At 47.7% G+C, this 115,343-nt stretch carries 99 protein-coding genes, 2 tRNA genes and 1 pseudogene (2 of these 102 cut by a window edge); 56 read left to right on the top strand and 46 right to left on the bottom strand.

The genetic code is table 11. The annotated features are described in order from the left end of the window. The 3 genes from HGH90_RS00735 to HGH90_RS00725 all read right to left on the bottom strand — a co-directional run. On the bottom strand, positions 1-1,012 hold the 5' portion of the coding sequence (locus tag HGH90_RS00735) for an efflux RND transporter periplasmic adaptor subunit (RefSeq protein ID WP_169190117.1). It extends 86 nt beyond the left edge of the window; the window shows 1,012 of its 1,098 coding nt (coding positions 1-1,012); it begins with the start codon at positions 1,010-1,012; the stop codon falls past the left edge of the window. Between the two features lie 8 nt (positions 1,013-1,020). Next, positions 1,021-2,352 carry a TolC family protein gene (locus HGH90_RS00730; RefSeq protein ID WP_169190116.1) on the bottom strand — a complete coding sequence of 444 codons (1,332 nt, stop codon included), beginning with the start codon at positions 2,350-2,352 and terminating at the stop codon, positions 1,021-1,023. A gap of 64 nt (positions 2,353-2,416) precedes the next feature. Further along, entirely contained in the window at positions 2,417-2,881 is a 465-nt protein-coding gene (locus HGH90_RS00725) for a GbsR/MarR family transcriptional regulator (protein WP_168765596.1), read from the bottom strand. A gap of 439 nt (positions 2,882-3,320) precedes the next feature. On the opposite strand from HGH90_RS00725, the gene HGH90_RS00720 reads away from it, so the two are divergent. After that, complete coding sequence (locus HGH90_RS00720) at positions 3,321-3,578, top strand: hypothetical protein (RefSeq protein ID WP_169190115.1); 258 nt, start codon at positions 3,321-3,323, stop codon at positions 3,576-3,578. A gap of 120 nt (positions 3,579-3,698) precedes the next feature. Here the strand turns inward: HGH90_RS00720 and HGH90_RS00715 are convergent, their stop codons facing one another. Together HGH90_RS00715 and HGH90_RS00710 are read right to left on the bottom strand one after the other, a co-directional pair. Then, on the bottom strand, positions 3,699-4,460 hold the full coding sequence (locus tag HGH90_RS00715) for an MBL fold metallo-hydrolase (protein WP_169190114.1): 762 nt from the start codon (positions 4,458-4,460) through the stop codon (positions 3,699-3,701). A gap of 88 nt (positions 4,461-4,548) precedes the next feature. After that, positions 4,549-5,409 carry a helix-turn-helix domain-containing protein gene (locus HGH90_RS00710; protein ID WP_211172562.1) on the bottom strand — a complete coding sequence of 287 codons (861 nt, stop codon included), beginning with the start codon at positions 5,407-5,409 and terminating at the stop codon, positions 4,549-4,551. Positions 5,410-5,564: 155 nt separating this feature from the next. Here HGH90_RS00710 and HGH90_RS00705 point away from each other — a divergent pair, with 155 nt between their 5' ends. Both HGH90_RS00705 and HGH90_RS00700 read left to right on the top strand, forming a co-directional pair. Beyond that, on the top strand, positions 5,565-6,533 hold the full coding sequence (locus HGH90_RS00705) for a YjgN family protein (protein ID WP_169190112.1): 969 nt from the start codon (positions 5,565-5,567) through the stop codon (positions 6,531-6,533). Between the two features lie 6 nt (positions 6,534-6,539). Continuing rightward, positions 6,540-7,616 carry a M48 family metallopeptidase gene (locus tag HGH90_RS00700; protein WP_169190111.1) on the top strand — a complete coding sequence of 359 codons (1,077 nt, stop codon included), beginning with the start codon at positions 6,540-6,542 and terminating at the stop codon, positions 7,614-7,616. Positions 7,617-7,850: 234 nt separating this feature from the next. Here HGH90_RS00700 and HGH90_RS00695 read toward each other — a convergent pair whose 3' ends face one another. Then, positions 7,851-8,228 carry an iron chaperone gene (locus HGH90_RS00695; RefSeq protein ID WP_169190110.1) on the bottom strand — a complete coding sequence of 126 codons (378 nt, stop codon included), beginning with the start codon at positions 8,226-8,228 and terminating at the stop codon, positions 7,851-7,853. A gap of 432 nt (positions 8,229-8,660) precedes the next feature. Here HGH90_RS00695 and HGH90_RS00690 point away from each other — a divergent pair, with 432 nt between their 5' ends. Continuing rightward, positions 8,661-9,401, top strand: coding sequence for a LuxR C-terminal-related transcriptional regulator (locus HGH90_RS00690; RefSeq protein ID WP_168765589.1), 741 nt, complete (start codon positions 8,661-8,663; stop codon positions 9,399-9,401). Here the strand turns inward: HGH90_RS00690 and HGH90_RS00685 are convergent. Next, entirely contained in the window at positions 9,398-10,450 is a 1,053-nt protein-coding gene (locus HGH90_RS00685; protein WP_169190109.1) for an AAA family ATPase, read from the bottom strand. The two genes, HGH90_RS00690 and HGH90_RS00685, sit on opposite strands and share 4 nt — an antisense overlap. Positions 10,451-10,605: 155 nt before the next feature. Here HGH90_RS00685 and HGH90_RS00680 point away from each other — a divergent pair, with 155 nt between their 5' ends. The 4 genes from HGH90_RS00680 to HGH90_RS00665 all read left to right on the top strand — a co-directional run bounded on the left by HGH90_RS00680 (position 10,606) and on the right by HGH90_RS00665 (position 12,863). Then, complete coding sequence (locus tag HGH90_RS00680; RefSeq protein ID WP_169190108.1) at positions 10,606-11,307, top strand: DUF2461 domain-containing protein; 702 nt, start codon at positions 10,606-10,608, stop codon at positions 11,305-11,307. A gap of 150 nt (positions 11,308-11,457) precedes the next feature. Further along, positions 11,458-11,838, top strand: a complete 381-nt coding sequence (locus tag HGH90_RS00675; protein ID WP_145673253.1) for a PH domain-containing protein — start codon at positions 11,458-11,460, stop codon at positions 11,836-11,838. Between the two features lie 9 nt (positions 11,839-11,847). Then, complete coding sequence (locus HGH90_RS00670; protein ID WP_169190107.1) at positions 11,848-12,330, top strand: hypothetical protein; 483 nt, start codon at positions 11,848-11,850, stop codon at positions 12,328-12,330. A 50-nt stretch (positions 12,331-12,380) separates the two neighbouring features. Next, on the top strand, positions 12,381-12,863 hold the full coding sequence (locus HGH90_RS00665; protein ID WP_168765585.1) for a hypothetical protein: 483 nt from the start codon (positions 12,381-12,383) through the stop codon (positions 12,861-12,863). 12 nt (positions 12,864-12,875) lie between these two features. Here the strand turns inward: HGH90_RS00665 and HGH90_RS00660 are convergent, their stop codons facing one another. Together HGH90_RS00660 and HGH90_RS00655 are read right to left on the bottom strand one after the other, a co-directional pair. Continuing rightward, positions 12,876-13,181, bottom strand: a complete 306-nt coding sequence (locus HGH90_RS00660; protein WP_169190106.1) for a hypothetical protein — start codon at positions 13,179-13,181, stop codon at positions 12,876-12,878. A gap of 209 nt (positions 13,182-13,390) precedes the next feature. Beyond that, positions 13,391-13,867, bottom strand: coding sequence for a group II truncated hemoglobin (locus HGH90_RS00655; RefSeq protein ID WP_168765583.1), 477 nt, complete (start codon positions 13,865-13,867; stop codon positions 13,391-13,393). Between the two features lie 349 nt (positions 13,868-14,216). Here HGH90_RS00655 and HGH90_RS00650 point away from each other — a divergent pair, with 349 nt between their 5' ends. The 9 genes from HGH90_RS00650 to HGH90_RS00610 all read left to right on the top strand — a co-directional run bounded on the left by HGH90_RS00650 (position 14,217) and on the right by HGH90_RS00610 (position 26,963). Beyond that, a complete protein-coding gene (locus HGH90_RS00650; RefSeq protein ID WP_169190105.1) occupies positions 14,217-14,504 on the top strand; it encodes a hypothetical protein in 288 nt (95 codons plus the stop codon). A gap of 138 nt (positions 14,505-14,642) precedes the next feature. Then, positions 14,643-17,186, top strand: a complete 2,544-nt coding sequence (locus tag HGH90_RS00645; protein ID WP_169190104.1) for a galactose oxidase — start codon at positions 14,643-14,645, stop codon at positions 17,184-17,186. 570 nt (positions 17,187-17,756) lie between these two features. Next, complete coding sequence (locus HGH90_RS00640; protein WP_169190103.1) at positions 17,757-20,756, top strand: SusC/RagA family TonB-linked outer membrane protein; 3,000 nt, start codon at positions 17,757-17,759, stop codon at positions 20,754-20,756. Positions 20,757-20,803: 47 nt separating this feature from the next. Next, entirely contained in the window at positions 20,804-22,363 is a 1,560-nt protein-coding gene (locus HGH90_RS00635) for a RagB/SusD family nutrient uptake outer membrane protein (RefSeq protein WP_169190102.1), read from the top strand. A gap of 112 nt (positions 22,364-22,475) precedes the next feature. After that, positions 22,476-24,734 carry a GH92 family glycosyl hydrolase gene (locus HGH90_RS00630; protein WP_168765578.1) on the top strand — a complete coding sequence of 753 codons (2,259 nt, stop codon included), beginning with the start codon at positions 22,476-22,478 and terminating at the stop codon, positions 24,732-24,734. 55 nt (positions 24,735-24,789) lie between these two features. Beyond that, positions 24,790-25,290, top strand: coding sequence for a 2'-5' RNA ligase family protein (locus HGH90_RS00625; protein WP_168765577.1), 501 nt, complete (start codon positions 24,790-24,792; stop codon positions 25,288-25,290). Between the two features lie 67 nt (positions 25,291-25,357). Then, complete coding sequence (locus HGH90_RS00620; protein ID WP_169190101.1) at positions 25,358-25,864, top strand: hypothetical protein; 507 nt, start codon at positions 25,358-25,360, stop codon at positions 25,862-25,864. Between the two features lie 110 nt (positions 25,865-25,974). Further along, complete coding sequence (locus HGH90_RS00615; RefSeq protein WP_168765575.1) at positions 25,975-26,283, top strand: hypothetical protein; 309 nt, start codon at positions 25,975-25,977, stop codon at positions 26,281-26,283. Further along, the gene (locus HGH90_RS00610; RefSeq protein WP_168765574.1) at positions 26,277-26,963 is read left to right on the top strand and encodes an ATP-binding cassette domain-containing protein; all 687 of its coding nucleotides are present in this window, start codon (positions 26,277-26,279) and stop codon (positions 26,961-26,963) included. The genes HGH90_RS00615 and HGH90_RS00610 overlap by 7 nt, the downstream gene beginning before the upstream one ends. A gap of 92 nt (positions 26,964-27,055) precedes the next feature. Here HGH90_RS00610 and HGH90_RS00605 read toward each other — a convergent pair whose 3' ends face one another. Both HGH90_RS00605 and HGH90_RS00600 read right to left on the bottom strand, forming a co-directional pair. Then, positions 27,056-27,808 carry an XRE family transcriptional regulator gene (locus HGH90_RS00605; RefSeq protein WP_168765573.1) on the bottom strand — a complete coding sequence of 251 codons (753 nt, stop codon included), beginning with the start codon at positions 27,806-27,808 and terminating at the stop codon, positions 27,056-27,058. A gap of 58 nt (positions 27,809-27,866) precedes the next feature. Then, a complete protein-coding gene (locus HGH90_RS00600) occupies positions 27,867-29,003 on the bottom strand; it encodes a TlpA disulfide reductase family protein (RefSeq protein ID WP_168765572.1) in 1,137 nt (378 codons plus the stop codon). 88 nt (positions 29,004-29,091) lie between these two features. On the opposite strand from HGH90_RS00600, the gene HGH90_RS00595 reads away from it, so the two are divergent. The 8 genes from HGH90_RS00595 (at position 29,092) to HGH90_RS00560 (ending at position 39,655) form a co-directional block, all read left to right on the top strand. Then, complete coding sequence (locus HGH90_RS00595; protein ID WP_168765571.1) at positions 29,092-29,394, top strand: hypothetical protein; 303 nt, start codon at positions 29,092-29,094, stop codon at positions 29,392-29,394. A gap of 71 nt (positions 29,395-29,465) precedes the next feature. Then, on the top strand, positions 29,466-30,218 hold the full coding sequence (locus tag HGH90_RS00590; protein WP_168765570.1) for a helix-turn-helix transcriptional regulator: 753 nt from the start codon (positions 29,466-29,468) through the stop codon (positions 30,216-30,218). A gap of 190 nt (positions 30,219-30,408) precedes the next feature. Then, on the top strand, positions 30,409-31,023 hold the full coding sequence (locus tag HGH90_RS00585) for an RNA polymerase sigma-70 factor (protein ID WP_169190100.1): 615 nt from the start codon (positions 30,409-30,411) through the stop codon (positions 31,021-31,023). Positions 31,024-31,167: 144 nt separating this feature from the next. Then, positions 31,168-32,187, top strand: a complete 1,020-nt coding sequence (locus tag HGH90_RS00580; RefSeq protein WP_168765568.1) for a FecR family protein — start codon at positions 31,168-31,170, stop codon at positions 32,185-32,187. Positions 32,188-32,241: 54 nt separating this feature from the next. Beyond that, positions 32,242-35,724 carry a TonB-dependent receptor gene (locus tag HGH90_RS00575; RefSeq protein ID WP_168765567.1) on the top strand — a complete coding sequence of 1,161 codons (3,483 nt, stop codon included), beginning with the start codon at positions 32,242-32,244 and terminating at the stop codon, positions 35,722-35,724. Between the two features lie 19 nt (positions 35,725-35,743). Continuing rightward, positions 35,744-37,351, top strand: coding sequence for a RagB/SusD family nutrient uptake outer membrane protein (locus tag HGH90_RS00570; RefSeq protein WP_168765566.1), 1,608 nt, complete (start codon positions 35,744-35,746; stop codon positions 37,349-37,351). Between the two features lie 25 nt (positions 37,352-37,376). Further along, a complete protein-coding gene (locus HGH90_RS00565) occupies positions 37,377-38,501 on the top strand; it encodes a SusE domain-containing protein (RefSeq protein WP_169190099.1) in 1,125 nt (374 codons plus the stop codon). A gap of 8 nt (positions 38,502-38,509) precedes the next feature. After that, positions 38,510-39,655, top strand: a complete 1,146-nt coding sequence (locus HGH90_RS00560) for a glycoside hydrolase family 76 protein (protein ID WP_168765564.1) — start codon at positions 38,510-38,512, stop codon at positions 39,653-39,655. Between the two features lie 77 nt (positions 39,656-39,732). Here HGH90_RS00560 and HGH90_RS00555 read toward each other — a convergent pair whose 3' ends face one another. After that, a complete protein-coding gene (locus HGH90_RS00555) occupies positions 39,733-40,788 on the bottom strand; it encodes a hypothetical protein (RefSeq protein WP_168765563.1) in 1,056 nt (351 codons plus the stop codon). A 234-nt stretch (positions 40,789-41,022) separates the two neighbouring features. Here HGH90_RS00555 and HGH90_RS00550 point away from each other — a divergent pair, with 234 nt between their 5' ends. From HGH90_RS00550 to HGH90_RS00540, 3 genes are all read left to right on the top strand, one after another. Then, a complete protein-coding gene (locus HGH90_RS00550) occupies positions 41,023-41,433 on the top strand; it encodes a carbohydrate-binding protein (RefSeq protein ID WP_168765562.1) in 411 nt (136 codons plus the stop codon). A gap of 94 nt (positions 41,434-41,527) precedes the next feature. Beyond that, a tRNA-Leu gene (locus HGH90_RS00545) sits at positions 41,528-41,611 on the top strand. Positions 41,612-42,008: 397 nt separating this feature from the next. After that, on the top strand, positions 42,009-42,869 hold the full coding sequence (locus HGH90_RS00540; RefSeq protein ID WP_168765561.1) for a hypothetical protein: 861 nt from the start codon (positions 42,009-42,011) through the stop codon (positions 42,867-42,869). Positions 42,870-43,128: 259 nt separating this feature from the next. Here the strand turns inward: HGH90_RS00540 and HGH90_RS00535 are convergent, their stop codons facing one another. Together HGH90_RS00535 and HGH90_RS00530 are read right to left on the bottom strand one after the other, a co-directional pair. After that, a complete protein-coding gene (locus HGH90_RS00535) occupies positions 43,129-43,560 on the bottom strand; it encodes a universal stress protein (RefSeq protein WP_168765560.1) in 432 nt (143 codons plus the stop codon). A 10-nt stretch (positions 43,561-43,570) separates the two neighbouring features. After that, positions 43,571-45,940, bottom strand: a complete 2,370-nt coding sequence (locus HGH90_RS00530) for a plasma-membrane proton-efflux P-type ATPase (protein WP_168765559.1) — start codon at positions 45,938-45,940, stop codon at positions 43,571-43,573. A gap of 150 nt (positions 45,941-46,090) precedes the next feature. Here HGH90_RS00530 and HGH90_RS00525 point away from each other — a divergent pair, with 150 nt between their 5' ends. The 4 genes and pseudogenes from HGH90_RS00525 (at position 46,091) to HGH90_RS00520 (ending at position 47,524) form a co-directional block, all read left to right on the top strand. Further along, positions 46,091-46,669 carry a Crp/Fnr family transcriptional regulator gene (locus HGH90_RS00525; RefSeq protein ID WP_168765558.1) on the top strand — a complete coding sequence of 193 codons (579 nt, stop codon included), beginning with the start codon at positions 46,091-46,093 and terminating at the stop codon, positions 46,667-46,669. A gap of 87 nt (positions 46,670-46,756) precedes the next feature. Beyond that, positions 46,757-46,873: pseudogene (locus tag HGH90_RS32205) on the top strand (VOC family protein); the annotation flags it as partial. Between the two features lie 28 nt (positions 46,874-46,901). Beyond that, entirely contained in the window at positions 46,902-47,048 is a 147-nt protein-coding gene (locus tag HGH90_RS32200; protein WP_410493672.1) for a VOC family protein, read from the top strand. A gap of 56 nt (positions 47,049-47,104) precedes the next feature. After that, positions 47,105-47,524, top strand: a complete 420-nt coding sequence (locus HGH90_RS00520) for a VOC family protein (protein WP_247679954.1) — start codon at positions 47,105-47,107, stop codon at positions 47,522-47,524. A gap of 134 nt (positions 47,525-47,658) precedes the next feature. Here HGH90_RS00520 and HGH90_RS00515 read toward each other — a convergent pair whose 3' ends face one another. Beyond that, positions 47,659-48,462 carry a DUF5995 family protein gene (locus HGH90_RS00515; RefSeq protein WP_168765557.1) on the bottom strand — a complete coding sequence of 268 codons (804 nt, stop codon included), beginning with the start codon at positions 48,460-48,462 and terminating at the stop codon, positions 47,659-47,661. On the opposite strand from HGH90_RS00515, the gene HGH90_RS00510 reads away from it, so the two are divergent. Beyond that, positions 48,453-48,788 carry a hypothetical protein gene (locus HGH90_RS00510; RefSeq protein ID WP_169190098.1) on the top strand — a complete coding sequence of 112 codons (336 nt, stop codon included), beginning with the start codon at positions 48,453-48,455 and terminating at the stop codon, positions 48,786-48,788. The genes HGH90_RS00515 and HGH90_RS00510 overlap by 10 nt on opposite strands. A gap of 63 nt (positions 48,789-48,851) precedes the next feature. After that, complete coding sequence (locus HGH90_RS00505; RefSeq protein WP_169190097.1) at positions 48,852-49,175, top strand: hypothetical protein; 324 nt, start codon at positions 48,852-48,854, stop codon at positions 49,173-49,175. A gap of 41 nt (positions 49,176-49,216) precedes the next feature. Here HGH90_RS00505 and HGH90_RS00500 read toward each other — a convergent pair whose 3' ends face one another. Beyond that, a complete protein-coding gene (locus tag HGH90_RS00500) occupies positions 49,217-49,753 on the bottom strand; it encodes a hypothetical protein (protein ID WP_169190096.1) in 537 nt (178 codons plus the stop codon). A gap of 169 nt (positions 49,754-49,922) precedes the next feature. Here HGH90_RS00500 and HGH90_RS00495 point away from each other — a divergent pair, with 169 nt between their 5' ends. The 6 genes from HGH90_RS00495 to HGH90_RS00470 all read left to right on the top strand — a co-directional run bounded on the left by HGH90_RS00495 (position 49,923) and on the right by HGH90_RS00470 (position 55,313). Beyond that, positions 49,923-51,449: a family 43 glycosylhydrolase gene (locus HGH90_RS00495; protein WP_169190095.1), complete on the top strand. Its 1,527-nt coding sequence runs from the start codon at positions 49,923-49,925 to the stop codon at positions 51,447-51,449. Positions 51,450-51,710: 261 nt separating this feature from the next. Next, complete coding sequence (locus HGH90_RS00490) at positions 51,711-52,532, top strand: alpha/beta fold hydrolase (RefSeq protein WP_168765552.1); 822 nt, start codon at positions 51,711-51,713, stop codon at positions 52,530-52,532. A 163-nt stretch (positions 52,533-52,695) separates the two neighbouring features. Beyond that, positions 52,696-53,421, top strand: coding sequence for a pirin family protein (locus HGH90_RS00485; protein ID WP_168765551.1), 726 nt, complete (start codon positions 52,696-52,698; stop codon positions 53,419-53,421). A gap of 9 nt (positions 53,422-53,430) precedes the next feature. Beyond that, entirely contained in the window at positions 53,431-53,742 is a 312-nt protein-coding gene (locus tag HGH90_RS00480; RefSeq protein WP_168765550.1) for a hypothetical protein, read from the top strand. A gap of 10 nt (positions 53,743-53,752) precedes the next feature. Next, a complete protein-coding gene (locus tag HGH90_RS00475) occupies positions 53,753-54,688 on the top strand; it encodes a ring-cleaving dioxygenase (protein WP_169190094.1) in 936 nt (311 codons plus the stop codon). Between the two features lie 7 nt (positions 54,689-54,695). Continuing rightward, positions 54,696-55,313, top strand: a complete 618-nt coding sequence (locus HGH90_RS00470) for an alpha/beta hydrolase (RefSeq protein WP_169190093.1) — start codon at positions 54,696-54,698, stop codon at positions 55,311-55,313. A 3-nt stretch (positions 55,314-55,316) separates the two neighbouring features. Here the strand turns inward: HGH90_RS00470 and HGH90_RS00465 are convergent, their stop codons facing one another. Beyond that, entirely contained in the window at positions 55,317-55,898 is a 582-nt protein-coding gene (locus tag HGH90_RS00465; protein WP_168765547.1) for a Crp/Fnr family transcriptional regulator, read from the bottom strand. A 181-nt stretch (positions 55,899-56,079) separates the two neighbouring features. Here HGH90_RS00465 and HGH90_RS00460 point away from each other — a divergent pair, with 181 nt between their 5' ends. Beyond that, positions 56,080-57,690, top strand: a complete 1,611-nt coding sequence (locus tag HGH90_RS00460) for a sigma 54-interacting transcriptional regulator (protein WP_169190092.1) — start codon at positions 56,080-56,082, stop codon at positions 57,688-57,690. Positions 57,691-57,692: 2 nt separating this feature from the next. On the opposite strand, the gene HGH90_RS00455 is transcribed toward HGH90_RS00460, so the two are convergent. From HGH90_RS00455 to HGH90_RS00410, 10 genes are all read right to left on the bottom strand, one after another. Next, positions 57,693-58,328 (bottom strand): TMEM175 family protein, encoded by a 636-nt coding sequence (locus HGH90_RS00455; protein WP_169190091.1) that lies wholly within the window; start codon positions 58,326-58,328, stop codon positions 57,693-57,695. A gap of 7 nt (positions 58,329-58,335) precedes the next feature. Next, positions 58,336-59,700: a sigma-54-dependent transcriptional regulator gene (locus HGH90_RS00450; RefSeq protein ID WP_169190090.1), complete on the bottom strand. Its 1,365-nt coding sequence runs from the start codon at positions 59,698-59,700 to the stop codon at positions 58,336-58,338. A 4-nt stretch (positions 59,701-59,704) separates the two neighbouring features. Beyond that, positions 59,705-61,960 carry a histidine kinase dimerization/phosphoacceptor domain -containing protein gene (locus HGH90_RS00445; RefSeq protein ID WP_169190089.1) on the bottom strand — a complete coding sequence of 752 codons (2,256 nt, stop codon included), beginning with the start codon at positions 61,958-61,960 and terminating at the stop codon, positions 59,705-59,707. Between the two features lie 4 nt (positions 61,961-61,964). Beyond that, positions 61,965-62,648, bottom strand: coding sequence for a YoaK family protein (locus HGH90_RS00440; RefSeq protein ID WP_168765542.1), 684 nt, complete (start codon positions 62,646-62,648; stop codon positions 61,965-61,967). A gap of 26 nt (positions 62,649-62,674) precedes the next feature. Continuing rightward, on the bottom strand, positions 62,675-63,148 hold the full coding sequence (locus HGH90_RS00435) for a Dps family protein (RefSeq protein ID WP_168765541.1): 474 nt from the start codon (positions 63,146-63,148) through the stop codon (positions 62,675-62,677). 9 nt (positions 63,149-63,157) lie between these two features. After that, positions 63,158-63,589, bottom strand: coding sequence for a DoxX family protein (locus tag HGH90_RS00430; RefSeq protein ID WP_168765540.1), 432 nt, complete (start codon positions 63,587-63,589; stop codon positions 63,158-63,160). A gap of 10 nt (positions 63,590-63,599) precedes the next feature. Beyond that, a complete protein-coding gene (locus HGH90_RS00425; protein WP_169190088.1) occupies positions 63,600-65,477 on the bottom strand; it encodes an amidohydrolase in 1,878 nt (625 codons plus the stop codon). Continuing rightward, the gene (locus tag HGH90_RS00420; RefSeq protein ID WP_211172561.1) at positions 65,470-66,237 is read right to left on the bottom strand and encodes a M17 family peptidase N-terminal domain-containing protein; all 768 of its coding nucleotides are present in this window, start codon (positions 66,235-66,237) and stop codon (positions 65,470-65,472) included. The genes HGH90_RS00425 and HGH90_RS00420 overlap by 8 nt, the downstream gene beginning before the upstream one ends. A 19-nt stretch (positions 66,238-66,256) precedes the next feature. Further along, a complete protein-coding gene (locus HGH90_RS00415; protein ID WP_169190087.1) occupies positions 66,257-67,549 on the bottom strand; it encodes an alginate export family protein in 1,293 nt (430 codons plus the stop codon). 121 nt (positions 67,550-67,670) lie between these two features. Then, entirely contained in the window at positions 67,671-68,303 is a 633-nt protein-coding gene (locus HGH90_RS00410; protein ID WP_169190086.1) for a hydrolase, read from the bottom strand. Between the two features lie 247 nt (positions 68,304-68,550). On the opposite strand from HGH90_RS00410, the gene HGH90_RS00405 reads away from it, so the two are divergent. The 7 genes from HGH90_RS00405 to HGH90_RS00375 all read left to right on the top strand — a co-directional run bounded on the left by HGH90_RS00405 (position 68,551) and on the right by HGH90_RS00375 (position 78,991). After that, positions 68,551-69,819 (top strand): Gfo/Idh/MocA family protein, encoded by a 1,269-nt coding sequence (locus HGH90_RS00405; RefSeq protein WP_168765536.1) that lies wholly within the window; start codon positions 68,551-68,553, stop codon positions 69,817-69,819. 84 nt (positions 69,820-69,903) lie between these two features. Continuing rightward, positions 69,904-70,506 carry an RNA polymerase sigma factor gene (locus HGH90_RS00400; protein ID WP_168765535.1) on the top strand — a complete coding sequence of 201 codons (603 nt, stop codon included), beginning with the start codon at positions 69,904-69,906 and terminating at the stop codon, positions 70,504-70,506. Between the two features lie 72 nt (positions 70,507-70,578). Next, a complete protein-coding gene (locus HGH90_RS00395; protein WP_168765534.1) occupies positions 70,579-71,751 on the top strand; it encodes a FecR family protein in 1,173 nt (390 codons plus the stop codon). A gap of 241 nt (positions 71,752-71,992) precedes the next feature. Continuing rightward, positions 71,993-75,262 carry a TonB-dependent receptor gene (locus HGH90_RS00390; protein WP_168765533.1) on the top strand — a complete coding sequence of 1,090 codons (3,270 nt, stop codon included), beginning with the start codon at positions 71,993-71,995 and terminating at the stop codon, positions 75,260-75,262. Positions 75,263-75,286: 24 nt separating this feature from the next. Continuing rightward, complete coding sequence (locus HGH90_RS00385; RefSeq protein ID WP_169190085.1) at positions 75,287-76,735, top strand: RagB/SusD family nutrient uptake outer membrane protein; 1,449 nt, start codon at positions 75,287-75,289, stop codon at positions 76,733-76,735. 14 nt (positions 76,736-76,749) lie between these two features. Further along, complete coding sequence (locus tag HGH90_RS00380; RefSeq protein ID WP_168765531.1) at positions 76,750-78,735, top strand: FAD-dependent oxidoreductase; 1,986 nt, start codon at positions 76,750-76,752, stop codon at positions 78,733-78,735. Then, complete coding sequence (locus tag HGH90_RS00375; RefSeq protein ID WP_169190046.1) at positions 78,692-78,991, top strand: hypothetical protein; 300 nt, start codon at positions 78,692-78,694, stop codon at positions 78,989-78,991. The genes HGH90_RS00380 and HGH90_RS00375 overlap by 44 nt, the downstream gene beginning before the upstream one ends. Before the next feature lie 48 nt (positions 78,992-79,039). Here the strand turns inward: HGH90_RS00375 and HGH90_RS00370 are convergent, their stop codons facing one another. From HGH90_RS00370 to HGH90_RS32195, 4 genes are all read right to left on the bottom strand, one after another. After that, entirely contained in the window at positions 79,040-81,094 is a 2,055-nt protein-coding gene (locus HGH90_RS00370) for a heavy metal translocating P-type ATPase (RefSeq protein WP_169190084.1), read from the bottom strand. Positions 81,095-81,136: 42 nt separating this feature from the next. Next, on the bottom strand, positions 81,137-82,423 hold the full coding sequence (locus HGH90_RS00365) for an efflux RND transporter periplasmic adaptor subunit (RefSeq protein ID WP_248276950.1): 1,287 nt from the start codon (positions 82,421-82,423) through the stop codon (positions 81,137-81,139). Between the two features lie 21 nt (positions 82,424-82,444). Further along, complete coding sequence (locus HGH90_RS00360) at positions 82,445-86,770, bottom strand: CusA/CzcA family heavy metal efflux RND transporter (protein WP_169190083.1); 4,326 nt, start codon at positions 86,768-86,770, stop codon at positions 82,445-82,447. Between the two features lie 195 nt (positions 86,771-86,965). Further along, positions 86,966-87,331, bottom strand: a complete 366-nt coding sequence (locus HGH90_RS32195; RefSeq protein ID WP_410493667.1) for a DUF6660 family protein — start codon at positions 87,329-87,331, stop codon at positions 86,966-86,968. 112 nt (positions 87,332-87,443) lie between these two features. Here HGH90_RS32195 and HGH90_RS00355 point away from each other — a divergent pair. Together HGH90_RS00355 and HGH90_RS00350 are read left to right on the top strand one after the other, a co-directional pair. Then, positions 87,444-87,519 (top strand) — tRNA-Gly (locus tag HGH90_RS00355). Between the two features lie 350 nt (positions 87,520-87,869). After that, entirely contained in the window at positions 87,870-89,144 is a 1,275-nt protein-coding gene (locus tag HGH90_RS00350) for a hypothetical protein (protein WP_169190082.1), read from the top strand. Positions 89,145-89,235: 91 nt separating this feature from the next. Here HGH90_RS00350 and HGH90_RS31925 read toward each other — a convergent pair whose 3' ends face one another. Beyond that, positions 89,236-89,364, bottom strand: coding sequence for a hypothetical protein (locus tag HGH90_RS31925; RefSeq protein WP_262888533.1), 129 nt, complete (start codon positions 89,362-89,364; stop codon positions 89,236-89,238). A 142-nt stretch (positions 89,365-89,506) separates the two neighbouring features. Here HGH90_RS31925 and HGH90_RS00345 point away from each other — a divergent pair, with 142 nt between their 5' ends. Next, complete coding sequence (locus tag HGH90_RS00345; RefSeq protein WP_168765527.1) at positions 89,507-89,869, top strand: VOC family protein; 363 nt, start codon at positions 89,507-89,509, stop codon at positions 89,867-89,869. A 61-nt stretch (positions 89,870-89,930) separates the two neighbouring features. Here the strand turns inward: HGH90_RS00345 and HGH90_RS00340 are convergent, their stop codons facing one another. The 5 genes from HGH90_RS00340 to HGH90_RS00320 all read right to left on the bottom strand — a co-directional run bounded on the left by HGH90_RS00340 (position 89,931) and on the right by HGH90_RS00320 (position 95,343). Further along, positions 89,931-91,232, bottom strand: coding sequence for an amylo-alpha-1,6-glucosidase (locus tag HGH90_RS00340; protein WP_169190081.1), 1,302 nt, complete (start codon positions 91,230-91,232; stop codon positions 89,931-89,933). A gap of 77 nt (positions 91,233-91,309) precedes the next feature. Next, on the bottom strand, positions 91,310-92,479 hold the full coding sequence (locus tag HGH90_RS00335) for an ABC transporter permease (RefSeq protein WP_168765525.1): 1,170 nt from the start codon (positions 92,477-92,479) through the stop codon (positions 91,310-91,312). A 6-nt stretch (positions 92,480-92,485) separates the two neighbouring features. Continuing rightward, entirely contained in the window at positions 92,486-93,442 is a 957-nt protein-coding gene (locus HGH90_RS00330) for an HlyD family secretion protein (protein WP_169190080.1), read from the bottom strand. Positions 93,443-93,476: 34 nt separating this feature from the next. Next, entirely contained in the window at positions 93,477-94,886 is a 1,410-nt protein-coding gene (locus HGH90_RS00325) for a TolC family protein (RefSeq protein ID WP_169190079.1), read from the bottom strand. A 100-nt stretch (positions 94,887-94,986) separates the two neighbouring features. After that, positions 94,987-95,343, bottom strand: coding sequence for a DoxX family protein (locus tag HGH90_RS00320; protein ID WP_169190078.1), 357 nt, complete (start codon positions 95,341-95,343; stop codon positions 94,987-94,989). Positions 95,344-95,500: 157 nt separating this feature from the next. On the opposite strand from HGH90_RS00320, the gene HGH90_RS00315 reads away from it, so the two are divergent. After that, the gene (locus HGH90_RS00315) at positions 95,501-95,851 is read left to right on the top strand and encodes a winged helix-turn-helix transcriptional regulator (protein ID WP_169190077.1); all 351 of its coding nucleotides are present in this window, start codon (positions 95,501-95,503) and stop codon (positions 95,849-95,851) included. Positions 95,852-95,931: 80 nt separating this feature from the next. Here the strand turns inward: HGH90_RS00315 and HGH90_RS00310 are convergent, their stop codons facing one another. Beyond that, the gene (locus HGH90_RS00310; RefSeq protein ID WP_168765520.1) at positions 95,932-96,321 is read right to left on the bottom strand and encodes a hypothetical protein; all 390 of its coding nucleotides are present in this window, start codon (positions 96,319-96,321) and stop codon (positions 95,932-95,934) included. Between the two features lie 237 nt (positions 96,322-96,558). Between HGH90_RS00310 and HGH90_RS00305 the strand changes: the two genes are divergently transcribed. Both HGH90_RS00305 and HGH90_RS00300 read left to right on the top strand, forming a co-directional pair. Next, positions 96,559-98,451: a sensor histidine kinase gene (locus tag HGH90_RS00305; RefSeq protein WP_169190076.1), complete on the top strand. Its 1,893-nt coding sequence runs from the start codon at positions 96,559-96,561 to the stop codon at positions 98,449-98,451. After that, complete coding sequence (locus tag HGH90_RS00300; protein ID WP_247679952.1) at positions 98,444-99,070, top strand: response regulator; 627 nt, start codon at positions 98,444-98,446, stop codon at positions 99,068-99,070. The genes HGH90_RS00305 and HGH90_RS00300 overlap by 8 nt, the downstream gene beginning before the upstream one ends. A gap of 75 nt (positions 99,071-99,145) precedes the next feature. Here HGH90_RS00300 and HGH90_RS00295 read toward each other — a convergent pair whose 3' ends face one another. The 6 genes from HGH90_RS00295 to HGH90_RS00270 form a co-directional block, all read right to left on the bottom strand. Then, the gene (locus HGH90_RS00295; protein WP_169190075.1) at positions 99,146-99,931 is read right to left on the bottom strand and encodes a phytanoyl-CoA dioxygenase; all 786 of its coding nucleotides are present in this window, start codon (positions 99,929-99,931) and stop codon (positions 99,146-99,148) included. Positions 99,932-100,276: 345 nt separating this feature from the next. Further along, the gene (locus HGH90_RS00290) at positions 100,277-102,658 is read right to left on the bottom strand and encodes an ABC transporter permease (protein ID WP_169190074.1); all 2,382 of its coding nucleotides are present in this window, start codon (positions 102,656-102,658) and stop codon (positions 100,277-100,279) included. Between the two features lie 203 nt (positions 102,659-102,861). Beyond that, positions 102,862-104,055 (bottom strand): DUF4998 domain-containing protein, encoded by a 1,194-nt coding sequence (locus tag HGH90_RS00285; protein WP_169190073.1) that lies wholly within the window; start codon positions 104,053-104,055, stop codon positions 102,862-102,864. A gap of 19 nt (positions 104,056-104,074) precedes the next feature. After that, the gene (locus HGH90_RS00280) at positions 104,075-105,286 is read right to left on the bottom strand and encodes a DUF5000 domain-containing lipoprotein (protein ID WP_168765514.1); all 1,212 of its coding nucleotides are present in this window, start codon (positions 105,284-105,286) and stop codon (positions 104,075-104,077) included. 40 nt (positions 105,287-105,326) lie between these two features. Next, on the bottom strand, positions 105,327-107,270 hold the full coding sequence (locus HGH90_RS00275; protein WP_169190072.1) for a RagB/SusD family nutrient uptake outer membrane protein: 1,944 nt from the start codon (positions 107,268-107,270) through the stop codon (positions 105,327-105,329). Between the two features lie 24 nt (positions 107,271-107,294). Further along, entirely contained in the window at positions 107,295-110,774 is a 3,480-nt protein-coding gene (locus HGH90_RS00270) for a SusC/RagA family TonB-linked outer membrane protein (protein ID WP_248276949.1), read from the bottom strand. Positions 110,775-111,002: 228 nt separating this feature from the next. Between HGH90_RS00270 and HGH90_RS00265 the strand changes: the two genes are divergently transcribed. Next, on the top strand, positions 111,003-111,581 hold the full coding sequence (locus HGH90_RS00265) for an RNA polymerase sigma factor (RefSeq protein ID WP_168765512.1): 579 nt from the start codon (positions 111,003-111,005) through the stop codon (positions 111,579-111,581). 47 nt (positions 111,582-111,628) lie between these two features. Further along, positions 111,629-112,792 carry a FecR domain-containing protein gene (locus HGH90_RS00260; RefSeq protein ID WP_169190071.1) on the top strand — a complete coding sequence of 388 codons (1,164 nt, stop codon included), beginning with the start codon at positions 111,629-111,631 and terminating at the stop codon, positions 112,790-112,792. A gap of 137 nt (positions 112,793-112,929) precedes the next feature. Here the strand turns inward: HGH90_RS00260 and HGH90_RS00255 are convergent, their stop codons facing one another. Then, positions 112,930-114,789: a tetratricopeptide repeat protein gene (locus HGH90_RS00255; protein WP_169190070.1), complete on the bottom strand. Its 1,860-nt coding sequence runs from the start codon at positions 114,787-114,789 to the stop codon at positions 112,930-112,932. A gap of 122 nt (positions 114,790-114,911) precedes the next feature. Next, positions 114,912-115,343, bottom strand: the 3' portion of a protein-coding gene (locus tag HGH90_RS00250) for a linear amide C-N hydrolase (protein WP_169190069.1). Its footprint extends 621 nt past the window's final position; only the last 432 of its 1,053 coding nucleotides appear in the window; its start codon lies beyond the right edge, outside the window; its stop codon occupies positions 114,912-114,914.

Here is a 115,343-nt window from a genome sequence, read left to right as displayed (position 1 = left end):
CAATCGCGGTTTTCTGTAATGCTTTGCCTTGTTGCAGGTACACGCTGTCGCCTTTCAGGAGGTAATTAGCCGGCACTACCAGCGCTGTTATGTGTTCCCGTATAACGATGTTGGCTTCTACGGACGACTGCGGGTAAAAGAGAGCAGTATCGCGGACGGCGGCTTCCACCTGGAAGCTGCGGCTTTCTTTTTGCAACAGCGGAATGATCTTATTGACGGTCGCCGCAAACTGTTTGCCTTTGTAGACATCGGTTTCGAAATACACTTGCTGGCCGTTATGTATTTTGCTGATGTCCCGCTCGTCCACAAGTAATTCCAGCTTGAAGGAGCCGGGCTGTCCCACCATCACCACGGGATCATTGAGTTGTGCCAGCTCGCCGGGTTTCAGGTATACCCTGTATACGCGTCCATTCACAGGGCTTTTCAGCACTTTGCCTTCGCGATCTTGTGCCGTGGCGGTCAGTTGTTGCCGGGCCTGCAGCAGTTTAGCGGCCAGATCGTTTTGCATGGCATGGTATTGGTCCTGCAAGGTTTTATATTGTGTAGCGCTGTTGGCGGCCTGTATCCTGGCCTGTTCCGCATCTTTCTCCGATACTGCCTTGCTTTGTGCCAGCTCCGTATAGCGTTTGGCGTTAAGGGCATCTTGTTCCAGCTGTGTTTGGGCCAGCGCGATCCGCTTTTTCAATTCTGTTAGCGGAGCAGCGCTTTCCTGTGTATTGGCGCCAGCCAGGGCTACCTGCTGTTGCAGGATGCTCACCTGTTCCAGCTGGCCGGGTGTGCCCAATACTGCCAGTACCTGGTTTTGCTGTACGGTGTCGCCTTCTTTTACCAACACTTTCAGCAGCAGGTCGGCGGAATTGGCTTTCAGGAAATAGTAGGCTTCAGGCATTATTTCCCCGGAAGCATATACGGCTTCATTCAGGGTGCGGGACTGCACCGTATAGGTAGCCATTTTGGATTTGCAGGCAATGAACAGTATTGTCATTCCTGTTATAGTAAGCCATGTTTTCATGCAGATCGTTATTGATGTTGCAAATAGTTGAGTTCAGTGTAGTGTTTGAAAAAGTCGGTACGCGCGTCGTTGAGTTTTACTTCAGCATCGTAAAGGTCTTGTTGTATTTCCTTCAACTGTATCATATCGATAATCCCTTTATTGATCTTCTGCCTGCTGAGGGCTTCATTTTCCTGCGCCAGGGCAATATTTTCTTTTAGTACCTGTATATCGCCCGCTGCTTTTTCCAGCAGTATTTTTTCCTCGCGATATTTTTTTTCCTGTTCTGCTTCATATTGTTTGAACCGGCTGGAGCTAGCCTGCCACTGCGCTTTCTTACTCCGGGGTTTGGCGGAGAAATTGGACCACGATAGGGGGAAACGTAATTCCACGCCGGCAAAGCCAACGGTAAACCAGGGCGAGCGGGTGATGAAATTGATTTGATCGCCAAATCCCAGTTGCTGATAAGAACCTTTCAGGTGTAAGCTTGGATATAATGAAGCTTGAGTATGGCGGTATTGTTGTGCTGCGATAGATACTTTCAGCTGCTCGGCCTCATAGTCGGGGAGCTGCGTGGCGTTATAGTTATGGATGTCCAGCGGCGGTAAAGGATCTGTAGGCTGCGTGTGCAGCAGACTGTCGGGCGGAAAGCCCATCCAGAATTTCAGATCGAGCCAGGCTTCCTGCAATGATGCGGCGGCCTGTTCTACGGCTTGTTGCCTGTTTTTCAGCAGGACGGCCGACTGGTTAAAAGCAATTTTATCTGTCAGGCCCTTATTAAACTGAAGTTGTAGCAGATCATGAATTTGCTGGTAGTTGCTGTACAGTTGTTGTGTTACCACCAGGTAGTCTTGCTGCAACTGTGCGCTATAGTAAGCCATGCGTACATTTTTCTGCAGCAGCCGTTGCAAGGAGTGGTATTCGCCGCTGGCAGCCTGTTGCTGCAGCTTAGCCAGGCGGATGTTTTGCCAGGTTTTTACATCTACGAGGGGCAGGCTGGCTTCTGCACCGTAGTTGCCCATCCAGGGAGTACCCATGCGTACTGGTACAAAAGTGCCGGGAGGTCGGCCTACCAGTTCTCCAGGAAATACCTGTACGGGAATTTTCCAGTAGTTGTTGATGGCTGCGGTGATGGTAATGTCCGGGAGAAGAGCGGCTGTCGCTGTTCTCCGGTCTTGATTAGCCGCATCGGCCGATTGCGCTTTGGCGAACAGTTCGTGGTTATGGGCGCTGGCATAGTCAAGGCATTGCTGTAAGCTGAAGGTAGTGGCAGGTTGCCCTGTGTCTTTCTCCGGCATGACTTGTCCCGCCGCTACCCGGATCTGGGCAGCCAGCAACAGAAAAATAATCCCTGTTTTCATCGTTAAATAGTTGTTATTCTTTTAGTTCTGAACTTAAAGAACCAAACGCGGCAAAAAAAAGCCTTTATGGATGGGCTTTGTTGAGTGCGACGGTCCGTTTCCATCGTTCCATTATTAGCGGCAGTTCTACCAGCATCATTTTATAGAGCAGGGCTACTGCTTCCAGTTCCTCATTCAATGCGTCATCGGTGTGGCGGATAGACCTGATTTCATCCAGGATGCCGAAAAAAACCTTGATCCTGTCGGTCATGGTCTGCTCATTAAAGATGCCAGCCAGGTTGGCCGAAAAGTAGCGTTTTCGCTGGCCGCCCACAGTTTTAGACGTGATCATTTTAGTAGATTCCAGCATTTTGATGGCATTTGATACGGCACTTTTGCTCACGCCGAAATAATCCACGATCTGTTCAAACGTAGCCTGGTGGTCTTTACACAGCAAGAGATAAATATAGGTCCGTGCCGCCACCGGTGTAAGGCCCAGGCCTTCCATGGCAACGCTAAGTTGCTCAATCTTATCCCTGTGTTTTTCCAATGCTGCTGTTTTTATTGGACAAAGTTGGAGAAATAAAACTGGTTTTCCAAAAAGAGAACCAGTTTGTTTAAGTAATACGGCAGTGAACCATATGATATGGTATTGCTACCTATTCTTCAATAATCGCGCAACCTATTTAATGACGATGGTTTCTGGGGGAAATGGGTAACGAATTGCACATAGTGATGCGAAATTCGGATATGAGGTCTTTCCCGTCGGAATGATCTTCACAAGTGTGATATACTATTGCCCGGGGTGTACACGCAGGTATTTGCAACGTCAACTGACGATGATGTAGTTTCCGAAAATGGCATTAATGGTACTGTTATTGTTTTCACTGGTTTAATAACTCCTGATTTTTGGCACGCTAAAAAGGTGTACTGAGTTGCAACATCAACAGGGCATTTCCATCTATTTAAAAACCGTTAAAAACATGCAAATGAAAACAACTGATATTACTGTTTACATAGACAAGAAGCCGTATCGCTTTCATGTGAATGTAAATGAAGAGCAGGATATCACTACTTATAGCGTTTCATCGGCAGAAGAAGAAAATGTGTTACCTGCTTTTATTCCTGCACATCTTGAATTTAATGAAGATGGACAAACGACGGTAAAGGAAAGATTGGATACCGTTGAAAAGGAGCAGATCGTGCGTTTAATTTGGCAGGAGATCCTGTCCAATATGAAGCCGTGAACGGCAGCATTTCGCACCGCTGCATTGCTAGGAATAAAGCATCCCAGGATGATAGCTCATACGCAGAAAAGTCCGCTAAAACAAAGGTTTTTTCGTATATGCTTTCTGTTTAGCAGGAGTTTACTGCAGCGTTACCATTGCTCCATCCTGGGGGATGGTCAATTTCCCTTCCGGTACGTTCCACGCGTTTGCTTTCTGACGTAAGGATTCCCGGGTAGTCCGGCAGTGGTCAATAGCTTCCATATGCACCGCAATTATTTTAGCATGGCCGCTTCCTTTTATCAGCTCCATGGTTTGACTTTCTTCCATAAGGATGGGCGTGTCTTCATAACCCGGCATGACCGCGCCACCGGAATTAATCACTACGTAATCTGGCTGAAAGGTATGGAGGTACCCCGCTATTTCCGGGATCCAGATAGTATCGCCGGCAATATAAATGGTAGGTTTGCCTGCAGCGCTTAATACAAACCCGTTCACGGTACCCATTTTCTGGAGTACTTCACCGCTACCGTGTTCTCCGCCTGTTCGCTGGATGGTAATACCTTCCCAGGTGAGCGTATCGTATGCAGTAATAGCATTAGTGAATTGTGCGTTTTGGAAGTAAGCCTCATCTGCGGGCTGATTGATCAACGGCAGAGATTTATCTAAGGCTTCACTGGCAGCAGCATCAAAATGATCCGCGTGAGTATGGGTCACCAGCACCAGGTCGGTGCCGCGGATGATGTCTGCTATTGGCAGCGGAAGTGCTACGGTAGGACTTTTCACTTTTCCTGCAATAGAGCGTAAACCTGATTTGGGCGCGAACATAGGATCTACCAATATCTTTTTCCCGGCGTAATGGATCACCAATGTAGCGTTTCTTATTAGCTGTATGCTCGACATATCAAATGATTTTATACGTCAAAGATACAAGCTCCGGTTGGCCTGCTGCCTACCCAAACAGCGCCCGATACTACCATTTTGATAAGCGCTATTCAATGGGCCTGTTTTGATAGCTGGCCATAAATTCGCCGGTGGTAAGACCTGTTTGCGATTTGAAGAACCGCATGAGATGATGTGGTTCGGAGAAGTTGAGCTTGTCGGCAATTTCCGCTACGGTAAGCCTTTCATGCAGGAGGTAATTTTGGACTTCAGCCAGTAGCCGGTGTTTCATCAAGTGGGTAGCGGTTACATTGAATTGGGCCTGCACGGCTTTGTTCAGAGAAATCCGGCTGATCCCCATCAGTGCGGCGTATTCGCTGATACGCTGCTTTTCATGGATATGTACTTCCAGCAGTTTCCTGAACTGGTGAGCATAATTGTTTTCTGTTTTTTCTATAGGCAGATGATGCTGATGGGCGTATTGCCTGTTTAATTTTTGCAACAGGTAATACAGTAGCGACCGGATGATATGTGCGCTATCAGGTTTGGTAGCAGTAAGCTCTGTTTTTATTTCCTGCAAAATATGGCAGGCCCTGTCCATTTCATCGGCAGGGATGGTCATGTTCAGCGGGTAGTCCAGCTGGTAAAAGTAAAGCAGTCGATAGGTGAACAGCTTGTCTGCAAAAAAATCATTCAGGAAGTCTTCCTGGAATATCAGCGTGGTAAAATCCGGTTCTTCCAGTGCCGCGGGCCATTGCCTTTTCTGAAAGGGGGAAATGAAAAGAACAGTATTATTGCTTATGCCCACCTGTCGCTGATCCAGCAATAGCCGGCCTTTGGCTTTCTTAAAGAAGGATATTTCGAAAAAGTTGGTGTTATAGATATTGTTATTGGTCCAGCGTTTTTGCTGTTGTTTGCCATCAAGCACATTCAGCAGAAAGTCGACGCCACATTCCGTTTTTTTGAACAAGATAGTTTTTAAAGGTACCTGCATAGTTGTTGGTCCAGTCGCCAAATGTAAGGAAATATCATGGTCCAGAATGTGCTGGTAATAAACGGAGTTTTGTATTGTAAAAAATATTTATATTTTTACCTCATTAATCTATATCATTTTAATCCCTATTTATGGAACAACAGTATAGCCCTTCGGGGCCTGTAGCAATTGCTCCTTCCTTGAGTTTCAAGGGGAGTGGATCTTCTTATTTTGGTATCCTGATCGTGAACATGTTGCTGTCGGTGGTTACACTCGGATTTTATTATCCCTGGGCCCGTGCAGCGCGCCTGCGTTTTCTTTATGCTTCTACAGAAATGGAAGGTTCCCGCTTTGCCTGGAACGGCACGGGGAAGGAAATGTTTATTGGCTTCCTGAAAGCGCTGGGTATTCTTTTGGTCATCGGAGCGATGGTAGGTCTCTTTGCCTGGATGAAAGTACCTTTCCTTGGACTGCTGGTATACCTGGCGGCGATCGTTTTTGTGGTGCCCGTAGCCATTCACGGTGCTAACCGTTACCACTGGTCCCGGACTACCTGGAGAGGTATTCGTTTCGGATACCGCGGTAACCGGAATGAGTTTGTAAAATTGTTTATCAGAGAAATGTTACTGACCATCGTTACCCTGGGCTTTTATGGCTCCTGGATGTTTATGAAAATCCGCAACTATGTGGTAGGCAATATCCGTTTTGGAAGCGGAGTGTTTTTCTATGAGGGAGATGGCTGGGAGTATTTCAAGATGAACCTGAAAGGATATTTCCTGACCATTATCACCCTGGGAATTTATGGTTTTTGGTGGCAGGCAGATATTTTCCGCTATAATATTGATCATATGCGTTTGCTGCATGGCGATAAAGTGTTTAACTTCCGTTCTACCGCATCTGGCGGTGCTTTTGCCGGGCTGTTGATTTTGAATGCCTTGTTGTTGATTTTCACGCTGGGCATCGGCTATGCCTGGGTGCAAACCAATACCATCAAGTTCCTGATGGACAACGTGGAAATAGAAGGCAATATCGCACTGGATGAGTTGGCGCAAACAGAAGAGGAATATAAAAACGCAACTGGCGAAGACCTGGCAGACATGCTGGATCTGAGCATTATTTAACCAGGAATGTTTACAGGACAATTTTACAATCACCAGGTAGCCAAATCTATTACTATTACCGTATTGGTAGTAGAAGCGGGTTTGTTGCTACAGGTACCGGGTGCAGAAGACGGCGTCGTCCAGCCGGTATATTGGTTATTTGCCGATATGCAGGTCGACCTGACTGACCGCAGCTTTATCCGCATTACCCACCAGGGGGCGGATGCTGGCACGCTGGAGGTAAGCGATCCGGCGTTTGTAAAAACGTTCCTGCAGTATTATAAGCCGTCACGGATTACCCGCCTTGAGCAGCTGGTGGTCCGTGGCGGCCTTAAATGGAGCCTGGCTATTGTGCTGGGTATGATAGCGCTCCTGCTGGTTGGCAATTTCGTGGTATTGCCCTGGTGCGCCGGCATCGCAGCAGAGCGGTTGCCGCACTCCTTCGACCGGCAGCTGGGGGAAATGGCGCGTAACAGCAACCCCGAGCTGGTGGATACGGCGGCCAGCGCCCTGCTTACCGCCTTCGCCCGGCAGATACAATGGGATACGCGGGATAGCCTCACCTTTGTGGTATCCCGCCGGGATATAGAAAATGCGTACGCCCTTCCAGGTGGATATATGGTGGTGTATACCGGCTTGTTGAAAAAACTGAAAACACCGGAGCAGCTGGCCGCATTATTATCGCATGAAGTGGCCCACGTTACCCGCCGTCACGCTATCCGCGCCCTTTGCAGCAATATGAGCAGTATGCTGATCATCAACCTAATCTTCAGCGGAGGGGGTACGCTTACCGGGCAGCTGTTTTCCAATGCGGCATCGCTCAATAGCCTGCGGTATTCCCGCCAGTATGAAGAGCAGGCTGACCTGACTGGTCTGGCAACCCTCCGGGAAAACCATATTGACCAGCAAGGTATGCTGTCGCTGATGGAAACATTGCAACAACTGGATCACCAGCATCATATCCCTGAGTTTATTAGCACTCATCCGCTCACAGATCGCCGCGTGCGCTATGTGCAGCAACAGATTGCCCGGTATCCGGCTACCGCTAAGCAACACCCCGCTATGGCGGCGCTGTTTCAACAATTAAAGGAGTCTTCCCGCTGATCTATACCGGCAGCGGGTATACGAAATATGGTGACGAACAAAATTTCCCATAACTTGTAGCATACCTGGTCCCCCCTGCATATGCTATCTCTCTATAGAAAAATAATATCAGCGGCTCTTTTACTACCTGCCTGTTCCCTTGTTCACGCACAGTTTGCGGTGGTAGCGGATAAAGATTTGACCGGCACCAGTTTACCCGCAGGTATATCTACGGCCGGTTTTAACGCGCCGCATTTATTTCTTCTTTACAGCCACTTTGGCAGCCATTGATTCCTTTACCCGGAACTTGACAATTTTAGTAATGAGGCCTAACGGCATGGGGGCATCCAGTGGAAATTGTATCGTGCCTTTCCCGGCGCGGTAGGGAGCTATTTCATCTTTAAATGCTTCCGTACCGCTGGGGGTGGGATAGAAGCCAATATGATTTTTAAACGCGGCGAAATGCACCAGGTTACCCTGTAACCTGAATGTGGGAATACCATAACGGATAGCTTCTTCTGCATCAGGCGCGGCTTTTCTTATCGTGGTCCGGATTTCTTCCAGGATGGTTTGTATGGCCCTGGGAAAAGTGGCAATGTATGCATCTATCGTATCAAAATGGGCGTTGTTCATGGCGCTTCAAAATTTGACCTGTAACAAATTTACATAGGTATTGCCGGAACTAGGCGGTGTAAAAGCGACAGTATCTGGGGCAGATGCGACATCCCCATTTTAGGCCGGGAGGGTGGCCGTTACCGGGGCTTAAAATGAAAGCAGGTGTATTCGGAAATAACATAGCGTGGCTGTAAAAGCCGCGCTATGTTTGGGGAACATGACAAGAATGACGGAGAAGGGCGGTTTTTCGAACTCAACTTTATAATGATAAACCATCAGCTGATAAAGAAGTATGGTTTATGGGGTACCGGATAAAAGGCCTTTCAGCGTTTGTCCTGCTATTATTAATAGCTTGTATTACAGCGGCAAAAGTATCATAGTATTCATGACTGGTCAACTGCGTAAATTCGCAGGTTCTCATTTTCTTTGTTACTTTTAGGGCAAAAAAATATGCAATCCGACAGGTTGGACTTAGGGAACTATTCAAAGACTTTTATCACAGACGTGCCGGCTGATCTCAACAGTCCGGAGGCAAAGGAATTTAAGAAAACCATCAGGCGCTTCCCGGATGAGGCGATCTATATTTATTCGTTTAAAGAAAACCGCATGTTATATGCCGATGGTTGGGAAGACTTACTGGGATACCGGGATGACGAAATTACCATGTTAACGATTGTGAATATCACGGCGCCGGAATATGCCCCGTTTTCCAATGAGTTGAACGACAAGGCATTGATGTTTCTGCATAATAAAACCACCGACCTGGAGCAATACAGTTTTACGATCGAGTTAAAGAAGATTCATAAAAACGGTACGCACATCCCCTTGATTTCCAAAGTAGGCGTATTTAAAGCGGAGCAGGGCCACGTTTCCAGCATCATTGGCCATTCGCAGCGGAATGAAAGTATTAAGCTGGGTAATGTAATGCGCTATGCCGCCTATGGCCCCGAAAAATCGGAGTTTGAAGATGAGCTCAATAAGCAGTTGTTCCGGCACTATGCTATTTCAGAGAAGGAAAAGGAAGCTCTCTCCCTGGTGGCGGAAGGATATTCCTTTAAGGAAATAGCTGCCCGCTTTGGCGTTTCCCAGTCGGCCATCGAAAAAAGGATTATCCCGATGTATAAGAGGTTTGAAGTAAAAAGCCTGACACACCTGATCAGTTTTGCCTTTGCCAATCATATCCTGCCCTAGCATACAGGTGTTTCGGCTAATTCCAGGTTAAGAGAGAGCATTTTCTCTTTTTCTACGCCTATACTGTGCAGCATATTCTTCCATCTTTCAGATAGTTTCCTGGCGTCGTCATCATCGCCCAGAACCCAGATTACATTGGTTTGTTTGAGTACCGTGCGGTTGATATCATTGGTAGAAAAGGTATCTACAAAGCTGAGAAAACGCTCCGGGCTGATCAGCTCTTCTTTGATGGGGTGACCGGGATTAATATCATCGATTACCAGTATGGAAGCCCGGCGCCAGGTCCATAGAGTATCGGCGGTAGCGTGTTCGTCCTGTTCAAAGAACATGCAATACAGCTTCATGGCGGAGGTGTATACTGCCGCATGATGCCGGATAGATAGCTCGGTGGCAATGGCCACGCTGAGGCTGGTCTTGCCGCTTCTCTTAGGTCCAAACAGGAACAGGTGCATGCCTTGTACTTCATTATCCAGAAAACGTTGGACAAGGGCCACATCAGTATCTGGTATTTTTTCCGTATTCCATTGGCTGAGGCGGAACTGGAAAGGGTAAGCCGGCGTTTGCAGGTACATTTTGGTGAGATACCAATAATAGGCAGGATATATCATACCGATCGCCAGCACAATAGCTATCATCAGCGCCGTGTTGGTAGGAGCGCAGCAGAGCGAAGCCGTGAAGGCGCCGAACCAGAAGAACAGCAGATCGGTAACGGTATCAAACGCAATATTGCCCCAGGCTGGCTGAAATACATAGGCCTTTTTTACATCGCCGCGTTTAGAGAGCAGTAAAGGTCCCAGGAAGTTGAAGGTTTCAAAAAGCAACCATATAGCACTTATCACCGAGGCGGCCCAGAGGGCGGCGCTGGTATCTGCCATCCTTTTTTTCAGGAAAAGAAAGAAGAGGAAAGTAGGAATAAAGCCCAGGGAGAAATGACCAAACTGGTTGGCCAGCCAGGAATACGTAAGGGTAACACCCCGGTAGGAATCTTTACCAATCAGGTCGGCCAGCAACTGCCGGTAGATATTTTTACTCGTAATAGCCCGCTTCATGTATACAGATAGGAATAAGGAATGCAATAATAACCGGTAAAGATAAAAATACTTTGATGAGAAGATGGGTTCTCTCCCTAAAAAAATCGACTTTTGTAATGGCCCGGCGTAGGCGCATACCCGTGATACGCAGGAAATAAAATGATAGATGCTATATGGCAAAACGTGCAACAGTAATACCACAGATCAACCCGTCTTCCTTTAAATTTTTACAGCAGCTGAAGGCAAACAATAACAGGGACTGGTTTAATGAACATAAAACGACGTTCGTACAGGAACAAGATGCGGTAGCGGCGTTTGCAGATGCCCTGCTGGAGCAGTTATCGACCCATGACCTGATTGAAACGCCTTCCGGCAAGAAGAGCCTATTCCGTATTTACCGGGACACCCGTTTCTCACAAGATAAAACGCCTTATAAATCCCATTGGAGCCTGGCGTTCAGGCGGGCCACCAAACAGCGCCGGGGTGGGTATTATATGCAGCTGGAACCTGGCAACAGCTTTATTGCCGGTGGCTTTTTTGGTCCTGTGCCCGATGATCTGAAGAAGATCCGGGATGAAATTGCCTTTGATCCGGCCCCGCTGCGGAAAATATTGAAAAGCAAAGCATTTACCTCGCTGTTTGGCACTTTACAGGGCGAGCAGTTGAAAACCACTCCTAAAGGCTTTGACGCCGATCATGAAGCCATTGACCTGTTGAGGTATAAGCAGTTTTTGCTTATACGCAATTTTTCTGATAAGGAGGTATTAAGTGAATCCTTTTTGGCGGAAGCTAACCGCACCTTCCAGGGAATGCGGCCTTTCTTCGATTATATGAGCATGGCGCTAACGGCCGACGCCAATGGAGAGGAAGCATAGTTTTTATGCGGGAGATTTTTAATCTCCCGCAATCATCTTATATTTATAAAGAATACTTATACCCATGAATGATGCTGTAGCCAATCTTTCTGTTAAGCAAGCCGGGCATGGGTTTATATTTTTATAACTGATTACCTCAATACGTTTTATATGGGATTTTTTTCAGGGCTGCTGGGCAATGCCGGAGCCGTAGATCCGCAAAAATTACAACAGGAATATGGTAAATTACTGATAGATACCGAGAAGATCGAACTTGGGTTTAAGCTGATCAGGGACATGTTTATATTTACCAACAAGCGACTCATCCTGATCGATAAACAAGGGCTGACCGGCAGCAAAACGGAGTACCGTAGTATCAGCTATAAAAGCATTTCCCGGTTCAGCGTGGAATCTGCCGGTACCTTCGACCTGGATGCAGAGCTGAAGATCTGGATTTCTGGGGAGCAGCAGCCGAGCATCACAAAACAGTTCACCAAATCGGTAGATGTGTACGAAGTACAGCGCGTGCTGGCATTTTATGTACTGGGTTAATAGCAGCGTATGGAAAATGAATCTTCCTCTATCTTTGAGCACGACTTTTTCGCGGCCACAGCTATACGCCGCCGGGAGCTGATGTCGACCTGGCTGAAAATATACGTATGGCTTTATATTGTGTGGTGTGCTTTTACGCTGTTAGCCGCCTTATATATGATTATAGCTTTCAACGTATCATTGAGGATTGACTTCCTTTCAGGGGCCATTAACCTGATCTTGCCTGTGATGCGGATCGTATCTTGCCTGCTTATCTGGCTGGAAAAGAAAGAGGCAATTCTCATTGCTCTCATCGTAACGGGTATAATCTTGTGTGTGCAGGGCGGCGGAATGATTTACCAGCTGACGCAAGGATTAAGTTTTGCCAACATGGGAGATGATATTAGATCCGTATTATTCGGATTACCTTTCCTCGTGATGCTGGTAAAAATAAAGAAGGACTGGGAAACCATGGCGTTTTCAAAGAAGGAACTAGAAAGTAAAAGTCTCTAGTAACAATAATAACAGGGGAACCGGTATACTCCTGTTTTAATTCTTAAGATATGGAAAACGAACCCTCCTCCATTTTCGACGAAGAGTTTTTAACGGAAACGACTATACGGCGCCGTGACCTTTTGTCCAGGCCATTAAAGCGATATGTTTGGTGGATCCTGGTACTTGGTAGCCTGGGCATGCTCCGCACCATGAAGGAGCTTTATAGGGTGATTGGTGATCCTGACCGGGAAGAACAGGTAATTGGGCAAGCATTGATCCTGGCATTCCTGGTGGTATGGGTCTTATCAAGTTTACTCATTTTAAGGGAAAAGAAGCCAGGCATCCTATTGGCATTGATCGTTACCAGCATGTCTATATTACTGCAGTTTTTTAATATCGGAAGCATTCTTTTGTGGCCAGGTGATCATCTTGATCCCGTGATTTCGGCCATAGGCATCGCTGTAATTAGCCTGGCGCTGGAAATACCTTACGCCATCATGCTATGGAAGGTCAGAGCGAAATGGGAAGCAATAGATACTTCGCGGCAATAAGCGCCATCTGCATTACTCTTCCACCACATGATACCGGTCTTCTTCCACCAGGATTACCGGTTGTGGCACTAATTCCTGTCCTGGTTCCACTTCTGCTACCGTATCTACCATCGCTGTTTCCGAAAAAGAATCGGGAGCAGGGGAAGCGGCGGTAGGTACTGCCGGGTGCCTGGGCGTATAGTCGTTGGCGGTACTATTCAAAAAATCAGCTGGAATGCTTTCCTGGAATACGGTATCGTTGGGTGCGTGATGTTCGGGGGCTGCGAGGATGCTTTTCCGGTGAGGTGAAAATTTACAGGCGGTAGCTGTCAAAAGCATACAAACAACAATAGGGAAGAGGCGCATGGGGTAGTTTCCATTTTAATACTAAGTTAAAAAAAATATTGCATTTGTAAAGACGCTTGTAAACAAGACAGGTTTATCTGGTTAATCGCGGGAATAGCGGTAGCTTCCACAAAATAGTGGAGGAGCTACAGGAGTGTCGCCATTTCCGGAAGGCATTGGTGCTCCTGCGCCAACCATAGCTATCAGGGCTGATAGGGGCCGCCGGGTTCTCCCCAGCCCCATTTAGGCATGGGTTCATGAGGGTTCATAGTAAGGTTAGTATCCTGGGAATTGATGACCGCTATCCGGGTGCCCCATTCCACATAGGCTACAAATGCCGACCGGAACTCCGGATCCGCGGGCAGCTCCAGCTCATCGGCCGTGGCCACCAGCAGTTGTACCCATCTTTTCCGGTGTTCCTCTGTTAGGTGCCGGCCCAGGTGCTTCGTTACCATCGCTGCATGCGAGCCTTCATTGCTGCTGTATATTTTAGGACCTCCAAATACCTCCGCAAAGAAATGCGCTACATGCACCTGGTGGGTAGGCGACATATGCCGGAAGATAGGTTCCAGTAATTCGTCCTTCAATACCTTGTCGTAAAATGCCACCATCAGTTTTTCAAATACCGGCATCCCGCCCGCCCATTCATAAAGAGAAGGGACTTGTTTATTCGTTTCCATGTCATTCGGTTTAACAATAAACAATAAAGCTACCATCGTCGCACGACGAAATCAACAACTTACCAAAAAGTAAGTTCAATGAGAACAGAAATATCCCGGCCATCATTTTTGTTTGCCAGGTAGAAGAAAGGGCAGGCTAACGCCAACGATAGTACGTTTAGGCCATGGGTACACCTGAAACTTTCCCCCGGAAGACGGATAAACGGAAATTATATAGGATAAACACATAAAAGAAAAGATATGTCTTCTTAAGTGCTAATTTAATATCAACAGCAAGCCCGGCATTGACAATTTGTATCCCGCTGCCGTATATTTGAGGGTGATATTCAAAGGCAGGTAAAATTATAAGATGGACTTTAATCAGTTTAAGCAATCCTTGCAACAGGCGCGGCCACCCGAGCATATTTCTGTGTTCCTGGAATCATTATGGTACGATGGCAAAGGCAATTGGGCCAGGGCCCACGACCTGGTCGACGATCTGCCGGGAACTACTGCTGCCCGCGTACATGCCTATTTACACCGGGTAGAAGGCGACCTTGGCAACGCGGACTACTGGTATCGCCAGGCTGGAGAAAAGCGTCCTGCCTGCTCCCTGCAGGAAGAGTGGGAGCTGCTGGTCCACCATTTTATAAAGTAACATCTCGCACACTTACGGGTACTTTCTACATTTGTGATTGATTATTAGTGTATAGAAAAACACTAATTATTTGTATATTCCACGAAGCCCGGATCAGTTTATTATTGAATCGTTAGTTATTTTAGCCTTTAGCGGAGTATGTGGAAATTTATCCTTTTACTGTTTTTATCTGTTCTTCTTTTCATACCTGCTGATTATGCGCAGTCTTATGGACTTCGCTTTTCCAGCCATGAAGCCGTACAGGAAAAACGTACCTCGCTGGATCTTACCTCCGCCGGTGCGCTGTGTATTAAAAAAAATACCTCGCTGTCGTTCGACCTTAATTTTCTCCCTTATAAAGAAACTTACTTTGGCTACGTAGTGCGCATCATTACGGATAGCCACCAGAATATAGACCTCGTATACAACCAGAAAGAACGCACGTTTAACTTCCTGATCGGCGAAAATTATTCCACCGCTTTCGTGGTGGATTCCGCTGCCCTGTGTGGTCAGTGGACCCGTATAGGGTTTACATTTGATGTGACCACGCACCAGGCTGCTCTTTCGGTAAATGGCCGCATCATTGCTCATGGCCCGGTGAAATTACAAGCCGGCACCTGTATGCACGTGTTTTTTGGCACCAACACTTATGAAGGGTTTCAGACGGTGGATATTCCGCCAATGAACCTGCGCGATATCCAGGTCAGTGAAGATGGGCAGGTTACCTACAAATGGCCCCTGTCGGAAAACGACGGGCACATTGCCATGGACGTAATAGCTGGGAAAAAAGCCGCCATCCGGAACGCCGACTGGATAGGACCTAAACACCGCGAATGGCGCCTGCTGCAAAGCTGGGAAATAAACGGTAATCCCAGCGTGGCTTTCGACCGGGAAAAGGAAGTGTTGTATGTCGTGTCGCGCGACTCCCTATATGATATCTTTTTTAAGCAAGCGCAGAAACAAGTCCTGAAATTATCGCAGCCGCTGGATTCCCTTATGCCTGGCAACCAGTCGGTATTCAATCCTTTCAATCATCGCCTGTATAATTATTATATAGATCACCAGAAAGCAGGAGCCTTCGATACGGTGTCCCGCAAATGGGATGTGAGCTATGCGCCAGACCTGCTCACGGTTTTCTGGCAGGCCAATAAGTTCGTATCCCGGACCGACTCGTCCCTGTATGTACTGCTGGGGTATGGACAATTACAATATAAGAACAAAGTACAACGGTACCGGTTTACTGATAAGCAATGGGATTCCATCGCCACTACCGGTGAGCGGATGACGCCCCGTTACCTGGCGGCAGTTGGCGCCACGCCCAACGGCGATACTGCATATGTGATGGGAGGATACGGTAGTAATAGTGGTAACCAAGTGGTGAATCCCCGTCATTACTACGACCTGGTGCGGTACGTGGTAAAAGACCGGGCTTTTCATAAAATATACCAGTTGCCCGACCCGCCTACACAGTTTTGCTTTGCCAACAGCCTGGTACTTGATGCTGACCATAAAACCTGGTATGCACTGATTTTCCCGGACGACAAATTCAATACTGCTTTACAACTGATTCGCGGATCGCTGGAAACACCCGGGTATACGCCGCTGGCAGGTACCATTCCCTATTCTTTCCACGACATCAAGTCATTTGCCGACCTTTATTATTGTAAAGACAGTAAGCAACTGGTGGCGGTAACCCTGTATACTTCAAAAGACAATGTGACTACCGTGAAGGTATACACGCTGGAGTTTCCGCCCGAACTGCTGACAACCAGTACGGCTTTACCGGTATCATCGCCGTTTCGCTGGTATTATTTGCTGGTGCTGCCGGTATTGGGACTGCTGGTATGGTGGTGGAAAGGCCGTGGCCGGCAACCGGTTAAACCGGTTGCCGTGCATCCTGCGCCGGCAACGCCGGAAGTGCAGGTAGAGATACCGGAACCTACACCTGGGCCGGAGGTAGCATTACCAGCCGAACCCGATAAACGGGGGCATATCTTTTTCTTCGGTCCATTTGAAGTACAGGATAAAGCAGGGCAGGACGTCACCAAATTCTTCACGCCGTTGCTGAAGGAATTGTTCCTGCTGATCAGCATTCATACCCTTCGCACCGGCAAAGGCATTTCGTCGGAAAGGTTGTATGCAACGCTTTGGCGGGATAAGTCGAACAAGGAAGCGCAAAATAACCGTTCAGTGAATATGGTAAAGCTGAAGGCGATCCTGGATAAGTTGGGGACCTGTGCATTTGTGAAGGAGGCGGACCGCTGGAGCTTACAGTATGCGTCATCCGATATCCGGATGGACCTGGCCGATTTTCAACAGCTATTGCAGGCGCCGCGTCCATTCAATAAGGCGCGGGTACGCGAGCTGCTGGGCATATTGCGCCGGGGCGCCTTCTTGCCCGACGCCAATTATACCTGGCTGGAAGACATACAGTCGGAGATTTCCAATGCTGCGCTGACGATGTTGACCGACGCCGCTGAGCAGTTTCCTACCGACGCCGAGCTCCTGATCGAAATGGCAGATAGTATCTTCCTCTTTGACCCGGTGAATGAAGAGGCGCTGCGACTTAAATGCAGCAGTCTTATTTCCCTGGGCCGTCATTCACTGGCAAAAGCAGTCTTCAATAAATTCACCAAAGAATACCTTCATATGTACGGGGAAGAATTCCCCCAGGTGTTTACCGACTTCTCCGGCGATAAATAAAAAATAATTTTCAGGGTTTTAATACCAGTGTTAGTGCTTTATTAGTGCCTTCATTAAGGGACGGCTGCTAATTTGCAGATAACAAATGAATAAGACAAGATTCCACGTCTTGAGCACTTAGGCCGTTTTTATTACGAATAATAGAATGCCGGTGAGGTAGTTCACCGGCATTTTTTATGTGTACTCACCAGCACCCGCCTACGAAAAGTGCCGTATTGCGGGAATTGGATCGCTTAAAGTATTACAAAATGTATTTTTTTCAATTACTTGATTATTAATATGTTGCAAGTGTTGTTTATTAAATTGATTTTACTGTATTTAATATTTTACTTTAAGTAGAGACGAATGCCTGCACCGGGGGCACATATATAGAAATGCTATCGCGGGCGCCCCTTTTCGGGACGATGTTTATACCTAACGAAATGGCCGGTCTTCTTATCTCTCTCCCGGAAAAAATTTAAGAAAGTACCTCATTAATGCGCCTGTTAGTTCATTATTAGCGCTGCCGTTAGCCCACTGGCGCTTACTTGCAGGATATTATTTTTTATCAATCGAAATATCAATCGCGTTATGAAAAGAGTGCTATTGCTGATGCTCCTCGCATCAGGTCTGCTACAGACCTATGCTCAAAAGCAGTTGACAAAGGGTAAAGTGCTGGATGAAACCGGCCATCCGCTACCCGGCGCCACTGTACGGGTAAAAGGGACTACCATCTCCAGCCCCACAAATGCCCAGGGCGAATTCCAGGTTAATACCGCGGAAACATCCAACCCGGTATTGGTCATTTCCTACATTGGATATATTACCGCGGAGGCGCCGGTTACCGGGAACGGTGTGGTATCGGTGCAGTTGAAAACCGATCCCCGCTCGTTAAACGACGTGGTAGTAGTCGGCTATGGTACCCAAAAGAAAAGAGATGTAACCGGCGCTACCAGCTCCATCAAGGCAGTAGACATTGCCAAACGCCCTTTGGTGAGGGTAGAGCAAACCCTGCAAGGCACCACCTCCGGAGTAACGGTGCAAAGCGGCAGCGGCCAACCGGGAAAGGGGCTGAGTGTACGTATCCGCGGGGCCAGCTCCGTGAGCGGCGGCAACGATCCGCTTTACGTGATCGACGGCTATATTGGCGGCAATATCGAATCGGTAAGTCCCGCCGACATTGCCTCCGTGGAAATCCTGAAAGATGCCTCCGCCACGGCCATCTATGGCTCCAGGGGCTCCAATGGCGTAGTGCTCATTACCACCCAGTCGGGCAAAGAAGGGAAGCCCCGGGTAAACTTCAGCACCTGGCTTAGCAAAGCCAGCATCCCAAAAAAACTGAGTTTGATGAACGCCTTTCAATTTGCGGAAGAGGTAAATAAATATACCCTCGCAAAAGATAATAATGCCACACCTCCCTTCAGCGATGCCGACCTGAAAAATTTTCAGAACAACCCCGGCACCGACTGGCAAGATGCCATCACCCAACAACCCTGGATCCAGAATTACCAGGTAAGCGTTTCCGGTGGATCTGCCAACGTAAAATATTTCTTTTCCTACAATCACCTCGACCAACCAGGTATCCTCATTAATCAATGGTATAAAAGAAATACCCTGAGAGCCAATATGGATGCGAAGCTCAACGATCGGATGAACCTGAAGGTGAACATCACCGCTGTATTGCCTCAAACACATAATACCGACTACTCCGGCGATATCACCGATCCGTTTGCACAGGCGTATCAATATGATCCTACCGTGCCGGTAAAAGATGCCAGCGGAAACTATATCCCTGGTTCACCCCGGGCTTCCAACCAGTATAACCCCGTAGCCAACGCCATGAACCGGTCGGTAGATGTAAACACCACCAACGTAACGGCTACCGGCGTATTCACCTATCGCATCCTGGACCACCTCACCTTTACGTCTAATAACAGCTACGAGCTGCAATCACAGTTGAGCCAGTCGGTGTTCCCGCTGGAAACCAATGAAGGCAACGTGAAAAACGACTATGCACAGGCAGAAACCAATCGTTACCGAAGCTGGCAAAACAGTAACTTCCTCACTTACATCAACCGGTTTGGCGATCACGCGCTGACCGTAACGGCCCTGTTTGAGCAGGCTTCTAAAACCAACACCAACGTAAAGGCACAGGCAAAAAACTTGTCGAGCTACAACAACGGCTATTATAACCTGGGCCTGGGCGGTACGCAGCTTACCACCAGCGGATACTGGGCAGATGCGCTCATCTCTTATATGGGCAGGGTCAACTACGCCTATAAAGATAAATACCTGTTGACCGCCGCGGTTCGTACCGATGGCTCCTCCCACCTCACACAGAAATATTCCACCTTCCCCTCGGTGGCCCTGGGTTGGGTGATCAACAAAGAAAGCTTTATGGAGCAGTCGCGCGTGGTGACCGGGTTAAAACTACGGGCCAGCTACGGACAAACCGGCAACCAGGCCGTTCCAGCCTATGCCACCATTGCACAAATCAACAGCGGTGGTCCGGCCTATTACTTCGATGGCTCCACGCCTTCGGTATCTACGCCGCTGGGCACACCAGTATCACAAAGCCTGCAATGGGAAAAGAATACTACCTACGATGTAGGGATCGATGCGGAGTTGTTTCGAGGCCGCCTCACCTTCACCGCCGATGCGTATAATCGCCAGATCACCGACCTGCTGTATAACGTTCCCAACGCCAGCTATTATGGGGGCGGCAACTATCAGAAGAACCTGGGAAGCCTGGAAAACAAGGGATTAGAGTTCAGTATCGGGGGCATGCCGGTAGCTGGTAATAAATTCAAATGGACCAGTAACTTCAATATTTCCTTCAATCGCAATAAAGTATTGAACCTGGGAGGGATCGATAATGTGATTGTCAATAACATAGGATCTGCACAAAATGGCGCCGCCATCTTAAAAGTGGGACAGCCGTTGGGTTCTTTCTTCGGATATAAATTCCTGGGCACCTGGAAAACAGAGCAGGCACAGGAAGCAGCTTTGTACAACGCCAAACCCGGTGATGCCCGGTATGAAGACCTGGATAACAGTCACTCCTATACGTCGGCCGACCTGCAGGTAGTAGGTAATGGTACCCCTAAGTTTGGCTTCGGATTTATCAATGATTTTAGTTATGGCAACTGGAGTATGAACGTCATGTTCCAGGGCACCCATGGCAACCAGATTTATTCTTTCACAACGCCGTATACCCTCGGGGGACTGGGAGATGCGCGTCACGCTACATCTACGGAAGTATTGCATATGTGGACACCGGAAAATCAAACCAACGTGCCTACCTATACCAGCAACAGCTTCCTGACGAGCAGCCGTTGGGTATATGATGCCAGCTATATTAAGCTGAAAAACATATCGCTTACCTATACTTTCCCGGAGACGATACTCAGCAGGCTCCATGTCAACAGCCTGGATATTTACGTGAGCGCCCAGAACATCTGGACCATCACCAACTATCCCGGGTACGATCCGGAAGTGACCAATGCCACCAACGCCATTACCCAAGGGTTGGAAACGGGTACTATTCCTAACCCCAAAACATATACGGTGGGATTAAGACTAGGCTTATAAGCCGCTAAGGATAAGCAAAGGATTACATTTTTCTAAAAACTACGATTATGAACTTCAGATATTTAATGCCCCTGGCGGCAGTGGTGGTAATGGGAACGGCCTCCTGCGTGAAGCTGACAGAGGACCCGAAAGGAAATTTAACTACTACCAATTATTTCGCTACCCAAAAAGACCTGGACGCCGCGGTGAGTGCTATTTACCAGCGGCTGAGCGTAGATGGCGCCTGGGCGTTTACCAATAAAAGCACTTCTTATTTTGGAGCAGATGACCTTACTACCGATAAAGGACTGAACAAGCAGGACTTCCGCGAGTTTGACAAGCTGGAAGGCACCAGCACCAACGAAAGCCTGAAGGCGCAGTGGAATGGGCCATGGAGCGCCATTTACCAGGCCAACAATGTACTGCTCAACTACCAGAAGGTGCCCACTACGGATGCTAATAGCGTGGATGCCCGCAATCATTCGGCGGGGCAGGCCTATTTCCTGCGTGGCCTCTGTTATTTTATGCTGGTGAGAACCTTTGGCGCTGTACCAATTGTAGACAAGCAGGCAGAAATATCTGTAGTGCCGCCGAGAGCAGACGTAGCGCATATTTATGAATTCATTGTGAACGACCTGAAACAGGCCACCACCTTGTTACCGGCCAAATGGCCGTCTGGCGCCGATGTGGGAAGAGCTACCAACCTGGCGGCAAGGGCATTGCTGTCTAACGTATACTTGACCATGGCGGGCTGGCCCCTGAATCAAACGGCCAACTATGCGCTGGCGGCCACCGAAGCAGATGCCGTGATCCAGGCAAAACAATACACGCTGATGGATGACTACCTCCAGGTGTTCAGAACCAACAATAATGCAGAAAGCATTTTCGGTATCCAGTTTAATGTAGGCGGTAATGCGCCTAACCGCTCTTTCGGGTCTACCAGCGTACCTTTGGAAGAAACCGCATTGGATGGTTCCGGCGGCTGGGATGATTTTTATCCCGAGGTCAATTTTTACCTGAATGCACCCAAGTGTAAGCGTACCGACGAAACGTTTTACACCACCATCAAACTTCGGAATGCTGATAATAAAACGTACACGCTGGTGAACTGGGATAATCCGCTCACCAATGCCCGGCATCCTTACTATAAGAAGTTCCGTTATGGTGTAGGAGATGGGGTACAGGAAACTGACAACACCATTATACAAATTAAGCCCAGTACCAATAAAACCACAGACGTGATCCGTTATGCCGAAACGCTGCTCATCTACGCAGAAGCGGCCGCTATGTCGGAAGGAAACCCTTCAGCTAAAGCCTATAACGCAGTTAATGAAGTAAGGCAGCGTGCCGGGTTACCGCCGTTAACACCTGGCTTGCCGGCAGCCGCTTTCCGCGATTCGGTGGTATATGAGCGAGCTTACGAATTTGCCGGCGAATTTGGTCAACGCTGGTTTGACATTGTGCGCTTGCAGCTGTTGCCCAAAGTATTGGCAGCCCGCAGTACTACGGCAGAACAAAATAAGATCAACAGCAATTCACTCACCAACCCCGGGCCCCGGTACCTGGCCCCGATACCGTTTGGTGATCTGAGTCTCAGCCCCGGCTGGACCCAGAACCCCGGCTACTGAGTGTCCTGATTTAACCCGTAATAGTTTAATCATGCCTTGTGCATGATTAAACTATTTTGTTAATTCGTTGCGCAGCCAACAGCAATTTCTCTCGGCGTATAAACTATAGTGAATGAATAAAGTAACGTGGAAGCTGTGCAGCCTTTTATTGCTCACACCTTTTCTATCCTTGCCAGGTTATGCCGCCACTGCGGCCGGCCGTGATTCTGTTCCGGGTCCTAAGCAAAATATCGACCTGGTAGATCCTACCATTGGCAACGTAGGACAGCTGCTGGAGCCTACCCGGCCCACCGTACAGTTGCCCAACCAGCTGATACGGTTTACACCACAGCGTAAAGATTTTATGGACGACCAGATCGACAACTTCCCCCTAACGATCGTATCTCACCGCTTAGGACAGGTATTTGCCCTCAAACCCACTTTGCAGGCGCCTTCAAAGCAAGCCTGGGAAGCCAGGATGGCGTATGACCATAACCTGGAAGTGAACAAGCCCTGGTATTATTCGACCTGGCTACTCGACGATGAGATTAACGTAGAGTTTACCCCCGGCAGGAAAACAGGGTATTACCGTTTTCGTTTCCCGCAAAATAAAAGCAAGTCGCTTTTGCTCGATGTATATAATGATGGTGCATCAGCGTTTCAATTCTTACCCGGTAATGTACTTACCGGTATGGAAACCTATAACGGCGATATCAAGGTGTACCTATACGGTGTGTTCAGCGAAGCCGGCACTCCTGGTGTAGTGGAGCAGGATCAGTTAACGAACCATACCAGCGTTAGCGGCAACCGCAGCAAAGCCTGGATTACTTTCCCAGCGGCGATTAAAGAGGTGACCTTTAAATATGGTATCAGCTATATCAGTGCCGCGCAGGCGAAGCAAAACTATGAGACAGAAATCAGCAAGAAAGATTTTGATGCCATAGCCGCTAATGGCAAAAAGGCCTGGTCGGAGGTAATGTCGCAGGTACAGGTAAAGGGTGGTACGCTGGCGCAGCAGCGGTCTTTTTACACGGCCCTATACCGCTGTTATGAAAGGGCCGTGGATATTACGGAAGATGGACAATACTACAGCGGTTTCGATAAACAGGTTCACCGCGACAGCCGCCCGTTTTATGTAGATGACTGGTCCTGGGATACCTACCTGGCGCTGCATCCGTTGCGGATGATCCTCAACCCGGCCCGGGAGGAAGATATGCTGGAATCATATGTGCACATGTACGAGCAAAGCGGCTGGATGCCTACTTTCCCTGTGTTGTTTGGCGACCATGCCTGTATGAATGGATTCCATTCCTCTGTAGTAATGCTGGATGCCTGGCGGAAAGGGCTGAGGCGATTCGATATTGAGAAAGCATATGAAGGTATGCGCAAAAACGCCACCGAGGCTACCATGCTGCCCTGGCGCAATGGCCCCAAAACGGTACTCGATGATGTATACCGGGAGAAGGGATATTTCCCCGCTCTGCATAAAGGAGAAAAAGAAACGGTGCCTGAAGTGCATAGCTTTGAAAAAAGACAGGCCGTAGCGGTAACGCTGGGAGGCGCTTACGATGACTGGGCGGTGGCTGAACTGGCGGGCGATTTGCACAAGGCTGATGACCAGCGGTTGTTTGCACCGAGGGCTAAAAACTATAAAAACCTGTGGAATGCAGATAAAGGATTTTTTCTTCCGAAAGATGACAAAGGCGAGTGGATCGATATCAACGTAAAGTATGACGGTGGCCTGGGTGGTCGCGATTATTATGATGAAAATAATGGCTGGACTTACCTGTGGCAGGTACAACAGGACATTCCCGGGTTGATTGGTTTAATGGGAGGAAAGCAGGCTTTCGTTAACCGGTTGGATCAGCTGTTCCGTGAGCCGCTGGACATGTCGCGTTACACTTTCTGGAATAAGTTCCCCGATGCTACCGGCCTGGTAGGGCAGTATTCTATGGGAAATGAGCCCAGCTTCCATATTCCTTACCTGTATAACTATGCGGGCGCCCCCTGGAAAACGCAGCAGCGCATCCGGTTTTTACTCGATGCCTGGTTTAAAGACAATATCTTCGGCATTCCCGGCGATGAAGATGGTGGCGGTATGTCGGCTTTCGTCGTATTTTCTTCCATGGGATTTTACCCGGTAACGCCGGGCATCCCGGAATACACCATCGGTAGCCCCGTATTTGAAAAGGTAAGTATTGCTTTGCCCAGCAAAAAGCACTTTACCGTAGTTGCTCATAACAGTTCTGTCGTGAATAAATATATACAGCAGGCAAAGTTCAACGGGCAACCCTTGCGTAAGCCCACGTTTACCCACCAGCAGCTGGTGGATGGCGGCACACTGGAGTTGTTTATGGGACCTAAGCCCAATAAGAGCTGGGGCGTGCAGTAAATAATGAAAAGAAAGAGACAGGCCCTGCCTGTCTCTTTTACTTATCTTCGTTATTATGAAGATGATTGTTACACTGGAACTGGATACCGCCGCCAACAGCTTCTTTAACCAGCTGCGCCGGCAATATTATCCCGCCCATGCCAACCAGGTAAATGCTCACCTGAGCTTATTCTACTGCCTGCCCGACGAGCCGGCCATCCCTGCTACTTTGTCCACCTTTACGGCCCATACTCCTTTTTCGCTGCAGGTGAGTGGATTGCAGCGCTACCCTAACGGCCTGGCCTATACGCTCACGGCCAACACATTATTATCACTGCACCAGGCATTGCAACAGCATTGGGAGCCCTGGCTTATCCCGCGCGACCGCCAGCCATTGCGCCCGCATATTACCATTATGAATGGCGTAACCGATTTTAAGGCACAGCAGCTGTATGAAAAGCTGCAGTCGTCGTTTCAGCCCTTTGCAGTACAGGCAACGGGAATAGGACTGTGGCAATACCAGAAAGGGCCGTGGAAACTAAAACAGTTGTACGCTTTTGATACGCGCGTGAGATAAAATGTATGTATGGTATAATTTTTTTATATTTACATCCTCAAAAACCGCATACGCGAAATACCTACCTATGAAACAACGCTACTTACTACTCTCTATCCTACTGATGGGATGCTTTCTTTCCATATCGGCTCAGCAAAATGTGAGCAATCCCGGTAGCCGGGCCAAAGCGGCCATCCAGTTTACCAAAATATTGGAAGAAGCGGCCATGGCTTATCCGCCGCATTTGTCTTACCTGACAGAGCAGGGTGCTAAAATTGAATCCGGTTTCCGGATCAGTGAAGATGGTACTTTGTCGGTTACTTTCCGTTACCCGGTAGAAAACAGCTTTGCCTTATACCGCCTTACTGCGCCTATCAGTTCCCTGAAGAGCGTATTCTATGATTATTATATAGGACTGGAGTTTGAAGGAGCGGTGGTAAACATCACGGAAAGCGACAAAGGCAGCCGGGAACTGAAAGAAAGCAATAAGATGAACCTCTTCCATATTGCTATGCCTGGCGACGGCCCGAATGGCGAGCGCCTGAAAGCACGATTTGAGCAGGGGCTGCAGGCGTTTCGGGAAAATTATAAGTGAGGCGGGCACGCAAGACATAAAGCAGTAAAGTTGCAGGGAACTTATCAACTTCTATGCGGTTTTGCTGCTTTATATTTTTGTAAGCTATATTTAATGGGTAAACGCGCCGCATGAAACTTTTACTTCATTATCATAAATCGCTCAGCAGTTTTAATATTCCCTTTTCATTGTTTGCAGGGGGATTGGGGTATGCGATGAATGGCAATACTTTCAGCAGTTATATGACAGGTTTCTTGTTGTCGCTGTTGAGTGGAGGTTTCCTGCTGTCGGTATTTTTTTATGAGTTGAGATATGCGTCCCGTTATTATTTCTATTATAATAAAGGTTATTCCAAAACACGGCTGATAGGCGTATCCTATCTCTTAAACCTGGGTCTGTGGGGTGTTTACCAGCTTATCAAATATATTGGACCATGGTGAGAAATGAATTGTTGGCCGACAGTGTATATAAATGCTTTGGCAGCTGGGAAATATTAACGGATTGTTTTGTGCGTTGTTATACCGGTGAGGTAGTAGGTATTTTAGGGAGAAATGGTTGTGGCAAGTCTACTTTCCTGAAAATCATTTTTGGCGCCATGGCTGCTGAGCATAAGTATGTCAGCATAAACGGCAAAAAGTATGATGCGCCGTATAAAGTAAAGGGATTGATGGCCTATTTGCCGCAGCATGATTTTTTACCGGGTAATCTAACGGTGAAGGAGATAATCCATTTGTATGCGGATAGCCGGGAAGAGCGGGAGCGGTTATTGGAGCATGCCTGGGTCATTTCTTATCTCCGTCATAGAGTGGATGCCTTATCCGGTGGGGAATGCCGCTACCTGGAGATATTGTTACTGGTTAGTTCTCCCGCCAAATTCATATTACTGGACGAGCCATTTAATGGATTGGATCCGCTGATGAAAGAGAGGGTGGTAGCGTTGATCCAGGCTGCCCGCGCCAGTAAAGGGTTTATTATCACTGATCACGATTACCGTAATATTATTGCTACCAGCAATCGTATTATTTTAGTAACCAATGGCGTGTTTAAAAATATTGGTGATTTGGAAGAGCTGGAACGCTGGCAGTATTTGCCGCCGGGGCGTGCCGCGGAGCTGGGGTAGCACGCAAAGCTACACAGCTACAAAGGAGCAAAGCAGCAAAGAAGTTTGAAAATTATTCCCTTTGCTGCTTTGCTCCTTTGCGTGCTACTTTTTCAGACAACCTTTGCCTCGGGCAGTTGTTTACTGATATATCCTATGAACGTCCATATTTCCAGGACATCGTCAATATGTACAGTAGTGGTATCGTAGGCGCTATTGAGCGAATGAAGCGACAGCGTCCTGTTTTGCTTGATGTGATTACCCACTATTTTAAATACCATTTCTTCCTCTCCACCTTTCAATATCAGTACACAGGCGGTATTATTTTTCAGGTGTGACCAGTCCTCCAGGTATTGGGCAATAATATGGCTGCCATGGGGGATGGGTTCCATAGAGTCGCCGGTGATGGGAAACATGCGGATAGTTTTACCCCTGGGTAATTCCGGTAGCGTGAATTTAGGCAGAGCCGCGATAAATGCCGGGTCGCTAAAGCCGCTGCGGTAGCCTGCCCTGGCTTTGACGGGCACATACTCCATATTTTCTTCGTTATGCTCATCTACGGTAATAGGCAAGATGCGTATATGCCTACCCGTGAGGTCTATCTTTTTGCCGGCTTCCAGTTCTTCCAGCTGTGCCTCGGGGAGCAGCGACAGGTCTGTTTTTATCAGCAGGTCCATGTCAACCTGGAAGAATCCGGCAATCAGTACCAGGTCTTCCATCCGTGGATTGCGTGTTTTACCACTTTCTTGTGCAGTGATTTTATTCCTGTTGAGTCCCAGTAAGTCAGAGAGGTGTTGTTGTGAGAGTTTCTTTCGTGTCCGTAATAGTTTTAGATTAGCGGCCCAGAAAAGGGGCTGTTTGTCCATGTATTATATATTTATAATAAATTATATTTATAACTAATAAGGACAAATGTAGGGCTTTTTACGGATTCTGCGGTTGTAAAAGGCTGCTGAGTTGTTGTTTGATAGATTCTCCATGCAGGTCTTTATTAAAGATCATACCGGTAGAGTCGATGAGATAGTTTTGTGGAAGGGCTTTTACGCTGTAGGTTTTAGCGGCATCGTTTTTATCTCTGGTTGGGTCGGAGAGGTTTGTCCAGGTGAGGCTGTCCTGCTGGATGGCTTCGAGCATATATTTCCGGTCTACTGGCGGATCGAGGGCGATACTGATTACCGTAAAGTTTTTGTCTTTGAAGGCTTTGTAGGCATCCCGGATGTATTGGTGTTCGCGGCGGCAGGGTTCGCACCAGGAGGCCCAGAAGTCGAGCAGCACCACTTTCCCTTTAAAGTCGGAGAGTCGTACCGGCTTCCCGTTGATGTCGGGCACCATAAAATCCGGTGCGTCGGAGCCGATGGTGAGATTTCTGGCTCGTTGTATCTCGTCTCCAAAGTCTTTACCGGCGGGGGTACTGCGTACTCTTTCCGACAGTTTTTTGAAGATGGGTTCTATTTCATCGGGGTTGATTTGTATCCCGGCTATTTCTATCAGGGCCACGAGGCTGTAGTAGGAGTCGGGGTTTTCGGCGATGTATTTATGTTGCAACAATTTTTTTGCTTCATTGGCTACCTGGTATTCCTGGGTAATTTTAGCCTGTTCGGCGGGGGTGGCGCCGCTACGGTTATATTTTTTGGTAAGTCGCTCCATGGGTTTGCGGACGGCTTTCAGGTAGCTGTTATAATTTTTTAATTCCAATACAATCGGGGAACTGATGCGTGCACTGTTGATGCTATCGGTGGCTGTTACCCTGGTATCGCCCCGGTCGAGCAGGAATATTTTCAGGTCGGCGTTGGGGGGAAGCTGGTTAGCATCCATGCATCCGTTATGGTGATCTACCACCAGCATGGCATGTGCTGGTCCGTCTATTGTCCCTTCAAAATGAAATGCTCCATTAACGGTTTCAGTAGAATCTACCACTAATTTTTCATTGATTATTTTATGCAGGTATACTTTGGCGGGTCCATTTTGACGGGTAAGCTTTCCGTTTAGTACGTAGGTTGCAGGCTGCGCGGTCATAAAAATGGGCCAGCTCAATAAGGCGCAAATTGTTATTTTTTTCATAAGATACTTATCTGCATCCGAAACTATTAACAAAATTTGCTCAATTCGTGTTCGAATCTATTTGTTAATCAGGAATAACAAAAAAAGTATGGCTAATCATAGTAAATCGCCTCACATACTCAATACCTCTACCAACCTCCTGGGATTTTGCTTGATTGTGTTGACTTCCATCAAGGTGGCTAAGCTGAACCAGGCCACTATTATTGATGATTGTACCGGGATAGCGGCCATATTACTGATGGCGAGTTGTTTGTTATCCTTCTTATCGATGAAAACGCGTCGGGTGAAACATGGGGAGCGACTCGAACAAATAGCTGATTATACCTTCCTCGTGGCACTGATATGTGTGAGTATTACAATTGTTTTCGTATCTTTTAATATCCTGAGCTAAAAAGCTGGCTATTTATTGTACCCGTTAACAACGATAGGTAACGGTTTCCTGTTTGTAAATTTGCAATGCCTATGTATGAAGCAGCCAGAAAGATATGGAAGGTAGTCGCGGAAAACGCGGCGCCGCCGCTGTCGATACCCGAATTGGATATACATAAAAAGATACTTCCCTTTTTCCAGGTAGGAGACTGTTATTATTTTATTTTTAATGCTACCAGGGGAGAGTTTGATTACGTACATCCCGGCATAGCAGACGTATTGGGCTATAGGGCAGAGGATTGCACCGTGGCCAAAATAATGAGTTATATACATCCCGAAGATATTGGCCGGTTCCTGGATTTCGAACAGCAGGCGGTGGCTTTTTTCGAATGGTTGCCGATCGATAAAATACTGAAATATAAAGTGCGTTACGATTTGCGCATACGCAAGGCTGATGGGCAATATTTACGGATGCTGCACCAAACCACGCCGCTACAGCATGGCGAAGACGGCGCCATATTGCGTACTTTCGGGGTACATACAGATATTACCCACCTGAAATCATCGGGGACACCGGTATTATCCTTTGTGGGAATGGATGGAGAGCCTTCTTATTTGAATGTAGATATCAAGAAAGGGTTCAGTTCCTCGCAAGAAGTGCTGACCCGGCGGGAAAAACAGGTGCTGGAGTTGATGCTGCTGGGTATGTCGAGCCGGAAGATTGCAGAAGAGTTAAGTATCAGCCGTCAAACGGTAGATAAGCACCGCAAAAACATGCTGCAAAAAACAGGTATCCGTTCTTCTGCCGAAATGGTGGTAAAGGCCCTGAAGGAAGGCTGGGTATAAGTCGCCGGACTTAATAAAGCGTATTTTGAACGCTTAAACAGGGCAGGGGCATTGTTGTTTTTATTGTTCCTTTTATTTATTATTGCTCCCGGAAGGGCGCCTACCAAAGTATAACCCTTACCAGGCAACCAAATCAATACAGAGTTTTTCTTTTTTTTTGTCCATTTAGCAAAAACGTTTTAGCGCAACCATGAGCATGGATGAAATCAGTGAATGGCAGATGCAGATAGCACGTTATGATGATGAGCAGGCTTTTTCAAGGCTGTTTCGTCACCAGTACGAGCGGTTGTTGCAGTTTAGTATCCGTTATGTACACGTGCGGGAAGTAGCAGAAGAAATTGTGTCCGATGTGTTTGTAAAGCTCTGGAACCGCCGCAGTGAGCTGGAGAAAGTATCCAATTTACAGGTATATCTTTTCGTGGCGATAAAGAACCATTCGCTCAATTACCTGGAGCAATACTCCCATTTACGTATTGTGCCGCTATCCGGGTCGGACACAGCCGATCTGTGCAACAGTGTAGACCTGGAGCGTGACCTGGAATGGAAGGAAATGCGCTTCAAAATGGACCAGATCGTGGCAGCACTGCCAGCCCAATGCCGGCGCATTTTCCAGCTGATCAGAGAAGATGGCTTTAAATATAAGGAGGTGGCCGAAATCCTGAGTATTTCTCCAAGGACTGTAGAAACCCAGTTGTTCCGGGCCATGCGCCGTTTGAATGAAGGTCTTGGCGCCCTGGGAAAACCAAAGAATGTGTTGCCGCCTTTGCTGATATTGCTGGCGCTCTCTTTTCCAGGTGTGTGCTGACAAGTATCGGCCCCCCATTGATTGTTCTTTTATCCTTTTGCGCCGCTTATTATCCTCTCTCGCGAAAAATTAAAAAATATTTTTCCGGCCTGTAAGTAATTCCTGCTTCGGTACCTGTCCTTATTCCTGAACAGATTCCATATTATGATAAACGAAGCGCATTTTGTATTACTGGTCACGCGCAAGCTGGCAGGATCGGCGACCCCGGCAGAACTGTCGGAGCTGGAGCAACTGCTGGTCCAACACCCGGCATTAAAAGAGCGTTACAACCAACTGTATCACTATTTTAATGATGCCCGGAACCCGGCGGCGGAAGATACAGAACAGGCCCTGCAACGTACCTGGGCTAAAATTAAATCGCCTCCCGTGGCGGCGCCCGCGGCGCCGGTAAAAATAAAACGCATGACCACCTGGAAATGGGCCGCCGCAGTGGCTGCAGCCGCCTGTTTGCTCGGGGGAATCCTTTACTTTTTTAATCAGCCGGCAAAGGTAACCACTCCCGTTGCCCAACAATGGCTGAAACGTAAAAACGGGCAGGCTACCCGCTCTTTTATTGAGCTGGCAGACGGTAGTAAGATTTGGCTGAATGCAGAAAGTGTGCTCACCTATCCCCGGAAATTTAACGGCAACAACCGGGAAATTTACCTGGAAGGAGAAGCCTTTTTCGACGTAGCCACCAACGCCAAACGGCCATTTATCGTACATCTGAAAACCGGCACCATCAAAGTACTGGGCACCTCCTTCAATATCCGGGCTTATGAAAACGAGCCGGTACAAACTGCTGTGGTCACGGGAAAGATTGCCTTCATTCCCCGGTATGAAGATGCCCGGAAAGCCAGTGATACCATCCTGGTAACACCGGATGTGAAGATTACCTACACCGCCAGCAGCGGCACCCTCGTGAAAAATAACACCATCGGGGCCGAAGACAAAGCCTGGACCGAAGGCAGGCTGATCTTCAAAAATGCTACGCTGGAGGAGATAGGGGCGAGCTTGCAACGTAATTTCAACCGGCAGGTCATCTTCGAAGATAATGCACCCAGGCAGAGCCGCCTTACTGGCTCCTTCCATAATAATTCACTGGAAGACATTATGTATTACTTAAGCAGATCAAAAGCATTCCACTATCGTATTACTGACTCAACACTTGTTATCGGGGAATAACAGGTGTCTCCAAGCCAACGTCAAACATTTATTCATTTTAATCACCACTACGTTATGAGAAAGGAACTATACAAGCCTTCTTTTCGCCAGCCTTTCCTATCGCTGATTGTTTGTTTATCGTTGCTGAGCGTGCTGGACCTGCGTGCACAGGTGGCCTATGCAGCTGGCTTACGGCGGCAGGTACAGCATCAGCCGGCAAAGGAGCGTGAAAGGCCGCCATCTCTCAACTACCTGGTTAGCCTGCAGGTAGAAAATGCTACGCTGGCCCAAGTACTGGAAAAAATAGAAGCGCAAACCTCCCTGGTATTTGTATATGCCAACGATGATATCAAAGCAGCGCAAAAAATATCCCTTACTGTAAAGGATAATAAGCTGGACGATGTGTTGCAGATGATCCTGCAACCGCTGGAAATCCATTATGAATACATCGCCAATAAAATTATCCTCAAAAGAGGAGATGCCAGCATTATCGGCGCACAGCAGCAGGAACTGATCATCACCGGCCGGGTTGTTGATAACAAGGGACAAGCCATCCCCGGTGTGAATATCCGCCTGAAGGGCCAGAGCATCGGCACCGTTACCAACGCAGAAGGAAACTATACGCTGAAAGTGCCGGCGGTAGCAGCCAACGGGGTGCTGGTATTCTCTTCTATCGGGTATACGGCCACCGAAATCGCCATCGATGGAAGAACCAGCATCATGGTAACCCTCAACGCCGATTCAAAAGACCTGGGAGAAGTAGTGGTTACCGCTTATGGACAACAGCAGAAAAAGCAGGTGACCGCAGCCATCAGCACTGTATCTTCCAAAGATATTACCAGCAGGCCATCGGTAAACATGTTCCAGGCTTTACAGGGACAGGCGCCCAACCTGATCATGCAACAAAATACTGCTGAACCGGGAGCTGCCATGACCATGAATATCCGTGGGGTGGGTAGCTTAACGGGTAATGCACCGCTGGTGATCATTGATGGTATACAAGCCGGCAATAGCGGCTTACAGAACCTGAATCCGTATGATGTAGAAACCATCTCTGTATTAAAGGATGCGGCATCAGCCGCCATTTACGGTTCCCAGGCGGCTAACGGTGTCGTATATATTACCACTAAAAAGGGTAAGAAAGATGAACGCCCTTCCGTACAATATAACGGGATGTATGGTTGGCAAACGCCTACTACATTGCCCAGGCAGGTAGAAGCCTGGCAGTACATGACCCTGAAAAATGAGGCGCTGGTGAACTCCGGCAAAACACCGCAGTTTTCACCTTCCGATATCAAGTACTGGCACGACCGCGGTTCCGAACCTGGTATGCTTTCCGAGATGATCCGGAAATATACCCCGCAGCAAAATCATAATATCAGCCTGACCGGCGGGGGCAAAACCAGCAGCTACCTGCTTTCTCTCGGATACCTGGATCAGGGTAACATGCTGCAGAATAAATATGTACCACAAGACTTCTTTTATAAAAGATATAATGCCCGTTTAAACGTATCCGTTGACGTAAGCAAATATGTGAAAGTGAGTGGGAACGCGGCTTATACCCGTTCCAATTTCCGCACGCAGGTAGCCGACATCGGTTTGCTGATCCGCGATGCGATGCGCGTACCACGTATTTACCCGGTAAAAGATACCCTGGGCAACTGGGTAGTGCCGGCCCTCACCAGTAACAGCGTATTTGCCCAACTGGCCGATATGGGATATAATCTTAAATCGGTTGATAACCTGATGGGGGGACTCGATGTGGTGATCACACCGGTGAACCATTTCAGGATTAACCTGAATGCTTCCGGTAATTATAACATTGAGAATAATACCAGTCGCATCAACAAATTTACTTATGCGCCTTATTATACTACCGCTACACCGCCCATGTATAACGAGTTGCACCAGAATGAATACAAAGACCTGACCACTAACATTTATGCTACAGCGGAGTATGAAAATACCTTTGGCAAGCACTATGTGAAAGGCCAGGTGGGTGCGCGCAGCGATGCTATTAATGAAAGCTATGGCCTGAGAGCAGACCGGTTTGGTACCACCAATCTCGATAACGACTGGTCTATCGGCGGCGGTTATATCCCTAAGCCGGATGGGACCTACGATTACCGTGATATAGGCACGTATAACGATATACGTAATCCAAACCTGTATGCGCTGAATTCCATGTTTGGCCGTTTGAACTATGCTTACAACGACAAATACCTGGCGGAGTTTACCTGGCGGTATGATGGTTCTTCCAAGCTGGCGCCGGGCCACCGCTGGCAGTTCTTCCCCGCGTTTTCACTGGGATGGAGACTGACCGATGAAGCCTTTATGGAGGAGGTGAAAAACCGTATCGGTAACTTTAAGCTGCGCTATTCCTGGGGACAGGTGGGTAACTCCAATATTGGTGGCTTCAACTATTTGTCGCGTGTAAGTATCAACAACGCCAACTATTCCTTTAATAACTCTATTGCGCCTGGTAATACCTTCTCTACTTATAACGACCTGTTGAAATGGGAAATTTCCACTATGAGCAACTATGGTGTAGACGCTGATTTTTTCAATGGCCGGTTAACTGCCTCCTTTGATTATTTTGATAAGATGACCACCGGTATTTACCTGTTCCAGACCGTACCGGGTACCGCAGGTACATCCGCGCCGCTGGAAAATGTAGGTAAGGTAGATAACAAAGGCTGGGAGTTTACCGTGAACTACCGTGCCACCACCGGGGCTTTTCATCATAACTTCGGATTTAACCTGGCGGATAACCTGAATAAGGTGATCAAGTTTGGCCAGGAATCGGTGCGTGGCTCCGATGTAACTTTTATCATCAAAGAAGGCTACCCGATTGCGTCTTACTATGGTTATAAGTCCAACGGCTTATACCAGAACCTCGACGATCTGAAGAATGCGCCTAAGGTGCCATTTGCCTATAACCAGCAGGTGATGCCGGGAGATATCAAATACATAGACCGTAATAAGGATGGGGTAATAGATGAAAACGACCGTTATATTTTTGGTAACCCGTTTCCCCGCTATACGTTTGGCTTTACCTATAATGTGAGCTGGAAGAATTTCGACTTTACCATGTTCTGGCAGGGAGTAGGTAAGCGTTCACAGTTCCTGCGGGGTGATATCGTAGAGGCCTTCCACAACAATGAAGATCATGCCATGGTGCAGCACCTGGATCGCTGGACGCCCACTAATCCTGATGCCAGCTATCCCCGTTTAACCATTGGATCGGCAGATGCCAACAACTTTGCTTATTCCGACTACTGGTTATTTGACACCAAATATCTGCGCCTGAAAAATCTGCAAATCGGTTACAGTCTGCCGGCGTCGCTGATGCGGCGGGCTGGGATGCAGGGGGTACGGCTATACTTCACTAGCCAGAACCTGATAACGATTACGCCTAAACGTTTTCGTCAGCTGGGCGTTGATCCCGAGTTTTCCCAATTCGATGATAAGCTGAGCATGTCTAATTACAACCCTATTGCGGGGCGTAATTATCCGAATGCAGCCACGTTTTCTTTTGGTGTAGATGTAAAGTTTTGATGCCTAAACAATCACATGTATGAAGAAGTTAATTTTATTGATGATAGTTGCCGCGGGTTTGTTTGGCTGCCGTAAGCTGGATCAACCGATTACGCGGGAGTTTACCGAAACGTCTTATTGGCGCAACTCACAGGATGCGTTAGACGCCCTGGCAGCCTGCTATGAGCATTTATCCAAGGACGATTATTTCTTTGGAGATGAGGCGTTGAGCGACAACGCCTATAATAACGGGGGAGGGCTGCTGAATGTAAATGCCATTGCCAATGGTGGCTATGATGGCGCTAATGGCCGCGTAGCAGATACCTGGTCTTTTTATTATACTACTATTCGCCGCTGCAATACCGTTACTACCAATATAGACAGGGTGCCGGCGATGGACGGGGCGCTGAAGCGCCGTATTGTAGCCGAGGCCCGCTTTATCCGGGCCTATGCTTATTTTCAGCTGACGGTATCTTATGGCGATGTGCCTTTTTATACGGATCTGATTACGATTGATCAGTCGCGCGTAATTGCCCGTACCGATAAAAATACCGTACAACAGTTCGTATTATCTGAGTTGGCCGATATCCAGAAAGATCTGCCTAATAATACCGATCAGGCGGAAGGCGACCGTGGCCGGGTTACCCGTGGCGCCGCTATTGCCATGAGTGCCCGTGTACACCTGTTCCGCGGCGAATGGCAGGGAGTAGTGAATGATTGCGAGCAGTTGATCGGCAAAACTACCAACGGCACATATTCCCTGTTTTCCAGCTATAGCAACCTGTTTACCGTAGCAAATGAATACAACCCTGAAGTGATCCTGGACCTGGAGTACGGCGGTGGCCGCACATATGATAAGCAACGCCAGTTTTTACCACAAACCATTGCCGCGTTGAGAAGTGTGCTGGTACCTACACAGGACCTGGTGAACGATTATATCATGACCAACGGTAAAGCTATTACAGAGGCGGGTTCGGGCTATGATGAAAACAACCCGTATATCAACAGGGATCCGCGCTTTGAGGCGACTATCCTGCATCACGGCTCCAGGGTAACTGACTTCAACGGGGTGCAACAAACCATTTTGACGCAACCGGGATCCGTACCGGCTACCAACACCGTCGATGACCAGGGGGCTTCTCCCACTGGTTATTATTTCTACAAGTATTACGACCGGTCGGCCACCAATTATTCGTCCAGCTTAAACCTGATTTTGATCCGTTATGCCGATGTATTACTGATGTATGCCGAAGCGAAGAACGAGTTAGGGCAAATGAATGCTACCGTCTGGAGCCAGACCATTCAGCCGCTGAGAGTGCGGGCAGGCTTTGCAGACGCTGGTGCTACCCAGTTTAACGCTGCCCTGAACCAGGACCAGCAACGCGCTGTGATCCGCCGGGAAAGAAGAGCAGAGCTGGCATTTGAGGGCCTGAGGATACTGGATATACGTCGCTGGAAGACTGCCGATGTAGTGATGAATAAGCCGGTGAGAGGGATTAAAGTCAGTTCCGGGGCTTTCAATAAGGATGCCAATGGATATATTATTGTAGAAAACAGGTTGTTCACCAATCCTAAACATTACCTGTGGCCGGTGCCCACGGTAGAACGCGATCAGAATAAAAATCTTTCACAAAACCAAGACTGGTAATCCTTCCACCTAAAACTGTAATCACATGCAAAAATATTTAATCATTATACTGAGTGTTTTATTGTTCAGCTGTAAGAGAGATGACTATTCTCTTAATACTAACCTGCAGCCGGTGGCTAAGCTTACGGCGCCGTTGGATAACAAGTACATTAAGCTGCAACCTACTACCAGTGCCACCGTTAGTTTTGAATGGGACCAGGCCCGCGCGGAAGATGGTTCGCTGGTGATGTACGAAGTGGCTTTTGATAAAGCCGACGGAGATTTTTCATCGCCGGTAGCTAAATATTCTTCTGATGGGGGCGGTGTACAAAACAGGCTGACCTTATCGCACAAAGACCTGAACAGCATTGCAGGCAAGGCGGGTATTGCGTCGCTGGCCACCGGTAAGCTGAAATGGACGGTGCTGGCATACAAAGGTTATAATATCCAGAAAGCGACGGAGTCGAAAACGATAGAAGTAGAAAGACCTAATGGCTTTGCGGAAATTCCTACCGATGTATATCTCACCGGGGAAGCTACAGAAGCAGGCGCCGATTTATCAAAGGCATTGAAGCTGAAGTCTACTGCGCCGGGGGTATATGAAATTTATACTTCTCTCAAAAATGGTAAATATCATTTTACCAACCGGAATACCGGTACGCCGAGCACTTATTCTGTCATGGGTACGGCCGTAAAAGAAGGTGGAGAAAGTGAACAGGCTACCGGTACCAAAGTATACCGTTTGCGCCTGGACTTCAACAATGCCGCTGCTACTGTTACCGAGATCACTTCTATTGGTCTTTGGTTTGCGCCGCTGAACAAGTTCCTGTTTGAAATCAGTTATGCCGGCAACAGCACCTGGAGCATCAAGAGCCAGCTGATCACGTTTAAGCAGGAGTCATGGGGCCGTGATGAGCGCTATAAATTCCGTATAGCCGTTAAAGACAGCGATGGCAATGCCGGCGATGAGTGGATAGGTAGTTCCAATGCGGATAACAGCCGCCCTACCAGTGCTACGCCGCTAAGCTACTGGGAGTTGAAGCCTATCAGCAACAATGACCAGTGGAACTATTGCTACAAATTTGCCACCGAAGCAGATACCAAGAATTGTGATATTAATGTATACTTCACGGCGGATAAGAATTACACTCACGAAGTGATCGTTAAATAAAAGTAACTATGAAGCTGATACGATATTCAATGCTATTATTGTCTTTTGCCTATGCCGCGTGTTTGAAAGAGCCGGTAGATGATGGTCCGGGGCCGGGAGCGGGCAAGGCCCGGTATGTTTACAACTGGCTGCAGATAGCCGATTCCTCGCTGCAGGGGCTTACTAGCAATTTCTGGAACCAGGAGAAATATTTTAACCAGAACAGCAGCGGTGGTACTACATTTAATTACTGGCCTAATGCGCATGCATTAGACGTGCTAACGGATGCCTATATACGTAAAAATGATCCGGCCATTAAATCGCGTATGGACGATTTGCTGGCAGGTATGAAAGTGAAGAATGGGGGCACTTATATCAACTATTTCTATGATGATATGGAGTGGATGACGCTGGCTTGTTTACGGGGATTTGAAGCTACCGGTGATACCCGTTACAAAGATGTGGCAGTACTACTCTGGAATGATATCAAAGGTGGCTGGGATGATGTATGGGGCGGTGGTATTCACTGGAATAAGGACAAGTCGAAGAATTATAAGAATACGCCGGCCAATGCACCTGCCTGTATCATCGCCTGCCGGATGTACGCTGTTACCCAGAATCCTGACGACATTGCCTGGGCGAAGAAGATCTACGACTGGGAGAAAAGCACCCTGGTAGATCCTGCGAGTGGCCTGGTGTGGGATGGTATCAACCAGGATGGCAGCGGGCAGGTAACCAAGAACTGGAACTTTACCTATAACCAGGGTGTGTTTATTGGCGCCGGTGTGGAGCTGTATAAGTTGACCGGCCAGAATATCTACCTCAACGACGCCTTGAAAACGGCTAATAACACTTTAGGCGGCGGATTTACCAATGCCAACATCCTGAAGGATGAAGGGGGTGGAGATGGCGGTTTATTTAAAGGGGTATTGGTGCGTTACCTGATGTTGCTGATCACCGATGGAAGCGTCAGCAGTACTGATGCGGCTAAGTTTGCGGCCTTCCTGCAGCTGAACGCAGAAACGCTGTGGTTGAAGGGAACTACCCGTCCGCAGGTACTCTTTAATAAAGACTGGACTACCCAGGCGGCCAGCAGCGACCTGACTACGCAGTTGAGCGGGGCAATGCTGATAGAGGCGGCAGCTAAGCTGAAGGATATGGGGCTTATCAAGTAGCTGTATTCGGTACTATAGTAAACGAGGCCCGCAACCAATATTGGTTGCGGGCCTCGTTGTTTTTATATATATGCAAATCAGGAAAAGCGGGTAACGAGGGCGATGCCCTGGTAAGCGTTGAGTGTGTTTTCCTCCATGAATACCACTTTACCATTTTTCTGCAGCAGGGTATCTATGATCACGAGGGTCACGTCTTCTCCGTCGGGTGTACCGGACAGGCTGATGGTATCGTTATCAATATTGCCGGGTTGGAAGTATGTTTTTTCTATATACAGGGTATCGGCAGCGCCTGTGTTGGCGGCACGATAGATATCGTTGAGGTCTACCAGCAGTTTTTGCGTAGATTGGGCGTTGGCGATAGCTTCCAGGGCGGCGGCTTCCTGATCGGCCATATATTCCTGTATCAGCGGGAAGGTTGCTTGCAGGATTTCATAATGGCTGCTGTGATCGTAGCTGCCGGGTGCTGTACGTAATACAATATTTTTGATATCCATTTCTTCCTGGAAGTGGGCAACGCTTTTATTGTCTCCTAAAAGAATTACCGGCAGGGGATTTTCATAATAATACTTTTTGAAGCGTTTATCCGCCGTATTGAAAAATTCCCGCTGCAGGTCATCGACCAGGTCAGCCTGTTTCAGCCTCATGGGGTCGGTGGTGTGATAGTTGTTCTCATAAGGGAAGTCATTGTTGTTAACTTCTCTTATCAGCGTATCATTGTATGCTTCGAGGAGCCTGATTTTCTGGCGTCCGATGGTGAGGATGTAATAGTGTTCCAGTTGCTGCAGGGCTTTGAGCAGGGGGCGTATTTCGTAGCGGTCACTTATTACAACCCTGTCGGTGGCGGGGATAGGAAGTTTGATAACCTCGACGTCGGTGGCATTGGCGTAGATAACAAGGCTATCCAGGTTATAGTTATGATCAATATCAGCTTCTGCAGTTTTGATTTTATCCAGTACGGGCCATACCTCACGTTTATCGTATGTGTCATACAACCTGCTTTCGGCTTCCACGACCAGTTTTTTAAGATGTATTATATCCTGTTTGTTGTCGGGGAATGTTCTGTGTGTGGATAATATGATAGTGACGGCAGGAGCGCCGCGATACTGGCTTAATGAGAGGAGTGTTTGTTCCATGGCTTCCCTTTTTTATGTTTAACCAACTACTTTCTTTGCAGGCTAAAGGTATTACAGGATCGGAAGGTTCATCCTGACCAGGGTCATCGGACGGGCTGATTTTGGTCAGCCGGTGTTATTATTTTGCCATGATATTACATAATTCCTTAATTTTATGATATTTATTATTAATTTATCGTGCCGGTAGTAATCATATCGGTACGTATATAAAGAGAAGACACCTATCCAATCCCTATGAGGCTGATGTTATTGCTGCTTTTTGCTTTTGTGCCATTGTCTGTCGCTGGACAGACGGCGGCGCCGGCGCCAGCGGCAAAGAAGGGAAATAGGGCCACGGAATTCCAGATGAAGGAGGGGAGTTACCTGAGTTTTGCGCAGGTAAATCTGAGCCTGGGGGAAATAGGTTTCCGGGTGGAGGTAGCCTCGGAGCATAAAAAGAGCAATGCGCGGTTAGAGTTTCGTATCGACAAGCCCAAGGGGAAAATTATTGGCACCCTGGAGATTCCTTATACCGGTGATAGTACCTATGCGTTGAAATTGACCGGCAACTTGCGTCATGCAGAAGGCGTACATGATCTGTACCTGGTAGCCCGGGGAGCGATGCCTTTTAGTATTACCTCCTTTGGGTTTATTTATAATTATTAGTATATCCTTTCACGTTAGTTTGAAAAAAAGTTGATATTTTTTTGGAGAAAAGAAATGACTGCTTATATTTGCACTCCCTGACACAATATCAGTTGCCCAGATGGCGAAATTGGTAGACGCACTGTGTTCAGGTCGCAGCGCCTGCAAGGGTGTGCTGGTTCGAATCCAGTTCTGGGCACGAAAATGGACAAATAGAGGTTATCTTCAGTTTGTCCATTTTTATTTTTGTATAATCCCGCCATACAGTGGTTCGATAATTGACTCCATTAAAAGTGAGTTTCTCCATGAAAATCGAGCCATGCTTTCTTTTACAAAAGAATTATTCTCTTACTGTACTAACTTCCAATTAACGCTTATCATTCTTTTGATATCTAATTTTCAAGTTATTTATTTAACATGAAAGCTTGTCATTCCTCAATATAGCAAGGCTATTGAAGAATAAGTACAATAGCAAAAGGAAAAAACAAAAGACGGCAGGTGCTGCGTGAGACGTATATTCATATCATTGTCTGCAAATAATCTAAATTGCGCTGGGCTAGAAATAACACTATAAGCAAACTTTAAACACCTTTAAAATGGAATTTCAAAAACTAAACATAGATAACTATGTTAACTGGTACAGGGAGTTGTCGTACAAACTGGAATTTGCAATAGATAATGAATGGCGAATCGCCAGGTATATAAATACGGCGTGGAACTTATATGCACGTTACACGCGTAACAATGAAAACAAAAAATCAAAAGAATTATCAGAAATATTGACAACGGAATCAAAGGCCTTATATCAGGAGGTACAGGACGTGAAGAAATATATGAAAAGTGATGATTTACCTGAAATTTGGTATGTCCCGCTTGTATCAGAATGGATTTACTTTGATTCAGTGATAGACGGCTTTACCAACGCATCCATAACGTCTGTAATAGATAAGCTACAGTCAACTGCTTTACCGCCAATAACTGTGTTAAAGGAAGAATTAAAGAAAGTAAACGAAAAGAGATGGATTTTTACCAATAATGTGCTTATTGATCATCCCTTCTATAACTCCGAAATAGAGGAAGAGGGAAAAGGCTGGATGACGCAATTTGCGATGTTTGTCAGTGACTGCCATTTAGCAAAATGGTTAACAGGGCAAATACAAGAACAGGACAACCTTGTAATAGGAAGTATTACGCGATTGCCCTGGGAAGGAACAGAAAGAGATTTATCAGAACTAATAAAAGCCCTTTCCCTTACTACATTAAAAGGGGTTCAGGAAGAAGAGATAATCCGGCTGCTCGGGGGAATGTTTAGTATTAATGATGAGCCATTTAACGAGGAGAGGTACAGGATAAATCTTAATGAATTGCAGAGAACAAAGCCAGAGGATATGTTTGCGGTCCGGTTACATAATGCGATTAATAACTTCTTGATAAATAAAACCGAAATAAGAGAATAGCAGGTGTTTAATCGGGCTATAACCGGCGAACTACAAAGGAGTGCATATTTACATTAAAGAGAAAAGAAGCAGTCTCCAAAGTAAATTGGACGGCTTTTTTCTTTTTGAATAAAATGCTGCTATTTGTAAAGATCCAGTGTTATTAAAAAGTTTGAGAGAAAGGCTGGTGATACGTCTTTATTTTCGGGGGATAATTTCATTCTGGTACCGGCTGAAATTATTCCCCTGACCAATAGTAGCGCGATTAGCAGGCCCCGTATCAGGGCTTTGACGGAATAATCATTACGGGAATTGATGAATACCGGATAACATGCTCAGCTATACTGCCCAGGAGCAGATGGTAAAGTCCGGTTCTTCCGTGTGTACCTATTATAATCAAATCAGCTTCCCATTCTTCTGCGGTTTTTAAAATTACTTCGTATGGTTTGCCTTCTTCCACAAAGGACCAGATTTTGTAATCCTTGAAAATTTTTTCAGCCAGCAACTGGTGGCTTTTTTTAAAATCACTTTTATTGATGTCTGCCAGCTCTCTCGGTGTTATTCCACTATCTGTCATTAAATGAGTTGTGTCAACAACACTCAATAGTGCCATCTCCGCTTTTAATTTTTTTGCAAGTTGATATCCATTTGATGCCACTTTTTCTGCAGTAGGCCCATCGTCCACTGCGATTAGAATTTTACAGTAATTCATTTTTGTTTATTTAGTATTTAACTACTTTTTCAACTCTTTTAAAAAATGCCACTTTTATAACATCATTAATGCCTAGCGAGAAAAATAACGTATAAATAATTACAAATAAAGTTTGAGTGATTGGAATGGCTTTAAAGCCTAAGAAACCAAAAGTAGAAAGCATTATTGCGAATATCATATCCGCCAGAATAATGAATAGCAATATTTTACTTGGTTTGGAGCACCAAAAATGCCGTTGTTCTCTGACTATAAATATTGAAAACAGGGCAAAAAAAAGTAGGATCTCGAAACAAAAAGTATTGAGTGCGGCATCATCTGCATACAGACCAAAATATTGCTGACTAATGTAGAGAAGGCCGAACGCCTCCAGGGTCATCAATAATCCTATTATCAGTCCTGTTTTTGCCAGTTTGTTAATATGCCATTTTGCAGGTGTTACAGACCACCTTACATTGTCTGTTGATAAGGATATTTTGACAAAGTCCGTCATAAAAATCATCAGCAGCATGGCGGAAGCGGAAATAACATATTTGCCAAGAAACAGGAAGGAAAATACGACAAAACAGGTTTTCAGAATTGTTCTTGCAATTTTGTTGAGTATCCAGGTATTGATTCTTTCAAACATCATTCTTCCTATCTTAACAGGGCTGATAATATTAGCTAATCCTTCTTCGGTCAGTACGATACTGGCCGCTCCTTTCGCCACATCTGTCGCATTACTTACGGCTATGCCTACTTCCGCCTGCTTTAACGCCGGGGCGTCATTTACGCCGTCACCGGTCATTCCTACTATATGGCCGGCTTCCTGGAAGGATTTTACAATTCCATATTTATCTGCCGGGTAAACTTCCGCTGCACCGCTGAAATTCTGAAGTAGCCTGGTTTTCTTTGCCTTGTCGGTTGTTTTTAGTTCAGAAGCCTTTATGATCGTGCCAGCTATACCTACGGCCTTTGCAATTTCCACTGCAACAGGGAGGGCGTCGCCCGTAAGCATTTTAACAGATATACCTAAATTCTCAATCTCGTCAATTAACTTTTTTGCGTCTGATCTTGGGGGATCGTGTAAACCTACTACTCCAATGAGATGAGGCTTGTCATTTAAATCCCTCTCTGCTATGGCTATGGCCCTATATCCTTCCTCTGCGAGTCCATTTATTTTTATCTCCCAGTCTCGTAGCGATTTTTCGTCGAGGCCGCACGTCTGGGCAATACTTCCAAACGCGCCTTTCATTACTTCAATTTTTTCATCTCCCTTTTTTATAATAGCCTTGGTTCTACGGGTTTGCGGGTCAAAAGGAGTAAATGCTTCCTGGATAAAAGAGCTATTGATGAGGTTTTTCTGATTGGCGGCGTCAATAAAGGCAATGTCAATCGAGTCGTGATTGGCCTCTTGGGAAGCTAAAGCGCCATAAAGTAACACATCGTTTTCTGTATATGGACCTGCAGGGATTATTTTTGCCACCGATAACTTGTTCTCAGTTAACGTGCCGGTTTTGTCTACGCATAGAATATCCATAGCGGCTGCATCATCCGGGGCATTTAACCGGGTTATTAAAACGCCTTCCTTCACCAATTGCCTTGATCCCAGGGCCATACTAACTGTGAACATTGCTGAAAGCGCTACCGGAATAGCTCCAAGCAACAGCACCAGCATTAATGGCAGTATTTCAAGTAAGTTGCTCCCTTTTAGTATGGATGTTATCAATGCTATTAATAATAGCATTGTGACTATAAGCAAAAGCCATTTTACAACTTTTGAAATCAGTGTATCAATATGTGATTGGGGTCTGGCTATTTTGACCAGCTCAATAGTTTTGCCATAGCTGGTGTTAGACCCTGTAGCTGTAACAGCTGCTGTGGCTTCTCCCCCTGTTACTATGGAGCCTGAGAACACAGCTGCCTTAAGTGCTTTTCTGATTTCTACCGATTCACCGGTAAGTGCGGACTGGTCAACATGTATTTCTCCATGAACTATTTCAACGTCAGCAGGTATGAAATCGCCGGTTCTGATCCGTAATATATCGCCGGGGACTATTTGCCGGGCAGGAAACGTTTGCCAGGTGCCATCTCTGATTACCCTGACCATTACCTGTAAATTCTTTTTGAGTGCATCAACTGCATTAGCAGCATGCTGTTCCTGCAGAAAGCCGATAATTGCATTAAAAACAAGTAACCCTGCTACAATGTAAGCATCGGATGCTTTGTGCAATATCCATGAAAGAATGATTATTAGTTCAAGCATCCAGGCACTAAGTCCCCAAAACTTGGATAGAAATTCTACCAGTGGATATGTTTTTTTTTCAGGGACTTCATTATAGCCATATTGCCTCAAACGGCTTTCTGCTTCTCTTTGGGGTAAGCCCGAATAAAGGTCAATCATTATTCCGGTTTTTTCTAATATTTATATGAAATTACGATAATAACAAACCTGAAACGTTAAAATTTTATTATTATTAATTACTCCGGCAGCATTGTAAAATAATCCCAGTCCCTTCATTGCACTGGCAAATAAGATTCCTATCTTTATTTAATGACCCATGATGTTTTCTTCCAGAAGATAAAAACCTACGTTGAACTCACACCGCAAGCTGAAGCGGCGTGGGCTGATTTGCTTCGCGAAAATACCTACAGCAAGGGCGACAATTTCATTGCCGAAGGCCAAACGCCTAAAAAGGTGGCCTTTATTGTAAAAGGCTTAATGTATCAGTATTATGCCGCCGAAAACGGCGATACGGTGATTAAATATTTCTTCCCCGAGAACCGGATTGCCGGTTCTATGACAGCGGCGCTCACGCAGTCGCCGAGTAATTTTACCATAAAGGCCCTGGAGAACACCGCTGTGCTAGAATATAATTTCATGGAATTTAAAAAACTGGTGACGATTTATCCTGACATCGCCGCCTTTTATATCCGCTATATGGAGCAGCATTGGATAATAGAGAAGGAGCCCTACGAAGTATCGCTACGGTATGAGTCAGCTAAAACCAATTACGATAATTTTCTCCGCAGATACCCGGGTTTAGTAAAAAGGTTAAAGAAGCAGCACATTGCCGCCTATTTAGGCATCACCCCCACGCAGCTAAGCAGGATATTTTTCGCGAATAAGTAAAGATTTTTTGCTTTCTCAACAAATGTAAATTTTTTGGAAAAACAGTTGCCGCACCTTTGCTTCAGCAAGCAACTAAAAATTTAAATCATGGCAACAAAAGTTTTCATCAACTTGCCAGTTAAAGACCTGGAGCGGTCGAAGGTATTTTTCAACGGCCTTGGTTACAGCTTTCCCCCACAACTTACCGACGACAAGGCCGCTTGTATGGAGGTAAACGAACACATTTATGTAAATCATAACAAAAGCCACCGAACTTGGCGGCTCCATTTATGCCGAACCGAAAGACCACGGATGGATGTACCAGCACAGCTTTGCAGACCCCGATGGACATCAATGGGAAATTGTTTATATGGACCGGGCAAGCATACCCAATTCGTAACTAAGACAGAACCCTAATTATCTATTATTATAAAATTCATTCACTAAAAAACTAATATGATGGCAAAGCAAGTATTTATCAATTTACCCGTAAAAGACCTTCAGCAATCATTGGACTTTTATACGGCATTAGGATTTGCTAACAATCCTCAATTTTCAGATGACTCAGCAAAATGCATGGTGTGGAGTGAAAACATTTTTGTGATGATAATGACACATGAAAAGTTTAAGACCTTTGCGACTAAGCCATTAGCAGACACAAAGTCAAATTTAGCAGGACTTTTTTCACTATCGTTAGATAGCCTGGATGAAGTGAATAAGGTAGTAACGAATGGCCTTAAAGCCGGAGGAACTGAACCAAATGAATTGAGAGATTACGGCTTTATGCAACAGCGAACCATTGAAGATTTAGATGGACACACCTGGGAAGTTTTCTATATGGATATTACTAAATTCCCTGCGCAACAGTCAAACTAATAGTATCCGAGTGCGTGGTACTTTGGTGGAAAAGCCGTCATCTCCGGCTTTTCCACTTCTTTTATCTCTAGTGAATTGCCATCGGTTCCCGGATGATCAGAAATGCTTACAGCCAGGGTAATTATCTCAAAGACCTATAACTTAAACCCCTTCAAATCCTTCTTATACGGCTTCTTAAAGTCATTCAGCATATCGATAATATAGCTCACTTTTTTACATTCGAATAAATGTATGAGCCAGACGCCAATTCTTAGAAAGCCCCTGCTCTTAATCAGGCTGCCTCCCAGCTCCGCGATTTCATTATCCCGCCGGGCGATAAAATCATCGTATGCGCTGCCTTTTTTCAATGCCAGTTCCTCTGCAAAACACCAGGAGCCATCCCTGGCGTTACCAAGACTGAATTGTACCAGCATAGAATTTGATTTCGTACCTCTGAAACCAAGTATAGACATAAAAGGCGACAGCACGTTCAGCTGGTTGATGACTCCATATGTAAGGGAGGCCAGTATCAGGTTGATATTATTGTAATCTGTTCTCATACTATCCAGGTCGCCATTGGATACCTCGCAGGTAGCAATACCCAGGTCGAGATTAATATGTGCATTCATTCCCAGTAACAGGTGCTGTAATATTAAACAGGAGCGTTTCCTGGTAGCATTGAAGGCCACCTCCCAGGATCCTGTGACAGGTTTTCCCTGCTGCCACTGATCAAATGCATAAAAATACCGGTTCGCGAACTGAATATCCAGCCGGGTAATATTTTTTCCATCGCCAAACTGGCCAGCTGCAATGCCTTCTTTTACTTTCAATGTCACTTTGTAATACAGGGCGGCGAAATATCCACTACGATCTTCATTTTTGATGGCGTTGCCGATGATATCTTCCAGTTTTGCCAAAACCTCATCTAAAGTTTGTGGTACCATTGGGGTTGAAGACATTTACATTTGTTTTTGGTTGCGGTGGCAATATTACAAATAAAAGAGTTATATTCAATTTTATCGATAGCGCCGATTCTTTCTCAAATAATTGTGAGATCCGCTATGAAACATTTTCTCTTTCCGCACCGGAAGCCGAAGGTTTTTCTTTATATGCATTAAGAGGGTATTGGAAAACCGCTAATAAATTTGAAGTCGAGTTTAATTGGCTGTCGAAGATTAATAAATACCCGGTTGATTTTAAAATGGGAGATAGGGAAAATGAGGTTTCGATTAGAGAGGGGACGCATAAGATAAATGAGGTGCTTCCAGTGTCAATAAAGGATTAAGAAGAGAGCAAAGCGCGTTTTGATACGGGCTGTGTATTTAATTATCTTTATACACAAGAAATAATGGACTATATTTTCAATGTATACTGGGGAGGAAATCTTGTAGGGGAAATTACCAATTTATCGCAGGATATGTGGTATATGAGTGGTGATTGGTGCAGATTTGAAACAGCCGAAACAGCGAGATTTGAGCAATTATTACACAATTTTGATATGAAGAGATTTCAACAAGATCCAGTTGGAAATTCTGTCAAGGTAATTTTATCTGAAACAGCCCAACCCGATAAAAAAATATTTTGCCTGGTCTTTTATCTAAAGGAAAAGGAAATCGAGTTGAGGCAGATAGTCGCGGAGGAGGCGTTAAACCTGTTTTTTCCTGATCGCTAACAGTTGATGTACCATTGCTAAACATCTGGATAAGTAAATCCTTACCGTTGCATATTGCCCTGCATAGGAGCATACGCGGGGCCATAAAAAGGAGAGTACCCATAGTAACTTCCCCTGCTCACACCAACGCTACCAGAAATAGAAAACGTTCTGTCATTGCTGATATACATGACGCCTATTTTAGCATCAGGGTAAGCGGCGAAGTGGTTGGGTTGCATCAGGCTACTGTTTTTATTAACCATGGGCTGATACGGTATGCTGTTATAACGGAAGATAGAGGGCGTCACTGACACGCCTCCGAAGGCAAACAGGTTATTGGTCAATTGACGGTTAATCTGCCATGACAGCGGTACCGACAAGAAAGAACCACTCCCTCCTTTAAAGGCTACAAAACCAGTAGAAACGCCGGCATATTTTGTTACAAACCACTTCTTATAGGCATGGCTGGTATCATTGGCCTGTTGAGGCTGTTTAAAGGCAGATTCGGTTCGGTTCATAGCGCCGAAAGAGGGATCTGTTTGTGCCTTTGCGGCTACACCCCACATTAAAACTGCAGCAAAAAGGACGGTCCGTAACATGCCGATAAAGATAAGCATCCTTTTTTTATTAAAATGCTAATAGTATCATAATATGTGAACCCGTCGTCTCGGACTATAGGCTATCAAAAAAGCTATGAATTGTATGAATGATTTAGTATATTAGAAATGAGTTATTGGAATTTCCACGTTAACAGTTAATCCTCCGTCCATGAAAAAAAATGTAACCTATTTGCTTGCGTGGCTATGCCTTGCCCTCTTTTCCGCTTGTAAAAAAAGCACCCCTGATAAGTTAACGGCCAACGATGCTAAAACGACTTTCAAGGTCGATAACATAAATGGGACAAATTTTGCTATCGAAAATACCTTTACAAATCCACTGATACCACGTGGCGCTGATCCCTGGGTAGCCCAGAAGAATGGGGTTTATTATTTCACCTATACACAGGGAGGGAAATTGGTGCTTTATAAAACCAGCGTCATGACAGAACTGGCATTGGCAGCGTCATACGACGCCTGGATTCCTCCCCAGGGAATGCCATACTCAAAAAACCTGTGGGCGCCGGAGCTGCATGAAATCGATAATAAGTGGTACATCTATTTTGCAGCGGATGACGGTACAAATGCCAATCACCGTATGTACGTGGTGGAGAACACCTCTGCAGATCCAACGCAGGGCACGTGGGTATTGAAAGGGAAAGTGGCCGATTCTACTGATCAATGGGCAATAGATGGAACCGTTTTTAAGTATAACGGACAAATGTATATGTTATGGTCCGGCGGCAATGCGGGCGCTGCACCCCAACGCATCTATATCGCCCAAATGAGCAATCCATGGACAATTACAAGCCCGAAAGCGATCATTTCCAGCCCTACGTACTCCTGGGAGAAGAATGGAAATGCGATTAATGAGGGCCCCGAAGCGATCATCAATCCAAATGGACAACTGTTCGTAGTGTACTCGGGCAGCGGCTATTGGGTGGATACCTATTGCCTGGGATTACTGAGTCTTAACCTGAACGGCGATCCCATGAACCCGGCAGACTGGGTGAAAACATCGAACCCCGTCTTTTCTATGAACGCTGACAGCGGCGCCTTTGGCCCGGGACACAATGGTTTCTTTAAATCACCGGACGGTACGGAAGACTGGATCATCTACCATGCACGCAGCGCGGCCGGGGGAGGCGGAAGGAATGCACGCATACAGAAATTTACCTGGAATGCAGATGGTACGCCAAATTTCGGCGTGCCGGTAAAAATCGGTTCGCCTGTGCTGAAACCTTCTGGTGAACCGATACGGAAGATGTATACAAAAGAAAATTGGTCAATTGCCGGATTCAGCTCAGAAGAGCTTAACAATAGCAGACTGGCAATACGAATCATAGATGACGACCCTTCCACCCCGTGGATAGCACGCTATTCTGCCCCCGCTACTAATTACCCCGATCATTGGATCACAGTAGATATGGGAGATACGCTTCCGGTAGATGGCTTTGTTTTCATTCAGAAAGATGGCGACCGGAAGATAAAGGAGTTACAAATATTAGTGGGCAATGATAACCAGACATGGGAAAATCTGGGTACCACTACGTTGCTTAATCTTTATCCTAATAAACAATACTTCACACTTCCCGCAAGAAAGCAATTCAGGTATTTTAAGCTGGTACCGATATCGGGACTGGATACTCAACCTCAGCCTGGATTGGCAGAAGCGGGCACCTTTATGTTGGATAGGTAAGCTTCTCGATATTAATAAAAAAGGCGCTGCAGTCTTAGGCTTGCAGCGCCTTTTTTTGCCGATAGCCAATTTTACCAGTATAAAGCAGCGGATCTTAACCTAGATTAATTACAGTTCTTAATATAGGTTATTGGTGATAGTTACTGAAAGCTGGAGTTTTGTCTTGTTATTTTAACACTACTGGTAGAGAATGACGACAACTATTCATTCGTTAGGGAAGAAACCATACTAAATTATTAACCATCACTTAAACTCAAAAACATGAACAAGATCACTGTTAAAGACGGCACCGAAATTTATTACAAAGACTGGGGAACCGGTCAGCCCATTGTTTTCCATCATGGCTGGCCATTATCAAGCGACGATTGGGACGCTCAAATGATTTTTTTTCTGAACCAGGGATTCCGGGTGATCGCTTTCGATCGCAGGGGCCATGGAAGATCGAGTCAAACAGCTATTGGTCATGATATGGATACCTATGCATCAGATGTAGCTGAGTTGGTGAAAGCACTTGATTTAAAAAATGCCGTGCATATCGGGCACTCAACCGGTGGAGGAGAAGTGATCCGTTATGTGGCAAAACATGGCAAGGGCCGCGTGGCCAAAGCTGTGCTGGTAAGTGCCGTTACCCCCATCATGGTGCAGAACGAAAACAACCCCGATGGTGTTCCCATGTCTGTATTCGATGAAATACGCGTTAATACTGCCACCAGGCGCCAGCAGTATTTCCAGGATTTTACGCTTCCCTTTTATGGTTATAACAGAGAAGGCGCAAAAAAATCACAAGGTATCATGGACAACTGGTGGCGTCAGGGCATGATGGGAGCTATCAACGCACATTATGAGTGTATTAAAGCTTTTTCAGCGACTGATTTTACGGAAGACCTTAAAAGTGTCGATATTCCTGTATTGGTTATGCATGGCGAAGATGACCAGATTGTACCCATCGCTACTACCGGCGTGAAGGCAGCCAAATTGCTGAAGAATGGCCGTTTAATTACCTATCCCGGTTTCCCACATGGAATGCCCACTACAGAAGCAGCTACCATCAATGCGGACCTGTTGGCTTTCATTAAAGAATAGCAGCGAAGGTGATCATTTGCAATCAATGGCCAGGAGTTACTCCAGGCCATTGGTTTTTGGGAGAGTACCTCGAAATCTTAATATAGATTAACCCGGTTTCTTAACCTGGTTCATAGGCGAAAGGGGCCATTTAACGGAACTTTGTTTTATAAATATAAAGGCAATGGCACAGTATATTCTTCATAAAGCAGACACCCGGGGGCATGATCATCATGACTGGCTGGACAGCCGGAAAACATTCAGTTTTGGCGATTATTACAATCCCAGGAGAATGGGTTTTGGCGTATTGCGGGTACTGAATGACGACACGCTACCTGGTGGTAAAGGATTTGGGCAGCATCCGCATGACAATATGGAAATTATCAGTATTCCATTGAAAGGAAGCCTCAGGCATGAGGATTCGGCTGGGAACAAGGCCATAGCAGCCGCAGGAACCATCCAGGTAATGCATGCCGGCAGCGGCTTGTTTCATAGTGAATACAATAACAGCAGCGAGGAGGTAGCCGAATTTCTCCAGATTTGGGTCTATCCTGAAAACCTGAATACGCCGCCGAGATATACCTTGGGAGAGCTGCCGCTTCATGCAGAAAAAAACCAGCTGCATACGTTTATCGGGCCCAATAATCCCAATGGGATAGCTATTCGCAAAGATGTATGGTTCAGCATCGGGCTTTTCGATTACGGTGCTTCATTTACTTATCCGGTACATCAGCCGGGTAATGGTGTGTATGCTTTTGTAATAGCCGGCCGTTTCTATATCGATGGGAAAGAACTTTCCGCAAGAGATGGACTGGGCATATGGGAGGCGGAGGAGATCGAAGTAAAAGGACTAAGCGATGATGCCCGCCTGCTGATAATGGAGGTACCCATGATCATTAACCCGCAATAATATATTGCTATGAACAACCACTTAAAACTGCTCGCCGTTGGATACGATCCTGCTATCATGCAGGTGGTAGAACGGCTGCTCAATAGTCATACCGGCTGGAATGGTGTTATTGCACTTACCAGGGAGGAAGGGCTGGAAAAATTGCTCAACGAAAACTACGACGCCCTGTTGCTTTGTGTGGGCGTAAGCGCCGACGACGAAAAAGCATTTCACAGTGCCGTCAACAACCATCATCTGTCAACCATCATTATAAGACATTACGGGGGCGGCAGTGGATTGCTGGAAAATGAACTGCGTGCAGCACTCGATCATCAACAATAAAAGTAAAAATATGGAAAAACAAATACTGGGCCTTCACCACATTACCGCTATTGCAGGTGATGCCCAACGCAATTACGATTTTTATACCGGTGTACTGGGACTTAGGATGGTGAAGAAGACTGTTAACTTTGATGATCCGGGGACGTACCATTTCTACTATGGTGATGAGCAGGGTACGCCAGGTTCCATCCTTACCTTTTTCCCGTGGGGAAATATCGCTTCTGGACGTGCAGGGACGGGCATGGCTACCGAAATAACCTATGCCGTACCGCAAGGCAGCCTGGATGTATGGAAAGAGCGGTTATCCCGCTTTAAGGTACCTTTCTCCGAAATAAAAGAACACTTCGGTGAACCCTATCTTGCTTTTACAGATCCCGATGGACTTAATATCAACCTGGTGGTACCCAAAACGCCGGATACCAGGGCACCCTGGCAAACGTCAGACGTAAAGGAAGATATAGCCACCAGGGGTTTCCATAGTACTACTTTGTCCCTAAAAGAAATAGACGCCACCGCCAAGGTGCTGACAGAGATATTCGGTTATCGCCTGCTGGCCCAGGAAGGAAACCGCTACCGCTTTATCACCGATGCGGTGCAACACGCAAGTATCATCGATTTGCTGGCATTGCCGGAAGGACAACGGGGATTAAGTGGTGCAGGTATCAACCACCACGTGGCTTTCAGGGTAGCTAACGACACCATCCAGATGGAATACCAGGAGAAGGTGTTAAGCAAAGGACTACAAATCACGCCTAAAATTGACCGGGATTATTTTTTCTCTTTATATTTCAGGGAACCGGGTGGCGTATTGTTTGAAATCGCGACAGACAACCCTGGCTTTACAGTAGACGAGCCGCTCGATAAGCTGGGTACCAGTCTCAGACTTCCCAAACAGTATGAGCCAGCAAGGGGTGAGATTGAAAAAGTATTACCGGTATTAAAATGATCCTGACATGCATAAAGAAAATATCATCACAGCCGGAAAACCGGTGGCGGCAGCTTCAAAGGCATTGATCATGCTACATGGCAGGGGAGCATCGGCAGAAGATATCCTGTCGCTGGCACAATGGTTTCCTGTTGGCGACTATGCGCTGCTGGCGCCACAGGCAACCAACCATACCTGGTACCCGCAGTCGTTCCTTGCCCCGCCATCGGAGAATGAGCCCTGGCTTTCTTCCGCGTTAAGCTTGCTGAAAAACATGACAGAGAAGTTGCAAGAGCAGGGCATTGCACAGGAGCATATTTACTTCCTGGGCTTTTCCCAAGGGGCCTGTCTTACGCTCGAATTCATTGCCAGAAATGCAGCTGAATACGGAGGTGCCGTTGCCTTCACCGGTGGGCTGATTGGAGATCGTATATATCCCGAAAACTACAATGGAACGTTTGAGGGCATGCCTGTCTTCATCGGTAGTTCCAATCCTGATTTCCATGTACCGGTGCAACGGGTACATGAATCCACTGCCGTCTTACAAAAGATGGGCGCCCGCGTAACGGAAAAGATCTATGACAATATGGGACATACCATCATCGAAGATGAGATCAGGCAGGCCAACGAACTGATATTTAGTTAGCCGCTATTTCTTTTTGTGCATGGTGCTTCTCACTTTGCTCAAAAATTCTGGCGATACCCCCAGGTAACGGGCTATCTGGTTCTGTGGTACACGTTGCACTACCTGGGGGTATTTTTCGAGAAAAGCGACGTACCGCTGTTCTGCGGTTTGTGAAACAAGGCTATGAAAACGCTTCTGCAATGCAAAGAGGGATCGCTGTATCAGCAGCCGGAACAAGGTCTCAAACTTGGGTATTTTTTCATACAGCGCCGCTTTGCTCTTATGGTCAATGACCAGCAATTCGCAATCTTCGAGCGATTCAATGAACATATTGGAAGGCGTCTGCGCTGTAAAACTGTAGGGATCACTTACCCACCAGTCTTCTATGGCAAAGGAAAGTATGGTTTCCGTACCATCATCGCTCAGGTAATAGGTGCGGATACAACCTTTCACGATATATGCTTCGAAGTCGCATATATCGCCATCCTGCAAAAGATAAGTGCGTTTTCTCACCCGCCTGAACTTGAGCAGGGAATGAAAGAGCTGCCGCTCTTCCGGTGTGAGCGATATGATACGGTCCACGAATTGATCAATCTGTTCAAACATAGTCTGTTAAAGATAGGTTATTAGTACTTGTGCGCTTGCCATTTCCCGGTAAATACGCGATACCCTATAGCCAAACCATATACCTGAATGCAATTAATTGATTATTATATAGTTAAGATCATTTAATGAAAATGCCATTTTACGATATATCGTAATTTTATGAAAGCTTTTGTATTATTGTATGATGAACACAGACACTGGTGCTAAAAAAGATGAATTTGAGAACCTGCTTTGTTTTTCCAAAGCAGTAGCCGCTGCACGGCACCGCTCCGATCTTTGGGAAATCGTCAATGAACAATTGCTGGAAAATATTGGTGCCAGCTATTATACGCTTTGCCTGATCAACGAAGATGCTGCCACCCACTCGCCATTTCTATACAGCCCGAAAAATAAAATAAGGTCCGTTACCGGCGAAAGCCCGGTGATGCTGCTACAGCATCCTATTCATGACGGGATATTTGACATGGCCATTGACGAGGAAGAGCCGGTGGTACTCAATATGCAAAGCCTGGTACGCCGGAAAGGAATTCCCACATATATCATACACTGGTACAATGTAGGCGTGAAAGAAATCATGCTTGTAAGGATTTGTAACGGGAAAGCACCCAAAGGCGTGCTGTATTTGTATGCATTGAAGACGGGCGTTTTTCTAAAAAGCCGGTTCAGTTTCTTCAAAGGTATGGCTGATCAATTGGGAACGGGGATATCCAACATACTGGCCAATGAAAAAGTTGAATTACAGCTGGAAGAAATCCGGAAGTACAAGACCCAGCTGGAGCAGGAAAACAGCTATCTGAAAGAAGAACGAAGGAAGGATAAACAGCTTACAGGTAAGGCGATTGGTAAGTCTCCTGCTATGCGAAAAGTATACGATCTCGTTTCAAAGGTAGCGCCTTCGGATGCTACCGTATTAATCCTTGGAGAAACGGGTACCGGTAAGGAATTGATCGCGCACCAGGTACATGATGCCTCTCCGCGGCGCGACAAGCTCATGATCAAGGTAAACTGCGCTGCCATTCCGGCCAACCTGTTGGAAAGTGAATTATTTGGCCATGAGAAGGGTAGTTACACGGGCGCCCTGGAGAAGAGAATCGGCAAGTTTGAACTGGCCAATAACAGTACGCTTTTCCTGGATGAGATCGGGGAGTTGCCACTGGAAATGCAGGCGAAATTACTGAGAGCTTTGCAGGAAAAAGAGATTGAAAGAATTGGTGGAAAATCGGTAATAAAAGTGAATGTGCGCATTGTTGCCGCTACCAACAAGAACCTGGAAGCTGAAATTGTGGCGGGCCGTTTCAGAAGCGATCTATACTATCGCCTCTGCGTGTTTCCGATCTCGCTGCCACCATTGCGGGAACGCAGAGAAGACATACCTGAACTGGTTGCCTTTTTTATCGAAAAATATGCAGTCAGTAGCGGCAGAAAAATAACTGGCATTGCTCCTAAAGCACTGGAGAAATTAAAGGCTTATTCCTGGCCGGGAAATATCCGGGAGCTGGAGCATTTGATTGAGAGGACGGTGCTGCTTACTGCTGCTGGTACCATCACTGAGATAAGCCTGCCCACCCGGAATAAAATATTGTTTGCCTCATCTGACCCTGAAACGCAGGTACGTCCATTGGCAGACGTGGAGCGGGAACATATCCTGAGGATGGTGAAGTTGTCGAAAGGAAAAATATCCGGAGTTAATGGTGCGGCCGCCAAATTGCAATTACCCTCTACCACCCTCATTTCAAAAATGCAGAAGCTGGGAATCAGGAAAGAACATTTTATTGATACCGGAAAAGAATAAGGCTATGGCTTGTTGGCGGTGAGACTGCCAGACAGGTCCAACCTGCGGGAGGTAAACGCCCAATAAGTCCATAACCCGGCACATAATATTAGGGCGCCGCTAGGCCAGCAAAAGGAAAGCATAAACGCCGATAAGTGTATGGGGATACCATACTCGTAATTTCTCCTGATTTTTTTAACAGCTGCCGCGCTGATCTCCGGTCGCAGCAGCGTTTTATTCCGGCTGGCAATGCCCCATAGTAAATTAAATGCCAGGTTAATCAGTACAAATAGGCCGGTATAAACAGCTACAGCCACCGTTACTGACGGAGTGCCATAATACCTGGCCAGCAAGGCAGTAGGATAGGAGATACAGGTGGCCAGAAACAGAATAAGCCCATTGGCAAACATCAACGTACTATTGCGCCGGTAGATCTGCTTAAACATCTTGTGATGGTTGACCCACATAATGAAAATACTGAAAAAAGACAGGCTGAATGCGAGGAAGGAAGGCCACTGCGCCAACAGGCTGTTTATCAGTGCCTGCGGATTATTGTTACTCTCAGCCACAGGAATGCGTAATTCCAATACCAACAGGGTAATAGCGATGGCAAAAACCCCATCACTGAATCCTTCTATTCTCGCCGTTTCTTTTTCCATTTACGGGTTATTTATAGGTGGTTTTTATACCCAGTTTTTTCATTTTTGAATACAGTGTTTGTGCAGATATATTGAGAATATCTGCGGCGCCCATACTCCCGGATACCCGGCCATTACAGGCTTTCAGAACTTTCATAATATGTGCTCTTTCCATTTCCTCCATGGTTTCCAGCTTTTCTGCTGTTTGCAGGAGTGGCATTTGCGTAACCGGGATTTCTATGGCATCGATTTGTTCGCCGGCTGCCAGGATAAATTGTCGCTCTAACACGTGTTCCAGCTCCCGGATATTACCGGGCCAATCATATTGCCGGAGCGTTTGCCAGGCTGCCTCGCTGACAACGGGTACTTTTTTGCCGGCTTTGTCTGAAAATTTTTTAAGAAAATAAAGCGCCAGCGGCTGGATATCTTCTTTGTGTTCGCGCAATGGTGGCAATGCAATGGGAAATACATTGAGCCGGTAATATAGATCCAGCCGGAATTTCCCTTCAGCCACTTCTTTTTCCAGGTTCCTGTTGGTGGCTGCAATCACGCGTACGTCTACTTTAATCAGCGGACCACCGCCCAGCTTTTCTATTTCTTTTTCCTGGAGTGTGCGGAGCAGCTTTACCTGTGCATCCAGCGGAAGTTCCCCAATTTCATCGAGGAAAAGTGTACCGCCCTGTGCTTGCTCAAATTTGCCGGTGCGTTTTTGAACGGCTCCTGTAAATGCGCCTTTTTCATGGCCGAATAGTTCCGATTCCAACAAGGTAATGGGCAGCGCTGCGCAGTTGACGGTGATAAATGGTTTATTTTTACGGAGTGAATTTTTATGAATGGCGCGGGCAAAACGCTCTTTGCCGGTGCCGCTTTCGCCGAGCAGCAATACAGAGGTATTGGTGGCAGCCACTATTCTCGCCTGGTCCTGCACTTTTTTCATGGCGTTGCTATTGCCGATGATATCCGGATCAAACATTGTTTCCACAGGCGCGGAAGGTGCTTCCCTGATCATGCCGGTTTCCACGCCATAGCGGTAACGGGCAATATCGAGCATGACGAAAAGGTCCCGCTCACGGAATGGTTTTACCAAAAAACCATAAGGCTGGGTGGCTTTGGCCGCTTCCAGTGTCTGTTGGTTGGTATTGGCAGAAATGTATAGAAAAGGAATATGAAGCTGCAACAGTTCTTTGGCCAGTTCAATGCCGTTGGTAGGTGTTTTTAGGATGATGTCGAGCAGCACCCAGTCGGGCTTCTTTTCCGTAATCAATACCCTGGCTTGTTCCACGGAAGCGGCGATACCGCATACATCGTAGCCGCCTTTCATCAGCATCATTCTCAGGTCATTGCCTACAATGAACTCATCTTCTACAATTAGTATTTTTTCTTTGTAAGCCATACTTTTAGTTTACCTGGTTGATTGATCTTGCTAAAAACAGCACCTGTATAGAAACACCTGCCGGGCTGCTGTTAATACTGAATGACCCCTCCAGTTGCTCTGCCAACCCTTTCATGAGGCTCATGCCCAGCGATCGTGATTCTTCCGGAACAAAATGTGCTGGTAGCCCAACACCATTATCTGCAATGATAAGCGAGCAATATTGTGCTTCATCCTTTTTGCAGGTGATCGTCACCGCGCCTTTCCGGTTGCCGGGAAAGGCATACTTAATGGTATTGCTAACGGCTTCATTCAGAATTAGTCCGAGTGGAACGGCCTGCACTACATCCAGCAACATCACATCACTGTTGATGGAGAAGGATATCCTGGAGCCGTTATCGAAGCTTTCCTGCATAAAACCCGCCAGTTCCCGGATATACCAGTTCATATCGATGGCGCCGAGGTTGTCCGTGTGGTACAACCGCTGATGGATCAGCGACATGGCATACATGCGGTGCTGGCTGTTTTTGATGGCGGCAATGGCGTCGGCATTGTCGAGGTACAGCGACTGGGTATTCAGCAGGCTGATGATGATCTGGAGATTATTTTTTACGCGGTGATGTATTTCTTTCAACAGCCATTCTTTTTCATCTACCAGTTTTTGTAGCAGTTCGTTTTGTGTATTGATAGCTTCCTGCTGTTTTTCCAGCCGGAAGGTGGTTTTCTTCTTCAGCCGGTACCGGTTGTACAGCAGCGCCAGGATGAGCAGCAGCATACAAATACTTCCCATGATCACGTTGCGGAATACCCTTCCTTTTTGTAAGGACACTTCTTGCAAGGCACTTTTCTGGGTCAGCAGCTGAATGTCTTTATCTTTTCTTTCTGTTTCGAATTGCAACCGGAGCACATCCAGCTGTTTGCTTTGGTTGGTGCTGGTTACGGAGTCGGACAGTTGTTTATAACGCTGAAAGTGGGTGAGGGCGCTGGAAAGATTGCCCAGCGCGGAATCGCTACGGAAAGCGAGATAGGCTGCTTCTGCCTGTCGTACCAGCCCGGCAGGTGCATCTTTCACGGCTTGCTGATATGCGGCGAGGTATTGGGCGGCATCACGGAAGCGGCCTGCTTCCTGCAGATAGAATATTATTGCCAGCCGCACCGCCTGAATAACTACTTTGCTGGTAATTCCTTTTTCGAGAAGTGCTTTCAGTTTTTCGTAATGAGGAGCGGCTTTTTGCAATAGATGCAGTGCGGCATAATCTTTCAGGTAACTCATTTCCGCTTGCGCGGTTTCCGTTTCGCCGGGAGCTATACCCAGGTTTCCGACAACACGCAGGGTATCCAGGCTACGGCGATATTCTCCCCCAAGCCGCAATGCATCTGATATATTTAGCAGCATAGACCTCACCGTACCTGTATCATGAAGGCCTCTTGCATGGGCCAGCGCTTTGTCAAAATAATCAAGCGCCTGGTCGTAGTAGTGTACGCTGTAGTAGTTCAATCCTACGCGATTGTAGATGGTAGACATCAGCGGTCCCTGTTCGTCCAATTTTTCGGCAGTTTCCACTGCCAGCAAGTTATAACGGAGGGACTGTACAAAGTTGTTGGACCCATGATATACTTCCCCCATAATAGAATACAGACCTTGTAATCTTGGGTATCCTTTCTTTTTGTAGATCACCAGGGCTTCTTCGAGTACTTCTTGCGCATGGATATAATCTCCGTTTACCTGCAGGAGATCTCCGACGAATTCTTTTAGCTGAGCAGCGGATAGTTCATCCCCATTTTCCAGGTAGATGGCTGCTCCCTGTTGATACAATTCAATTTTATGGGGAAGGTCATTGCTATTGTTGGAGTAAGTGCCGCCCAGTTCAATGATGGCCTGTGCCTTTTCTCTTATCGTGCCATATTGGGTCAGTAATACCAAGGCTTCTTTACTACTGGCTCTTCCCCGGTCTGCATGTCCTGATTCACGGAAGGCCTTGGCCCGCAGCAATTTGCTCAGGCCAAGACCTCTGGTATAATTAATTCGCCGGCTGCTGGCTTCCATTTGATCTGCCATGCGAAAAGCCATGTTCATGTCTTCTTCCCTGGATTCCGGTTTATCAAGGAATGCCTCGCCCACGCGCAGCATCCTGGCAATGGTGGCGGTATCCGCCTGGCCATTCCGGAGTAGTTCATTTGCCTTTTTAACGTCAATGTCCGACTGGGCATGTGTATACGCCGGCAGCAGCAGGCATATGAATAATACCTTCCACCGGGAGTTGATCATGAATTGTAGCATAGGTTTATCCTTCCGATTTTTGTCCCTGCAGGTAGCACGCTACGATGGCCACACCCGGTAACATCATGGCGCTTAGTCCCACCCAGCGGGAGAGAAGCGCGCCAATGATACAACCGGCCAGGAAGCCGCCAATGGTAACAGCCTGCTTTTGCAGGCCAGACAAGGACAACTCATTCCCGGAAAGACCTTTCCGGATGATATTTCCCAGGTCCAGTGCAGCCTGTGTAACATTGCCGGTCATCATGGTGGTAGGACCATGTGTTTCTTTGGCAAAAAGTTTTCCGAATGCATTCTGCAAACCCATTCCCAGCACGGTCGCCATCACGATGACGTAGGTCACCAACTTATCTTCCCATGTGGTTAAAAGAGGCAGCAGGAATGCTGCTAATCCGCAACCCAGCAAAATTAGGCCTTCTACCAGCAATATCCGGTATTTTTTAGGAGATTTTTCCGCCAGCCAGCCGCCCATCATCACAGCGATGACGAATACCGGGAAGGTGATGAGCTTTATCCATGCGGCAGTATTGGTGTTTCCAGACGATACCTGCGCGGCAAACACAATGAAGTTGCCGGTAACATGGGCGGAGAAGATGGAATCGCCGGAGATAAAGGTGGCGGTATCGCAATAACCTGCCACCCATGCCAGGAGGAAGGTGACCCAGTTGATACTATGCTTTTGTTCTGTCATGCCGGTGATTTGTTTATATAGATAATTTATTCCAGGTGTGCTCTCAGCATCCAGGCCATTTTTTCGTGCGTTTCCATCAGCCCCGTAATATAATCGCTGCTGCCTGCATCATGGAAGGCCGTAGCATAATCGTTAATATTTTCCCGCAGGTGTATCAGGATGCTTTCATGGTCATGTAACAGGTCTTTAATAAACCCGATACCATCATTTTTCTCGCGACTCATTTCTGAGAGATGGGTAAGCGACAGGAATTCTTTTAGCGTAGCCGGTGGAAAGTGGCCCAGGGTGCGGATGCGTTCTGCCATATCATCTATGATCTCTTCCAGTTGCTGGTACTGGCTTTCGAAAAACAAGTGCTTGTTATGAAAGTCAGGCCCCGTTACACACCAATGTGCTTTGCGTGTTTTAGTATACAAAATAAATTCATCTGCCATTATTTTGCCAAGTGAATGAGATACGGCAGCGAGATGCGCTTGTTTAATGCCAATGTTAACTTGCATGTTGAAAATTTAGAAAAGGTGATATAAAAGTTGTACGTCGATAGAATAGCGGCCAGGCCCCAACGCCAGCAACAGTAAAAGCGACAGGGTGTACATATAGGGCACATCCCGTATTTCAAGATTGTCGTTCCGGTGTACGATAAAATAACCGATAGCCGTTACACCAATAGTAGGCAGGATGGCGAGCCGGGTAAATAATCCCAGGGCCACCAGGAACGGAACGACGGTGTCAGAAAAGGTGGCTACCAGCCCGTTCAGTTGCTCCGGCAGGTGCAGCGGATTGGGAACATGTTCCCGCTGGCCATTTTCCAGGCGGAATTTTTTCATACCATGTACCCGGAACAATTCAAAGGCCAGCAATACCCGGAAGGCCAGCAGAGCATAATTGTTGACGGTATTGCCGGCGTCTGAAAACAGTATATGGCGGATGATTTCGTTCATAAAAGAAAGTTTAGAAAGCAAAACAGGAACAACCAAATACGCCCCAGAATGCACTGTAATTATTAACAGGAATATGGCTTAGTCTCGCTGTATTGTGCTCATGTCCGTGAACGTTGCAGCTGCCGGCGCAACAATGTACCTGGCTGGTGACAGCGGCTGTTGCTGTTCCAACATTGCTTTTCGCACCGGCATAATAGCCGCCGAAGTGCTTCACCGGCGACCAGTCTGGCAGCACAGGAATGGGAGCAGGGGAGAAACGGGAAAATTCACCGCTGCTGAATACAATCTTCCCGCCTACGATGGTCAATACAGACTCGATGTGTTTAATGGCTTCTTCCGGTACTTCAAAAAAGTCGGCATCGAGTACAGCCAGGTCCGCGAGCTGCCCGGCTTTGATACAACCTTTACTGTCCTGCTCCCCGGAAAACCACGCGCTTCCACGGGTGTACAGTTCAAGGGCTGTTTCCCGGCTTAGTTTAGTGGTATCATCATATAACTGTTGACCTCCCACCGTTTTGCCGGCTGACAACCAATATAGCGCCACCCATGGATTGTAACTGCTTACGCGGGTGGCATCGGTTCCTGCGCCTACCGGCACACCTGCCTGTAGCATCCGTTTTACCGGTGGTGTATGTGCCGCTGCAGCTTTTCCATATCTGTCGGTAAAGTATTCTCCCTGGAAGGCCATCCTGCTTTGAACGGCAATGCCGCCACCCAGCGCTTTTACCCGGTCTATGTTTTTTTCATCGATCGTTTCGGCGTGATCAAATATCCAATGAAGGCCGTTGAAGGGAATATCCCTGTTCACTTTTTCGAAGACGTTCAGAAAGCGGGTGATGCTTTCATTATAAGTAGCGTGCAAGCGGAAGGGCCAGCGGTTTTCCACGAGGTGGCGCACCACTTTTTCCAGGTCTGCTTCCATGGTTTCCGGCAGATCAGGTCGCGGTTGCAGGAAGTCTTCAAAATCGGCCGCAGAAAATACCAGCATTTCACCGGCGCCATTGTGCCGGTACATATTATCTCCCTGGTGAAGCTTTACGGTGCTGGTCCAGTTGCGGAAATCTTCCAGTTCTTGCTTAGGCCTTTGCGTAAACAGGTTATAGGCAATGCGAACGGTGAGCTGTTGTTTTTGATGAAGCTCGCTAATCACCTGGTAGTCGTCGGGGAAGTTCTGAAACCCGCCGCCAGCATCAATTACGCTGGTGATGCCAAACCTGTTCAGTTCCGTCATAAAGTGACGGGTGGAGTTGACCTGGTGTTCAAAAGATAGCTTCGGTCCTTTTGCCAATGTGGAATAGAGGATCATGGCATTGGGACTGGCCAGCATTAACCCGGTAGGTTCGCCGTGGCTGTTTTTTTCGATCACGCCGCCGGGAGGGGCGGGGGTATCTTTGGTAAAGCCCACCGCCCGCAGGGCGGCACTGTTCAGGAAGGCGCGGTCGTACAGGTGCATGATGAAAACGGGTGTATCTGGTGCGATCGTATTGATTTCTTCCAGGGTCGGCATTCTTTTTTCTGCAAACTGATGCTCGGTCCATCCGCCTACCACTCTTACCCATTGGGGAGCGGGCGTGATGGCCACCTGCTTTTTCAGCATGGCCAAAGCATCGGCCAGGGAAGGAACGCCATCCCATCTGAGTTCCAGGTTATAGTTCAGGCCACCGCGAATGAGGTGAATGTGAGAATCGTTCAATCCCGGAATAACCCGTTTCCCTTTAAGGTCTATTTGTACGGTTTCGTTCACGCCATATTGCTGAAGAATGGTTTTATCATCGCCTACGGCAACGAATTGACCATCGCTGATGGCAACGGCGGTAACCCGTGGCTGGGATGGATCTACGGTATGTATTTTCCCATTGTATAAAACGATGGATGCTGCTTTATTCATGAGTGGGTGTTGAGTGGTGGAAGGATGCAATGGCGGCCTGGATGCCTTCTCCGGCAATTTCAAAAAAAGCGGGTCCGGCCAGCAGCGTAGCTTTTATGACTGGTTTTGCAGGGGCAAGGTGATGTTGTTGCAGGTAGCGTTGTGTGCGACAGGCGTTGATGATGCCTTTGGTGACGTTGCCCGCTACCAATGCGGTAGGTGAGTCGATGCCGGCGTCTTTGATATCACTGGCAAAGGCAAAGCTGGTGACGCCCATATGGCTGGCTTCCCGAAGCGCCACTGCACCCACATTAATCATCATGTCGGCATTAAACTGACGGCGGTCGCCCAGACCAATCAACAGCAGCCTGGGAGCTTTCAGAGCGCCTTTAGGAGGAGTGATCAGCAACGTTTCGAGGTAATGCCCTTCAAACTTTCCACTTTTTCTCAGTTCGGTGAGCTGCCCTTTCAGCGCCTGGTCGAGATGTACCATCCCGTTGAGCGCAGCCGGTAAAGCCGGGGAATTGAAAATATCTCCCTCCGTATATTCAAACACGCAGGCTACCTGCAAGGGTGCAACAGCGGCGCCGGGACCCTGCACTAATCCGATGATGGATATCCCTTCCACTTTGCCCCATACTTTGGCAGTGCCTATTGGAGTAGTTTTAACAGCATCGACAGCCTGCTGACCCATCAGCGAAACGGTCTGCAACAAGAGAAAAGAGGCACTCATAAAGGTGATGAGCGCTTTGTGATAGCGGGTAATAAATGTGTTGTTCATGGTTTATCGTTTTAATATGCTAAAATTTGAAGCTGAGCCGGGTGTTGATAAACAGGCCATCCTTTGACGCAGGTATCACGTCCCGGACAAAGGCGCCCGGCTGGAAATATTGAATGCCCGAGTTGAATGCGATAAATTTGTTCACGTTGTACACAATGCTGGCGAGATAGGCAGTGCCGATATGCCTTTCCGCAGAGGTGGCGCCAGGAAGATTGAATCCTCCGCTGGGCCTGTAGATGCCATCCTGCAGTGAGTATCGCCAGTTGAGCACCACATCCGCCTGTGCCATTATTTTTTTACCAATATTGACAGTGGCATAGGGGTGTAGATCGATGAGATTTACCGGACCAATTTGCGGACTGAATCCGAAATATCCGCCTTTGGGATAAAGCGGGTTGAAAGACTGGAGGTTCCCATCTCCTTTACGCCGGTCTCCCGAGATATAGTCATTACGCAGGCTGATAGCCGGTTTCCCGGGAGTATTTTCAAACAGGTAGCCTGCTTCAACGGAGGCAGTCCAGGCATTGATAGATCCATTTCCAAAGGAACCGCATTGCCAGGCGGCTTCGAGGTTATAAATAAATCCCCCGCCGTATCGCCATATCCTGGTGCCTATGGTATGACGCAACTCGCGCTGGAGGCCTTCTTCAAACAAGGACTGACTACGCTTAATACCGATGTAATACAGGTCAATATTGGGAAAAGCGGGAATAATGATTTTACTGTATATTCCCCAGAGATTGATTGCTTTGCTGGATGTATTATCAAAGGCGCCGGTGTTGATGGTATCAGCCATCATGGCAAAGCCATCGATACTCCAGCGGCGGGTGGTGTACATCAGTTTGGCGCCATCAAAATACAACCGGAGATTAGGTCCTTCTCTCACGGAAATGAGCCTGCCGCTGCCATAATCGAGTTCCTGCCTGCCGGCGCGGAGTAGGAGTTGTTGGTCTTTCCTTTTAATAAGTGTGGCGTCAACGAACAAATTTTGGATGTTCAAATGGTCTTCATCAATAGGGCGCGGGCCATTTTTTCTCCCGGTTTCCCAGGCGCTTCTGATTTGTGCAAAAATCCGGAACCGCTCATGCAGGTGAATGTCCGCGTGAAGGTCATAACGTTGCAGGAGAAAGCGATTATGCCCAATGCCCAGCCTGCCCCAGTCTTCGTTGTTAAAGTCGACATACTCTATCCTGGCCGACCCTCCGAATGAAACGCAGGCGCTGCCATCTTTGGATAAGCGATTGTATTTTATTTTCCGGTAGAAATTACGGGTGGAGTCTTTTATGAAAGAATAGTCTTCGTCAAAGCGCATTAGTTTGAAACTTTGCCCCGCAGCCTGGATAACAGGCGAAAGACAAACTATAACAAGTATGGTTACACGAACGAGACGGGAGCGGCTTTTTACAGGCAATTGGAACGGTTTTAACTGATAATTAGTGTTTCAGCATATGGTGGGCATAATGGATACCGATGCCATAAGCGCCGCCATATTTTTTCATGAGATCAGTAACCGCCTGATAGGTTTCCTGGCGGGCCCAGTCACGCTGCAGTTCCAGCAGGTATTGAATGGAAGTCATCGGTTTCACGCCGGCATGCACCATCCTTTGAACGGCGCGTTCATGGGCTTCGGTGCTTACATCGCCACAGGCATCGGTGATAACGTATACATCATAGCCTTCATCTAGTGCCGACAGGGCAGGGCCTACAATGCAAACGCCTGTCCACAGCCCGGCCATCACAAGTTTCTTTTTTCCTTTTCCGACAATGGTTTTGTAAGCGGCTTCATCTTCCCAGGTATTCATGGAAGTACGGTCGATGTAGCCGGAGGTAGCCTGTGGGTAGAATTCTTCAATTTCGGGAAATACAGGACCGGAGAAAGATTGCTCCGCTACAGTGGTCACCACGGTGGCAACATTAAATATCCTGGATGCACCGGCAATGACGGCAGTATTGGTTCTTAGCTCATTCAAAGCAATGCTTTTGGTAGCAAAGCCCATTTGGCCTTCAAAATCGATCAGGATAAGTGCGTGGTTGTCGGGAGACAATAAGTGGGTAGATGGTTTCATTTTAAAAATTTGCTCCCGGTGAGGCAATTCAGATGCCTGTTTGTATAAAATTGATTATCAGTTGATTATAGGTATTTTGATGAATTTAATTTTTACGTTATTTCGTAAAATTATGAACAGCGCAGAGAAAAGGTGCGTCTTTTACGAGGGAGATGGTTGCAACAAACTATTGCATATCGATTTTTAATGTATTAGTTTAAGTGCCGGATTTATTTCCTCCTCTTTTCGTTAAAACTTTATTCAGCCAATGAGCAAAAAAATAACCTCCAGAAGAAAGTTTTTGCAGAACGCCGCTGCATTATCCACCTTTTTTATCCTGCCACGGCATGTACTGGGCGGAAAGGGTTTCCTGGCGCCGAGCGACAGGATTAACATTGGTTTTATTGGCGCCGGTCACCAGGCGATAGGCTTACGGGACCGTTTTAAGGCAACAGACCAGGTGGAGATATTGGCGGTAGCGGATGTATATCAGCGCAAGGTGGATGAATTCATTAAGGCGTTGGGCGGGAAGCGCGATAAGTCCTGTAAAGGATATGGTGATTTTAGGGAGATATTACAAAGGAAAGATATCGATGGAGTGGTGATTGCCACACCCGACCATTGGCATGCTGTGATGGCGGTGAAGGCAGCTGCCGCGGGCAAGGATATTTATTGTGAGAAGCCGCTGGCGCTGTCGGTGAAAGAAAGCCGGGCAATGGCCGATGCGGCAAAAAAATACGGGCGTATATTCCAGACCGGTAGTATGCAGCGCTCTGCGCGTGAGTTCCGGCAGGGAGTTGAACTGGTGCGCAATGGTTACATCGGGGATATTAAAGAGATTAAAATCAGTGTGGGCGACGGTCCACGGCCGTTTGACCTGCCTGCGGAAACCTTGCCGGCTGATCTCAACTGGGAGATGTGGCTGGGGCCAAATGAGTATGTGCCCTATAATAACAAACTGAATCCTTACCCCAGTGCTTCACTGTGGGCGGAATGGCGTTACTATAAAGGCCTCGGCGGAGGCTTTCAGGCCGATTGGGGCGCACATATGTATGATATTGCGCAATGGGGATTGAACATGGACCATTCAGGACCGGTAGCGATCTATCCGCCGGATGGCCAGGAACATCCTTACCTGACTTATGTTTACCAGAACGGTGTGGTGATGACGCAACATGATACCGGCAAGAAAAATATTGAATTCATCGGCACCAAAGGAAATATTATCATTGAACGCGGTAAGCTGGAAACGAATCCGTTGGCGCTCCGGGATACGGTTATCGGCGATGGACAGCAAAGGGTACATTTCAGCGACAATCATTACATAGACTTTTTGTCGGCCATGCGCGACCGGTCGAAACCGGTGGTAGCAGATGCAGAAACCGGGCACCGGACTTCCTCCGTTTGTGCATTAGGTAATATTGCCTATGAGCTGAAACGCCCGCTGAAGTGGGATCCTGCAGTGGAAAACTTTTTGAACGATAAAGAAGCTGATCAGTTATTAATGAGGAAGCTAAAAGGAGAGTGGACTATCTGATGATGGGAAGTCATATCGGACAATAGATAAGATTTATTATTTTTGAAACACCGGGAAGAACAGAGGTGCCCGGCTATTCCAACGATGCAAGCAATTCCACCAAGTGAAAATGAGCTACTGAAGCGGTTGGCTGAGGGCGATGCCACAGCATATCGTGAACTGTTCGTACGTCATTGGGATGCCGTGTATTCTTCTGCGTTATTGCTTTCCCGTTCTCCCGATATAGCAGAAGATATTGCCCAGGAGGTGTTTGTAACACTTTGGGAAAAACGTGCACAATTAGTACAGGTAGAGAAGCTGGAATCATATTTTTTTGTGATGGCCCGCAACCAGCTTTATAGCCGCCTGCGTAAATTATCCTCCCAGGATGCTTACCGGCGGTACCTGCTCGACTACCACCAGGAAGTGGCTCATTCAGGGGCAGAAGCCAGGGCAGAGTTCAAAGAACTGGAAGGCGCCATCCATAGCGCTATCCGCCGTTTACCTCCCCAGCAACAGAAAGCTTTCCGGATGAGCCGCTTTGAAGGTAAAGGGCATGAAGAGATTGCGCAGGCCATGGGCGTATCCCGCATTACTATCAAGAGCTATATTGTACAGGCATTAGCGTCTCTCCGTAAATTCCTCGCCCATTATCCCGGCGTTCCGTTACTATTGTACTGCGCGCTGCAACTCATTGTTTGCGGATAAAAAAAATTTTCCAACCGGCACCTCCTTCTTTTCCAACCAGGCGTCTTTACTATATAACGTCGTATACCGGCTATGGAATCAACACCTTTATCAACCCTGATCATACGATACCTCAACGAGGAACTGAGTGAGGAAGAAACCCTCCGGCTCTGGGAATCCCTGCGGGAGGGCCATGAACAGGAAGAATGGCAGGAGGCCCTGCTGGCACTGTTACAGGACAATACCCGGCATGGCTATGCTGACCCGGAGCGGATGGAACAAATATACGCTGCCATCCGGCCGGCTGAAACGACCATTGTACCAGTGACCCGGCGTCGGTGGATATACCCGGCTGCTGCCGCTGCTGTCTTACTGATGATAGTTGGGACGACCACCCTGTTCCGCCACTTCCGCAGCCGGCAACAGCCAATAGCCGTTTATACGCCACCGCCTGCACATGGTGTAGTGCCCGGCAGTAACAAGGCTATACTCACCCTGGCAGATGGCAGCACCATTACGCTCGACAGCACCGGCAACGGCGCGCTTGCGCAGCAGGGCAATGTACAGATTGTGCAGGTAGATAGCGGGCAGCTGGCTTATAAAGCAAATGGCAGCAACATTTCCGGGAGCCTGCAATACAATACCCTTTCCATTCCACGCGGGGGGCAGTTCCGCATCACCTTACCGGATGGCACACGGGTTTGGATCAACGCAGCATCCAGCCTGAGTTATCCAACCGCCTTCACAGGGGCCGACCGTACCGTACAGCTCACAGGAGAGGCTTACTTTGAAGTGGCTGCTATGCCGGGAAAACCTTTCCATGTAAAGGTGAACAACATGGATATACAGGTGCTGGGTACCCACTTTAACGTAATGGCCTATACGGAAGAAGCAGCCATCAAAACCACGCTGCTGGAAGGCGCCGTGAAAGTAAATGCCGGCGGTACACAAACCACGTTACGCCCGGGGCAGCAACTGCGGATGGACCAGCAGGGGCAGCTGGCCGTTATCGACCAGGTGGATGTAGATGAAATCGTTGCCTGGAAGAATGGGTACTTCCAGTTTTACCATGAAAAACTGCCGGGTGTATTACGGCAAATCTCCCGTTGGTATGATGTGGACATCGCTTATGAAGGCGGTGTTCCTGACCGGGAATTCGGCGGTAAAATTTCCCGGAACAGCAGCATAGAAGAGGTACTGAAAATACTCGCGTTAAGCAAAGTTCATTTTAAGATAGAAAACAAGAAGATCATTGTAATACCATGAAAATAAACGTTATGAAAGATGAGTAATTAACATCGCGGGGCTCAAAAAGAAACCGGAAGTGTTGGAGCACTCCCGGCAGGCATTTGGGTAACCCATGAAAATCGTTCCACGACTCTCTCTCCCTGGTTTTTATACCGGGACGGGGCTTTTATTACCCAAACAAATCAAAAGTATGCAATTTAATTCTATTTGCAGGCGACCGGTCCATCAACCAAACGGTATCGCTAAAATGTTTCTGGCTATGAAATTGTCAGCCGTCATCTTATTATGCGCCTGTTTACAGGTAAGTGCCAGGGGCTATTCCCAGAATGTGTCCCTGTCTGAAAGGAATGCGCCACTTGAAAAAATTTTCCGTGCCATTGAAAAGCAAACCGGGTACGTCTTTTTCTTTGATCACCGCTTGCTCGATAAGGCCAGCCGGGTGACAGTAGACGTAAAGTTAGCACCCCTGGAAAAAGTACTGGAGCTGTGTCTCCGTCAACAATCGCTTGCCTGGAGCATCGTGGGACAGAACATTGTCATTGAATCGGTGGAGACCAAGCACAACAACCTACCTGCCGCTCCGCTCCAGGAACAGCAGGAAGTAACCGGGCGTGTGACTGGCGCCGCCGGAGAACCACTGCCCGGCGCCACCGTGGTGGTGAAAGGCAGCAAGACCGGCACGCAAACTAACACCGATGGCTATTTTAAATTAACAGCTCCCCGTACGGCCGTTCTCGTTATATCCTATATCGGCTACAAGCCCCAGGAGGTGTCTGCCGCTGCAAAACAGCCCTTACTGATCCGGCTGGATGCTGACGTTAACAACGCTACTGAAGTTGTGGTGATTGGCTATGGCACCGCCAAAAAAAGTGATCTTACCGGCTCCGTATCACAAATAAAGTCTGCCGACATCACGGCGCAACCTAATACTAATATAATGCAGGCGCTCAGTGGCCGGGCACCGGGCGTTCGGGTGATCCAGAACAATGGCGCTCCCGGTAGCGCCATCAGTGTGCGCATCCGCGGAATCAATTCTATCATGGGGGGAAACGATCCGCTATATGTCATCGATGGATTTCCGTATAATGGCAATCCCACTTTCTTACAGCCCTCAGATATTGCATCGATGGAGATCCTGAAAGATGCCTCTTCCACGGCTATCTATGGCTCCCGTGGCGCCAATGGCATCGTGATCATCACCACCAAAACAGGGCGCAAAAAAGATCCTACCAATGTGGAAGTAACCGCCGGATATACCATTCAGTCGGTTTCCCGGAAAATGAAACTGATGAATGCCCAACAATATGCCACCCTGTATAATGAACAGGCAGCCAATGATGGCCTGGCGCCCTATTTCACGAAAGGACAAATCGACTCGTTTGGACTCAATCCCGGTACCAACTGGCAGGACCTCGTGATGCATAATGCGCCTATCTATAATACCAGTGCTACCGTCAGCGGCGGTTCAGACAGAACCCGCTTTTCCCTCTCCGCCGGCATGTTCCTGCAGGATGGTATTGTACGCAACAGCGATTATAAACGCTATTCTGTACGCGGCAGCATAGATCATGATATCAGTAAAATTTTCAACGTGTCGTACAATGCTACGTTAACACGTATGAATACACGTAGCCAGAATTCCAGCCTCGGCAACCGTGGTAGCGACCTCATCTCCGCTATGCTGATGGCGCCGCCCACACTCACACCTTATCTGCCCAATGGCAGCTACCGCCGGCTCAATACAGCGTATCCTTTTATTTCGAATGCAATCATCAACCCGATGATACCGCTTAACGAGATTTCCGACCGCCTCAAAGGAGACCGGGTGTTTTCCAATGCAGCGCTGACCATCAAACCCTGGGCAGACCTCTCCCTCCGCATCTCCGGGGGGATCGACAACCTGAACGACAGGTCTGACTATTATGCCAACATTGAACCTTCTACCAACTCTGTAGGATCGGCCACGGTTAAGACAACGCAATCGACCAGCCTGCTCAATGAAAACTTGTTGACCTACAACAAAAAGATCGGGATACATAATATCAATGCCATAGCCGGTTTTACGTACCAGGATTTTGTGCGTACCACCATGACTGGTTCCGGCATTGGTTTTCTCAGCGATGTAACGCAAACAGGTTCCCTCGGCAGCGCGGGCACACCTGGCGTTCCGGGCAGCAGCTACGAAAAATGGGTACTGCTCTCTTACCTGGCCAGGTTGAACTATACCCTGATGGACAAATACCTCTTTACGGTGAGCGTACGCCGGGATGGATCTTCGCGTTATTCGCCGGGTAATAAATGGAGCAATTTCCCTTCCGCTGCCATCGCATGGAGAGCCGGTGATGAACCCTTCCTGAAAAATTCAAAGGTCATATCTGACCTGAAGGTCAGGGCCAGCTACGGAGCTACCGGCAGTGCCGCTATTAGCCCCTATCAGACCATGAACCAGCTGACGCCTGGCAACACCATCTTCGGAGATGCATTGTATACCGCTTTTGCACCCGGCACGGTGATGCCTGGTAACCTGAAATGGGAAACTACTTACCAGGCAGATTTTGGTGCAGACGTAGCGCTGTTTCATGATCTGGTGCATTTTACCGCTGATTTCTATCATAAAAGAACAAAAAACCTGCTGAACACTGTGCAGTTGCCCGCTTCCATGGGATATCGTATGACGTTCCAGAATGTAGGCGAGATGGAAAACAAGGGAATGGAATTTTCTGCTGATGTAAATATTTTGCAGAAGGCCGTTACCTGGAATGTGAATGCCAATATCTCCTTTAACCGCAACAAGATTGTGAAATTGTACAACGGACAGGATATCTTCGGCAATACGTTCTATACCGGTTCGCTGAATGATTACGTCAACCTCCTGCGGGAAGGCCAGCCATTTGGTATCTTCTACGGCTACGAAGAAACGGGCTACACGGACAAGGGGAACCTCCAATATGCCGATCTTAATAAAGATGGGAAGATCAGCGCTGCCGATAAAACTTACATAGGTAATCCGAATCCTGACTTTACCTATGGGTTCAATTCAGTGACCAGCTACAAAGGATTTGAATTGTCTGTCTTTATTCAAGGCTCCAAGGGCAATGATATTTTTAACCTGAACAAGGCCGCCACATTGGATCTGGGCATGGGCCTGAACCTGCCGGAAGATGTGGCTTACGATCACTGGACACCGGAAAATACCCACACCAAATATCCAAAGATCACCCGTACACTTGCCGGGAATGTATCTACGCGCTTTGTAGAAGACGGTTCTTACCTGCGGTTTAAAAACATACAGCTGGCGTATAACATCCCGCTGGAGAAAATGCATGTAAAATGGTTTAAGAAAGCGCAGGTGTACGTGAGTGGCCAAAACCTGATTACGATTACACGCTATTCGTGGTATGATCCGGAAATCAACGCTTATGGATCGCTTACAGCGCCGGGCGCGCTCAGCTCTGTCAACCAGGGTATTGACTATGCTACCTATCCTACCAATAAGTCGGTAACGTTTGGTATCAGGTGTGGTTTTTGATTTTCCAACCTTTCAATTTTTGTTATGAAATATAATATCCTCGCTATATTGTCAGTACTGTTGTTTGCTTCCTGTGCCAAACTGCTGGAAGAAAAACCTCAGTCGATTGCCGCAGAACAGTTTTACAATAATGCAGCCGAAGTACAGGCCGGTTTGAATGCCATTTATACGCCTATACGTGCAGGAGGGTCCCTGGGAGCGCTTTACCAGGTGCAGCAGGAGATCTATACCGAGTACATGTATGGCCGTGGCAGCCATGCACCGTTGAATGATTACGTAGGGCTGGATAACAATAACATCACCCGCACAAACGATATGTGGGCGACATTTTATGAAGCAATTCGTAATGCGAATATTGTGATCCAACGGACGCCTGCCGGAAAAAATCTATCGGATGCAGACAAAAGCAAGTTCCTCGCCGAGGCGAGGTTTATGAGGGCTTTAATGTATTTTTACCTGGTGCGTAATTGGGCAGGCGTGCCTATCCGCACGGAAACTAATATGGATTCTCTGAATGTGCCGAGAGGCTCCAAAGCAGCCGTGTACCAGCTGATCACAGATGATCTGTTGTTTGCAGAAGCCAATCTGCCAGACGCTGGACGCCTGGTCGGCGCCCCCTCCAAATGGGCGGCAGGAACAGTACTCGCCGACGTATATATGAATCTTGGTGACTACCAGAAAGCCCGCGATAAAGCGCTGGCAGTAATCAGCTCCAATAAGTTTTCCCTGGTAAATGTGACCGTGGCGGCTGATTTCGATAAACTGTTCGGCCCGGATATTATTACTACACCGGAAGAAATTTTCTATATGAAATTTTCCCGGCAGCCCAACGGGCAAGGGTTTCAGTATCCGATGTACGCCCATTACCCGGGAGCCGGATACTATCCTCCCGGTGGATATTATACCTTGTACAGCGATGCGGTGAACAACACTTTTGTACGCGACTGGGACAAAAAAGACCTGAGATATGAGTTTAACTGGTACGTACAAACGTTTGGCCTGGGGCCAAGTACTATCCTGAACAAAAAGTTCAGCGACAAAACTACCACCACCGCGGCAGGCAACGATTACCCGATGTACCGCTATGCTGACCTGCTGCTGTTTTATGCCGAATGTGACAGCCGTGTCAATAATGGACCGACTGCGGATGCACTGGAGAAACTGAACATGGTACACCGGCGCGCATACGGTAAAAACCCACAGGTGGCCGATGCCACGGTTGATTTTAAACTGGCGGATTATGGAAGCCTGCAGGCATTCACAGACCAGGTAGTAAAGGAACGCGCCTATGAAGATTGCAGTGAAGGTAAGCACTGGCTTGACCTGAAGCGGCTGGGTATTGTAAAAGAAGTGATTAAGGCGGTGAAAGGAATTACAGTAGCAGATAAGCACCTGCTATGGCCTATTCCTACTACTGAATACAACTATAATAAAGCGATTGACCCGATCAAAGACCAAAACCCTGGCTATTAAAAAAAATGACGATTATGATAAAATCAATCAGATTATGGATACTGGCTATTTGTTGCCCGTTAACTATGCCAATAACCGTATGGGCAAGTACGCCCAAGGAAGTAGACATCTGCGTGTATGGCGGTACCTCCGCCGGTATCATGGCAGCATACACTGCCAAAAAATTGCATAAAACCGTATTGCTGATAGAACCCGGCAAACACCTGGGCGGGCTTACCACCGGTGGCCTGGGCTATACTGACATCGGCAATAAGTACGCTATCACCGGCCTGGCCCGTGATTTTTACCGTCGTATTGGCCAGCACTACGGTAAATTTGAACAATGGATATTTGAGCCGAGTGTGGCCTCGCAAACATTTGATGGCTACCTGAAAAGCGCCAGCGTGGAGGTGTGGAAAGAACATCAGCTGATGGCCGTACATAAGGAAAATGGCTACATCCGTGAAATTACGGTGCAGGGAACATCTGCCATTGTAGTAAAGGCACGCGTGTTTATTGATTGTTCTTATGAAGGCGACCTGATGGCAAAAGCCGGCGTTTCGTATACTGTTGGCCGTGAAGATAACAGTGTTTACCAGGAAACCTATAATGGCGTACAGCTAAGGGATAAACACCAGTTCCCCGACGGAATAGATCCCTATAAGACGCCGGGTAAGCCGGAGAGTGGCTTGTTGTGGGGAATCAGCCCGGCATCTTTGCTGGCGAAAGGCACAGGCGATAAAAGTGTGCAGGCGTATAATTTCCGTATCTGTCTCACCAACCAGGCCGATAACATGATCCCAATTACGCAGCCGGAAGGATATGATGCTTCCCGGTATGAGCTCTTATTGCGTGTGCTGGAAAAAGCGCCAGCCAAGGGACTTGGAAGTTTTCTGAAATTTGACCTCATGCCCAATGGTAAAACGGATATCAACAACAATGGAGCATTTTCTACCGATATGATAGGGATGAATTACAATTATCCCGAAGCGGATGCGGCGACCCGTCAGCAGATTATCCGTGAACACGAGCAATACAACAAGGGCTTGCTGTATTTTATTGGTCACGATCCGCGTATGCCCGAGCATCTACGTCGCGAGATGTTAAAATGGGGATACCCTAAGGACGAGTACACAAATAACGGGCATTGGTCGCCCCAGCTATATGTGCGGGAAGTGCGCCGCATGGTAGGCGCATACGTGATGACGCAGGCCAACTGTGAAGGTCGCGCCACGGTAAACGACGGCGTAGGCATGGCGGCATATACGATGGATTCGCATAACTGTCAGCGCCTGGTAGTCAATGGCATGGTGAAGAACGAAGGCGATGTGCAGGTGGGTGGTTTCGGCCCGTATCCTGTTTCTTATCGTGCATTGATCCCTAAGGCGGGCGAATGTGCCAACTTGCTGGTGCCGGTTTGTTTGTCGGCTTCCCACATCGCTTATGGCTCTATCCGGATGGAACCGGTATTTATGGCATTGGCGCAATCAGCGGCTACCGCGGCAGTGGTGGCTATCGACAGCCGCGTGTCTGTACAGGACGTGCCTGTAAAGAAGGTACAGCAATTGCTGGCGGCCAATCCACTGGCAGACAATAGTACGCCGGAAATCCTGGTAGACAATGACGATGCTGCACATGTAAAATTACAGGGTGATTGGAAAAAAGAAACAAGGGGAGGGTATGGTCCTTCCCTGTACATAGATGACAGTAAAGGCGGTACGCAGAAGTGGGTACGTTTTACGCCAGGTATTCAGCGTGCCGGCGAATATCATATTTACAGTTATGTACCCAAACAAGCCAATATGGCGACGGTTACCCAGGTACAGGTGTTTGATGGGAAAAAGCTGATACCGGTGAAAGTAGCAGCAGATGCTATTAAGGTGGAAGGACAAACCTCCGGCGAATGGGTATCTTTAGGTACTTTCCGGTTGCCGGCAGGAGAAAAGGCGTATGTGGAAGTTAGCAACGCGGGGGCCGATGGAGCCGTGGTTGCGGATGCATTATTGTTTATTGCCCGTTAGCGTGGTGGTAATATTTTTAGAGAGAGGAAACCCGCCACGCATACCGTGTGGCGGTTTTTCTCTCTCTGATTTTTCAACTACTGTTCATCATTGCACAGCAGGCTCCGAATGTGCCCGCATTCCGGAAAACAACAACACCGAGGTATGTATTTATCAAGTGCGCCAGCTGTTTAAAAAGATTGTCGCATTTGTACTACAAGAAAATATGGTAAGAAAAAAGCCTGCAATGGATTATGGAGGCACTAAAAGAAAATAAGGCCGGTAAGTTTTACTCACAAGCCTTATTTATTATAGTGATTGGCTGCTATTTTTGTCCCCATTTATACGCCAGCAAGCGTAAGGCGTTAAATACCACCACCAGCGTAGACCCTTCATGCGCTATCACCGCGGGGCCAATAGAAGCAATACCCAAAATGGTGAGCGGTATTAAAATGGCTACAACGCTCAGGCTGATCACGAGATTCTGACGAATGATCTTCCGTGCTTTGCGGCTCAATCCAATAGCAAATGGTAGCAGCGACAGCTTATCGCCCATCAGGGCAATATCGGCGGTTTCCAATGCTACATCGCTTCCGGCGGCGCCCATGGCTATGCCTACGGTGCTTTTGGCCATGGCAGGGGCATCGTTTACACCGTCGCCCACCATAGCGATTTTGCTTTCGTCTTTCGTGAGCTGTTGGATAACAGTTACTTTCTGTTCGGGAAGGAGACTGGCATATACATCTGTTACGCCTACTTCGGCAGCTACCGCTTTGGCTACTTCTTCATTATCACCGGTGAGCATGGCCATGCGGCGGATGCCTGCCGCCTTCAGCTCTGCTAATGCCTGTTTGGCTTCAGCCCGCGGCGTGTCCATCACGGCAATGATGCCAATGTATTCCTGGTTTCTGCGCACGAGCATGGTGGTATTCCCTTCTTTTTCTGAAGCTGTTACCTGCGTGGCAATCGCTTCATTAGGTTGTTCATGATCGAGCGACTGGAAAAGCGCTATATTACCCATATAGACATCATCAGCTCCCAGGGAGGCTTTGATGCCTTTGCCCAGTACGGCTTCCAAATCATGCGCAGAAGGAATGGACTCATTTTTCAATCGCTCCCGGCCACCTTTTGAAATAGCTTTGGCCAGTGGGTGGTCGCTCAACGACTCTACCGCTACCACGATCTTCAACAGATCGTTCTCTGTCATGCCTGCCAGCGGAATAATTTTGGTGAGTTTAGGCCGACCCTCTGTCAGCGTACCGGTTTTGTCGAATGCTAATACTTCCAGTGCTCCCAGGTCTTCCAGCGGGCCGCCGCCCTTGATCAGTACACCGGCTCTGGCGGCACGTGCTACGCCGCTCAATACGGCGCTGGGAGTGGAGATAGCCAGTGCGCAAGGGCTGGCGGCTACGAGTACCGACATGGCGCGGTAGAAACTTTTGCTGAATGGCTCATCTAATACGAGGAAGGCAAAGCATAACAGCGTAACGATGAGGATAACCGCCGGCACAAAGTATTTTTCAAACCGGTCGGTAAAGAGTTGGGTGGGTGATTTCTGCGATTGTGTTTCATTCACCAGCCTGATCAACCTGGATAAGGTAGAGTCGCTCGCCGCCTTGGTTACCTTTACTTCCAGTAACTCATTTCCATTAATGGTGCCAGCAAATACTTTGTAGGCCGCATCGATTGATGCAGCCATGTCCACCGCTATTTCAGGGTCGGCTATAGCTTTCTTGTCTACCGGCATACTTTCACCGGTAATAGGCGCCTGGTTCACGCTGCTGTTGCCCTTTACCACAATACCATCTGCCGAAATTTTAGTGTTGGGCTTTACCACGATCACGTCTCCCGGAGAAAGATCGGTAATGGGCACCTCCCGGGTGCTACCGTTCTCTTTCCGGAAAGCCGTACGGGGCGCCAGCTCCGATAAGGCTGCAATAGATTTCTTTGCCCGTTCCATGGCGAAATGTTCCAGGGCATGGCCAAGGCTGAACAGGAATAGTAACAACGCGCCTTCAGCCCAGCTACCAAGAATACCGGCGCCGCCAGCGGCTACCAGCATGAGGAAATCGATCTCAAATTTCCCTTTGGCAATAGTTTGTACCGCCTCTTTGACCGTATAAAATCCGCCAAAGAAATAAGCCCCTATATAAAGTCCCAGTGAAACGCTGGAAGGAGCCAGGTCCAGGTAAGACAAGCCAAACCCAGTACCCAGCAACGCGCCGCAGAGTAAACTGAAGATGAGCTCGGAATGTTTGCCAAACAACCCTCCATGAGTATGTTGGGTTTCCATCCCTGTATGATCGCCATGAGCATTGTGATTAGCGGCTTCCGGCAGCCGCACCGGTGCTATTTTTGAAGTAGGCGTTGCAGTATCCATAGAAAGTTTATTTATAGTTAAAACATCCGGGGAACCATGATCTTAGTGTTCATGACTTTCCCCGGCATTTGTCATTTTCGCTAATACAAAAAAGGCACCTTTTACTACAATCTTTGAAGCAGCGGGTATTTCCTTCAGCAAAGTAATCTCCGTATATCCGACGTCGGTAGTACCTTTTACTACGGGTACTTTTTCAAAGGTAATCCCACGACCAGCAGCTGGTGTATCTTTTTCTTGGTGATCATGTGGTTCCCCGGTGTTATGGTCATGGCCAGCTTCACTTGCCAGGTGATGTTCTGCTTCAGCATGTTCATCGGTTACCATGAAAATATAATCCTGGCCCTGGTGGTTCACGATGGCTTCCGTTGGAATAGCCTGCACCGTTGCTTTCTGCAGACTGATGATAGCCGTAATATTCATGCCATCTATCAAACCTGTTTTGTCGCCTTTTACTTTCGCGTGAACGGTGACTGCTTTGGATTCGCCTTCGAAGGTAGAACCGAGCGAAAAGACCTCAGCATCATACTCCCTGCCGGGATTATTAGTCAGCATAAAATGGATGGTCTGTCCTTCCCTCAATTTAGAAAGGTCTTTTTCGTACACAAACAAATCCAGGTGCAGCTGGCTGTTGTCCACGATATCTGCAATAGGGGAGGTCAGGTCCACATAACTACCTATCTGCACGGTTACATTACTGACTACTCCATTGATAGGACTGCGAACAGAAAGATCTGCGATGAGCCTGCCATTGGACAGTTGGTCGGGATTGATACCCATCATCCTGATTTGCTGACCGAGGGTAGACCTTTGTGTTTGCAACGTTTTATATTCCGTTTCTGCTGCCTGGAGGTTTTTTAATGCCCCGGCGTTGCCTGCCGTCAGTTCCCGCTGCCGGGTCACTTCCTGCTCAGCGAGCTTTAGCCGGGTCATTACGGCCAGGTACTCACTTTGTGATTGTACAAAAGAAGGGTTGCTGATGGTGGCAATGACCTGTCCTTTTTTTACGGTGTTGCCCGGTTGGATCAGCAGTGTGCGGATGACGCCACTGTAAAGTGAATTAATGGTTGCTTTATTCTGGTTGGGAACACGTAGTGTACCATTGGTTTTGAGAGAGAAGCTAAGCTGCTTCGTTTCTACTGCGCCGGTACTGATGCCAATACTTTTGATTTGCTCCGGGGAAAAGGTAACCGTATTGGGATTTTCATGTTCCTCTTTATAGCTGGCTTCCGCTTCCCCTTCAGCAGAGCTTTTGCCCGGACCGGATCCGGAACACGCGGTTAGCCAGAGGGCGCCGGCACATAAGGTAGTCATGATAATTGTCTTGCTCATTTTATACAAGGCTTAAATAATTTATAGATTGTTGAAATAGTTGTATTGAATAACGGCCTGGTTATAGGCATTCAGCACGTCCAGGTAGTTTTGCCGGATGGTAATCGCCTGTGTCAGGAATTGCGACAGCTCCGCAAAACTGATCTCGCCGGCGCGATAAGCCAGGGTGGCTGCTTTGATGATTTCCTGCGCTTGTTTGAGGCCGGAGCTTTCATAAAATTGGAGCATGCGGCTATTTTTTTCTACTTCCCTGGTCATCTGCAACTGTTGTGTACCAAATACCTGTTTGTTATATTCCAGCTGTTGCTGTTGTACCTCTGCTTCTGCCCGGGCAGCTTTTACCTTATTGCGATATGCGCCAAGACCAAACAAAGGAACAGAGGCGGTTACGGAGAAACCGCTGTAAGGATCCGTAACACCATATAGCCGCTGGCTAAAGAACCTGCCGGAGAATTCAGGGCGGTTTTCATTTTTGATCACCGATACATTTGCCGAAGCAATGTTTACGTTCTGTTGTTGCAGGGCCAGTGCCGGATGCAGACTGTCGGTGGTCGTGCCGGTAAACGCAAATGCGAGTTTTTCCAGTGGCGCATCCAATGGCAGGATGGCATCTGTCGTATTCAATAACTGTTTCAACGATTGTTGCAGGATGCTGATGTCATCCTTCAGTTGTTCCAGTTGCGTCCGCAGCTCCCTTTGCCTGGCCTGGGCGGAGATGCTGTCGAGCCCCGGGTTTTCACCAGCCTTTACCCGCAATACTGCGGCCGCCGTTAAGGACTGGTAAATGCTGTCGAGCTGCCGATAGAGACTGGCCTTATCATCGAGGTACCAGAGCTGGTAGTAAACCTGCCGGATGTCTTTCCTGATGGATACATTTAGCATGGCATTGTTCACCTGGTAATACCTGGCCTGTTCTGTATACAGTTTTTTCTGCGCCTTGTAAAGTCCCGGCCAGGCTACAGCTTGCGAAAGTCCCACCTTTAAGATGCCGGTATGATCGCTGGGACGCAGGTCTTCGTTTTCGGCAAATACACCGGTCTTTGGTAACATGCCGGCTGAATGGATCTGTATATGGGTTCGTTTTTCCTGGGCTTTGTTGATGTTATATTGCAGATTCTGTTGCGCCATGGATAACACGTTGTTAACCCCCAGGCGTTTCCCGGGAATCTCCTGGGCTGCAACGGCATGGGGGAATAAGAGGTATCCGAGTAATGCTACTGCGATGGCTGCGGGAGGGAATTTCCGCTTAAAACCAGTATTGAAGAGGATATACAGCAGGGGCAGCACGACCAGCGTCAGGAAGGTGGCGGTAATCAGTCCACCGATGACCACAGTGGCCAACGGCCGTTGCACTTCTGCGCCGGCACCTCTCGACAAGGCCATGGGCAGGAAGCCGAAAGATGCTACAGTGGCAGTCATCAGCACTGGACGCAGTCTTATCTTCGTGCCTTCGATAACACGTTGTATGACATCGCTGATGCCATCTTTTTCCAGCTGATTGAAGGTGCTGATCAACACAATCCCGTTTAATACTGCCACGCCAAATAAGGCAATGAAACCTACGCCCGCGGATATACTAAACGGCATGCCCCTCAACAGCAGGGCGAAAACGCCGCCGATGGCGCTCATCGGAATAGCGGTAAAGATGAGCACCGACTCTTTAATGGAGCGGAAGGTGAAGTACAGTAGCAGGAATATTAAGGCTAATGCAACCGGTACGGCGATCGTTAGTCGCGCAGACGCTTTCTGCAAATTCTCAAAAGTACCGCCATAGGTGTAGTAATAGCCTGAGGGCAGCAGCCTTGCGGCGCTGAGCTTTTGCTGTATGTCTTTCACCACACTTTGTACATCCCTGTTTTTGACATTAAAACCAACCACAATGCGGCGCCGGCCATCTTCACGACTTATCTGGGCAGGGCCTTCACGGAAGGAGACATCGGCCAGCTGGGAGAGGGGGATCTGGTTACCATCTGGTAAGGCCACAAACAGGTCGCGTACATCATCGATAGAAGAGCGGCTGGCGCTGTCGAGCCTGACTACCATATCAAATTTGCGTTCGTTTTCAAATACAACGCCAGCGGCCTCCCCTGCGAATGCTGTTCGTACCGTGCGGTTAATGTCTTCTATGTTCATCCCGTAAGCCGCTATCTTGGCGCGGTCATATTGTACGGCGATCTGCGGGAGACCAGTGGTCCTTTCGATCTGTGGCCCTGTGGCTCCTTTTACCGACTGCACTACCGCGGCTACCCTGGGCGCCAGCGATGCTAGCGTATCTATATTTTCACCAAAGATCTTGATGGCAACGTCCTGTCGTACGCCCGTCATCAGCTCATTAAAGCGCATCTGTATCGGTTGGTTGGCTTCAAAGAAAACACCGGGTATCACTTCCAGTTTTTCCATGATGGCGTCTGCCAGCTCGTTGTAAGTTCTGGCGGTAGTCCATTCTGATTTCGGTTTCAACAGTACCATCAGGTCGGTAGCCTCCGGCGGCATGGGATCTGTAGGCACTTCCGCACTGCCGGTTTTGCCAACCACCATCTTTACTTCCGGGAACGTGCGTATAATCCGGCTCGCCTGCATGGAGGTCTCAATGCTTTGCGACAAAGATGTTCCCTGTGGTAGAATGCAGTGGAAAGCAAAATCACCTTCTTCCAACTGAGGGATGAACTCACCGCCCATACGGCTAAACAGTAATACGGCGATGCCGAAAATAGCGACGGTAACTGCTACCACGGCTAATTTAAAGCGGATGGCCCAGTTCAGCACCGGCGCATACAGCCGGTGGAAGAAATCCATGACCCTGTCGGATAAATTCTTTTTATGCGATACCTTTTTCGGTAATATCAGCGCGCTCACCATGGGAATATAGGTAAGGGAGAGCAAAAGGGCGCCCAGTATGGCGAAAGCCACGGTTTGGGCCATGGGCTTAAACATTTTGCCTTCGATGCCCACCAGCGTCAGGATAGGGATATACACGATCATGATGATGATTTCCCCGAAAGCAGCGCTGTTGCGGATCTTAGAGGCAGAAACATATACCTCTTCATCCATTTCAGCCTGGGTGAGTTTTTGCGCAGAGCTGCGTAGCGACAAATGATGCAAGGTGGCTTCCACAATGATGACGGCGCCGTCTACGATCAATCCGAAATCAATGGCGCCCAAACTCATCAGGTTAGCGCTTACCCCGAAGGCATTCATCATACCCAGCGCAAAAAGAAGGGACAGTGGAATTGCAGAAGCAACGATCAGCCCAGCCCGGAAATTACCAAGGAATAAGACCAGCACGAAAATAACGATCAGGGCGCCTTCAACGAGATTGGTTTTCACGGTGTTGATAGCCCTGTTCACCAGGTCTGTGCGGTCGAGATAAGCTTCAATCACCACATCTTCCGGAAGAGATTTCTGGATGGAGTTAAGCTTTTCTTTTACCCGCGTTACTACAGCGGCGCTGTTAGCGCCCTTCAGCATCATCACGATACCGCCTACCACTTCTTTTTCTCCGTTGTACGTTACCGAGCCGTAGCGGATAGCGCTGCCCAGCTGTACGTCTGCCACATCACGCACCAGCACCGGGATACCATTCACTGATTTGACGGCAATGTTGCGGATATCTTCCATGTTACCTACCAGGCCAATGCCACGGATAAAGTAGGCATTCGGCTTTTTATCGATGTAGGCGCCGCCGGTATTTTCATTGTTTTTGGAAAGCGCATTGAAAATTTCGGACATTGTGATATTCATGCCTTTGAGTTTGGCCGGGTTAACGGCCACCTCATATTGTTTCAGTAATCCGCCGAAGCTGTTCACCTCTGCAATACCTTTGGTGCCATACAGCTGGCGGGCTACAATCCAATCCTGCATGGTACGGAGATCCATCGCCGTGTATTTATTTTCCGACCCTTTCTTAGGATGGAGAATATACTGATACACTTCACCAAGGCCGGTACTCACCGGTGCCAGCTCCGGTGTGCCGATGCCTTTGGGGATTTTTTGCTCTGCCTCTTTGAGCTTTTCACCGATGAGCTGGCGGGCAAAATAAATGTCTACTTCATCTTCAAATACCACTGTAATCACGGACAGGCCAAACCTGGAGATAGAGCGCATTTCAACGAGATCCGGCAAGTTGGCCAGGCTCTGTTCAATGGGGTAGGTAACGAGTTGCTCCGTTTCCTGGGCTGCCAGGGTAGGCGTTTGGGTAATGATCTGTACCTGGTTGTTCGTAATATCCGGAACCGCATCCACGGGCAGCCGGAGAGCGCTCCAAACGCCCCAGATGATCAGCGCCAGCGTGAACAGGCCAATGATCAACTTGTTCTTTATACTAAAACGAATGATTTTATTAAGCATAGCTAATGATAAATTGTACCCCGTAGGGTCGTCGCGGCAGCGCCAGGAGCGCGCCGGTAATCATTTGCTGGCAGCGAAAGTGCGGTCCTCATGCCAACAGGCATAAGATTCCCTTTTCGCAGTAGCAAAAACGATACGGAAGTTTACGATAAGGCTGTTTGCTGCATTAGCAGCGATTGAAACAATAAAGGACGATCAGGCCCGGGGAGGCTGCCAAACTGTTTGGGGAAGGTCGGAAATAACACCCACAGGGGTTTCGCTATAAATAAAGGTAGTACGCGTAGCAGGAACTGTTGTGAAATAAGTCATGGAAAGAATGACCGGCGCTGCGCAGCAACTGCATGCACAGAAGGGGGAGCAGAAATCTTTATGGGCATGTTGATGGGTGTCGGCATTATTCACCTCGTAACTGCTACCTTTTGCTATAGACAATGGTAATTCGTCGCTGCACGTTATAGTGCTCAGCGCCAGAAGGACCATGCTTAATATGATAGCAAAATATCTCACGTAAACAAAAATAGGACATTTTATGGCGTGATAAACAATTATTATAATAACCATGTTGCAAATTTTAGCATTGCCTATGCTATCTATTTACGTTTTTTTCCTTCATCTTTATCTAGAAGAGAAATCAGCGATTTGAATGATTAAATTTTTTATCTTTAGTCATCCTGCGGAAGTAGCTCACCTGGTAGAGCGACAGCTTCCCAAGCTGTAGGTAGCGGGTTCGAGTCCCGTCTTCCGCTCCAGATTTTAAGCGCCTCGCTGATTGCGGGGCGCTTTTTTGTTTTTCCACTGCATTTTTTGCATTGGCAGAATTATACAATTTTAAGACCTGCTCAAGGTCTAGTTTTGCCCCATCATTTTAAATCAACAACATTATTTATGAACGGTACAAAGAAACTTTTAAGGCAGCTGGCTATTATCGTACTAGCTTTACCGGCCTTCGGCAGCCCGCTGACAAAGCAAATCAGCTGTATGTTGCCACCACCCACAAAAAGAATGACCACAACGTAATTTTATTTCTCCGTAGTACTACTGAGGTGGGCCACACTGCATCGGGGTAATTTTGTGCGAGGATAAATAACCCCGACATTATATGCAACAAGTAAAGTATTTATGGAAAGCCACTTTGCTGGCCATACTCCTGGCTGCCTGCCAGAAAAATAATGACGTAGTACCCCAACCGGCTCCTGATCCTGTTACTGATACTACCGGTGGTATAAAAGTGCCCGCAGGCGTGGTAGATGGGGCGCCGGTCATTAAAACTATTGGCCCTGCAGGAGGTACTATTGCTACGGCAGATACCCATATATCCATAGATATCCCCGCCGGCGCGGTTAACAGCGCCACGACGTTTACAATACAGCCTATTACCAATACTAATATTGCCGGACTGGGCAAAGCTTTTCGTATTACCCCCCACCAGGTGCTCAGCAAACCTGCCACCATCACCTTTCGTTACCGGGAGGAGGAGTTGCTCCGAACCTTTCCGGAGGCATTGGGTATCGCTTACCAGGATGGCTACGGCAAATGGAAGGCAGTAGGAGGTGTAACATTGAACAAGGAAATGAAATCGGTGAGTGTGAAGACCACACATTTCAGCGATTGGAGCTTCTTTGAAGCCGTATTTGTAGAGCCCGCAGAGGCGTTTGTAGACCCCGGCAGCACCACGGCGCTGTCGGTAAAGAGTTACTTCGATGCAAGCGGGGAAGACCTGCTGGCGCCATTAACAAAAGAAGGTGTGGAAACTTATATCAACAGTCCTAAGAATGACTTGCCGTTAAAATACATTGACAAGTGGGAGCTATCGGGAGCCGGTAAGCTTACATCCGATGGTAGCCACGCGGTGTATGTGGCGCCGGGTACCATACCCGTCACCAATCCGGCTATCGTAAGTATACGGCTCAAATTAAAAGATGGTGCACAGGGATTGATATTGGCTCGGATATATGTGATGCCGGAAGGTATTGCGGTGAAAATTGATGGAGGCGACTGGCAACTGATAGGAGCTGCAACCGGCAGTAGCAGTAATGGCGTGAATCGTGTAGGTGGGTTGCCCTGGGAAGGTTCCTTCCCCGAATGCAATATTACCTGGTTGTCCGCAAAGGAAGGCAGTCGTGGCTGGTCTGCCGAAACCTATTTTCATATGCAGCAGGAAGGTAACCAGGTATTCCTGAGTTATTATCAAGTAGGCCAAACTTCGCTCCCCAGCCCAGGTTATTTAAACGTATTTAGTGTTGGCCCGGTAGATGGATATATCACCGGCAAATTCCATATGGACCGCGCCAGCTCACAGCAACCGGTAGGTGATAAAATTGTATATAGAGAACATCAGATAGATGGTGTGTTCCGCGTAAAACGGCTGCTTTAAGAGATATTCTAAAAAATATAGGCTTCCGCTATCGATGGGAAGCCAGTTTAAATTGAATAGCTGTCCGCCGTTTACGTAACAGTGTTGACCCTTATCTGATTTCATTTTCAATGGTGGCTACCATGCCGGCAATGCCGCCAAAGCCAATACAGCCCAACTTGAATGTGGAGAATGCCACTTCCCGCAATCGTTTAGCCTTTGAATCTACATCGTGTTCCATGATATCATCAGTTTGACTGGAGGTATTTGTAAAAATAACTTTTACAAAGCAGTCATCAAACAACTACTTCTCTTTGCATTGTCGTTTTTTTACAAACGGGAGAAACGCGCGATGCTATATCTTTACATAAAACACCCGCACCATGGCAGATACGCAATCTAAACGCAAATTGAAACACGAGCAGGTACAGTATATAGAGTTCCTGTCGAAAGACCTTTCTAAAGCAAAAGAATTTTATAGCAAAAGTTTTGGCTGGAACTTTACAGACTACGGCCCGGAGTATACTGCATTTGAAGGCGATTATGTTGATGGTGGTTTTACCATCGGTAAGCCGGTGAGGGGAACGGTTTTAATTATTCTTTATTCCGACAACCTGGAAGGTACACAGGAGAAGGTGATACGGGCGGGAGGTACTATCGTAAAGGATATCTTCAGTTTCCCCGGTGGCCGGCGGTTTCATTTTACAGATCCCGACGGCTATGAACTGGCTGTTTGGTCATTATAATCTTTGTGAAAGCAAGAAGCAGTGGACGATGGCCCACTGCTTCCCGTTTAATAAAAAAAAGTTATTTGTTCGCGGCAGCCCAGCTCCTCAGCATGTCTATCGCTTTAGACAATACGCCTGCGCTTCCTTTGAAATCGGCGCTGCCGGCTGGCTTTCCGTCGATACCATACCACTCATAGAATTTCCCGTTTTTAATCACCCGGTTAATCATGGGTTGCACTTCGCTATAGGCTTCCCCAACAAAACCGTTGGCTACGAGTTGCTGTATCATGCGGGCGCCAAACCAGGTCCAGTCGCCGCCATCCTGGTAAATATAAGGTTTGGAGGCATTGGAATTTTTGCAGATGCCTTCCGGATAGGGCGGATAAAGCGTGAGGCCGATGGACGGGGCTCCCGATAGTTTTACATTTTCCAGCATTTGCTGATTGACATGTGCAATTTCTTTTTTGGACAGCAACCCTGCTTCAATCGCTATCGCTGTGCCGCCATGAAAGTGAATCTTGTTTTCATCGAAGTCCGGCGGGAAAGGGGAGTCTTTAACATACAGATGCGGAATAAACTTTTGGTGTTGTTCATCCCAGAGGTATTTGCGTATGTGGGTGGCCGTTAGTTTTTCCAGCGTTGCCCAGCGTTGCTTATCGGCATTCGTTGTAGAGAAGCTGCGGAGGTCTTTGAGGGCTATCACCAACATGGCGTTGTCGTATACATCTATTGCCCAGTGCGTGTGTTCGTCTACATCCACGGTGGCGCCGCCTTCTACCTGTACATCGCCCCAGTCCTGCGTGGTGGCGCCGGTCAGCAATTTATACTTATCGCTATAGCGGTTTTTTAGGAGGTATTGAATTGATAGGGCCATTCGTTGTAAAACAGTTTTGCCGCCAATTACTTCCTGGAGAATGGCGGTATCGCCGGTCAGCCGGATGTATTTGGCATAGGCCTGTATAAGGGAGGTTTCCTGGTCAGTTTCTACGGTATTTTTAAAGCCTACATGCGCCGGTTCCATGTCGGAAGTGTAGATATTAGGATCATTCCAGGTAACATGTCCTTTGAGTACATATCCATCTACGATTTCGCCGTTGGGTTGTTGCAGGGCATAGAAGGTCAGCAGGTTTTTGCGGATCGTATCGATGTTATACACCTTGCAGGAGGTTTCTATAAAGGTATTCATATCGCGTATCCATACCTGTGGGTATCCGTCGCCGGCGTTGAAACCTTTGGCCAGCAATCTTGCTGCCATGGCCTGAACGGTATCCAGCTGTTTGTCGGCGAGTATATTGCGGGCTAGTTGCTGCCGGTCCTGGGCCTGCAGGGCAGTCATGCGCAAACAGGCTGCCAGGAAGAGAAAAAAGTACTTGTTACACATGGGGCAAATGTCTGTCAGACTGCCGGAACAAACAAGAACCAGGTTGACTTTCTTCAACACTATTTTACCAGCACGGGTTACTGGGTGGCAGCAGCCCTGAACAGACCTCGTAGCTTTATTTTCAGCGCCAGCCAGCCCAGGAAAGCATAGGCCAGCAATAAAATACCGAGGTGCTGAATATATGGATAGGTGAGCGTTACCGAGCCTTTTTGTATCAGTAGTATTTTAAATGCCTGCAGGAAAGGTGTGAGCGGGATGATGTTGGCCAGCGCCTGTACAAATACAGGCATGGCATTGAGCGGCCAGGTAAAGCCGCTGATAATGAAGGCCGGAGAGGCGATCACCATCAGTACCTGGGTGGCTTTCAGGGCATCGGGAATCAGGATACTGACGAATACGCCCATGAAGGAGGCCGATCCGACGAAGAAAGCGGTGAGCCACATGAAGTTGATAATACCGTGAGGTAGTGGCACATAAAAAAGAATATGCATCAGGTAGTAAATGGATACAATCAGGATAGAAAATACCCATACCGGAATCACTTTTATCAGCATGATGGGGAACGCCCAACGGCGTAGGTGACGGTATTCGTTTACAAATGATCCACGCTGGAACTCTGCAGCGAAGCTCACTGCCATGGCCAGCAGGATTACCTGTTGCAATACTACGGCCAGCATAGCAGGCCACATAAATATGAGGTAATTGCTGGTGGTATTGAATAGCGTGATGTAGTTGGTTTTAAAGGGTTCGTATTGGGTAATGGCCCTGGAGGCGGGCATGCCCATTTTCTGCAACCCTTTGATAGATACGCCGGCAGAGAAAGTGCCGATGGTCAATTGCAACGCTTTGGAGGCAAAGTTGGCGGTTAATACGTTGCCGGTATTAACGTATACATTTACTTCCGGGTATTTCTTCTGCAGGATATCGGCCTCAAACCGGGAAGGGATCATCACCAGGGCAGCGGCGCCTCTTCTGATGACCTCATCATTGAGATTACCGGGCTCCCGGAGATATTTGAACACTTTGATGCTTTTATTATCGCCCAGCATTTCGAGCAGTTGGTTCGAGAGCGGGGTATTGTCTTTGTCGATAACGATGACGGGAGTATTTTCCACCTTCCCGCTTTTGTACACAAATCCCAGCAGGGTGGCGTACAGCACCGGCGCCAGGAAGAATACAGAGCGTAGGGTGGAGTTGCCGAGGAATAGCTTAAACTCACGTTTCAATAATCGGATAAATTCTTTCATGCCTGCTTATTTCAGAATAACGTTTGCGTTTACCAGGATCTCTTTCGTCTTGCCGGTATCCTTCGGCAATACTTTAATCTCGTATACAGCATCCTGTATCTGGTAGTCGGGATAGGCCGTGGTGATATCTGCATAGCGGGTCAGCTGTTTGATAGAGGCAATGGTGCCTGCCAGTTCTTCTTTGTTATATACTACCTGCAGGTTTACGTCCTGGCCTTTTTTATACCTGCTGATCTTGCTCTCTGGTACAGTAAAGCGGAAGTAGGTGCTGCCCGGAATATAGCCGTTGAACAGGGCGAAGCCGGCGGTAGCCAGTTCCCCGGGGTTCAGGCTAATGGTTTCAATCTCCATGTCGTTGGTGGCAATGATGTATCTTTCGGAGTAGGCCACGTTGGCTTCCTGTAAGGCGCCTTTGGCCTGGGAGGCCTGGCCGGCGGCCATTTTCACTTTTTCAATGCGGGTACCTTTTTTTACGTCGTCGAGTTCTGCTACTACTGCATCGAACTGTGCTTTAGCGCCTTGCATCTTTGCATATATTTCATCGTAGGCCTGGGGCGACATCAGGCTGTCGTTGAACATGTTAGTAGCCCGGTTGTACGATTTCTGTGCAAAATCATATTGTTCTTTCAGCCCTTTGTACTTGGCCTGGAGTTGCCTCATCTGGTCGGCGGTTGCACCGTTGCGGGCCATCTGTTCCTGTGCAGTGGCCGCGTTGACGGCGCCTTCTGCCTGGGCAATTTTTGCTGATACTTCCGGCACGTCCAACAGCGCGAGGGTATCGCCTTTTTTCACGGTTTGTCCTTCTACTGCATAAATTTTCAGTATTCTGCCGGTCACCTTCGGAGCAAAGGAGATCACATCTTTTTTGGCTTTTCCTTCAAAGTCACCAGCACCGCGCTTTTTGGGGCCACAGGCGGAGAGTGGCAGCAAACTGATTAATAATAAGCCCGTATAGATTCTCATTGTATAGCAATTAATATTAGTAGTGGAATATTAGTTAGTATAATTTGCTGACGTCCAGCTCCTGTGTAGAACGCATTAATTCAATAGCCGCGCGGCGTTGATTGAAAATGGCATTCTGGTATTCCAGCTCCGCCATCTCCAGGTCATTTTCCGCATCTATCAGCTGGGTGGATTTACTCATGCCATACCGGAATTCCTTTTCTGCCTGTACCAATGCGTCAGCGGCTACTTCTTTCTGTTTTTTCTTGAGCGCTATCTGTGCATTGGCAATGTTGTATTCGGACTGGTTGTTGGCCTGGTTTAAGGTAAGTTTGCGCAGAGCATCGTATTTCTGGTTTTGCAACAGCTCCCGGTCGATGCGGGCTACTTCGATGGCGTGTTTACCCTCCCTGCCATCAAAAATTTCCCATTTAAATCCTATACCGGCCATTACTATCGGGAAAATATTCAGGTTAGTGGGTCGCCAGTCGAGCTTGCGGCCAGGGTAGCCGATGGCGGGAATGGGCGGGATAATATTGTCGGAAGACTTAACCCTGCTGCCATAGAGGCCCAGGTAAAAGGTAGATGCCATGGCCTGTACTTTAGGGATCCACCAGGTTTGCTCGGCTTTGATTTTAAACTCCGATGCATTGATACCGTGATCGAGTGCACGTATTTCCGCGCGTTCGTGTATTGTTTTTTGCGGGGTAGCCGGTACTACAGCTGCCAGTGCGGGCTCTATGAGGCGCAATCTTTCCTGGCTGATGCCGGTCAGTACTTCCAGTTGCGTGAGCAACAGGGCTTTTTTTCCTTCATATTCTGCTACCTTGGCGTCTAAGGTGGCTTGTGCCAGCTCTATTTTTTTGTGATCATAAGGTGTAATCAATCCATAGCCCAGGGCTTTATCGGCCGTTTTGCGGTTGGCGGCCAGCCGCTTCCTGCCTTCATCAAGCACTTTGCCCGACTGATGTACCAGTGCCAGCTGGTCGTAAGCCCGGGAAATAACGGCGACTACCTCGTCGGTTGTTTTCTCTACTAAAATATTTTCCGACAGTTTTTTTTCTTCCAAAGCCTTACCAAGGGCTTTTATCTTCCCTCCGGCATAAAGCAACATTTTGGCATCGGCCTTTGCCAGGCCGGAAAAGCCGGATACGTTGATATTATTGTTGTATTTCCCTTCGGGGATATTGAGAAAAGGTTGCAGGTTGAGTTCCGGGGAAATCACATGCGCGGTGGCATTAAGATATCCTGCCATGCCACTCAGCTCCAGCGTAGGCAGGTACGCATCTTTCAGTTTATGCTGGTCAAGACCGGTCAGTTTATTTTTGGTAAGTTGGGCTTTGATATCCGCATCCCGAACCATGGCACTGTCGAGTAACTCCTTAAAGCCCGGCGCAGTCTGGGCTTTGGCGTAGTAACAACAACTGATAAATGACAGGAGCAGGAAGGGTAGCTTACTTTTCATCGATAGCATATATGGCGTTACTTTTTCATTTTACCATAATAACACATAAAATAAACTAATGTTTGATTCGATGCTAAATATCGATGAATTATATATCATTTCATTTGTTTATCTCTCGCCACATGCTGACATAGGATACCAGCAGTAGTACTTCCATGGCTAATGGAAACAATACTTTCCCGGTGTCATCTCCTGATACCGCATGGGAGATGGCAGCGCTGAAAAATAATACCGTAAAGCCAGCGTAGGCCCATTCTTTCCAGCGGGTATAGCGGGGCAGGGACAACAACAGGATGCCTGCTAGCTTCCCACCGCCAATCATTAGCGGCAGATAGGCCGGGTATCCCAGGTGCAGCACAGTTTTTAGTACCGGGTCTATCCGCATCACATCGGTGATGGCGGTGACCAACATTAATAATAAGAAGAGAACAGTGGAAATGCGATACGTTAGTTTCATGATGTGCGCTGATGGTTTTATATTTGATGATTATTGCAGCCCCCCGCGGGGTTTTTGTCGGTACGAAGCTATTAACTAGTTGTATATCAACAAATAAGGCACGTATTGGTGTCTTACGCACCCAGAGGTATGTAATGATGAAAATCAAGCCATTAACATGAAAGTTTTTTTTAAAAATGATAGCAGCGTCGACTTCTGCCCGGTAAGGGATGTATTTGACCGTATTGGCGATAAATGGACGGTATTAGTGATGATTACACTGGACCGGGGAGAAAGTCCCCTGCGCTATCATGAGTTGCAGGAAAGGATCGGAGATGTTTCGCAGAAGATGCTGACGGCTACCTTGAAGCGTTTGCAGGAAGATGGGTTGATATCCCGGCAGCTATATCCTGAAATCCCGCCGCGGGTGGAGTATACATTAACTGCCCGGGGAGAAAGCCTGTTACCGCATTTATACCGGCTGGCAGAATGGGCCAGTGAGCATATGCGGGATGTAAAGAGAGTATAATTTTTTTGGGAGAGAGAAGATACCGCATCACCCAACCAGGCTCCCCGGTCATCGCCAGGGGAGCCGATGGGTGATGAGGGTTAAAATGTATAAATAACGTTCGCAATAAATACAGTACCGGTAGTCACACTTTCTTTTTTCAGCACACCATCTACATAGATTTGCGCTTTCAGTACAGCATTAGCGTCTTTGCCGTCGCCGCCTACGCCCAGGTACACGCTTACTACGTTGCCGGGATAGGTTACTTCCGGACTTTCCCAGGTGGTAACATTGAGGTTGGACGCGCTGGTAACTTCACCACCAGATGCTCCGAATTGTGTGTTCGTAATTTTGGAGCCGGCGGTGGCTATCGCTTTGAATTTAATTTTGTGTCCGGATGGAGCCGGATCATCTTTCTTTCCTTTACAGGCGGTAAAAACCAAGGCCAACAACAATGTAGATAATAGCAGTAGTTTCTGTGATAGTTTCATAATTGAAATTTTAATGTTTATGCATCCTTGCAGTTCGGTTTCTCTGCAGATGTAAAGGTAGCGTCAGGGCGTGCTACCAGTCAATCCTGATAACCTGTATTTCTTTTCTACTGGTTTTCCAGTATATTTTGATTTATTTCGTTTATATCAGCAATTGTTAATTACTTTGTTTACATGACCCGGTTTCTGCTAGTTTTTTGTTTTTTCATATACCTGTCTGTAGCATCTGTAGCCCAATTGCCTTTACATCAAAAAGGATATGCCGACAGTGTAGCGTTGTTGTTGCAGAAAGCAACCAACGACAGCGTAAAGTCCAAACTCAATACCTTGTTGGTATTTTGCTGGATGAATACCGATAAGGCCAGGGCCGCTCAATACCTGATGGAAGCGCGGCGCCTGGCGAAAAATTATCCTTTGATGTGGGCGCAGACCTTTGCGCATGAAGGATACCTGTATTTCAATGAAGACGTGCCACGGAGTGAAGCCTGCTATATGAAAGTAGATTCCCTGCTGCGCAACGACACTTCTAAAAATGCCTACCTGCTTCGCTCCAACGCCTGGCAGAATTATGCGGTACAGCAACAGGGAAAAGATGATGATGCAACTTTTATTGACCTGATACTGAATAAAGCTATTCCGCTGGCGGTCTTATCGGGTGACAGTTCCCTGCTGGGTTCTGAGTATACCAACGTAGCCATCGCATTTACGAATACCGAGCAATATGAAAAAGCAGAACAATACTTCAGTCATGCTATCGCTATCCTGAAACCTGCTGCCAAAGAACCCAGCAGGTTGCTGGTGGCGCTTTACCGGGCGGGAGAAAATTATATCAACTTGGGGAAGTATGTTGCGGCCAGGGATATACTGGATACGATGAAAATATTGCTGGCACCATATCCGGAAACGGGTTTGTATACCGGCTATTACATGGTGGAGGGCCTTTACAATCATAAGATGAAAGCATATGCCGCTGCGTTGGTCAGCTTTGATAAAGGGATTGCAGCATCCAGCGGGATAAATGCCGCAAGCAGGGTGGATGAACTGGAAATGATGAAAGCCGAAACCCTGCTAGAGATGAAAAATTATACGGCCGCCAGGGATCTCCTGTTACGGTTGATAGCAGACGAAAGCCTCACAAGCCTTGATTATAACCGGGTGAAGGTATTGAAGGGACTAACCTCTGCGTACGTAGGCCTGGGAAATTTTCCCCAGGCCTACCATTACCTGGAAACGTATAGCCGCTTGAGTGATAGCCTGTATAAAACCCGTACACAACGGGATATCAACGCCCTGGAGATCAAATTCAGGAATGCAGAAAACAAGCAGGAAATCACTGCCCTGAAAGCGAAGAATGAAAAGGCCGCCTTATCTACCAAAAATGCCTGGCTGATTACAGGATTGGTGGCATCCGCATTTATGTTGTTGCTGGTGTTGGGAATAGGGGCCCTGTCTTATTATAGGAATCAGAAAAAGCTGGCCGCCCGGAAAATGCAGGAGATCGTACAACAGAAAGAGCTCGACGTCACCAAAGCCATGCTGGAAGGAGAGGAGGGCGAGCGGAGGCGACTGGCCCGCGATCTGCACGATGGGCTGGGAGGTATGCTGGCGGGAGTGAAAATGAACCTTTCCGGCACGGCCAGCGTACTCCAGGACGAAAAGCTGTTCCAGATCATCGGGCAACTCGATAGTTCCGTGAGCGAGCTAAGAAGAATAGCACGTAATATGATGCCGGAATCGCTGTTGAACTTTGGACTGGAAACCGCATTGAAAGATATGTGCGAGCTAAATATGGCACCGGGCTTATCGATCGATTTCCAATCGCTGGGCGTGCAACATGACCTGCCGGAGAAAACTCAGATCCTGATTTATCGCATTGCCCAGGAACTGCTGGCCAACGCTATCAAACACGCCGGGGCCGACAAGATCATGCTGCAATGCAGCCAGAACCAGCATATCTTCTATCTGTCTGTCGAAGATAACGGGAGAGGCTTTAATCCCGCTACCACAAAGAAGGGGATGGGGCTGGATAATATTCGTAACCGCATCGACTTCCTCAAAGGAAAAATTGAAATCGATTCGGTGGTAAGCGAGGGAACTACGATCAACATAGAACTTAATGTCAATGAATAACATCGTTATTGTAGATGATCATCCTATTGTAATAGAAGGGTTATCCACTTTATTACAGGCCAATGAAGCTCTGCAGGTGGTAGCCACCTTTACTGCCGGCCAGGCCTTTTTATCTTTTTTGCCCGGCGCCGGTTTTATTGATATCGTTCTGCTGGATATTACACTCCCGGATATCAGCGGGGTAGAGGTATGTAAACAAATCAAGAAAACATCTCCGGAAACAAAAGTACTTATTATCAGCAACCACAATGAACGCAGTATTATCCTGCAAATGCTGCAACAAGGCGCCAGCGGATACCTGCTGAAGAACGCATCCTCCGAAGAACTGGTCCGCTGCGTGCATGATGTGCTGGATGGAAAAGTAGCCTTCAGTGCGGAAGTGATGGCGATCATGACCCGCCCCCTGCAAAATGAGCCCAAAGCCACGCCGCACCTCACCAAGCGGGAAAAACAGGTGCTGAGTATGATCGCTGCCGGCAGAACCTCTGCCAGCATTGCAGAAGAGCTATGTGTGAGTCAGTTTACCGTGGAAACACACCGCCGCAACCTGATGCAGAAGTTTGAAGCCGGCAACACTGCGGCACTTATCCGGATGGCTGCGGAGCAACAACTGTTATAATGTATTTCCCTGCGTTGGCTGGCCCAAAGGGCCAGCCACTTCATCTTTGGTGAATAAACTGTAATTAAACTTGTGCTATGATTCATTGATGGCTAACCGAATAGCTTGCTCCACCGGCATATAGCCCGCTACAGCATCCCTGATAACTAACTCGCTTTGTAACAACAAAGGAGGTTGGGCCATAAATTTAGGCGTATGTCCTTTATGTGCCTGTCCTGCATGTACTAAAAAAGGGTGGCATAAATAAACTGTACCTGCCCGACCAACCGCCAACACTTCTTCCCGCCTGGGCAAGGTGTTCAACTTCTCTGTAAGCTCCAAAAAGGAAAGCCCCTTGTCGCCTTCCGGATATAAAAGCTTTGCCACATCGATATGTGACTTTTTATAGATGACCGTTGGAGCATCTGCTTCCGTTACATCCGAATATAAAATCAACATCAACAACGCGCGTCCTTTGGACTTTATATTAACACGCCATTTAAGATAATCAGCCGGGTCATCTCCAGGGAAGCTCGCATCTACGTGCAGACCCGTGTCGTTGGGCTGTTTATCTGAAGGAAACCTGATTGGGAATGTTCCCACACTACGACATGGTATCCATTTATTTTCACCTACTAAATCGTTAAATATGGAATGCAATCCGGGTGTGTTGACTGAATCTATAAATGGTTGTTGATTATACATGCCCAGGCGAATTACCGGTTCTGTCCAGGTTTCAGGGGCCAATTTTTTAAATGGAATATCCTGCCATAAGATATCTACTATGCCACTGGCAAGCGCCGGCGAAAATACATGGTCTATCCGAATGAATCCATCTGTAATAAATTGATCGATTTCCTGTTTGCTTAATATATCTGCCATGAAATTTATTTTAATGTTAGGTCCATAGCACAGCAATCCTGCTGCTGAGGACAAATAAAATTAACAGAGAAAAGTATGTGATAGGGTTAAATATGCCACTGGAATATGGCATATTGTCTGAGTATACGTCAGGAAGGTTTTATAACATCACAGTCATTGTCATGCCATTAAAATAGAAATTTTTTAACAAACATCCAAATCCATTCATCTTATCAATGCCAGCTTTTCTAAACAGCTATTCATCTCACCGGAGTACGGCTTTTGAGGCAAATGTAAAACAGGTTGGATCGATAGTGAAGTCGGAATGAGAGCGGGGCTGACCACAGCCCCGCATATAGTTTTCAGTTATTCTGTTCTAAGGCTTTTTACAGGGTTAGCGATGGCCGCTCTGATCGACTGGTAGCTGACCGTTAGTAACGTAATGAACACGGATAAGATGCCCGCTGCTGCAAATACCCACCAGGCAATGCTTACGCGGTAGGCATAACTTTCCAGCCATTTGTGCATTCCCCACCAGGCTAAAGGCGCTGCTATAAAGAAAGAAATGATCACGAGCTTTACGAAGTCTTTCGATAACAAGGCAGTGATATTGGCTACCGAAGCCCCCATGATTTTCCGCACCCCGATTTCTTTCACCCTGGTTTCTGCCATATAGGTGGTGAGCCCAAATAAACCCAAGCAGGAAATAAATACAGTCAGGCCGGCAAACAATCCGGCAAGCGTACCTTGCTGCTGTTCACTCTCAAATTTCCGGGCATACGCTGCATCCACAAATTTCGGTTCAAAAACAAAATCCGGGTTATATTTTTTGAAAATGCCGGCTGCTTTTTCGAGGTTGGCGGTGACGCTATGCTGACCATTCAGCTTTATTTGCATCACATTAAACGTTAAGAAACTGCTTTTTGCGCCACAGATTAATATAGGGCGGGTAGGCTCGTAGGGACTGGTGAGAATAAAATCCCTGATCACGCCTACAATATGATAATCTGTACCCAGGTCAGATACTATCTTGCCGATTGGGTCTTTAAACTTCATCACTTTCAGCGACGACTCATTTATAATTAGCCCCGTAGAGTCGGTAGGATATTTTTTCAGATCGAAATCGCGCCCTTGCACAAACTGCAGCCCGGCGGTGGCGCCAAGGGCTTCGTCGGCCATAAACCTATCGAAATCAGTACGATCGTTGGGATCTTTACCTTCCCACTGCTGGCCCCAGCCATCGCTCCACCTTTCTGTAAGTGGCGAATTGGTTTTAGTAACGGAAGTAGCAATGCCGGTACTTAGCAGCTCTTCCCGGATAGAAACATAATTTTTTGCGAGGTCGCCGGTCAGGGCATGATAAACCAGGCGATCGCGGTTATAACCTGTTTCCCGTTCGCGGGCATAGTCAATTTGCTGCTTTACGATAATGGTACAGATGATCAGCACAATGGCAAAAGAGAATTGCAGTACCACCAATGCTTTCCGGGGTGTTATCAGCGCATGTGTTCTTTTAAAGGTACCCTTTAACACTTTTACCGGCTGGAAAGAAGAAAGGAAGAAAGCCGGGTAACTGCCTGCCAGCAGGCCGGTGAAGAGGATAAAACCGAAAAAAGCGATCCACGTATAGGCGTTACTGATATCAATGAATAATTTTTTTGACGTGAATTGATTATAGGCCGGCAGGCTTAGCTGTACAATGAACAGCGCCACTATCCCTGCCAGGAATGCGAGGAATATAGATTCACCGATAAACTGGCCAATGAGCGACATCTTCTGGGCGCCTACCACTTTCCGGATACCGACCTCCCGGGCGCGTTTTTCACTGCGGGCAGTACTCAGGTTCATGAAATTGATACAGGCAATCAATAATATAAATCCTGCAATGATGCTGAAAAGTTTTACAAAGGTACTACGACCACCACCATCTTCCTGGCCGTTGGTGAAACTGGAATACAAACGCCAGCGGTCCAGCGGGTACATGAAGAGTTCCCAGTGGAGGGTTTTGGATTCGTCGTGGTAATGTTGCTTCAGGTCTTTTAGTTTATTAGCTACGGCGGTGAAGTTTGTATGGGGTTTGAGCAGCACATAGGTAGGGGTGCTGTTGTCGCCCCAGCCAAAATCCTGTCGGTCACTATTGGCTTTCAGATATTCCCAGGGAAGCAGGCACTCAAAATTGAATTTTGAATTGGAGGGCAGGTCTTTCAGGATGCCCGTTACGGTGAAATTATCCTTATTACCTATTTTCACCACTTTGCCCATGGCGGGTTCATTGCCAAACAGGCTTTTGGCAGCTGTTGCGGTGAGCACTACTGAATGTGGATCAGTAAGGGCCGTAGCAGCGTTGCCTTCCAACATAGGAAAGCTGAATATTTGCAGGAAGCCCGAATCTACTGCGCTACCTGTCTTCATCATTTTCCTGTCGCCGATTGTGAAGAGATAGTCGTTATTATAACTGGCTCTGGCTACCCGTTCTACTTCGGGCAGGTCTTTTTCAAGAATAGGTCCCAGCAAGGTGGAAGTACTGCCCCAGCATTGTACTTTACCATCGAGCGGTACCCGGTTCCACACCTCGTATATGCGGTCTTTATTGGTATGGAACTGGTCGTAACTCAGTTCGTGCTGTATCCAGAGTAGGATGAGGACGGCAGCTGCCATGCCGATAGCTAGTCCTGTGATATTGATGAAGGAGAAGCCTTTGTTGCGGAGCAGGCTGCGATAAGCCACCTTAAAAAAATTCCTGATCATAGCGGGTAGTTATTGCGAAACGAGGGCGCGAAGATAGTGCCAGATAGGAATAGCGTGGATGGGCGGGGGGATAGGGAGATAGAGAGAAGACATTTGTCCGTTTTCGGTACAAAAGCTGTCCGCTTTTGTACACGGCAACTATAAAAAAAGCTGCCTCAAAATTGCTTTTGAGACAGCCTGGCTAGGTTAAATACAGGACTGGGCTAGTTTTTAATCAGCTTCACGGAAGGTACCCGCCAGTATTGGTTGCCGGAGGTCATCGTGGCCAGTAGTCCCAGCGATACCTGGGTAGTTTGGCTGATGCTGAACGGGCATTCAATCGTGGCGTTTACATACCTGGAGGTAGGGAAAGCCGCCACCCCGGCGGCATTGGCCAGATCGGCGATATCGGGTAAGGTACTGCCGGCAGCAGCTACTACGTATACCGGGTCGAGGGCCTCAGTGTAGGTATTCACAACGAAAATATAATTTCCTGCAGGTAAGGTAACGGTCTGGTATATTTTCCCATTGATAATATTGGCAGTACCGCTCCAGCCGGATTCCATTACCAGCACGCCGCCGGCATCAGACGCATATCCCCCATACCCGGAGTGATTGATCACATTAGGTGTCGTGATCCAGGGCGCCGCCAGGGTACCCCATCTGCCGCCATCGAAAGTAGCGCGTACAAATGGCCCGGTATTACCCAGGTATAAGCTGGTTACATCGGCCTTAATGGGGTGGTTGCTGAAGTCCACGTAAAAGGTATCAATCGCAGTAGGATTGGGCAGATAAGCGGTACGGTAGCTGATGCCATTACCCGGTTTAAAGTTGGGTAATACCGTAGAAAAATTTGTTTGCACAGCTGGTATGATTGTATCATGCGGCGCCCCGGCATTATCGGTATACCTGATCTGTACATTTACAATGCCGGCGTCGGCATTTACATCTACCCAGTTAATCAGCGCAGAGCCATCGTTCTGTATGGCGGTATTGGTAATACCCCGGTTGATCAGCGCAGAAGCATACAATTCGCCATATACGTTAGCAGCGGTATTTACAGGGATAGATACATTTCCCAGGCTATCGTAAGTCCGTATCTCAAAATTCATCAGCCCTTCCGGCAAGCCAGGAATAAAGACCCGGGCGGTGTCTACGCCAGGGCTCCTTTTTACCGCAATTTCAGTGGAGTCCTGGCGGCTGTTCCAGAACACGCGGTATTTGGTGATTTTAGGATCGGAAGTAAACAGCCCGGTTATCAGGACCCGGCTCTTCCCGGAAAAGGCCTGTACAGAGTCCATCTTGCCGGGATAGGTAATCGCTCCGCCGGCCATGTATTTATCCCGGTAGGCGTCCATTTTGGTGCAGGCACTGACAGCCAGTACCAGTAATATCCATATGTAGGTATGTTGTTTCATGTACGTAAGGTTTGTATGACTAATTGCCCCACAGGGTAAACTCAGCGATGTTGATGAAGTAAGATCCCTGCCAGTTTGATAAGCTCCTGATACGGATATAACGGTAAGCGGTTTGTCCGGCCGGAAAGTCAAACTGCCAGCCGTCATACGCCAGTTTCTGATCTGCCGCTGTTTCCGTGGCATAGGGCGATCCTGATGGTTTTATCACGTGACAGGTGGTAAGCTTGATCCAGGTGCCATCCAGGTTACCATTCAGGTTAGGACTGTTGGATGCCCATATCTCAAAATCTTTTACATTACCTCTTATGTAGTAGTTGTTGCCGAGCTCCTTATAGGGGTTCACCTGCATACGGCTCAGGATATGCGCTTTACCCAGATCCAGCGTAACGGTTTGTGGACTGCCGGCTTGCTCCAATGTAAAGAGGCAGCGTGGCCATCCGGGGTGGAAGTCGCCATCGTAGATGTAAGGTACGTCGGTACGCCCCCCATTATTGAGGATGCCTGCGTCCTGAGGCAGCACGTAGTTACTCCATTCAGCCTTAGGCAGCATCTGCTCAAACAATGGTGTGAGCGAAACGCGCATCGTATCGGAGAAATTCATCCACCGGTCACGCACCACAAAGGCGTATTGCCGGGTCACAGCCGGCTGTTGCCTTACGGCGCTTTTAATAACCGGGTCGTTGCTGTATACGTTGTCCATACCTGCTGTCTGTACCCATTTGCCATTGCCGGCACTGTCTACCAGCGGAATAATGGCCAGGTTTTCCAGGGTAGGGTTATTACAGGTGAGATTGAAACCACCGAAGGTAGCCTGCACTGACAGCGATCTGAAAGCCAGATTGATAGCCGGCGTTAAAGGATTCACCGTAACGGCGACTGGTTCGGACGCTACTTCGCTGGCATTAACGGAGTAGAGTTTAATGGTATGTGCCAGCGTATCTCCGAAGCCCTCTACGGTGATGGAATTTACGTAGTGGGAAGCCTTGGCTTCTGCCGGATGTCCCGGGGAAGTTTCATATACCGCTTTGATATAGGAAAGGTCTGCATCTGACGGCAGCGAATAGGTGATCACCGCCTTTCCATTTTGATTGTTTACGCTGATACCAGTTACCAGGCCAGGTGCATGGGTGTTCGTGGTAACAGGTTTATTCAGGTCCTCCCTGTTGCAGGCAAATAGCAGGAACAACAAGCAGGTGATATATTGTAGGGCGACTAATTTTCTTGTTTTCACGACTTAATTTTTTAGTGATAAATACATCCTCCATCCATCATTACCAGTTGGGATTTTGTACCAGGTTAGGGTTAGCTAACAGGTCGCTTTCTTTGATCGGCCAGAGATAATCGCGGGGTGCAACAAAATGCCTGGACAGAAAGGATACTTCGCGGTAATACAAGTCTGCGGTTCTGCCACTCACTACCCATCCGGTGATATTGCCGCTCAGCTCCTGTGCGGCTGTTTTCCAGCGGAGCAGGTCCCAGTAACGGTGCCCTTCGAAGCAAAGCTCAATGGCTCTTTCCCGTTGAATGATTGCACGCATACCTTCTTTGGTGGTGTATTTAGTAGGATTGCGGCTATAGGTGGTCCAGGATGTTTGCACGCTTTGCAATCCTGCCCGGGCCCTGATCCTGTTCATGTAATCATATACATCTCCGCCGGGGCCCTGTACTTCGTTGAGTGCTTCGGCATAAAGGAGGTAAAGGTCGGCCAGCCGTATTTCGGGATAAGGATAGGGAGGATAGGTAACGGTGTTCCAGTCCATATGCCAGTTCACTACTTTTTTCATATAGAATCCGGCAATGGGTACGGGGGAAGACTGACTCAGTTCACTACCGCGGGCCATCAGCCAGAAGGTGTTTTCATCGCTTTTGGAGGGGCTGTTGGCCATGTACCATACGCCGCGGTCAAATCCCAGGTCGGCATAGTAGCGGGGCTCCCGGTCAAAATTCAGGCGGGCGGTGGTTTCTCCTTCGCGGATATTGAATCTTTCTGCATGGGTGGCTATGCGCAAAGCTGCGATGTTGGAAAAGTCAAGGGTTTTATCTTCATCAATCGGTACGCCGTTGCTGGTATAAAACATTTTGGCCATTTTGATGGTGGGTCCCAGCAATGGGTGGCCCCCGGTTTTGGAGGCTACTGCGTTGGCAAAGTCGAACTGACCGATGCCGCAACGTTGCAGGAAAGTACATCCCCAGCTAACGCCGCTGGTAGAGCCCCATACCAGCTCACTGTTCCATGGCTCGCTCATGGAATTGCGTATACTCATTTGCGTCATCGTGGTGGCGCTGAGAGGTACGGTTTGTTGGGGGAATACGTAAAGCTTAATACCTTGTGCCTCGCTCAGGTCGATAGCGGCTTTACAGGCATCGGCTGCCAGCTGCCATTTGGCGGCACTGAAGGCGGTATTGAACAACGGTACGCCATCTTTGCTTTTGAGTGACCCGAAATCGGAGTTGCCGTTAAACAGCGGGCTGGCGGCTGTTACGAGCAATTTGGCTTTCAGGCTTAGGGCCGCAGGTTTGGTAATACGTCCCAGCTCCGATGAAACATTGGTAATGCTTACCGGGAGGTTGGTGGCCGCATCATCGAGGAGGTGGCTGATATAGCTCACTACAGAATCTACCGGCTGGCGCTTGATGTACATGTCGTTGATCGGTGCGCTGATCGGCAGGTTTTTATCGATGATGGCAATAGGTCCGTAAGCGCGGAACATCAGGAAATGATAATAGGCTTTGAGAAATTTGGCCTCTGCGATCCAGCGGGTACGGGTATCTATGTCGAGATCTGCCACCTTGCCAGGGTTGCCTACATTTTCCAGGAAGATGTTACAATCCCTGATAGCCTGGTAGCAGGCCACGCCATCCCTGTTGCCGGTCATGTAGTTGGCAATAGGATCTGAAGTATTTTGATCTCCATAATCCAACCGCAATACATTGGTAGAACGTATATTATTGGTTGGATCCAGTACAAACACCTCATCGCTGGCAGAAAGGCCTACGTTATAGGTGGGATCGTAGTTGACGGGCATATAGGAATAGCAGGTGAACAGGTATTTTTCTGCTTCTGCTCTGGACGTAAAGGCATTGTCGATGGTGGCGATGTTGTCGGGTACTACATCCAGGAATGCCTTTTTACAGGACATTACCGATAGCAGGGCACCCAGCGAGCAAAGGAAGAGATATTTGCCGGTGCTATGTAAGTTGATATGTTTGTTCATGTGCGTCAGTCTTTGTTTTGAATGTTAAAAACCTACCATTACTCCCAGGTTATATACCTTCTGAACAGGATATCCCAGGCCGGAATCCCCCATTTCAGGGTCCCATAAATTAAAAGCGCTGATCTTAAAGAGATTCAGCCCATTCGCATAAATACGGCCGCTGGTCAGGCGTAATTTTTTTAACAGGTTGCCGGTGAGGTTATAACCGATTTCGGCCGATTTCATACGGAGAAAGGAACCGTCTCTTAACCACCAGGTGGAGGTTTGACTGTTGTTTTCCGAGATAATGGTGTTCAGCCGGGGCCAGAACGCGTAGGAGTTGCGGTTATCTTCTGACCAGTGACTGTCGGCAATGGCCTGCAGCAAGCCGTTCTGGTTACCGCCATTCAGGTAAAACGGCGTAGTGTTGGCGGAATTGATAATGAAAGAAGACCGCGCAGAGCCCTGGAAAAAGGTGCTCAGGTCGAAGTTTTTATACCCGATAGAGAAGCCGAAGCCATATATGATTTCCGGCGTATAGGGGTGACCGATAGGGACGTAATCGGCATTGGTAATTTTCCCGTCGCCATTAATGTCCCGGTATTTAATATCTCCCGCCATAATATTTCCATATTGCATAGGGGAGTTGTTTACTTCAGCCTGGTCTACAAACAGCTTTTCTGCGATCAGCCCGTATATCTGTCCCAGTGAGTTGCCTACCTTCGACAAGTTGCGGTTATTGTCGGCGTACTGTGGCTCTTCATTCACCAATAGTTTGCTTTTGGCGTAGGTAAAGGTGCCGCGACCCTGTATCCACAGGGAGTTGTTAAATGTTTTACGATAGTCGATTATCAGATCTACCCCCCTACTGGTAGCCTTACCCGCATTGGAGGAAATGTCGGCCCTCAATCCCATGGAAGTTGGCACCGTACTTCTTACCATCAGAATATTGCTGCGCTGTTGTTCATATGCATCTACGGTTAAGGTGAGGTTTTTGAAGATGGTTAAGTCCATCCCGATGTTGGTTTGTTTAGACATCTCCCAGGTAATATTCCTGTTTTCATACCGGCTGATGCCCACGGTAGGCCGGCTATAATTAAAATTGGTACCGAAATATCCGGCGTTGGCAGCATCCAGTTTTACGTTCGACAGGTAGAAAAAACGGTCGTTGGCATTACCAATCTGGTCGTTACCCACGAGGCCATAGGTAAAGCGGAACTTTAGCTGGTCAATAGTTTTAGCCAGCGGCTGAAAGAATTTTTCATTCGATGCAATCCATCCGCCACCTATGGAAGGGAAGAATCCAAACCGGTGATTGGCAGCAAATCTTTCAGATCCATTATAGCCGAAGTTGAATTCAAACAGGTAACGGTTGTCGTAACCATAGGTAAACCTTCCGGATACGCCCTGGTTCCTGGCGGGCAGTGACAGCTGCAGGGAAGGCGCGTTGCCGGTAAGAAAATTGCGGATGGTACCGATCAACATACCGCCTACAGCATGTTTTTCATTAAATATCCTCGAGTAGTTTACAGCTGCTTCTACGTAAGTAGTGGTGTTTACGTTTTTATCACCGGGCGAATAGGTGAGGTACTCGGTGGGAGTAGGGCCTATACTGCCTACGGCGCCATCGTTGATGAGGCTTAAGCCGGTGAATTTACCATCTATGGCATTGGTTTGATAATAATAAGGGCTGTATTGACGGGATACCGCAAAATCGGCATACCGTGTAGTATAGGCCATCATCCTGGCGGAGAGGCCCGGCGTAAGCGATTCCAGGTTTTGCCTTAAACTCAGTTGGGCCGTGAGGGTGCTGTTGTTGGAAGCCTGGAAGCCGGAAATAGATTGGGCGTAAGGATTTACGTACAGTCCTCCGCCACCGGGAATGAGCGCATTACCAAACAATGGATGTTTGGCATAGGGCATGAGTTCTGCAGGATATACCGCCGGAAATGCCACAGGATTGCTCCAGATGGCGTTGTAAAAGGTGCGTGCGCCGCCGCCGATGGGACCATTATAATCGTCGAACTGACCTTTAAGGCTCACCAGTGCTTCGGTAGATTTGGTAAGGTTTAAAGTGACGTTAGACAGGATAGAATAGGAGCGCAGTTTAATGTTATTGCTGAAATTATTGAGCGGATTTTCCTTCAATATACCGTTATCGATATTATAGGTCATAGCCAGGTAGTATTTGGCCCGCTCAGATCCTCCGCTGGCATTAATGTTATATCGTTGGTTATTGGTGTTGTCTTTAATGAGCTGTTGTATCCAGTTGTTGTTGGGGTACAGCAGCGGATCGTCGCCTGCGGCGGTGTGGTCAATTTTATTTTGGGAATAGGGAAGTACGCCCAGTGGATTACGGGTCAATACAGCTTCGTTGGCCAATTTCATATAGGTGATGTTATCGGCCAGCTTGAAGTTCTGAGTGTTGGCAGAGTTGGAACTTTCTGCGCGGAAGTTGAACCGCATTTTCCCCAGGTTACCTGTTTTGGTAGTAACGAGTATCACGCCGTTAGCACCCCTGGCGCCATAAAGGGAGGAAGCAGTCGCATCTTTCAATACCGAAAAGCCGGCAATATCATCGGGTTGCAGGCGGGCGAGATCCCTGGAAGAAGATTCGATGTTGTCGATCAGGATCAGCGGATCTACTTTTCCTGCTCCGAAGGTACCCACGCCCCTGACGAAGAACTGGGCATTGTCGGCGCCCGGCTCCCCACTACGCTGGTAGGAGATCACGCCGGGAATTCTACCGGCCATCATGGTGGTGAGGTTGCCGGTAGGCCCCTTGAGTTCTTTCGGCTCAATTGACGTGATGGAGCTGACCATGCTGATTTTTTTCTGGGTACCATAGGCCACCACTACTACGTCTTTGATAGTGTTGTCTTTGGCCGACAAAGATATTTCGTAGGCATTGATCCCGCTTTTTACAGGGACTTCCCGGGAAATATACCCCACATATTGTACAACTAATATGCTGTTGTCGTTAGACAGCTTCAGGGTAAAATGGCCGTCCTGGTCTGTTTTAGTCCCTGTGGTAGTGCCTTTCAGCATTACAGTAGCCATGGGCAGCGGTGTTTTATCATCCGACAGTACCACTCCGGATACCAGGTGTTCGGTGGGCGCTCCACGCAGTTTTATGCCGGCCGCCTTGCTTTCAGCGGCTGTTTTTTCTACCCGCTTGATTAAGATCACCTTCTTTTTCAGTTCATACGATAAGCTTTTTTCTTTTAGGATATCGTTCAGTACCGTGGTTACCCTGGCCCGGGTATAATCGAGCGGACCGGCTACCACTTCGCGTTTCAACAGATCGTCACTGTAAAAGAAAGTGAAGTCTGTTTGCTTTTCAATGGCCTGGAAAATGCTTTCCAGGGTCATGTTACTCCCCTTGATGGTAACAGTGGGGGCGGGGGAAACTGGTTGCTGGCCCCGTGTTAGGACAGAAAGAAAGAGCAAAAAAGTGAGCATAAAGTAACTCCTGCCGGCAAGACATCGCCTGGTAGTTTTCAGTAACGGGATACTTCTTTTCATTTTCCTGGTTTGGTTGACAGTAAATTGTAACGTGGTAATACCTACATGCCTTATTTTGAGTGGCACTACGATAAGACGACACAACTTGAAACCGGGTGAAGGAAAATGGGGCAAAAAAAATAATAATTGTCAAATTAACATTTTATCAAACAAACACCTTATATTTAACCACTGTATCCCAACAGATTAGCCACGTTATATAATTAAGCAGCCAAAAAAAGTATTTTTATGCCTGAGTATCCGGGAGATGAAGCTATACTTGCGTTATTAAAGACTGGGAATACCGGTGATGCGTTTGAATTTATATTTAAGAAATACTACCGGTTAATGTGGACGAGGGCTTACCTGGGCACGGGTGATGCTACCGACGCAGACGACCTGGTGCAATCTGTACTGAGCAGCATCTGGGAGCGGGCATTGTACCATAATATTAATGGCAGCTTAAAAAGTTACCTGCTGGTATCTGTGCGCAACCAGGTAAACGACTACCACAAAGTGAAGCAGCGGGCCCTGAAACGAATAGAGCGATATGCGGAGGTGGTAGGCCAGGACTACCATTTAGAGTCGAAGGAATCTGACCCGGAAGACCGGTGGAGGGCGCAGGAGCAGCTGCACCGGCAGTTGCACGAGCTGTTGGAAGAGTTACCGGCTCAGCGCCAGCGGGCATTTACCCTGGTATATATGCAGCAAAAAAAATATCATGAAGTAGCAGATAATATGGGTATCAGCGTTAACTCGCTCAAAACCCATCTGAAGATTGCGGTGAAGACGCTGCGTAATAAGCTGTTCCGGCCTATTGTTGAGTAAACGTTTTTATCACTGTTACCCTTTTATCTTTCAAGCTTTTCAAACCAATGATACCCGACCAGGAATATATAGAACAGTTAATGTTGGACAAATTGTCTGGAGATATTACTCCGGCAGATGACCAGCTGCTCCTGCAATTAATGGAAAAATACCCTGCGGTGGCCAGCCATTTTCACGGCCTGGAACAGCAGTTGCATCATCCGGATGCCCGGCAATACCTGGACACCCTGGATGAGGCAAAGTTATGGGAAGCGCGCAGGCACCTTTTTCAGGAAACACCAGTACGGGCTGTTCGCCGCCGGTGGCTGCCCCGCGCCGCAGCGATAGCTTTGATATTGATATCAGGCGGCGTGCTGGCCTATCTTTTCTACCCGGACCGTTCCGCTGCACCGGTGGCCCAAAATAATCAGCCGGCTGCGGAGCCGCGCATTGTTTTGCAACTGGCCAGTGGGGAAACCATCGACCTTTCCGATACTACCCAGGCCCCCCTGTTACATGTAGGCGCCGCACAGATGCATTTGTCGGCACAGGGGATGCAGTACGAAGCGCGGGTCAGTGATACCAGCACGGCCATGAACCGGTTGCAGGTGCCTGCTGGGAGAGATTATAAGCTCACCTTATCAGATAGCACCGAAGTATGGCTGAATGCCATGTCTGAAATCCGCTTCCCTGTAGCATTCAACAGCCGCAGCAGGGAAGTGTTTGTGAGCGGGGAAGCTTATTTTACCGTGAAGAAAGAATCCAACCGGCCTTTTATTGTGCATACCGGCCAGGTATCCGTTAATGTGCTGGGCACCACATTTAACGTGAACACCTATACGAATACGCATCCAAAAATTTCATTGGCCAGTGGTAAGGTGTCGTTGCAAAATACGGCCAGCAGGGAAACGGTGCAGTTAACTCCTGGTTATGAGGCAACCCTGAATATCCCCTCCGGCAAAGGATTCCAGGTAGGTGAGTTCAATCCCCGGAATACCCTCTCCTGGATGGAAGGGAAATATTATTTCAAAAACAGTTCCCTGAAAGAAATTGCCGCCGTGATCAAACGTCTCTTTGATACCAACGTGGTATTTAATACGCCCGGCGTAGAAAATGTAAGCATTACCGGCGTCCTGGTGAAGAAGGACGGGCTGATGGAATTTATGGATAATCTCTCCAAAACAACAGATGTCAGGTATCAGCTGACAGATGGGGTATTACATATTCTTTAATAAATAGTCATTATGACTATTATTTAGAAAAGCATAAAGCAAAAAGCTATTGTAGCGAATCATCTTTGCGAATACTAAAATCGCATTGGTTATTCGCTACAATAGCTTTTTGCTTTATGCCTTCGGCTTTCAGCTACTTAAAAATCGCATGTTTTAATCAGCCCATTCGCCAGCGTAATTTTTTTCGTTTCTCCATCTTCTTTTATCTCTACAAATTTCTCTAACCGCTGGGAGCGGGCTACTAGGTAGTCCTGGTCATAGTAATAATTCGTGATTTCCTGCACAGGGCCATTTTGCCAGGAATCGGAACCGGTATAGATCCTGGCAGTTTTGCGCTGGTTAAAGCTATGAATCAGCTGTATAAAATATTTACCTGGCTTCAGGCCTTCGAAGGCAAAGCGGCCATCGCTACCGCTGATAGCGGTAATAGCGTATTGGTTGGCTTCTTTCGACATATACACGCCGGTGTTTTTACCTTCTTTCTTTTCACGTAATTCATACCATTCTTCCAGGTAAGGGGTTACGGGAAGCAGCACTACTTTTACTCCGGCAGCACTGAATATCAGCCCATCTTTTTTCGTACAGGCGCGTCCTACAATCTTTGATAGGCCCCGGCCCAGCGCCGCTTCGGCCAGTTTGGGGTCGAAAGTGCCTTTAGGGTATATTTCTTTTCGGGTATTGACTGCTGTGGCCGATAACTTACCTCCGAGGTCGGCGTATTTCTTACGGTCTGCATTGGCCAACTTGTTATTGCCTGTTGCCTCGTAGGCATCGGCGCGGTTCAGGTAAGCCAGCATGTTTTTCGGATCGGCTTCAATAGCCCTGGTATAGTCGTTGATGGCCTCCGCGTATTGTTGTTTATCGTGATGCACCACGCCCCGGTTCAGGTAACCGTTGGAGGAGTGAGGATCGATGGCTATCACCTTATTGAAGTCTGCAAGGGCAGGGTCATATTGTTGTTTATTCAGGTAGATATTTCCCCGTTCCAGGTAGGCATCGGCATATTGAGGGTCCAGCGCAATGGCGCGGTTATACTCGTTGAAAGCAGAATCCACCTGCTCCCAGCGCTGGTAGATATTTCCGCGGCTCACGCGGTACGATGCTTTGTTGGGATCGAGCTTAATAGCCTGGGTATAATCGCTGAAAGCAAGGCTGGCTTTGTCCTGCATCAGGTATACATTTCCGCGGTTGCCATAGAGGGACGCATCATTGGGCGTCAGCATAAGTACCTTGGCGTAATCTGCCAGCGCCAAATCGTAGTTGCCTTTTTTCTTATACATCACCCCACGATTAAACAAGGCATCTACATCTTTGGGATCCAGTTCCACTGCCTTGGAGAAGTCGGCAATGGCTGCGTCGTATTGTTGTTGCTCATAGTAAATATTACCCCGCAAAAAATAGGGGCCTGCGTAAGCCGGGTTGATGCCAATTGCCTTGCCATACTCGGTGAGTGCGGCGTCTACCTGTTTGCGGTTTTCGTAGATACGGGCCCGCTTTACATAGCACAGGGCAAAGCGGGGATTCAGCTCCAGGGCTTTGGTATAGTCGGCCATGGCAGCTTCCTCTTTCTTCTGCACTTCGTATACTGAGCCACGGGCATAATATTCCAGGGCTGTTGAGGGAGCGGCCAGCAATTTTAGCGCTTTATCGTACGCTTTATTAGCTGCGGCGTCCTGGTGCTGGTTTTTCAGGTTGGCGCCTTCAAAGGCATAGTATACGCCATTGTTGGGACTCATTTTGATCGCTTTTTCCAGGTCAGATTGCGCACCTGTGAGGTCGTTTTCGGCGGCCAGGGCCCGGCCGTGAATGGCGTATGCAAGGCTGCTGTAAGGATTTGCACTCATAGCTGTTGTAGCCAGCATTTTTGCCTGTTTAAAATTTCCTTCGGTCAGCTGGGTTAACGCATTGCCTGCGGCGTCGTTACTTTGACCAAATACTGTTGACATAGCGCTGCAGAGCGCCAGGGCTACGACAAACCGGTTAACCATTGGTTTCATTCAAAAATTGAGTTTATAAAACTATATAAGTTGGTATTGGGTGGCAAAGATAGGGATAAATCAGAATGGATAAAAACAGGCCGCCACCGGATAGGCGGAGGCCTTATAACATGGATGTCGCACTAATTATTTAATCCGAGGAATTTAAAAGGTTTGCTGTCTATGAATGAGGCGATAGCATTACCGGCATATACTTCGTTTTTGGTAAGGGGTAATTTTTTTACCGGCGCATTGGGGGAAAAATCTACGTCTTTGAAATTTACCCAGAAGGTGTTGGGAGTAAGCGCTGATTCAAAATAATAGACCAGGTTTTTCTGGTCTGCTACTGTTCTCCAGCGCGTAGAAGAAATATTGGGTTGGTTGGGTGTAGTAATACCGAAAGGCACCGAACAGTTGCGTATCACGCTGAATACGCTGGCTACGGCCAGGTGTGCGTCGTTGGTTTTAGGGATCGCATTGATATAAAACCAGGCCCTCACAAAACGGTCGGCCGCGCGGTTAGTACCCGGCAGCATAACGGTGCCGCCTATTTGCTTCCAGTATTCATTCAGCGC

Source organism: Chitinophaga sp. Ak27, from assembly GCF_012726295.1.
GTDB lineage: Bacteria > Bacteroidota > Bacteroidia > Chitinophagales > Chitinophagaceae > Chitinophaga.
The sequence above is the reverse complement of the archived record's forward strand: the minus strand, read 5'-3'. Positions and strand labels throughout refer to the sequence as shown.

What these genes read in the sequence shown, in the direction of transcription:
- HGH90_RS00730 (WP_169190116.1), bottom strand. Translation starts at nt 2,352, where the DNA reads ATGAAAACAGGGATTATTTTTCTGTTGCTGGCTGCCCAGATCCGGGTA.
- HGH90_RS00720 (WP_169190115.1), top strand. Translation starts at nt 3,321, where the DNA reads ATGAAAACAACTGATATTACTGTTTACATAGACAAGAAGCCGTATCGC.
- HGH90_RS00715 (WP_169190114.1), bottom strand. Translation starts at nt 4,460, where the DNA reads ATGTCGAGCATACAGCTAATAAGAAACGCTACATTGGTGATCCATTAC.
- HGH90_RS00705 (WP_169190112.1), top strand. Translation starts at nt 5,565, where the DNA reads ATGGAACAACAGTATAGCCCTTCGGGGCCTGTAGCAATTGCTCCTTCC.
- HGH90_RS00700 (WP_169190111.1), top strand. Translation starts at nt 6,540, where the DNA reads ATGTTTACAGGACAATTTTACAATCACCAGGTAGCCAAATCTATTACT.
- HGH90_RS00695 (WP_169190110.1), bottom strand. Translation starts at nt 8,228, where the DNA reads ATGAACAACGCCCATTTTGATACGATAGATGCATACATTGCCACTTTT.
- HGH90_RS00690 (WP_168765589.1), top strand. Translation starts at nt 8,661, where the DNA reads ATGCAATCCGACAGGTTGGACTTAGGGAACTATTCAAAGACTTTTATC.
- HGH90_RS00685 (WP_169190109.1), bottom strand. Translation starts at nt 10,450, where the DNA reads ATGAAGCGGGCTATTACGAGTAAAAATATCTACCGGCAGTTGCTGGCC.
- HGH90_RS00680 (WP_169190108.1), top strand. Translation starts at nt 10,606, where the DNA reads ATGGCAAAACGTGCAACAGTAATACCACAGATCAACCCGTCTTCCTTT.
- HGH90_RS00675 (WP_145673253.1), top strand. Translation starts at nt 11,458, where the DNA reads ATGGGATTTTTTTCAGGGCTGCTGGGCAATGCCGGAGCCGTAGATCCG.
- HGH90_RS00670 (WP_169190107.1), top strand. Translation starts at nt 11,848, where the DNA reads ATGGAAAATGAATCTTCCTCTATCTTTGAGCACGACTTTTTCGCGGCC.
- HGH90_RS00665 (WP_168765585.1), top strand. Translation starts at nt 12,381, where the DNA reads ATGGAAAACGAACCCTCCTCCATTTTCGACGAAGAGTTTTTAACGGAA.
- HGH90_RS00660 (WP_169190106.1), bottom strand. Translation starts at nt 13,181, where the DNA reads ATGCTTTTGACAGCTACCGCCTGTAAATTTTCACCTCACCGGAAAAGC.
- HGH90_RS00655 (WP_168765583.1), bottom strand. Translation starts at nt 13,867, where the DNA reads ATGGAAACGAATAAACAAGTCCCTTCTCTTTATGAATGGGCGGGCGGG.
- HGH90_RS00650 (WP_169190105.1), top strand. Translation starts at nt 14,217, where the DNA reads ATGGACTTTAATCAGTTTAAGCAATCCTTGCAACAGGCGCGGCCACCC.
- HGH90_RS00645 (WP_169190104.1), top strand. Translation starts at nt 14,643, where the DNA reads ATGTGGAAATTTATCCTTTTACTGTTTTTATCTGTTCTTCTTTTCATA.
- HGH90_RS00640 (WP_169190103.1), top strand. Translation starts at nt 17,757, where the DNA reads ATGAAAAGAGTGCTATTGCTGATGCTCCTCGCATCAGGTCTGCTACAG.
- HGH90_RS00635 (WP_169190102.1), top strand. Translation starts at nt 20,804, where the DNA reads ATGAACTTCAGATATTTAATGCCCCTGGCGGCAGTGGTGGTAATGGGA.
- HGH90_RS00630 (WP_168765578.1), top strand. Translation starts at nt 22,476, where the DNA reads ATGAATAAAGTAACGTGGAAGCTGTGCAGCCTTTTATTGCTCACACCT.
- HGH90_RS00625 (WP_168765577.1), top strand. Translation starts at nt 24,790, where the DNA reads ATGAAGATGATTGTTACACTGGAACTGGATACCGCCGCCAACAGCTTC.
- HGH90_RS00620 (WP_169190101.1), top strand. Translation starts at nt 25,358, where the DNA reads ATGAAACAACGCTACTTACTACTCTCTATCCTACTGATGGGATGCTTT.
- HGH90_RS00615 (WP_168765575.1), top strand. Translation starts at nt 25,975, where the DNA reads ATGAAACTTTTACTTCATTATCATAAATCGCTCAGCAGTTTTAATATT.
- HGH90_RS00610 (WP_168765574.1), top strand. Translation starts at nt 26,277, where the DNA reads ATGGTGAGAAATGAATTGTTGGCCGACAGTGTATATAAATGCTTTGGC.
- HGH90_RS00605 (WP_168765573.1), bottom strand. Translation starts at nt 27,808, where the DNA reads ATGGACAAACAGCCCCTTTTCTGGGCCGCTAATCTAAAACTATTACGG.
- HGH90_RS00600 (WP_168765572.1), bottom strand. Translation starts at nt 29,003, where the DNA reads ATGAAAAAAATAACAATTTGCGCCTTATTGAGCTGGCCCATTTTTATG.
- HGH90_RS00595 (WP_168765571.1), top strand. Translation starts at nt 29,092, where the DNA reads ATGGCTAATCATAGTAAATCGCCTCACATACTCAATACCTCTACCAAC.
- HGH90_RS00590 (WP_168765570.1), top strand. Translation starts at nt 29,466, where the DNA reads ATGTATGAAGCAGCCAGAAAGATATGGAAGGTAGTCGCGGAAAACGCG.
- HGH90_RS00585 (WP_169190100.1), top strand. Translation starts at nt 30,409, where the DNA reads ATGAGCATGGATGAAATCAGTGAATGGCAGATGCAGATAGCACGTTAT.
- HGH90_RS00580 (WP_168765568.1), top strand. Translation starts at nt 31,168, where the DNA reads ATGATAAACGAAGCGCATTTTGTATTACTGGTCACGCGCAAGCTGGCA.
- HGH90_RS00575 (WP_168765567.1), top strand. Translation starts at nt 32,242, where the DNA reads ATGAGAAAGGAACTATACAAGCCTTCTTTTCGCCAGCCTTTCCTATCG.
- HGH90_RS00570 (WP_168765566.1), top strand. Translation starts at nt 35,744, where the DNA reads ATGAAGAAGTTAATTTTATTGATGATAGTTGCCGCGGGTTTGTTTGGC.
- HGH90_RS00565 (WP_169190099.1), top strand. Translation starts at nt 37,377, where the DNA reads ATGCAAAAATATTTAATCATTATACTGAGTGTTTTATTGTTCAGCTGT.
- HGH90_RS00560 (WP_168765564.1), top strand. Translation starts at nt 38,510, where the DNA reads ATGAAGCTGATACGATATTCAATGCTATTATTGTCTTTTGCCTATGCC.
- HGH90_RS00555 (WP_168765563.1), bottom strand. Translation starts at nt 40,788, where the DNA reads ATGGAACAAACACTCCTCTCATTAAGCCAGTATCGCGGCGCTCCTGCC.
- HGH90_RS00550 (WP_168765562.1), top strand. Translation starts at nt 41,023, where the DNA reads ATGAGGCTGATGTTATTGCTGCTTTTTGCTTTTGTGCCATTGTCTGTC.
- HGH90_RS00540 (WP_168765561.1), top strand. Translation starts at nt 42,009, where the DNA reads ATGGAATTTCAAAAACTAAACATAGATAACTATGTTAACTGGTACAGG.
- HGH90_RS00535 (WP_168765560.1), bottom strand. Translation starts at nt 43,560, where the DNA reads ATGAATTACTGTAAAATTCTAATCGCAGTGGACGATGGGCCTACTGCA.
- HGH90_RS00530 (WP_168765559.1), bottom strand. Translation starts at nt 45,940, where the DNA reads ATGATTGACCTTTATTCGGGCTTACCCCAAAGAGAAGCAGAAAGCCGT.
- HGH90_RS00525 (WP_168765558.1), top strand. Translation starts at nt 46,091, where the DNA reads ATGACCCATGATGTTTTCTTCCAGAAGATAAAAACCTACGTTGAACTC.
- HGH90_RS00520 (WP_247679954.1), top strand. Translation starts at nt 47,105, where the DNA reads ATGATGGCAAAGCAAGTATTTATCAATTTACCCGTAAAAGACCTTCAG.
- HGH90_RS00515 (WP_168765557.1), bottom strand. Translation starts at nt 48,462, where the DNA reads ATGTCTTCAACCCCAATGGTACCACAAACTTTAGATGAGGTTTTGGCA.
- HGH90_RS00505 (WP_169190097.1), top strand. Translation starts at nt 48,852, where the DNA reads ATGGACTATATTTTCAATGTATACTGGGGAGGAAATCTTGTAGGGGAA.
- HGH90_RS00500 (WP_169190096.1), bottom strand. Translation starts at nt 49,753, where the DNA reads ATGTTACGGACCGTCCTTTTTGCTGCAGTTTTAATGTGGGGTGTAGCC.
- HGH90_RS00495 (WP_169190095.1), top strand. Translation starts at nt 49,923, where the DNA reads ATGAAAAAAAATGTAACCTATTTGCTTGCGTGGCTATGCCTTGCCCTC.
- HGH90_RS00490 (WP_168765552.1), top strand. Translation starts at nt 51,711, where the DNA reads ATGAACAAGATCACTGTTAAAGACGGCACCGAAATTTATTACAAAGAC.
- HGH90_RS00485 (WP_168765551.1), top strand. Translation starts at nt 52,696, where the DNA reads ATGGCACAGTATATTCTTCATAAAGCAGACACCCGGGGGCATGATCAT.
- HGH90_RS00480 (WP_168765550.1), top strand. Translation starts at nt 53,431, where the DNA reads ATGAACAACCACTTAAAACTGCTCGCCGTTGGATACGATCCTGCTATC.
- HGH90_RS00475 (WP_169190094.1), top strand. Translation starts at nt 53,753, where the DNA reads ATGGAAAAACAAATACTGGGCCTTCACCACATTACCGCTATTGCAGGT.
- HGH90_RS00470 (WP_169190093.1), top strand. Translation starts at nt 54,696, where the DNA reads ATGCATAAAGAAAATATCATCACAGCCGGAAAACCGGTGGCGGCAGCT.
- HGH90_RS00465 (WP_168765547.1), bottom strand. Translation starts at nt 55,898, where the DNA reads ATGTTTGAACAGATTGATCAATTCGTGGACCGTATCATATCGCTCACA.
- HGH90_RS00460 (WP_169190092.1), top strand. Translation starts at nt 56,080, where the DNA reads ATGATGAACACAGACACTGGTGCTAAAAAAGATGAATTTGAGAACCTG.
- HGH90_RS00455 (WP_169190091.1), bottom strand. Translation starts at nt 58,328, where the DNA reads ATGGAAAAAGAAACGGCGAGAATAGAAGGATTCAGTGATGGGGTTTTT.
- HGH90_RS00450 (WP_169190090.1), bottom strand. Translation starts at nt 59,700, where the DNA reads ATGGCTTACAAAGAAAAAATACTAATTGTAGAAGATGAGTTCATTGTA.
- HGH90_RS00445 (WP_169190089.1), bottom strand. Translation starts at nt 61,960, where the DNA reads ATGCTACAATTCATGATCAACTCCCGGTGGAAGGTATTATTCATATGC.
- HGH90_RS00440 (WP_168765542.1), bottom strand. Translation starts at nt 62,648, where the DNA reads ATGACAGAACAAAAGCATAGTATCAACTGGGTCACCTTCCTCCTGGCA.
- HGH90_RS00435 (WP_168765541.1), bottom strand. Translation starts at nt 63,148, where the DNA reads ATGCAAGTTAACATTGGCATTAAACAAGCGCATCTCGCTGCCGTATCT.
- HGH90_RS00430 (WP_168765540.1), bottom strand. Translation starts at nt 63,589, where the DNA reads ATGAACGAAATCATCCGCCATATACTGTTTTCAGACGCCGGCAATACC.
- HGH90_RS00425 (WP_169190088.1), bottom strand. Translation starts at nt 65,477, where the DNA reads ATGAATAAAGCAGCATCCATCGTTTTATACAATGGGAAAATACATACC.
- HGH90_RS00420 (WP_211172561.1), bottom strand. Translation starts at nt 66,237, where the DNA reads ATGAACAACACATTTATTACCCGCTATCACAAAGCGCTCATCACCTTT.
- HGH90_RS00415 (WP_169190087.1), bottom strand. Translation starts at nt 67,549, where the DNA reads ATGCGCTTTGACGAAGACTATTCTTTCATAAAAGACTCCACCCGTAAT.
- HGH90_RS00410 (WP_169190086.1), bottom strand. Translation starts at nt 68,303, where the DNA reads ATGAAACCATCTACCCACTTATTGTCTCCCGACAACCACGCACTTATC.
- HGH90_RS00405 (WP_168765536.1), top strand. Translation starts at nt 68,551, where the DNA reads ATGAGCAAAAAAATAACCTCCAGAAGAAAGTTTTTGCAGAACGCCGCT.
- HGH90_RS00400 (WP_168765535.1), top strand. Translation starts at nt 69,904, where the DNA reads ATGCAAGCAATTCCACCAAGTGAAAATGAGCTACTGAAGCGGTTGGCT.
- HGH90_RS00395 (WP_168765534.1), top strand. Translation starts at nt 70,579, where the DNA reads ATGGAATCAACACCTTTATCAACCCTGATCATACGATACCTCAACGAG.
- HGH90_RS00390 (WP_168765533.1), top strand. Translation starts at nt 71,993, where the DNA reads ATGAAATTGTCAGCCGTCATCTTATTATGCGCCTGTTTACAGGTAAGT.
- HGH90_RS00385 (WP_169190085.1), top strand. Translation starts at nt 75,287, where the DNA reads ATGAAATATAATATCCTCGCTATATTGTCAGTACTGTTGTTTGCTTCC.
- HGH90_RS00380 (WP_168765531.1), top strand. Translation starts at nt 76,750, where the DNA reads ATGATAAAATCAATCAGATTATGGATACTGGCTATTTGTTGCCCGTTA.
- HGH90_RS00375 (WP_169190046.1), top strand. Translation starts at nt 78,692, where the DNA reads ATGGAGCCGTGGTTGCGGATGCATTATTGTTTATTGCCCGTTAGCGTG.
- HGH90_RS00370 (WP_169190084.1), bottom strand. Translation starts at nt 81,094, where the DNA reads ATGGATACTGCAACGCCTACTTCAAAAATAGCACCGGTGCGGCTGCCG.
- HGH90_RS00365 (WP_248276950.1), bottom strand. Translation starts at nt 82,423, where the DNA reads ATGAGCAAGACAATTATCATGACTACCTTATGTGCCGGCGCCCTCTGG.
- HGH90_RS00360 (WP_169190083.1), bottom strand. Translation starts at nt 86,770, where the DNA reads ATGCTTAATAAAATCATTCGTTTTAGTATAAAGAACAAGTTGATCATT.
- HGH90_RS32195 (WP_410493667.1), bottom strand. Translation starts at nt 87,331, where the DNA reads ATGGTTATTATAATAATTGTTTATCACGCCATAAAATGTCCTATTTTT.
- HGH90_RS00350 (WP_169190082.1), top strand. Translation starts at nt 87,870, where the DNA reads ATGCAACAAGTAAAGTATTTATGGAAAGCCACTTTGCTGGCCATACTC.
- HGH90_RS31925 (WP_262888533.1), bottom strand. Translation starts at nt 89,364, where the DNA reads ATGGAACACGATGTAGATTCAAAGGCTAAACGATTGCGGGAAGTGGCA.
- HGH90_RS00345 (WP_168765527.1), top strand. Translation starts at nt 89,507, where the DNA reads ATGGCAGATACGCAATCTAAACGCAAATTGAAACACGAGCAGGTACAG.
- HGH90_RS00340 (WP_169190081.1), bottom strand. Translation starts at nt 91,232, where the DNA reads ATGTGTAACAAGTACTTTTTTCTCTTCCTGGCAGCCTGTTTGCGCATG.
- HGH90_RS00335 (WP_168765525.1), bottom strand. Translation starts at nt 92,479, where the DNA reads ATGAAAGAATTTATCCGATTATTGAAACGTGAGTTTAAGCTATTCCTC.
- HGH90_RS00330 (WP_169190080.1), bottom strand. Translation starts at nt 93,442, where the DNA reads ATGAGAATCTATACGGGCTTATTATTAATCAGTTTGCTGCCACTCTCC.
- HGH90_RS00325 (WP_169190079.1), bottom strand. Translation starts at nt 94,886, where the DNA reads ATGAAAAGTAAGCTACCCTTCCTGCTCCTGTCATTTATCAGTTGTTGT.
- HGH90_RS00320 (WP_169190078.1), bottom strand. Translation starts at nt 95,343, where the DNA reads ATGAAACTAACGTATCGCATTTCCACTGTTCTCTTCTTATTATTAATG.
- HGH90_RS00315 (WP_169190077.1), top strand. Translation starts at nt 95,501, where the DNA reads ATGAAAGTTTTTTTTAAAAATGATAGCAGCGTCGACTTCTGCCCGGTA.
- HGH90_RS00310 (WP_168765520.1), bottom strand. Translation starts at nt 96,321, where the DNA reads ATGAAACTATCACAGAAACTACTGCTATTATCTACATTGTTGTTGGCC.
- HGH90_RS00300 (WP_247679952.1), top strand. Translation starts at nt 98,444, where the DNA reads ATGAATAACATCGTTATTGTAGATGATCATCCTATTGTAATAGAAGGG.
- HGH90_RS00295 (WP_169190075.1), bottom strand. Translation starts at nt 99,931, where the DNA reads ATGGCAGATATATTAAGCAAACAGGAAATCGATCAATTTATTACAGAT.
- HGH90_RS00290 (WP_169190074.1), bottom strand. Translation starts at nt 102,658, where the DNA reads ATGATCAGGAATTTTTTTAAGGTGGCTTATCGCAGCCTGCTCCGCAAC.
- HGH90_RS00285 (WP_169190073.1), bottom strand. Translation starts at nt 104,055, where the DNA reads ATGAAACAACATACCTACATATGGATATTACTGGTACTGGCTGTCAGT.
- HGH90_RS00275 (WP_169190072.1), bottom strand. Translation starts at nt 107,270, where the DNA reads ATGAACAAACATATCAACTTACATAGCACCGGCAAATATCTCTTCCTT.
- HGH90_RS00270 (WP_248276949.1), bottom strand. Translation starts at nt 110,774, where the DNA reads ATGAAAAGAAGTATCCCGTTACTGAAAACTACCAGGCGATGTCTTGCC.
- HGH90_RS00265 (WP_168765512.1), top strand. Translation starts at nt 111,003, where the DNA reads ATGCCTGAGTATCCGGGAGATGAAGCTATACTTGCGTTATTAAAGACT.
- HGH90_RS00260 (WP_169190071.1), top strand. Translation starts at nt 111,629, where the DNA reads ATGATACCCGACCAGGAATATATAGAACAGTTAATGTTGGACAAATTG.
- HGH90_RS00255 (WP_169190070.1), bottom strand. Translation starts at nt 114,789, where the DNA reads ATGAAACCAATGGTTAACCGGTTTGTCGTAGCCCTGGCGCTCTGCAGC.